The 115,343-nt window shown below is 53.1% G+C and carries 103 protein-coding genes and 1 tRNA gene (2 of these 104 running past the window's edge); 60 read left to right on the top strand and 44 right to left on the bottom strand.

From position 1 onward, the window contains the following. A protein-coding gene (locus tag BZK40_RS06165; protein ID WP_032945338.1) for a MipA/OmpV family protein crosses the window boundary here: on the top strand, positions 1-390 show its 3' portion. The gene continues 351 nt to the left of window position 1, outside the view; only the last 390 of its 741 coding nucleotides appear in the window; the start codon falls outside the window, past its left edge; the stop codon is at positions 388-390. An 87-nt stretch (positions 391-477) separates the two neighbouring features. On the opposite strand, the gene BZK40_RS06160 is transcribed toward BZK40_RS06165, so the two are convergent. Next, positions 478-2,433, bottom strand: coding sequence for a glycoside hydrolase family 127 protein (locus tag BZK40_RS06160; RefSeq protein ID WP_079934338.1), 1,956 nt, complete (start codon positions 2,431-2,433; stop codon positions 478-480). Between the two features lie 10 nt (positions 2,434-2,443). Then, on the bottom strand, positions 2,444-3,844 hold the full coding sequence (locus BZK40_RS06155) for an MFS transporter (protein WP_079934337.1): 1,401 nt from the start codon (positions 3,842-3,844) through the stop codon (positions 2,444-2,446). Positions 3,845-4,096: 252 nt separating this feature from the next. On the opposite strand from BZK40_RS06155, the gene BZK40_RS06150 reads away from it, so the two are divergent. Both BZK40_RS06150 and BZK40_RS06145 read left to right on the top strand, forming a co-directional pair. Next, on the top strand, positions 4,097-4,912 hold the full coding sequence (locus BZK40_RS06150; protein ID WP_079934336.1) for a helix-turn-helix domain-containing protein: 816 nt from the start codon (positions 4,097-4,099) through the stop codon (positions 4,910-4,912). A gap of 165 nt (positions 4,913-5,077) precedes the next feature. Continuing rightward, on the top strand, positions 5,078-5,551 hold the full coding sequence (locus BZK40_RS06145) for a 4Fe-4S dicluster domain-containing protein (protein WP_048227301.1): 474 nt from the start codon (positions 5,078-5,080) through the stop codon (positions 5,549-5,551). A gap of 34 nt (positions 5,552-5,585) precedes the next feature. Here BZK40_RS06145 and avtA read toward each other — a convergent pair whose 3' ends face one another. After that, positions 5,586-6,836, bottom strand: coding sequence for a valine--pyruvate transaminase (avtA, locus tag BZK40_RS06140; RefSeq protein ID WP_003837697.1), 1,251 nt, complete (start codon positions 6,834-6,836; stop codon positions 5,586-5,588). A 176-nt stretch (positions 6,837-7,012) separates the two neighbouring features. Then, a complete protein-coding gene (gene malS, locus BZK40_RS06130) occupies positions 7,013-9,043 on the bottom strand; it encodes an alpha-amylase (RefSeq protein WP_079934335.1) in 2,031 nt (676 codons plus the stop codon). Between the two features lie 316 nt (positions 9,044-9,359). On the opposite strand from malS, the gene BZK40_RS06120 reads away from it, so the two are divergent. Further along, positions 9,360-10,184 carry a protein bax gene (locus tag BZK40_RS06120; protein ID WP_008786441.1) on the top strand — a complete coding sequence of 275 codons (825 nt, stop codon included), beginning with the start codon at positions 9,360-9,362 and terminating at the stop codon, positions 10,182-10,184. A gap of 44 nt (positions 10,185-10,228) precedes the next feature. Here the strand turns inward: BZK40_RS06120 and xylR are convergent, their stop codons facing one another. Then, positions 10,229-11,407, bottom strand: coding sequence for a D-xylose utilization transcriptional activator XylR (gene xylR, locus BZK40_RS06115; protein WP_003827365.1), 1,179 nt, complete (start codon positions 11,405-11,407; stop codon positions 10,229-10,231). A 361-nt stretch (positions 11,408-11,768) separates the two neighbouring features. Between xylR and xylA the strand changes: the two genes are divergently transcribed. From xylA to yiaB, 3 genes are all read left to right on the top strand, one after another. Further along, the gene (gene xylA, locus BZK40_RS06110) at positions 11,769-13,091 is read left to right on the top strand and encodes a xylose isomerase (RefSeq protein ID WP_048236992.1); all 1,323 of its coding nucleotides are present in this window, start codon (positions 11,769-11,771) and stop codon (positions 13,089-13,091) included. Between the two features lie 71 nt (positions 13,092-13,162). Then, entirely contained in the window at positions 13,163-14,617 is a 1,455-nt protein-coding gene (gene xylB, locus BZK40_RS06105; protein ID WP_079934334.1) for a xylulokinase, read from the top strand. Between the two features lie 167 nt (positions 14,618-14,784). Further along, positions 14,785-15,150 (top strand): inner membrane protein YiaB, encoded by a 366-nt coding sequence (gene yiaB, locus BZK40_RS06100; RefSeq protein ID WP_079934333.1) that lies wholly within the window; start codon positions 14,785-14,787, stop codon positions 15,148-15,150. Here yiaB and BZK40_RS06095 read toward each other — a convergent pair. Further along, positions 15,147-16,142 carry an acyltransferase gene (locus BZK40_RS06095; RefSeq protein ID WP_079934386.1) on the bottom strand — a complete coding sequence of 332 codons (996 nt, stop codon included), beginning with the start codon at positions 16,140-16,142 and terminating at the stop codon, positions 15,147-15,149. The genes yiaB and BZK40_RS06095 overlap by 4 nt on opposite strands. A 172-nt stretch (positions 16,143-16,314) precedes the next feature. On the opposite strand from BZK40_RS06095, the gene BZK40_RS06090 reads away from it, so the two are divergent. The 3 genes from BZK40_RS06090 to glyS all read left to right on the top strand — a co-directional run bounded on the left by BZK40_RS06090 (position 16,315) and on the right by glyS (position 19,709). Continuing rightward, the gene (locus BZK40_RS06090) at positions 16,315-16,623 is read left to right on the top strand and encodes a YsaB family lipoprotein (RefSeq protein ID WP_020996059.1); all 309 of its coding nucleotides are present in this window, start codon (positions 16,315-16,317) and stop codon (positions 16,621-16,623) included. Between the two features lie 95 nt (positions 16,624-16,718). After that, positions 16,719-17,630 (top strand): glycine--tRNA ligase subunit alpha, encoded by a 912-nt coding sequence (gene glyQ, locus BZK40_RS06085; protein WP_001168551.1) that lies wholly within the window; start codon positions 16,719-16,721, stop codon positions 17,628-17,630. A gap of 9 nt (positions 17,631-17,639) precedes the next feature. After that, a complete protein-coding gene (gene glyS, locus BZK40_RS06080) occupies positions 17,640-19,709 on the top strand; it encodes a glycine--tRNA ligase subunit beta (RefSeq protein WP_008786433.1) in 2,070 nt (689 codons plus the stop codon). 113 nt (positions 19,710-19,822) lie between these two features. Here glyS and cueP read toward each other — a convergent pair whose 3' ends face one another. The 3 genes from cueP to BZK40_RS06065 all read right to left on the bottom strand — a co-directional run bounded on the left by cueP (position 19,823) and on the right by BZK40_RS06065 (position 21,332). Further along, positions 19,823-20,362 (bottom strand): copper-binding periplasmic metallochaperone CueP, encoded by a 540-nt coding sequence (cueP, locus tag BZK40_RS06075; protein ID WP_048236988.1) that lies wholly within the window; start codon positions 20,360-20,362, stop codon positions 19,823-19,825. 187 nt (positions 20,363-20,549) lie between these two features. Then, positions 20,550-20,762 (bottom strand): transcription antiterminator/RNA stability regulator CspE, encoded by a 213-nt coding sequence (gene cspE / locus BZK40_RS06070; protein WP_000014594.1) that lies wholly within the window; start codon positions 20,760-20,762, stop codon positions 20,550-20,552. A gap of 279 nt (positions 20,763-21,041) precedes the next feature. Further along, the gene (locus BZK40_RS06065) at positions 21,042-21,332 is read right to left on the bottom strand and encodes an HTH-type transcriptional regulator (RefSeq protein WP_003827383.1); all 291 of its coding nucleotides are present in this window, start codon (positions 21,330-21,332) and stop codon (positions 21,042-21,044) included. Positions 21,333-21,712: 380 nt separating this feature from the next. Between BZK40_RS06065 and BZK40_RS06060 the strand changes: the two genes are divergently transcribed. Beyond that, a complete protein-coding gene (locus tag BZK40_RS06060; RefSeq protein ID WP_003827386.1) occupies positions 21,713-22,423 on the top strand; it encodes a DUF3053 domain-containing protein in 711 nt (236 codons plus the stop codon). A gap of 58 nt (positions 22,424-22,481) precedes the next feature. On the opposite strand, the gene ghrB is transcribed toward BZK40_RS06060, so the two are convergent. From ghrB to BZK40_RS06030, 6 genes are all read right to left on the bottom strand, one after another. Then, positions 22,482-23,456, bottom strand: coding sequence for a glyoxylate/hydroxypyruvate reductase GhrB (gene ghrB / locus BZK40_RS06055; RefSeq protein WP_003827388.1), 975 nt, complete (start codon positions 23,454-23,456; stop codon positions 22,482-22,484). Between the two features lie 22 nt (positions 23,457-23,478). After that, positions 23,479-24,759 (bottom strand): MFS transporter, encoded by a 1,281-nt coding sequence (locus BZK40_RS06050; RefSeq protein WP_003827389.1) that lies wholly within the window; start codon positions 24,757-24,759, stop codon positions 23,479-23,481. 64 nt (positions 24,760-24,823) lie between these two features. Beyond that, positions 24,824-25,762, bottom strand: a complete 939-nt coding sequence (locus tag BZK40_RS06045) for a sugar kinase (RefSeq protein ID WP_079934332.1) — start codon at positions 25,760-25,762, stop codon at positions 24,824-24,826. Between the two features lie 3 nt (positions 25,763-25,765). Further along, on the bottom strand, positions 25,766-26,515 hold the full coding sequence (locus tag BZK40_RS06040) for a sugar phosphate isomerase/epimerase family protein (RefSeq protein ID WP_079934331.1): 750 nt from the start codon (positions 26,513-26,515) through the stop codon (positions 25,766-25,768). A gap of 99 nt (positions 26,516-26,614) precedes the next feature. After that, positions 26,615-27,631 (bottom strand): LacI family DNA-binding transcriptional regulator, encoded by a 1,017-nt coding sequence (locus BZK40_RS06035; protein WP_079934330.1) that lies wholly within the window; start codon positions 27,629-27,631, stop codon positions 26,615-26,617. Between the two features lie 104 nt (positions 27,632-27,735). Further along, entirely contained in the window at positions 27,736-28,398 is a 663-nt protein-coding gene (locus BZK40_RS06030) for an OmpA family lipoprotein (protein ID WP_003827397.1), read from the bottom strand. A 159-nt stretch (positions 28,399-28,557) separates the two neighbouring features. Here BZK40_RS06030 and BZK40_RS06025 point away from each other — a divergent pair, with 159 nt between their 5' ends. Beyond that, complete coding sequence (locus BZK40_RS06025) at positions 28,558-30,891, top strand: molybdopterin guanine dinucleotide-containing S/N-oxide reductase (protein ID WP_079934329.1); 2,334 nt, start codon at positions 28,558-28,560, stop codon at positions 30,889-30,891. Here the strand turns inward: BZK40_RS06025 and BZK40_RS06020 are convergent. Then, a complete protein-coding gene (locus tag BZK40_RS06020) occupies positions 30,860-31,300 on the bottom strand; it encodes an N-acetyltransferase (RefSeq protein WP_003827401.1) in 441 nt (146 codons plus the stop codon). The two genes, BZK40_RS06025 and BZK40_RS06020, sit on opposite strands and share 32 nt — an antisense overlap. Continuing rightward, the gene (gene tag / locus BZK40_RS06015) at positions 31,290-31,859 is read right to left on the bottom strand and encodes a DNA-3-methyladenine glycosylase I (RefSeq protein ID WP_079934328.1); all 570 of its coding nucleotides are present in this window, start codon (positions 31,857-31,859) and stop codon (positions 31,290-31,292) included. Before tag ends, BZK40_RS06020 begins: the two co-directional genes overlap by 11 nt. Positions 31,860-32,018: 159 nt before the next feature. On the opposite strand from tag, the gene BZK40_RS06010 reads away from it, so the two are divergent. From BZK40_RS06010 to BZK40_RS05950, 11 genes are all read left to right on the top strand, one after another. Then, complete coding sequence (locus tag BZK40_RS06010) at positions 32,019-32,720, top strand: autotransporter outer membrane beta-barrel domain-containing protein (protein WP_048227291.1); 702 nt, start codon at positions 32,019-32,021, stop codon at positions 32,718-32,720. A gap of 251 nt (positions 32,721-32,971) precedes the next feature. Further along, positions 32,972-34,174 carry an L-lactate MFS transporter gene (locus BZK40_RS06005; RefSeq protein WP_020996062.1) on the top strand — a complete coding sequence of 401 codons (1,203 nt, stop codon included), beginning with the start codon at positions 32,972-32,974 and terminating at the stop codon, positions 34,172-34,174. Positions 34,175-34,384: 210 nt separating this feature from the next. After that, positions 34,385-36,079, top strand: coding sequence for a kdo(2)-lipid A phosphoethanolamine 7''-transferase (eptB, locus tag BZK40_RS06000; RefSeq protein ID WP_032945323.1), 1,695 nt, complete (start codon positions 34,385-34,387; stop codon positions 36,077-36,079). Positions 36,080-36,170: 91 nt separating this feature from the next. Further along, positions 36,171-36,247, top strand: a tRNA-Pro gene (locus BZK40_RS05995). 756 nt (positions 36,248-37,003) lie between these two features. Next, complete coding sequence (locus BZK40_RS24625; RefSeq protein WP_172111148.1) at positions 37,004-37,240, top strand: hypothetical protein; 237 nt, start codon at positions 37,004-37,006, stop codon at positions 37,238-37,240. Next, complete coding sequence (dppA, locus tag BZK40_RS05980; RefSeq protein ID WP_003827414.1) at positions 37,155-38,762, top strand: dipeptide ABC transporter periplasmic-binding protein DppA; 1,608 nt, start codon at positions 37,155-37,157, stop codon at positions 38,760-38,762. The genes BZK40_RS24625 and dppA overlap by 86 nt, the downstream gene beginning before the upstream one ends. Positions 38,763-38,928: 166 nt before the next feature. Continuing rightward, on the top strand, positions 38,929-39,948 hold the full coding sequence (dppB, locus tag BZK40_RS05970) for a dipeptide ABC transporter permease DppB (RefSeq protein ID WP_032945322.1): 1,020 nt from the start codon (positions 38,929-38,931) through the stop codon (positions 39,946-39,948). Between the two features lie 9 nt (positions 39,949-39,957). Then, entirely contained in the window at positions 39,958-40,860 is a 903-nt protein-coding gene (dppC, locus tag BZK40_RS05965) for a dipeptide ABC transporter permease DppC (RefSeq protein ID WP_079934327.1), read from the top strand. Between the two features lie 10 nt (positions 40,861-40,870). Next, positions 40,871-41,854 carry a dipeptide ABC transporter ATP-binding protein gene (dppD, locus tag BZK40_RS05960; protein WP_003024317.1) on the top strand — a complete coding sequence of 328 codons (984 nt, stop codon included), beginning with the start codon at positions 40,871-40,873 and terminating at the stop codon, positions 41,852-41,854. Further along, positions 41,851-42,855, top strand: coding sequence for a dipeptide ABC transporter ATP-binding subunit DppF (gene dppF, locus BZK40_RS05955; protein WP_008786417.1), 1,005 nt, complete (start codon positions 41,851-41,853; stop codon positions 42,853-42,855). Before dppD ends, dppF begins: the two co-directional genes overlap by 4 nt. Before the next feature lie 176 nt (positions 42,856-43,031). Beyond that, entirely contained in the window at positions 43,032-44,234 is a 1,203-nt protein-coding gene (locus tag BZK40_RS05950; protein WP_057067482.1) for a sigma-54 interaction domain-containing protein, read from the top strand. Between the two features lie 35 nt (positions 44,235-44,269). Here BZK40_RS05950 and BZK40_RS05945 read toward each other — a convergent pair whose 3' ends face one another. Both BZK40_RS05945 and megL read right to left on the bottom strand, forming a co-directional pair. Then, positions 44,270-45,568, bottom strand: a complete 1,299-nt coding sequence (locus BZK40_RS05945) for an SLC5/6 family protein (protein ID WP_008786415.1) — start codon at positions 45,566-45,568, stop codon at positions 44,270-44,272. 117 nt (positions 45,569-45,685) lie between these two features. After that, positions 45,686-46,882 carry a methionine gamma-lyase gene (megL, locus tag BZK40_RS05940; RefSeq protein ID WP_008786414.1) on the bottom strand — a complete coding sequence of 399 codons (1,197 nt, stop codon included), beginning with the start codon at positions 46,880-46,882 and terminating at the stop codon, positions 45,686-45,688. A 425-nt stretch (positions 46,883-47,307) separates the two neighbouring features. On the opposite strand from megL, the gene BZK40_RS24385 reads away from it, so the two are divergent. From BZK40_RS24385 to BZK40_RS05905, 4 genes are all read left to right on the top strand, one after another. Beyond that, a complete protein-coding gene (locus BZK40_RS24385; RefSeq protein ID WP_003827426.1) occupies positions 47,308-47,415 on the top strand; it encodes a type I toxin-antitoxin system toxin Ldr family protein in 108 nt (35 codons plus the stop codon). Positions 47,416-47,641: 226 nt separating this feature from the next. Beyond that, positions 47,642-49,648, top strand: a complete 2,007-nt coding sequence (gene hmsP / locus BZK40_RS05925) for a biofilm formation regulator HmsP (protein WP_075553079.1) — start codon at positions 47,642-47,644, stop codon at positions 49,646-49,648. A 157-nt stretch (positions 49,649-49,805) separates the two neighbouring features. Then, positions 49,806-51,092, top strand: a complete 1,287-nt coding sequence (gene dctA, locus BZK40_RS05915; RefSeq protein ID WP_008786411.1) for a C4-dicarboxylate transporter DctC — start codon at positions 49,806-49,808, stop codon at positions 51,090-51,092. A gap of 221 nt (positions 51,093-51,313) precedes the next feature. After that, complete coding sequence (locus BZK40_RS05905; RefSeq protein WP_079934326.1) at positions 51,314-52,807, top strand: M16 family metallopeptidase; 1,494 nt, start codon at positions 51,314-51,316, stop codon at positions 52,805-52,807. Between the two features lie 99 nt (positions 52,808-52,906). Here the strand turns inward: BZK40_RS05905 and kdgK are convergent, their stop codons facing one another. Beyond that, positions 52,907-53,836 (bottom strand): 2-dehydro-3-deoxygluconokinase, encoded by a 930-nt coding sequence (gene kdgK / locus BZK40_RS05900; RefSeq protein ID WP_079934325.1) that lies wholly within the window; start codon positions 53,834-53,836, stop codon positions 52,907-52,909. Positions 53,837-54,066: 230 nt separating this feature from the next. Here kdgK and pdeH point away from each other — a divergent pair, with 230 nt between their 5' ends. Beyond that, positions 54,067-54,834 (top strand): cyclic-guanylate-specific phosphodiesterase, encoded by a 768-nt coding sequence (pdeH, locus tag BZK40_RS05895; protein WP_079934324.1) that lies wholly within the window; start codon positions 54,067-54,069, stop codon positions 54,832-54,834. Positions 54,835-54,912: 78 nt separating this feature from the next. After that, positions 54,913-56,973: an AsmA family protein gene (locus BZK40_RS05890; RefSeq protein ID WP_079934323.1), complete on the top strand. Its 2,061-nt coding sequence runs from the start codon at positions 54,913-54,915 to the stop codon at positions 56,971-56,973. 83 nt (positions 56,974-57,056) lie between these two features. On the opposite strand, the gene BZK40_RS05885 is transcribed toward BZK40_RS05890, so the two are convergent. From BZK40_RS05885 to BZK40_RS05875, 3 genes are all read right to left on the bottom strand, one after another. Beyond that, on the bottom strand, positions 57,057-58,379 hold the full coding sequence (locus BZK40_RS05885) for an MFS transporter (protein WP_003023312.1): 1,323 nt from the start codon (positions 58,377-58,379) through the stop codon (positions 57,057-57,059). 334 nt (positions 58,380-58,713) lie between these two features. Continuing rightward, entirely contained in the window at positions 58,714-59,715 is a 1,002-nt protein-coding gene (yhjD, locus tag BZK40_RS05880) for an inner membrane protein YhjD (RefSeq protein WP_048215344.1), read from the bottom strand. Between the two features lie 71 nt (positions 59,716-59,786). Beyond that, entirely contained in the window at positions 59,787-60,686 is a 900-nt protein-coding gene (locus tag BZK40_RS05875; protein ID WP_079934322.1) for a LysR family transcriptional regulator, read from the bottom strand. Between the two features lie 119 nt (positions 60,687-60,805). Between BZK40_RS05875 and BZK40_RS05870 the strand changes: the two genes are divergently transcribed. Next, complete coding sequence (locus BZK40_RS05870; RefSeq protein ID WP_079934321.1) at positions 60,806-61,564, top strand: SDR family NAD(P)-dependent oxidoreductase; 759 nt, start codon at positions 60,806-60,808, stop codon at positions 61,562-61,564. Between the two features lie 371 nt (positions 61,565-61,935). Further along, positions 61,936-62,541 (top strand): helix-turn-helix transcriptional regulator, encoded by a 606-nt coding sequence (locus BZK40_RS05865; RefSeq protein WP_079934320.1) that lies wholly within the window; start codon positions 61,936-61,938, stop codon positions 62,539-62,541. Between the two features lie 15 nt (positions 62,542-62,556). Here the strand turns inward: BZK40_RS05865 and BZK40_RS05860 are convergent, their stop codons facing one another. Both BZK40_RS05860 and BZK40_RS05855 read right to left on the bottom strand, forming a co-directional pair. After that, positions 62,557-62,907: a glycoside hydrolase family protein gene (locus BZK40_RS05860; protein WP_079934319.1), complete on the bottom strand. Its 351-nt coding sequence runs from the start codon at positions 62,905-62,907 to the stop codon at positions 62,557-62,559. 86 nt (positions 62,908-62,993) lie between these two features. Then, positions 62,994-63,533: a GNAT family N-acetyltransferase gene (locus BZK40_RS05855; RefSeq protein ID WP_008786402.1), complete on the bottom strand. Its 540-nt coding sequence runs from the start codon at positions 63,531-63,533 to the stop codon at positions 62,994-62,996. A 167-nt stretch (positions 63,534-63,700) separates the two neighbouring features. On the opposite strand from BZK40_RS05855, the gene BZK40_RS05850 reads away from it, so the two are divergent. Beyond that, on the top strand, positions 63,701-65,290 hold the full coding sequence (locus BZK40_RS05850; protein ID WP_008786401.1) for an STY4199 family HEPN domain-containing protein: 1,590 nt from the start codon (positions 63,701-63,703) through the stop codon (positions 65,288-65,290). A gap of 27 nt (positions 65,291-65,317) precedes the next feature. Here BZK40_RS05850 and BZK40_RS05845 read toward each other — a convergent pair whose 3' ends face one another. Then, entirely contained in the window at positions 65,318-66,967 is a 1,650-nt protein-coding gene (locus tag BZK40_RS05845) for an alpha,alpha-trehalase (protein ID WP_079934318.1), read from the bottom strand. A 427-nt stretch (positions 66,968-67,394) separates the two neighbouring features. Here BZK40_RS05845 and BZK40_RS05840 point away from each other — a divergent pair, with 427 nt between their 5' ends. After that, on the top strand, positions 67,395-68,789 hold the full coding sequence (locus BZK40_RS05840) for a cytochrome-c peroxidase (protein ID WP_079934317.1): 1,395 nt from the start codon (positions 67,395-67,397) through the stop codon (positions 68,787-68,789). Positions 68,790-68,914: 125 nt separating this feature from the next. Here BZK40_RS05840 and BZK40_RS05835 read toward each other — a convergent pair whose 3' ends face one another. After that, a complete protein-coding gene (locus tag BZK40_RS05835) occupies positions 68,915-69,622 on the bottom strand; it encodes a hypothetical protein (protein WP_079934316.1) in 708 nt (235 codons plus the stop codon). Between the two features lie 191 nt (positions 69,623-69,813). Between BZK40_RS05835 and BZK40_RS05830 the strand changes: the two genes are divergently transcribed. Further along, positions 69,814-70,242: a hypothetical protein gene (locus tag BZK40_RS05830; RefSeq protein ID WP_032945301.1), complete on the top strand. Its 429-nt coding sequence runs from the start codon at positions 69,814-69,816 to the stop codon at positions 70,240-70,242. Between the two features lie 15 nt (positions 70,243-70,257). On the opposite strand, the gene gorA is transcribed toward BZK40_RS05830, so the two are convergent. Both gorA and BZK40_RS05820 read right to left on the bottom strand, forming a co-directional pair. Further along, on the bottom strand, positions 70,258-71,610 hold the full coding sequence (gorA, locus tag BZK40_RS05825; protein ID WP_057068834.1) for a glutathione-disulfide reductase: 1,353 nt from the start codon (positions 71,608-71,610) through the stop codon (positions 70,258-70,260). Between the two features lie 104 nt (positions 71,611-71,714). Continuing rightward, positions 71,715-72,557 carry a 23S rRNA (adenine(2030)-N(6))-methyltransferase RlmJ gene (locus BZK40_RS05820; protein WP_003827459.1) on the bottom strand — a complete coding sequence of 281 codons (843 nt, stop codon included), beginning with the start codon at positions 72,555-72,557 and terminating at the stop codon, positions 71,715-71,717. Positions 72,558-72,765: 208 nt separating this feature from the next. Between BZK40_RS05820 and prlC the strand changes: the two genes are divergently transcribed. Then, positions 72,766-74,808 (top strand): oligopeptidase A, encoded by a 2,043-nt coding sequence (prlC, locus tag BZK40_RS05815; RefSeq protein ID WP_095533110.1) that lies wholly within the window; start codon positions 72,766-72,768, stop codon positions 74,806-74,808. Between the two features lie 134 nt (positions 74,809-74,942). Next, entirely contained in the window at positions 74,943-75,692 is a 750-nt protein-coding gene (rsmJ, locus tag BZK40_RS05810) for a 16S rRNA (guanine(1516)-N(2))-methyltransferase RsmJ (protein ID WP_079934314.1), read from the top strand. A 238-nt stretch (positions 75,693-75,930) separates the two neighbouring features. On the opposite strand, the gene BZK40_RS05805 is transcribed toward rsmJ, so the two are convergent. After that, entirely contained in the window at positions 75,931-77,130 is a 1,200-nt protein-coding gene (locus BZK40_RS05805; RefSeq protein WP_079934313.1) for an NAD(P)/FAD-dependent oxidoreductase, read from the bottom strand. A 231-nt stretch (positions 77,131-77,361) separates the two neighbouring features. Here BZK40_RS05805 and BZK40_RS05800 point away from each other — a divergent pair, with 231 nt between their 5' ends. After that, positions 77,362-77,865, top strand: a complete 504-nt coding sequence (locus BZK40_RS05800) for an RrF2 family transcriptional regulator (RefSeq protein WP_079934312.1) — start codon at positions 77,362-77,364, stop codon at positions 77,863-77,865. 87 nt (positions 77,866-77,952) lie between these two features. Here the strand turns inward: BZK40_RS05800 and dtpB are convergent, their stop codons facing one another. Both dtpB and uspA read right to left on the bottom strand, forming a co-directional pair. Continuing rightward, complete coding sequence (gene dtpB, locus BZK40_RS05795; protein WP_048215357.1) at positions 77,953-79,425, bottom strand: dipeptide/tripeptide permease DtpB; 1,473 nt, start codon at positions 79,423-79,425, stop codon at positions 77,953-77,955. 281 nt (positions 79,426-79,706) lie between these two features. Continuing rightward, on the bottom strand, positions 79,707-80,144 hold the full coding sequence (uspA, locus tag BZK40_RS05790) for a universal stress protein UspA (protein ID WP_003023368.1): 438 nt from the start codon (positions 80,142-80,144) through the stop codon (positions 79,707-79,709). A 393-nt stretch (positions 80,145-80,537) separates the two neighbouring features. Here uspA and uspB point away from each other — a divergent pair, with 393 nt between their 5' ends. Then, positions 80,538-80,873, top strand: a complete 336-nt coding sequence (uspB, locus tag BZK40_RS05785; protein WP_003023371.1) for a universal stress protein UspB — start codon at positions 80,538-80,540, stop codon at positions 80,871-80,873. Positions 80,874-80,937: 64 nt separating this feature from the next. On the opposite strand, the gene pitA is transcribed toward uspB, so the two are convergent. Beyond that, complete coding sequence (gene pitA / locus BZK40_RS05780; RefSeq protein WP_003827471.1) at positions 80,938-82,437, bottom strand: inorganic phosphate transporter PitA; 1,500 nt, start codon at positions 82,435-82,437, stop codon at positions 80,938-80,940. A gap of 229 nt (positions 82,438-82,666) precedes the next feature. Here pitA and BZK40_RS05775 point away from each other — a divergent pair, with 229 nt between their 5' ends. From BZK40_RS05775 to BZK40_RS05760, 4 genes are all read left to right on the top strand, one after another. Beyond that, positions 82,667-83,860, top strand: a complete 1,194-nt coding sequence (locus BZK40_RS05775; protein ID WP_008786394.1) for a BaiN/RdsA family NAD(P)/FAD-dependent oxidoreductase — start codon at positions 82,667-82,669, stop codon at positions 83,858-83,860. Between the two features lie 403 nt (positions 83,861-84,263). Beyond that, positions 84,264-85,331, top strand: a complete 1,068-nt coding sequence (locus BZK40_RS05770) for an HlyD family secretion protein (RefSeq protein ID WP_003827499.1) — start codon at positions 84,264-84,266, stop codon at positions 85,329-85,331. Continuing rightward, positions 85,328-88,075: a ribosome-associated ATPase/putative transporter RbbA gene (rbbA, locus tag BZK40_RS05765; protein WP_032945289.1), complete on the top strand. Its 2,748-nt coding sequence runs from the start codon at positions 85,328-85,330 to the stop codon at positions 88,073-88,075. The genes BZK40_RS05770 and rbbA overlap by 4 nt, the downstream gene beginning before the upstream one ends. Beyond that, positions 88,075-89,199, top strand: coding sequence for an ABC transporter permease (locus tag BZK40_RS05760; RefSeq protein ID WP_020996068.1), 1,125 nt, complete (start codon positions 88,075-88,077; stop codon positions 89,197-89,199). The genes rbbA and BZK40_RS05760 overlap by 1 nt, the downstream gene beginning before the upstream one ends. A 103-nt stretch (positions 89,200-89,302) precedes the next feature. Here BZK40_RS05760 and nikR read toward each other — a convergent pair whose 3' ends face one another. After that, positions 89,303-89,704: a nickel-responsive transcriptional regulator NikR gene (nikR, locus tag BZK40_RS05755; protein ID WP_003827507.1), complete on the bottom strand. Its 402-nt coding sequence runs from the start codon at positions 89,702-89,704 to the stop codon at positions 89,303-89,305. A gap of 91 nt (positions 89,705-89,795) precedes the next feature. Further along, positions 89,796-90,656, bottom strand: a complete 861-nt coding sequence (locus BZK40_RS05750) for a LysR family transcriptional regulator (RefSeq protein ID WP_079934311.1) — start codon at positions 90,654-90,656, stop codon at positions 89,796-89,798. Positions 90,657-90,755: 99 nt separating this feature from the next. Here BZK40_RS05750 and BZK40_RS05745 point away from each other — a divergent pair, with 99 nt between their 5' ends. After that, positions 90,756-91,262, top strand: a complete 507-nt coding sequence (locus BZK40_RS05745; protein WP_079934310.1) for a phenolic acid decarboxylase — start codon at positions 90,756-90,758, stop codon at positions 91,260-91,262. On the opposite strand, the gene acpT is transcribed toward BZK40_RS05745, so the two are convergent. Both acpT and BZK40_RS05735 read right to left on the bottom strand, forming a co-directional pair. Then, complete coding sequence (gene acpT / locus BZK40_RS05740) at positions 91,254-91,844, bottom strand: 4'-phosphopantetheinyl transferase AcpT (RefSeq protein WP_003827514.1); 591 nt, start codon at positions 91,842-91,844, stop codon at positions 91,254-91,256. The two genes, BZK40_RS05745 and acpT, sit on opposite strands and share 9 nt — an antisense overlap. Before the next feature lie 62 nt (positions 91,845-91,906). Next, a complete protein-coding gene (locus tag BZK40_RS05735; protein WP_079934309.1) occupies positions 91,907-92,956 on the bottom strand; it encodes an AI-2E family transporter in 1,050 nt (349 codons plus the stop codon). Between the two features lie 133 nt (positions 92,957-93,089). Between BZK40_RS05735 and BZK40_RS05730 the strand changes: the two genes are divergently transcribed. Beyond that, on the top strand, positions 93,090-94,307 hold the full coding sequence (locus BZK40_RS05730) for an MFS transporter (protein WP_079934308.1): 1,218 nt from the start codon (positions 93,090-93,092) through the stop codon (positions 94,305-94,307). A gap of 3 nt (positions 94,308-94,310) precedes the next feature. Here the strand turns inward: BZK40_RS05730 and BZK40_RS05725 are convergent, their stop codons facing one another. Together BZK40_RS05725 and BZK40_RS05720 are read right to left on the bottom strand one after the other, a co-directional pair. Then, positions 94,311-94,868, bottom strand: a complete 558-nt coding sequence (locus tag BZK40_RS05725; protein ID WP_003827547.1) for a DcrB family lipoprotein — start codon at positions 94,866-94,868, stop codon at positions 94,311-94,313. Between the two features lie 72 nt (positions 94,869-94,940). Beyond that, the gene (locus BZK40_RS05720) at positions 94,941-95,606 is read right to left on the bottom strand and encodes a 7-cyano-7-deazaguanine/7-aminomethyl-7-deazaguanine transporter (protein WP_003827549.1); all 666 of its coding nucleotides are present in this window, start codon (positions 95,604-95,606) and stop codon (positions 94,941-94,943) included. 168 nt (positions 95,607-95,774) lie between these two features. Here BZK40_RS05720 and tusA point away from each other — a divergent pair, with 168 nt between their 5' ends. Further along, positions 95,775-96,020: a sulfurtransferase TusA gene (gene tusA / locus BZK40_RS05715; protein ID WP_003827551.1), complete on the top strand. Its 246-nt coding sequence runs from the start codon at positions 95,775-95,777 to the stop codon at positions 96,018-96,020. Positions 96,021-96,118: 98 nt separating this feature from the next. Here the strand turns inward: tusA and zntA are convergent, their stop codons facing one another. Together zntA and BZK40_RS05705 are read right to left on the bottom strand one after the other, a co-directional pair. Beyond that, positions 96,119-98,317, bottom strand: a complete 2,199-nt coding sequence (zntA, locus tag BZK40_RS05710; protein ID WP_079934307.1) for a Zn(II)/Cd(II)/Pb(II) translocating P-type ATPase ZntA — start codon at positions 98,315-98,317, stop codon at positions 96,119-96,121. A 74-nt stretch (positions 98,318-98,391) separates the two neighbouring features. Continuing rightward, on the bottom strand, positions 98,392-99,018 hold the full coding sequence (locus BZK40_RS05705; protein ID WP_003827558.1) for a lysoplasmalogenase: 627 nt from the start codon (positions 99,016-99,018) through the stop codon (positions 98,392-98,394). A gap of 141 nt (positions 99,019-99,159) precedes the next feature. On the opposite strand from BZK40_RS05705, the gene BZK40_RS05700 reads away from it, so the two are divergent. After that, a complete protein-coding gene (locus tag BZK40_RS05700; protein WP_071692519.1) occupies positions 99,160-99,519 on the top strand; it encodes a DUF2500 domain-containing protein in 360 nt (119 codons plus the stop codon). A 99-nt stretch (positions 99,520-99,618) separates the two neighbouring features. Here BZK40_RS05700 and BZK40_RS05695 read toward each other — a convergent pair whose 3' ends face one another. Further along, the gene (locus BZK40_RS05695) at positions 99,619-99,894 is read right to left on the bottom strand and encodes a DUF1145 family protein (RefSeq protein ID WP_003023415.1); all 276 of its coding nucleotides are present in this window, start codon (positions 99,892-99,894) and stop codon (positions 99,619-99,621) included. Then, positions 99,884-100,480 (bottom strand): 16S rRNA (guanine(966)-N(2))-methyltransferase, encoded by a 597-nt coding sequence (rsmD, locus tag BZK40_RS05690; protein ID WP_032945257.1) that lies wholly within the window; start codon positions 100,478-100,480, stop codon positions 99,884-99,886. Before rsmD ends, BZK40_RS05695 begins: the two co-directional genes overlap by 11 nt. Before the next feature lie 151 nt (positions 100,481-100,631). On the opposite strand from rsmD, the gene ftsY reads away from it, so the two are divergent. The 5 genes from ftsY to livJ all read left to right on the top strand — a co-directional run bounded on the left by ftsY (position 100,632) and on the right by livJ (position 106,429). Beyond that, a complete protein-coding gene (gene ftsY / locus BZK40_RS05685; protein WP_079934306.1) occupies positions 100,632-102,158 on the top strand; it encodes a signal recognition particle-docking protein FtsY in 1,527 nt (508 codons plus the stop codon). A gap of 2 nt (positions 102,159-102,160) precedes the next feature. Then, a complete protein-coding gene (gene ftsE / locus BZK40_RS05680) occupies positions 102,161-102,829 on the top strand; it encodes a cell division ATP-binding protein FtsE (protein WP_003023420.1) in 669 nt (222 codons plus the stop codon). Beyond that, on the top strand, positions 102,822-103,880 hold the full coding sequence (gene ftsX, locus BZK40_RS05675; RefSeq protein ID WP_003827568.1) for a permease-like cell division protein FtsX: 1,059 nt from the start codon (positions 102,822-102,824) through the stop codon (positions 103,878-103,880). Before ftsE ends, ftsX begins: the two co-directional genes overlap by 8 nt. A gap of 270 nt (positions 103,881-104,150) precedes the next feature. Further along, entirely contained in the window at positions 104,151-105,005 is an 855-nt protein-coding gene (gene rpoH / locus BZK40_RS05670; RefSeq protein WP_003023425.1) for an RNA polymerase sigma factor RpoH, read from the top strand. Between the two features lie 320 nt (positions 105,006-105,325). Continuing rightward, on the top strand, positions 105,326-106,429 hold the full coding sequence (gene livJ / locus BZK40_RS05665) for a branched chain amino acid ABC transporter substrate-binding protein LivJ (protein WP_139153507.1): 1,104 nt from the start codon (positions 105,326-105,328) through the stop codon (positions 106,427-106,429). Between the two features lie 195 nt (positions 106,430-106,624). On the opposite strand, the gene panM is transcribed toward livJ, so the two are convergent. Then, on the bottom strand, positions 106,625-107,008 hold the full coding sequence (gene panM, locus BZK40_RS05660) for an aspartate 1-decarboxylase autocleavage activator PanM (RefSeq protein WP_079934385.1): 384 nt from the start codon (positions 107,006-107,008) through the stop codon (positions 106,625-106,627). 423 nt (positions 107,009-107,431) lie between these two features. Between panM and livK the strand changes: the two genes are divergently transcribed. The 9 genes from livK to ugpE form a co-directional block, all read left to right on the top strand. After that, positions 107,432-108,541: a high-affinity branched-chain amino acid ABC transporter substrate-binding protein LivK gene (gene livK, locus BZK40_RS05650; protein WP_003023433.1), complete on the top strand. Its 1,110-nt coding sequence runs from the start codon at positions 107,432-107,434 to the stop codon at positions 108,539-108,541. Positions 108,542-108,602: 61 nt separating this feature from the next. Continuing rightward, positions 108,603-109,529, top strand: a complete 927-nt coding sequence (livH, locus tag BZK40_RS05645; protein WP_003827575.1) for a high-affinity branched-chain amino acid ABC transporter permease LivH — start codon at positions 108,603-108,605, stop codon at positions 109,527-109,529. Next, positions 109,526-110,803 (top strand): branched chain amino acid ABC transporter permease LivM, encoded by a 1,278-nt coding sequence (gene livM / locus BZK40_RS05640; RefSeq protein ID WP_048215381.1) that lies wholly within the window; start codon positions 109,526-109,528, stop codon positions 110,801-110,803. Before livH ends, livM begins: the two co-directional genes overlap by 4 nt. After that, complete coding sequence (gene livG / locus BZK40_RS05635; protein WP_003827578.1) at positions 110,800-111,567, top strand: high-affinity branched-chain amino acid ABC transporter ATP-binding protein LivG; 768 nt, start codon at positions 110,800-110,802, stop codon at positions 111,565-111,567. The genes livM and livG overlap by 4 nt, the downstream gene beginning before the upstream one ends. Before the next feature lie 17 nt (positions 111,568-111,584). Beyond that, positions 111,585-112,298, top strand: a complete 714-nt coding sequence (gene livF / locus BZK40_RS05630; RefSeq protein ID WP_003827581.1) for a high-affinity branched-chain amino acid ABC transporter ATP-binding protein LivF — start codon at positions 111,585-111,587, stop codon at positions 112,296-112,298. A gap of 100 nt (positions 112,299-112,398) precedes the next feature. Beyond that, positions 112,399-112,680, top strand: a complete 282-nt coding sequence (locus tag BZK40_RS05625; RefSeq protein WP_079934305.1) for a hypothetical protein — start codon at positions 112,399-112,401, stop codon at positions 112,678-112,680. Positions 112,681-112,927: 247 nt separating this feature from the next. After that, a complete protein-coding gene (gene ugpB / locus BZK40_RS05620; protein ID WP_003827583.1) occupies positions 112,928-114,244 on the top strand; it encodes a sn-glycerol-3-phosphate ABC transporter substrate-binding protein UgpB in 1,317 nt (438 codons plus the stop codon). Between the two features lie 110 nt (positions 114,245-114,354). Further along, positions 114,355-115,242 carry a sn-glycerol-3-phosphate ABC transporter permease UgpA gene (gene ugpA / locus BZK40_RS05615; RefSeq protein ID WP_003837841.1) on the top strand — a complete coding sequence of 296 codons (888 nt, stop codon included), beginning with the start codon at positions 114,355-114,357 and terminating at the stop codon, positions 115,240-115,242. After that, on the top strand, positions 115,239-115,343 hold the 5' portion of the coding sequence (gene ugpE / locus BZK40_RS05610) for a sn-glycerol-3-phosphate ABC transporter permease UgpE (RefSeq protein ID WP_003023450.1). 741 nt of this gene lie beyond the right edge of the window; the window shows 105 of its 846 coding nt (coding positions 1-105); it begins with the start codon at positions 115,239-115,241; the stop codon falls past the right edge of the window. Before ugpA ends, ugpE begins: the two co-directional genes overlap by 4 nt.

The following is a 115,343-nucleotide window of genomic DNA, read 5'->3' as shown; positions in this document are numbered from 1 at the left end:
AGATGGGGTAGCGTGAAAGTCTCCGCTGCTGCGGATGTGCTGGACAACAGTAATGGCTGGGTAGGGGAAGTTTCACTGTTCCGTCCAATGCCGATGGGCAAGCTGACGCTGACGCCATCAATTGGCGTGCTCTACTATGACGAAAAATTCAATGAATACTACTACGGCATTTCGGGTAATGAGTCCCGTCGTAGTGGCTTATCAAGCTATTCCCCAGGCGATAGCTGGACACCGTATGTTGGCCTGTCCGCTAAATACGCATTAACCACTAACCTGACGCTGCTGGCAAGCGCCAACTATAGCGCACTGCCGGATGACATTAAAAATAGTCCGATGGTTGATCGTGATGACAGCTTCACCTTTATGTCCGGTCTGACCTGGCGTTTCTGATTCTCACCCGTTTGTCCTCAGGGAGGAGGGCAATCTTTTCATGAGACATTGACGGATGGGGGCTAACCGCCGCCATCCGCCTTATTATTACTGCTCGTTTATCCAGATACGCATTTCGCCTTCACCACGGTTCGCCCAGCTAAACCACGGAATAAACGTCAACGTATGCGCCTGGCGCGAAGCTGGGGAAACATCGTAGTGCCACAACGATTGTTGTGCTGCATCGGCAGTACTTTGCTTCACGCCTTCAGCCTGAATTAACATTTTATGGCTGAACAATCCCTTACCCTCGAATACTCTGAACTCACTCTCTTTTGGCAACCACAGGTTATGCAATTCCTCACCGTTATCGGCCTGCTCCAGGCAATACACCAGCGGTCCACGCTGAATGGCGACCTTACCGGCGACATGACGCACTAATGGATTTCCGTATACCCGACGCACCGGCATTGGCAGGGTCAGACTGAGCGTATCGCCTTCCTGCCAGGTTCGGCTGATGTGCAAATATCCTTTACGAATATCCTGCTCAACTGGCTGACCATTCAGTAAAACCTGCGGTGCGGTGCACCAGTCTGGCAGGCGCAGGGCCAGGGTGTGATATATCGACTGCGGTGATTCGATGGCGATTTTCACCTGCTCATGCCATGGATAATCCCCGCTAATGCGCAGCTTGAGCGAGCCATCCGCCACGGGGACTTCCATGCTATTGCCCACGTACATATTGATATACAGCGCGTCCTGACGTGGTGTGTAGATGTAATGACCAATAGAGGTGAGTACGCGGGCGATATTCGGCGGGCAACAGGCGCAGCCAAACCAGCGCTGACGAACGGGTTTCACGTGGTCATAAATATGATTGAATTTTAATGATTTAGGATGCACTTCCAGCGGGTTCACATAGAAGAAGTGCTTGCCATCGAGCGCCATCCCGCCCAATACGGTGTTATACAGGGCGCGCTCCATCACGTCGGCATACTGGCTGTCTGCCTCCATCTCCAGCATTCTGCGGGCGAACATCATTAGACCGATTGAGGCGCAGCTTTCCGCATACACGGAGTCGTTAGGCAGATCGTAATCGCTGCTAAACGCCTCTCCGCTGCTTTGTGAACCGATCCCGCCGGTAATGTACAACTGACGCTGGGCCATGTTTTTCCACAGACGCAGGCAATCCTGACGCTTGCCTTCGTCCTGACTCAAGCGTGCCAGATGCGCCACGCCGGTCATCAGATAAACAAAACGTACTGCATGACCGATCGCCGTTTGCTGTTCTGAAATGGGCTGATGAGCCTGGCTATAGGGTTTGTCTTTCACCATCCATGCCGGGCCGTAAGTATGCCAGTAAGAGGTTTGGCCGCGCTTTTCGTACTCTTCGTCATAGAAATGGGGTTGCGCGCCGCGCTGCTCCACAAAGTAATTTACCAGCGCCATGTAGCGTGGTTGTTGGGTCACTTCGTATAAGCGCATTAACGCCAGCTCAACTTCCGGGTGTCCCGGATAGCCGCGCAGTTGATTCTCTCCAAGCCCGAAAACGTTATCGATGTGGTCCGCCAGACGGCACACTACGTCTAAAAGACGACGTTTTCCCGTCGCCTGAAAGAACGCGACGCCTGCTTCGATCAAATGACCTGCACAGTACAACTCATGACACTCGGCGAGGTTAGTCCAGCGTTCATCCGGGGCTTTCACTGTAAAGTATGTATTGAGATAGCCGTCTTCACACTGCGCAGCGGCCACCAACTCGATGACCTCATCTGCGGTTTTCTCAAGTTCCGCATCAGGTTTCTGGCACAGGGACCAGGCGACTGCCTCCAGCCATTTCGCTACGTCGCTATCCTGAAAAACCATGCCGTAAAATTCGCCATCCTGCAGTCCTGCGGCGATACGAAAGTTCTCTATCGCATGACTTGGTTCCGCCTCTGCAATGCGGTCATTCAGCGCATCCCACTGGTAGGGGATCACTACATCACGGACCAACTGTTGGTATTGTCCGAGGAACGGATCGCTGACGGTGAGCTTATGCAGGTCGACTTCCAGTACGTTCATTTCGTGCTCCTTAAGGCTGTACATGACGCAGACGCAGATCGGTGGCAATGCGCGACATCATCGGATTATTGAGTTTGCAGATGCGGATAGACAGCGCCAACAGCAGGTGGAACAGCGCGGGAAGCAGCGTCTCCATCGCGGTAATTCCTTGCAGCGAACTGGCGGTTTGGTTACCAGCGCCTGGCTGATAGGCGACAAAAATAAATAACAGGCTGATGATCCCCGCGCTTGAGGCCCAGGCCAGCTTGATGAAAAACAGGTTGAAGGCGAAATTCATGCCGGAAGAACGCACGCCGGTTTTCCACTCGCCGTAATCGTCGGCAAAGGCCATCAGCGAGAAGTGCAGAGGCAGCGTAAAGCCCAGAATAATGCCGTTGCCGAGAATAACCGCCAGCCATAATGTTTGATAAGCCGGACCGGTCGGCAGGAACCACATCATCACTGCCAGGGCTGCCAGCACCAGGTTGGTGTAGTAATAGAGTTTGACGGTATCTATACGGCGGGTCAGCGGGCTGACAACCACTGAACCGATGATGGACGCAAAGGTCACCATGGTGAAAAACAGCGACGTGTAAGCGGTACTGCCTTCCAGCACGTAGGTAATGAAATACATGTACCCGCCGCCACGAATATTGAAGACGTTAATCAGCAGGAAAGACATCACCAGCATTAGCAGCAACTGGTCATTTTTGCGTAGCCCACCAATGTGTTCACGCAGGGTAAATTTCCCCATCATCGCCAGCGGCACACGCTCGCGAACCCAGAAGAAGCAGCACAGGAACATCACCACAGCGATGGCGCACAGGATGCCCACGCCGAACTGATAACCCTGCGCGACATTGCCCTGACCCAGAATATCCACCATCCACGGCAGACCAACGGAGACAAGGAATCCCGCCACGCCGCACAGCACAAAGCGCCAGGACTGACAGGCGATCACCTCGTTATGGCGGGTCGTCATGGTGTTGATCAGCGCACAATACGGTACGTTGATGGCGGTATAGCCGACAGAGAGCAGTAGATAGGTGCCGAATGCCCAGGCGATTTTTACGCTCATGCTGGCGTCAGGGACGGTAAACGTGAGTACGCCAATGATGCCAATGGGAATTGCCACCCACAGCTGCCATGGGCGAAAACGCCCCCAGCGGCTTTGCGTGCGGTCGGCAAGTATGCCCATTATCGGATCGGAAATGGCATCAAATACGCGCAGGGCGATAAACAATGTGCCGACCAGCGCGGGCGTTAACCCGAAGACATCGGTGTAGAAAAATGTCAGGAAGTTCATGATCAGACAGGTAATTACCGTCCCGCCAGCATCGCCTAACCCATAACCTATTTTTTCACGCAGGGATAATTTGTCGTCCTGGGCACGCTGTGCCAAATCAGATGTCGTAATCGGAGCCGAAGTCATAAATAACTCCCGGAGAGGATGTTCAGAAAGTATCCCGCTACGTTGCGGGTTATTTGTTTGTAATTTGCAAAGTACGTTATTTATTCTGCACGAAATGTTTGGGTCAACAAGGGAAGAGAAAAGTATAAAAAGATGACAATTCCGACTTCATTATAAAAATGTGATTTCGATCCAGCGAAAAGCAAGTTTATCGTGAATAATCAATAATAAAGAGCAGTTTAAATAATGCAAAAAGCGGGAATTTGAATATATATGCTCGAATTATCCATGTCTCTTCCGATTAAAGTGCAAAATGGTGGGCTATTTATTTCCCGAGGTGTGGGAAGCCATCCGGCGCGGCAATTGCAATCCTGGGAAATCATCTTTGTCGAAAAAGGGACATTAATGATTCGCGAAGGTCAGACCGTTTTTTGCGTGAATGCTGGAGAAAGTTTGCTGTTATGGCCGCAGCGTTCGCATATTGGTGTGGGACAGTTTCCGGCTGATTTAAAATTTTACTGGCTACACTTTGAGGTGACAGCAGAAAACGATGCTTCACTTACAGAACCGTTGCTTGCGATTCCTCAGCATGCCCGGGTTAGCGAGCCACAATATATTATTTCGCTGTTTCGCCAGTTCTTACGTGAGCAGGAAAATATTCATCGCAGCGTTGCGCTGGAACTGATCCTACTGCTGATTTTGCAGCAAATCTCCGCGGCGGCTAGTGAGCAACCCGCAGATAGCCCCGGTAATGCGCTGGCATGGAAAGCGCAACAAATAATCCACACCCAGTTCCATCTGCCGATTAGTGCTTCAACTCTGGCGAAAGAGCTGCATTGCAATGCGGATTATCTGGGGCGTGTATTCCGTAGCGCTTTCCGGCTGACGCTAACTGAAGCATTGCATCGTCAGCGGGTAAGGGCAGCGGAAAAGTTGTTGATCAGTGACTCGCTGTCACTTACCGAAGTGGCGATTAAATGTGGATTTAATGATGTGGGTTACTTTCGCAAAATCTTTCGTAAGCATACCAGCCTGACGCCTGCGGCGTGGAAAAGGCGCTACTGCAAAGAGCATATTAATTCGGCGTAAATGAGGATCGCCGGGTGGCGCTATGCTTACCCGGCCTACAAAATTGCAGGCAATCCCCAAAGTCGTTCAGGCACCTGACAGTATTTAACCGTTTCCCCTGTCCGATCAAAGCGTCAGGGGCGGTCTCTCTGGCACTCTGTGGTTTTCACGCAGAGGGAGGGGGCAATGAACGCGTTTATTATGGCGGATGCGGCAAAATGTATTGGGTGTCGTACCTGCGAAGTTGCCTGCGTCGTCGCGCATCAGCAAAATCAGGACTGTGCTTCGGTCTCTTCTTCTGCGTTTATACCGCGGATTCGGGTCATCAAAGACGACGCCTTTACCACGGCGGTCGCCTGCCATCAATGCGAAGACGCTCCCTGTGCGAATGTTTGTCCAACTCACGCCATTCGTCGTGAACATGGGCATATCTTCGTTGAACAGGCACGTTGTATTGGTTGTAAAAGCTGTATGCTGGCCTGCCCGTTTGGGGCAATGAATGTCGTTGCCCGTTCGTCGCGGGCGCAGGCGATAAAATGCGATTTGTGCTGGCATCGCGAGACGGGGCCCGCGTGTGTCGAGGCCTGCCCGACCAGCGCGTTGCAGTGTATTGATGCCGTCAGTATTCAGCGACAGCGCCTGCGTTCACAGCCGCTGTGAAGTGAGCCCGACCCGCACCTGGGTCGGGTTTGCGTTAGCCTTCCAGCCAGGCGCGTTCGATCTCTTCCGCCAGAATCTTCACGCCAGCTTCGATTTTCTCCGGCTCTGGCACGTAGTTCATCCGCATGCACTGATGGGTATGCGGCCAGGGTTTATCCAGCCCCGGGAAGAAGTAGTCACCAGGAACCATCAGTACGCCGCGCGCTTTCAGGCGCTGATACAACAGTTCGGTGGTGATCGGTAAATCTTTGAACCATAGCCACAGGAAAATCGCGCCTTCAGGTTTATGGATAAGGCAGCGATCTTCCGACAAGTAGCGGCGAATAATCGCAATCGTCTCCTGAACGCGCTGATAGTAAAACGGCTTGATAACCGTTTCGGACAGGCGCAGCAGATCGTTACGTTTAATCATCTCGCACATCATCGCCGGTCCCATCCCGCCAGGTGCAAGGCTGATGATGCCGTTCATATTGGTAATCGCAGTGATGATTTTTTCATTCGCGATAATGATACCGCAGCGGGAGCCTGGCAGACCCAGCTTGGAAAGGCTCATGCACAACACAATGTTGGGGTTCCACAGTGGGCGTGCTTCGCTAAAGATGATGCCAGGGAATGGTACGCCATAGGCGTTATCAATCACCAGTGGGATCCCATGCTGGTTGGCCAGCCGGTCCAGCTTCATCAGCTCGTCGTCGGTGATCACGTTGCCTGTCGGGTTAGTGGGGCGCGACACGCAGATCATGCCCGTTTCTTCACCGATGTGCAGGTGTTCAAAATCAACGTGATACTTAAACTGGCCTTCCGGTAGCAGCTCAATGTTCGGACGTGCTGAGACGAAGAGATCTTCTTCCAGCCCGGAATCGGCATAGCCAATGTATTCCGGCGCTAACGGGAATAACACTTTTTGCGTTGTTCCGTCAGCGCGGCGTCCGGCGAACAAATTGAATAAGTAGAAAAACGCGCTCTGACTGCCATTTGTCAGTGCAATATTTTGTGGCTCGATATCCCAACCCTGTTTCTCACGTAGCAGTTTCGCCAGTTCAGACAGTAGCTCGGTTTTCCCTTGCGGACCGTCATAATTGCAAAGCGCATCAGTGGCTTTGCCGTTTGCCAGCATATCTGTCAGCAGAGACTGGAAGTAATTTTGCATCTCTGGAATTTGCGCCGGATTACCACCGCCGAGCATGATGGCGCCTGGGGTGCGTAAACCGTCGTTGAGGTCCTCCATCAGGCGGGTGATGCCTGAATGGCGGGTAAATTTGTCGCCAAAAAGTGAGAATGTCATAGCAGGGGGTCTGTCGAACTGAGTAGTAAAGTGGCTAACCATAGCGCTACCTATGGCAGGGTGCAAATCAGGGGGAACGAGCTGGATTGATGTTTTGTGCTGCAGATGTTTGCCTAGCTGGTTTTTTATTTTGTGTTGGGCTTCCCGCTGTATGCACAGCGGGAAGCCTGTTGGGATCAGGGCTGACCGGCCCACACCACCATCACCTTATCGTCGCCATGCTCGCGGATAAATCCGTATCCCTGCTTCAATGTCAGCGTGGTCTGTTTACCGGCGCCGATGGCGGGATGTCTGGCCCGGAACTGACTGATGCGCTGCCAGTGAGCGACGATAGCGGCAGATTTTCCGGCCACATCCTGCCAGTTCATTTCTGAGCGCGTACCCTGCAATGGGTCTGAACCTGTTGGTCCAAAGGGCCGGGCCGACTCGTCTCCGTAAAAGAGTTGTACCGCGCCTGGCGCCAGCAGCAATAGCTCGGCGGCTTTGTCTCCACCTTCGCGGAACAGACGCGTATCGTGCGAGGAAAGATAGCTCAGAACGTTGAAATCCTGCAATTTCTCAGCCATCTGTTGCCAGGTGACATCCATATTTGCCAGACAATCGACGGCCTTTGCCGCCTGCTCCTGATAGTCGAAATTGATCATCGCATCAAAGCCGTGACGGTAATAGTCGCTTTGCATCACGCCGTGACCCCAGGCCTCGCCGGTCATCCAGAAAGGTTTGTCATCAAGCGCTTTATCCGGGTTCGCTTTCTTCCATTCAACCAGCGCCGCGCTGGCCTGTGTTTTTAACTGCTGCCAGGCGGGAAGTTCGACGTGTTTGGCGGTATCGACCCGAAACCCGTCAATCCCGTAATCACGCACCCACTGGCTGAGCCAGTGGGTCAGATAATCTCGGGGCGTGTAACCAGCAATAGCTTTAGCGTGCGTATCTGGTTTGTGTAGATAAAAGTTTGGCAGCCCGGAAGGCGTGGTGGATTCGGTTTTCAGATCGGGCAGGAAAGCCAGTGACATGGTCAGGTCGTCAAAACCCGGATTGTCGTAATCGCCAATATCGGTGCGGATCCAGTTTTTCCCCCACCATTTTTCCCAGCCTGCTTTATCGCTGAAGTTGATGTAATCATTAAAGCTGTGCCAGCTTTGCCCGGCGGCTGGCTTCCAGTCCGTCCAGCGTTCACCGAGCGTGTTTTTCAGTTCATCGCCCGACAAGTACAGGGCCCCAAACTGATACTCCTGCATATCCGCCAGCGTGGCGTAGCCGGTATGATTCATGACGACATCAAACAGGATGCGAATGCCGCGCTGGTGCGCGCCGTCAACCAGCGCACGCAGGTCAGCTTCATTACCCATATTCGCGTCGAGGGTGGTCCAGTCCTGAGTGTAATAGCCGTGGTAAGCATAATGGGGGAAATCACCTTTGGTGCCACCGCCGACCCAGCCGTGAATTTGCTCAAACGGCGCGCTGATCCATAACGCATTGACGCCCAGTTGTTGCAGATAGTCGAGTTTGCTGGCAAGACCGCGTAAATCGCCCCCGTGGAAAGTACCAATTTCCTGCATGCCGTCGTTGCGACGCCCGTAGCTGTGGTCGTTGCTTGGGTCACCATTTACAAAGCGATCCGTCAGGACGAAATACACCGTAGCGTTATGCCAGTCGAAAGCGGCCGGGGCATCGGTTTCCGCCCGTTCCAGCAGCAACAGTCCGTTACTGGCTGCGGCAGGCTGTAGGGTAATTGTCCCATTTTTTACCGTTGCCGTTTTCTGGCTGTAGAAATCGCGCACCACGGCACCTTCCGGAAAGGTCTGGCTCACATCCAGTGTTAACGGCGAACCATCCCATTTCGGGCACTGGCGAATCTGGGTCGTGACAGGGTCTGCGGCGCTTTTTACCGAGAGCATCAACGTTGGCGTTCCGGAGCGGGTATCCACTTCCAGCGTGTAATCGCCGTCTTTGAATAAGCGCCACTGCGGCGGGGCGCCTTCACACGGTTTTAGCGACAGCATCTGGTTGAGTTTTATCGCATCAGCAGGCTGCCAGCACTGTTGGTCAAAATTTAGGATTAAAGGACGCGTACCCTTCGTCAACGCTGCATGGCTGACGAATTTACCCGTACCTTCCGCTTCGAAGATGGGGAGTCCCTGAGAAGTCCATGATGAGGCGATGGCAATGCCGGGCATGAGCGCCAGCGCAACGGCGGCAAGTTTCATAATGCTGTCCTTGGTGCTGCGATTTTCGCCAGTTTGCCAGTGAAATCAGGCCGGAAACTCCTCCTTTGAGTCGATTCCGCCAGGAGGAGAAGTGAGGGTGAGCGATCGCGCGCAAAAAATGAACTTATTTTGCGATAACCTCCACATTTTCTTCGAATTAATAGCACCCTGAACCGTTAATGCGTGACATAGTTTCAGAATTGGACTATTCCTTTGGGTGCTCTTGACGGCTATTTTTGATATGATTTGAGATTCATCTCTCATTTTTGTGAAAAATATAAGGTGTTGGAATGTATAAATCCGACCAGGAGACCTAATGATATTGACTCCCATTCGACGATATGGGGCAATGATTCTTATGTTACTCACCGTTGCATTTTCGGGTGAGGTGCTGGCAAAGACACACACGGCGACAACGAGTCACAAGCCCCAGGTAATCAAGACAAGTAATACACAGGTAAGCAGTAAACAAGAGTATTCTCGCAATAGTGCAAAGAGTAGTTCACTTCCTGATTTGCGAAAATACCCTTCCGGAACACCAAGGAAAAAAGCGTTTCTCCGGACGGTTATGCCTTATATTACCAGTCAAAATGCTGCCATTACGGCGGACCGTAACTGGCTGATTTCAAAACAGTACCAGAACCGCTGGTCACCGACTGAGCGTACGCGTATGAAAGACATCGCGAAGCGCTACAAGGTGAGCTGGTCTGGCAACACGCGTAAAATCCCATGGAATACGCTGCTTGAGCGCGTAGACATTATCCCGACCAGTATGGTGGCAACCATGGCTGCGGCTGAAAGTGGCTGGGGTACGTCGAAGCTGGCGCGTAGCAACAACAACCTGTTTGGCATGAAATGTGGCAAAGGTCGTTGTAACAATGCCCCGGGTAAGGTGAAAGGCTACTCACAGTTTGAATCGGTGAAAGAGTCGGTGAATGCTTACGTCATCAACCTGAACACGCATCCGGCTTACTCTTCATTCCGTAAGTCACGTGCGCAACTGCGTAAAGCCGATCAGGAAGTCACCGCTACCGCGATGATTCATAAGCTGAAGGGTTATTCCACTAAAGGACAGAGCTACAACAACTATCTGTTCGCAATGTATCAGGATAACCAGCGTTTAATCGCCGCGCATATGTAATTCTGTGTGCCGGATGGCGGCTTCGCCGCATCCGGCAATAATCCTCACAGCAACACTTCGCTGTTCACATCGCGATACTCTTTGGGCGTCGTGTCATACTCTTTCTTAAAGACCGAATAAAAATATTGCAGAGACGGATAGCCGCACATCTGTGAGATTTCGTTGATTGAAAGTGTGGTAGATATCAACAGGCTGCGCGCTTTTTCCAGCTTTTCGGCATGAATCACGGCGTGGATAGTCTCTCCGACCTCTTCTTTAAAACGCTTCTCCAGATTCGAACGAGAAATCCCCACTGAATCCAGCACTTGTTCAACCTTAATACCTTTACAGGCATGGTTGCGGATAAAGTGCATCGCCTGAATCACCGCCGGATCGGTTAATGAACGGTAGTCGGTTGAGCGGCGTTCAATGACGCGCACCGGAGGAACCAGTGTACGTTGCAGCGGCAGTTCTTCATTTGCTAGTAAACGATGTAAGAGTTTAGCGGCCTGATACCCCATCTGCCTGGCTCCCTGGGCCACGGATGACAGCGCCACCCGCGACAGATAGCGGGTCAGTTCTTCGTTGTCGATCCCAATCACACACAGCTTTTCCGGAACCGGAATATGCAGGTGTTCGCAGACTTGCAGGACGTGTCGTGCCCGCGCGTCGGTAACGGCGATAATACCGGTTTGCGGCGGTAGTGTTTGTAGCCAGTCCGCCAGACGATTTTGCGCGTGCTGCCAGTTTTCCGGTGCGGTTTCCAGCCCCTGATAGACAACGCCGCGGTACTTCTCTTTGGCAACCAACTGGCAAAACGCATATTCACGTTCCGCGGCCCAGCGTTTGCCGCTTGACGATGGCAGACCATAGAATGCAAAGCGGTTAACCCCTTTTTCCTTCAGGTGCAGGAAAGCGCTTTCTACCAACGCATGGTTGTCGGTGGCGATGTAATGTACCGGTGGATAATCTTGCTCCAGATGGTAGGAGCCTCCAACGCCGATGATGGGAACTTCAACATCGGCAAGTAATTGCGCAATATCATCATCGTCATAATCAGCAATAACGCCGTCGCCTAACCAGTCTTTAATATTATCGATACGGGCGCGGAAATCTTCCTCAATGAATATATCCCACTCGGATTGCGATGCCTGTAAATATTCACCCACACCTTCTACCACCTGGCGGTCGTAGGCTTTATTGGCATTAAATAGCAGAGTGATGCGGTGACGTTTATCAAACATAAGAACCTGTCCTGGAAAGGTTAACGTGGGCCTGTCGATACTAGCAAAACCGCAGGTACGACTGCTTGATGAAGCGTGACAAAATTCCTGATTGCCTGAGGCTACGCAAAATTTACATACTGGTCGCGGGATGACAATTGTCATTTTTTATCTGCGCATTACGGTTTTTTGTTTAATGACTAACCTTCGATCGCGATCGCTTTTTTATTTCTTTATTTAGCGCGTTTTTTTGGGAGCCAGCGCACGTTTGGGTATTCTCTTAATGGCGGTGTGAAATAACGTAATTGAGCAATAAATCAGGAAATTCCAGTATAGCCATATCGCAGTTTACTTGCCGTATTACCTGATTATGGAGCTTATTATGCCGGCTTATTTTGACCAACTCGATCGTGTTCGTTTCGAAGGCACTCAATCCACCAACCCGCTCGCATTTCGCCATTACAACCCTGACGAAATCGTATTGGGCAAGCGCATGGAAGATCATCTGCGTTTTGCGGCCTGCTACTGGCATACCTTCTGCTGGAACGGGGCGGATATGTTCGGTATGGGCGCTTTCGATCGTCCATGGCAGCAGCCTGGTGAAGCTCTGGCGCTGGCGAAACGCAAAGCGGATGTGGCATTTGAGTTTTTCCACAAGCTGAACGTGCCTTACTACTGCTTCCATGACGTGGATGTTTCGCCGGAAGGCGCGTCTTTGAAAGAGTACAAAAACAACTTTGCGCAGATGGTTGATGTGCTGGCGGCAAAACAGGAACAGAGCGGCGTGAAGCTGCTGTGGGGTACAGCAAACTGCTTCACTAACCCACGCTACGGTGCGGGTGCGGCCACAAACCCAGATCCAGAAGTGTTCAGCTGGGCCGCCACGCAGGTGGTTACGGCCATGGATGCCACGCACAAGTTAGGTGGTGAAAACTACGTTCTGTGGGGCGGCCGTGAAGGTTATGAAACACTGCTGAATACCGATCTGCGTCAGGAACGTGAGCAGATTGGTCGTTTCATGCAATTAGTCGTGGAACACAAACACAAAATCGGTTTCCAGGGCACTTTGCTTATCGAGCCGAAACCGCAGGAACCGACCAAGCACCAGTACGACTACGATGCGGCGACCGTGTACGGATTCCTCAAGCAGTTCGGTCTGGAAAAAGAGATCAAACTGAATATCGAAGCCAACCACGCTACGCTTGCAGGCCATTCGTTCCATCACGAAATCGCCACTGCTATCGCGTTGGGTCTGTTTGGCTCTGTCGATGCCAACCGCGGCGACGCACAGTTGGGCTGGGACACCGACCAGTTCCCGAACAGCGTAGAAGAGAATGCGCTGGTGATGTACGAAATCCTGAAAGCGGGCGGCTTCACTACCGGCGGCCTGAACTTTGATGCCAAAGTACGTCGTCAGAGCACCGATAAATACGATCTGTTCTATGGTCATATTGGCGCGATGGATACCATGGCGCTGTCGCTGAAAATTGCGGCCCGTATGATTGAAGACGGTGGCCTGGATCAGCGTGTGGCTAAACGTTATGCCGGTTGGAATGGTGAGCTGGGCCAGCAAATTCTGAAAGGCCAGATGACGCTGACAGAAATTGCGCAGTACGCTGAACAACACAACCTGGCGCCAGTGCACCAGAGCGGTCATCAGGAATTGCTGGAAAATCTGGTAAACCATTATTTGTTCGACAAATAACGGGTCTCTGAGAACGTCCGTAAGCCCGGTCAGCTAGCGCTACCGGGCCTTTCTTTAAGGAACGATGCCTTATGTATATCGGGATAGATCTTGGCACATCAGGCGTAAAGGCCATTCTGCTCAATGAGCAGGGCGATGTGGTGGCTTCAAAAACGGAGAAACTCACCGTCTCGCGCCCGCACCCGTTATGGTCAGAACAAGACCCTGAGCAGTGGTGGCTGGCAACGGATCGCGCGGTAAAAGCACTGGGTCAGCAGCATTCACTCCGCGAGGTGAAAGCGTTGGGGATTGCCGGGCAGATGCACGGCGCGACGCTACTGGATGAACAACAGAAGGTATTGCGTCCGGCTATCTTATGGAACGACGGTCGCTGTGCTGAAGAGTGCGAGATGCTGGAGAGTCAGGTTCCGCAGTCTCGTGCCATCACCGGCAACCTGATGATGCCTGGCTTTACCGCGCCAAAACTGCTGTGGGTGCAACGCCACGAGCCGGAGATTTTCAACCAGATTGATAAAGTCCTGCTGCCGAAAGATTACCTGCGTTTGCGCATGACCGGTGATTTTGCCAGCGATATGTCTGATGCTGCAGGGACAATGTGGCTGGATGTCGCGAAGCGTGACTGGAGCGATGTCATGCTGGCTGCCTGTAAACTGACTCGCGCACATATGCCTGCGCTCTATGAAGGCAGCGAGATTACCGGAACCTTATTGCCAGACGTCGCCAAAGCCTGGGGAATGCAGGAGGTTGCGGTTGTTGCCGGAGGCGGTGATAACGCGGCGGGCGCGGTTGGCGTAGGCATGATGAATGCCGGTCAGGCGATGCTTTCGCTGGGGACATCCGGCGTCTATTTTGCGGTGAGTGATGGTTTCCTTAGCAAACCGGAAAGTGCGGTTCACAGTTTTTGCCATGCTTTGCCTGAGCGATGGCATCTGATGTCTGTAATGTTAAGTGCAGCATCGTGTCTGGACTGGGCGGCAAAATTAACTGGACTGGCGAGCGTTCCTGCGTTGATTGACGCTGCGCAACAGGCGGATGAACACGCGGAGCCGGTCTGGTTTTTACCTTATTTGTCCGGCGAGCGTACGCCGCATAACAATCCGCAGGCTAAGGGCGTATTTTTCGGTCTGACGCATCAGCATGGTCCGGCAGAACTGGCACAGGCGGTGCTGGAAGGTGTGGGTTTCGCGCTGGCTGACGGTATGGACGTGGTACATGCATGTGGCGTTCAGCCCGCCAGCATTACGCTGATCGGCGGTGGGGCACGCAGTGAATACTGGCGTCAGATGCTATCTGACATCAGCGGATTGCAGTTGGATTACCGTACCGGCGGTGACGTTGGCCCTGCACTCGGCGCGGCGCGCCTGGCGCAAGTTGCCATGAATCCGCAAACGTCGTTATCAGAGTTACTGCCTCAGCTTACGCTGGAGCAGGCGCATTATCCTGACGCGGAGCGTCATGCTCGTTATCAACAGCGTCGAGAAACCTTCCGTCGTATCTATCAGCAATTACAACCGCTGATGTCCTGACCACTTTCCCCTCTGGCTAGCAGAGGGGAATTTGCCGCATACATATATCCACAAAAATAATAAGTTACACGTATGGATGTATTCTGAAAGTCCAGCGTAGTCGCTTTTTTCTGTGTTGTCTTTAGCGGGTTATTCATATTGTATCCATGATGGATAAGGAGATCCCAATGAAGACAACCAGGCTGTTGCCATGGATATTATTCCTCTCAGGCATACTGACTTACAGTATCGGTTTATGGCGTGCATGCCCGTTATTGAGCGGCAAGGGGTATTTTTTGGGGGCGCTGATGACGGGGATGTTCGTAACGTATGCCTATCAGCGCGCAGTAAATCTCAATCAAAACGATGAACGCTTCGCTTCCGTATGTCAGATGGTGGCGCTCATCACGGCAGGGTTGTTGCTGGTGGGGGTGTGGAATGCCCCGTTGGCGCCCTTCGAAATAGGGTTATACCCGGCAGCATTCTTCGTCTGTTTAATGGGGCAATTTTTACTGCAGCGTTCGTGTAATCGGGCGCTGCCTGGAGACACCTAACTCACCAGCCTACGTGTATCAATACGCTGCAACAGAATAGACAACAGTAAACTTCCTGCCAGCGTGGCGCTGAAAATCCACAGCATATCCAGCGGTGGCCAGTTTTTGAGTTCAATTCCGTTGGTACGTAGTGCGTGAATGATCAGCGCATGAAAACCATAAATGCCCAATGAATGGCGAGAAATAAGGCCCAGTAGCGGCAGGGTACGTGTGCTGAGCGTATTTTTGACCAGCGTCAGGAGCGAGGCGGCGCAAATAAATACCGCTGGGCCGCAGTAGAGGTACCAGGTGTCGGCAAAATTGCCTCGCCAGCGCAGTTCATGCAATGTGCCACGAGAAATAATAAATACTGCGGTAATAAATACCTCCGCACAGAGCCAGCTGAGCGCACGCTTTTGCGTATCCATCATGCCAATCGCCCGGCCCAGCATGCCGTACAGGATGTAATAGAAAGTATCGCCACTGATGTACAGGTTGACTGGGAGCCACTCAAAGCCGCCGATTTTTTGCGAGACGGTGTTGGGATTGGCAATCACCCCAATCACAACCATGAGCGCCAGTAGCATCTTGCCGCTGATATTTTTCACCTGTATCAGCGGAGAAACCAGGTAGATGACGGCGATCGCGAAGAAAAACCACAGGTGATAGAACACCGGCTTTTGCAGTAGGTTCTTCAGCGACAGCTCAGCGTTGATCGAGGTAAACAGCAGAATATAGGCCAGCGCCACGCTGCTGTAAAACAGGATGCAGAGCGCGATGCGCAGGAAATGGCGCGGTTTGGCGCTACGCTCACCAAAGAACAGATAGCCCGAAATCATAAAGAACAGCGGAACGCTGACGCGAGAGGCTGAATTGAGCACGTTAGCCAGATCCCAATTCAACGGGCTGACGCTTTGCGCATTGGTGATGTACCAGGTTGTGGTGTGGATCATCACGACCATTAAACAGGCTATCCCGCGCAGGTTATCAATCCAGAAAATTTTGGGCTGCATCAGTTCCTCTGTGTCCATTAAAAAAAGTCTGACCGATATTTTGCGAACGTAGATCACTGGAATAATCCGAGTTCTTACGCTAAAGCTTGAGATGGTCTGATGAGATTCTCAAAATAGGATCTGTTTCCAGACACTAATAATAAGACTGACCAGCAAACCAGGCGGTAATAAAATGATGATGAAGTATTTCTTTCCCGCGATCGCTGCCCTTTTGCTGGTAGCGTGCGCTGACACACAATCGTCTGCACCTGCGCAGAAAGCGCAAAAGGTTAAGGTCAGTGCCACACGTTCGCTGGATATGGAGTCATTGTGCAAAAATGAGGCGGCGCAACGCTACAACACTGGCGCGCAGAAAATTGATATCTCTGGACTGGAACAATTCCAGGGTAGCTATGAGATGCGTGGTTCTACCTTCCGTAAAGAGAGTTTTGTCTGTTCTTTTGATGCAGACGGGCAGTTTTTGCACCTTTCCATGCGCTAAGTTCCCCCTTTTTCCCGTTTCGTACTGTATATCTTGCAGCCAGCGGGTATACTGATCGCTTCCTTTAAATCCACACGTATCCAGCACGAAATAATATGCAAAAGTTTGATACCAGGACCTTCCAGGGCTTGATCCTGACCTTACAGGATTACTGGGCTCGCCAGGGCTGCACCATCGTTCAACCATTGGACATGGAAGTCGGCGCGGGAACATCTCACCCAATGACCTGCCTGCGTGCGCTGGGGCCGGAGCCGATGGCGACTGCTTATGTGCAGCCTTCTCGTCGTCCGACCGATGGCCGCTATGGCGAAAACCCGAACCGCTTACAGCACTACTATCAGTTCCAGGTAGTGATTAAGCCGTCTCCGGACAACATTCAGGAGCTGTACCTGGGTTCTCTGAAAGAACTGGGTATGGACCCGACCATTCACGATATCCGTTTCGTGGAAGATAACTGGGAAAACCCAACGCTGGGTGCCTGGGGTCTGGGTTGGGAAGTGTGGCTGAACGGCATGGAAGTGACGCAGTTCACCTACTTCCAGCAGGTTGGTGGCCTGGAATGTAAACCAGTAACCGGGGAAATTACTTACGGTCTGGAACGTCTGGCCATGTACATTCAGGGCGTAGACAGCGTTTACGACCTGGTCTGGAGCGACGGCCCGCTGGGTAAAACCACTTACGGCGACGTGTTCCATCAGAACGAAGTGGAGCAATCCACCTACAACTTCGAATACGCCGACGTGGACTTCCTGTTCACCTGCTTCGAGCAGTACGAGAAAGAAGCGCAGCAGCTGCTGGCGCTGGAAAATCCGCTGCCGCTGCCTGCGTATGAACGTATTCTGAAAGCCGCCCATAGCTTCAACCTGCTGGATGCGCGTAAAGCCATCTCCGTCACCGAGCGTCAGCGCTATATCCTGCGCATTCGCACCCTGACCAAAGCAGTGGCAGAAGCTTATTACGCTTCCCGTGAAGCCCTTGGCTTCCCGATGTGCAACAAAGACAAATAAGAGGCGGCCATGTCTGAGAAAACTTTTCTGGTGGAAATCGGCACTGAAGAGCTGCCACCAAAAGCACTGCGCAGCCTGGCTGAGTCCTTTGCTGCAAACTTTACCGCGGAGCTGGATAACGCTGGCATCGCGCACGGCAACGTTGAGTGGTTCGCTGCGCCGCGTCGTCTGGCGCTGAAAGTCGCGAATCTGGCGGAATCTCAACCCGATCGCGAAGTTGAAAAACGCGGTCCGGCCATTGCTCAGGCGTTTGACGCTGAAGGCAAACCGAGCAAAGCGGCAGAAGGTTGGGCACGTGGCTGCGGTATCACGGTTGATCAGGCTGAGCGTCTGACTACCGACAAAGGCGAATGGCTGCTGTACCGTGCGCATGTAAAAGGCGAAAGCGCAGAAACGCTACTGCCAAACATGATCGCCACGTCACTGGCGAAGCTGCCTATCCCGAAACTGATGCGCTGGGGCGCGTCTGATGTCCACTTCGTGCGTCCGGTTCACACCGTGACCCTGCTGTTGGGCGACAAAGTGATTCCGGCAACGATTCTGGGCATTCAGTCCGATCGCGTGATCCGTGGACACCGCTTTATGGGCGAGCCGGAATTCACTATCGATTCTGCCGATCAGTACCCGGAAATCCTGCGTGAGCGCGGCAAAGTAATTGCGGATTACGCTGAGCGTAAAGCGAAAATCAAAGCCGATGCTGAAGAAGCGGCGCGTAAGATTGGCGGTAACGCTGACCTGAGCGAAAGCCTGCTGGAAGAAGTCACCTCGCTGGTGGAATGGCCGGTAGTGCTGACCGCGAAATTCGAAGAGAAATTCCTCGCTGTTCCGTCTGAAGCGCTGGTACACACCATGAAAGGTGACCAGAAGTACTTCCCGGTTTACGCGAACGACGGCAAACTGCTGCCGAACTTTATCTTCGTTGCCAACATCGAATCGAAAGATCCGATCCAGATTATCTCCGGTAACGAGAAAGTCGTTCGTCCGCGCCTGGCGGATGCCGAGTTCTTCTTCAATACCGACCGTAAAAAACGTCTGGAAGACCATCTGCCGCGTCTGCAAACCGTGCTGTTCCAACAGCAACTGGGTACGCTGCGCGACAAGACTGACCGTATCCAGGCGCTGGCGGGCTGGATTGCTGGTCAGATTGGCGCTGATGTTAACCACGCAACGCGTGCTGGCCTGCTGTCCAAGTGTGACCTGATGACCAACATGGTCTTCGAGTTCACCGACACCCAGGGTGTGATGGGCATGCACTACGCGCGTCACGATGGCGAAGCAGAAGATGTAGCTGTGGCGCTGAACGAGCAGTATCAGCCGCGTTTTGCCGGTGATGACCTGCCGTCGAACCCGGTAGCTTGTGCCGTGGCGATTGCTGACAAGATGGACACCCTGGCGGGTATCTTCGGTATCGGTCAGCATCCGAAAGGCGACAAAGACCCGTTTGCGCTGCGTCGTGCTGCGCTGGGTGTGCTGCGTATTATCGTTGAGAAGAACCTGAATCTGGATCTGCAAACGCTGACCGAAGAAGCGGTTCGTCTGTATGGTGACAAGCTGACCAACGCCAACGTGGTGGATGACGTTATCGACTTTATGCTCGGTCGCTTCCGCGCCTGGTATCAGGACGAAGGTTACACCGTCGACACCATTCAGGCCGTACTGGCACGTCGTCCGACTCGTCCGGCTGATTTTGACGCACGTATGAAGGCGGTTTCGCACTTCCGTACGCTGGAAGCCGCGTCCGCGCTGGCTGCCGCGAACAAGCGTGTATCGAACATCCTGGCGAAGTCTGAAGAGACGCTGAATGACCGCGTGAATGCGGCAACGCTGAAAGAGCCGGAAGAAATTGCGCTGGCGATGCAGGTGGTTGTGCTGCGCGATAAGCTGGAGCCTGTCTTCGCTGCCGGTCGTTACCAGGAAGCGCTGGTTGAGTTGGCGGAACTGCGTGAACCGGTTGATGCGTTCTTCGAGAAAGTGATGGTCAACGTAGAAGATAAAGATCTGCGTATTAACCGTCTGTCTATGCTCGAAAAACTGCGCGAGCTGTTCCTGCGCGTGGCAGATATTTCTCTGCTGCAGTAACGGCCCTGCGCTGACTTAGAAAATGCCGGATGGCGGCTTCGCCTTATCCGGCCTACGAGAGAAACACCAGTAGGCCGGATAAGCATTGCGCCATCCGGCATTTTTTTATGTTGTTAGCGCAACTGCAATTTTGTCAGACATGTCTGGCTGTCTTCCATCGTCTTAATAGGATACTCCGCCGTTTTACCGTTGTAGCTCACTGCAATGGTGCCTTCCATATTGCGCGGTAGCCATACCCCGACAAAGCCATTACGGCCGCTCTTCATCGCTTTTTGTACCACCACATCACCCTTGTTATCCGTCACTTTGACATTGAATGTCTTCTCCGGCATTTCGCCCTGGCAGCCAGAAAGACTGTGGTTGAAGCAAGGATGTGTTTGCCATTCATACGGGGCAAATGACAGATAGAATTTTTCACCGAGCGGCAGGGTATAAACCTGATCGCCCGAAGAGAGCTTCAACGCGGTGCTGGTGATGGACGCTGAGTACGGCAGCGGGCGACTCTGCGGTGACTGATCAATCGTCTCTACGATTTGTTCGACGGATTTCCCGCTAAGCCCGTGTTCGGCCAGAAAAGTAGCTTCCGGCGTTGCCGCGAACGCAGTACCTGTAGTGAGCAAACCTAAAATCAGCAGCAGTGAGGATTTCGACATAGCTTCAATTCCTTGTGAAAATTGTGGAATATAGACTGGCTCACTATAAAGCTTGCCCTTAGGGAAAGGTCAAAGGGGCGACGGGTAAAGTAATGCAAAGAAGCGTTTAGGTGGGATGTGCTGCGAAGTACAGATAAAAAAAATCCCCGCCGTTTGGCAGGGATTCAGAATTTTGAGCTTTTTAAGCTTACAGGCTGGTTACGTTGCCAGCTGCCGGGCCTTTAGCGCCGCTTTCGATGGTGAAGGAAACTTTCTGACCTTCGTCCAGAGATTTGTAGCCATCGTTCTGGATAGCAGAGAAGTGTACGAACACGTCTTTAGAGCCATCGTCAGGAGTGATGAAGCCGAAACCTTTGTCAGCGTTGAACCATTTTACGATACCAGTCATTTTACCGGACATAGTGTATTACCTTTTAAAAAATAAGTGTGCCTTTCGGCGATATGGCGTGCTTTACAGATTTTTTAACAGTAAAGGAAATGCTCACTACGAAGGGTATCAACGATAACTCTTGAAGGGACTTGCCTTACTAACTGCTGTAATGGTCTGTACGTCAAACCGTTGAGGGCATTAACTCATTTTACGCATGTGGATGCAACTACTATTTTCTTTTTTGTGGATAACCTTCGTAAGAGAACGGCCCTGAAACAGGACCGTTCTTAAGCAAAATTGAAAAATAGTTCAATCCATCAGTTGCTTACTTAACCTAGGGTCTGCCTGAATCAGGCGCATTAACTTCAATTCGGTAGTGGAAGGCTTTACGCGTTTAGACTCCCATTCATGAACCATCGCGACCGTCACGCCCATCACTCGGGCAAAATCATCTGTTTTTAAACCTGTCCCTCGTCGTAGCTGTTCAAATTCGGTGAAAGGGTTGGTTTTTTGCGGCAGAGTGACCGTCTGCGATACATCTTTAAAAACAATCTGCTCCAGACTGCTTAGCAGTTCAAACATAGGATCTTTGTATTCCATTGAGAACTCCTACAAATCACACAGCGGGATCGTGAATTTCTTCGAAGCTCATTAAGAGTAGTCGGAAAAAATGAAGCCGGATTTAAGGGTTGTGTGATGGATTCGTTTCAGCGGATCGCAGGTGACAATCTTTTGCTGGCTAACGAACTGATAAAGGTCGGAATCTCCGAACGATCGATTCCGATTGTAAAGATGACTAAAATATGACGCCGAGTGGTGAATGCAGCATTGTTTAGCAAAACGAACGGTGGCGGGAACGGTTATTTTCCCCCACAAGATTACGCGGAAAGGGTATCTTGCGGGGCTGACCTGGACTATCCTTGTCAACGTCAGGCACGCGGGTGTCGTTGTGCGCATTTTTGGGTGAAAGGAGTATTAAAATGGCGACAGGTAAGTCCTGCTCTCGCTGGTTTGCGCCTGTTTTGGCGCTCTTAATGGTAGTTGGCCTGAGTGGGTGTTTTGATAAAGAAGGCGATCAACGCAAAGCGTTTATCGATTTTCTGCAGAATACTGCAATGCGTAGCGGAGAGCGTTTACCAACGCTGACCGCCGATCAGAAAAAACAGTTTGGCCCGTTTGTGTCTGATTACGCGATTCTGTATGGCTATTCGCAGCAGGTTAATCAGGCGATGGACTCCGGTCTGCGTCCGGTGGTTGATAGCGTAAATGCGATTCGTGTTCCTCAGGATTATGTGACTCAGCGTGAACCGCTGCGTCAGGCAAATGGTGCGCTAGGTGTATTAGGGCAACAGTTGCAGAATGCGAAACTACAGGCAGATGCTGCGCATGGCGCGCTGAAGCAGGGCGAAGATCTGAAGCCGGTCTTTGATCAGGTCTACAACAAAGTTGTTACTGCACCAGCAGAGGCCTTACAGCCGCTGATCCCTGCCGCGCAAATTTTCACGCAGCAGCTGGTGCAGGTTGGTGATTTTGTGGCGCAGCAGGATACGCAGGTGAGCTTTGTCGCCAACGGTATCCAGTTCCCAACGTCACAGCAGGCAAGTCAGTACAATACGCTGATTGGCCCGTTGGCTGCTCAGCATCAGGCATTTAATCAGGCCTGGACTGCTGCGGTGAATGCCGCTCAGTAATTAAGATACGGTAATACATGAAAGGCCGGGTGAGCGTAAGCGCTACCCGGCCTTTTGTTTATGATGCGACTTGCGGGTTTACGCAGTTCTTCTCAACGTGTCCTTGCAGCGCATCGATTAAGTTATCCACCGCACAGGCCGCCATGTTGTAGCGCGTTTCGTGCGTGGCTGAACCAATGTGCGGTACGGCCACCACGTTGGGCAGTGACAGCAGCGGTGAGTCTACCGATAATGGCTCTTGCTCAAATACATCCAGGCCAGCGGCATGAATTTCGCCTTTTTGCAGGGCAGCAATCAACGCTTTTTCATCGACCACCGGGCCACGTCCGGCGTTAATGAAAATGGCGGAAGACTTCATTTTGGCAAACTGCTCGGTGCTGAACAGATGATGCGTTTCGTCGGTTAACGGCAGGATCAGGCAGACAAAATCAGACTCCTGCAACAGCGTATCGAGGTCGCAGTAACGTGCATTGAAGCGCTCTTCTGCTTCCTGATGATGACGGCGCGCATTATAGAGAATCGGCATGCTAAAGCCGAAATGCGCACGTTGTGCCAGCGCCAGCCCAATGCGGCCCATACCGACAATCCCCAGCGTTTTGTGGTGTACATCGGTACCAAACCAGTCCGGTCCGATACTTTTGGTCCATTCGCCGACCTTTACCCGTTCGGCAACTTCCACTACGCGGCGAGCGGTGCTTAACACCAGCGCCATTACCGTATCGGCGACGGTTTCCGTCAGCACGGTTGGCGTGTGCATCAACAGCACCTTACGCGCGTTGAGGGCATCGACGTCGAAGTTGTCATAGCCTACGGAAATCGTAGATGTCGCACGCAGCCTGGGCATTTTCTCCAGCAGAGCGGTATTGACGGCTTCACTGGAGCCCAGCAGACCTTCTGCATTGGCAAAAGCGTCGGCGTGCTGTGCGACCGTTTCCGGGCGCAGGTTAGGCACCTGAGTCACAGTAAAATGTTCTTCCAGGCGATGCAGTAAATCGTCAGGTAACGCTTTATAGAGAATAATGGACGGCTTCATGCGAATCTCCGTAAGTTAAAATTTAAGCGTGGCGTGCGCCAATAGGTAGCTGTTGATTATTAGCAGGCTTAACAATGAGCGTTAGCCACACTGAGACAAAAAGCGCTACCCCCATAAAAATGTACGAGGCAGACGGGCTGCCGGTAGCGCCATTGAGGTAGCCGACAAACCATGAACCAAAGAATGAGCCTAGCGCGCCCATGCTGTTGATCAACGCCATTGCCCCACCGGCGACGTTGCGCGGCAGCATTTCCGGGATGATGGCGAAGAAGGGACCATAGGGGGCATACATTGCCGCGCCTGCAATAACCAACAGCGTGTAAGAAATCCAGAAGTGGTCTGCGCCTACGGCCCAGGAGCCGATAAACGCGAACGCCGCGATCAGTAACAGTGGCCAGACAAACAGCTTACGGTTTTGCAGCTTATCGGACGCCCAGGAGACGAGGATCATCGCCGCCGTTGCCGCCAGATACGGTACGGATGACAGCCAACCAACTTCCACCATCCCCAGGTTTGCGCCGCCGTTGCGGATAATCGACGGCAGCCACAGGACAAAACCATAGACGCCAATACTCCAGGCGAAATACTGCATACACAGCAGGATGACGTTACGTGAGCGGAAAGCCTCGCTATAGTTGCGTACGGCTTTGATGCCTTGCTGCTCTTTTTCCAGTTGTGCCTGAAGAGCGGCTTTTTCAGATTCTGACAGCCAACCGACCTGAGACGGTTTGTCTTTTACCAGCACCCACCAGCAGAACGCCCAGATGATGGCCGGAAAGCCCTCAATGATGAACATTTCCCGCCAGCCCAGCGCCTGAATCAGGTAACCGGAAACCACGGACATCCACAGGACGGTGACCGGATTACCGAGGATCAGGAAAGTGTTTGCGCGCGAGCGTTCAGATTTCGTAAACCAGTTGCTGATGTAAATCAGCATTGCCGGCATCACGGCGGCTTCAACGACGCCAAGAATAAAGCGGATGGCGGCAAGCATTGGAATATTGCTGACCATGCCGGTTAACGACGCGCATGCGCCCCAGAGGATCAGACAGACAAAAATCAGTTTTCGTACGCTGCGGCGTTCAGCGTAAATTGCGCCCGGGATCTGAAAGAAGAAATAGCCGAGGAAAAACAGCGCGCCCAGCAGGGAAGAGATCCCCTTGGTAATGCCGAGATCCTCGTTGATACCGGCGGCGGAGGCGAAGCTGAAGTTCGCGCGGTCAAGGTACGCCAGGCTATACGTGATAAACACGATTGGCATGATGTACCACCAGCGTTTTGCTGCATTAGTTGAGCTATTCATAGACTGCCCTCTGGTTATGCTGATACGCCGCCTCTGTATGTAGGGTACAGAGTTGGCCGGGAGTTTATTCCCCTAATTGTTCACGTGTGGGTAATCCTTCGCTGTCGCCCTGAACCTGAATGGCCAGTGCGCCAATTTTATTGCCGCGTGTCACCGCCTGATGCAACGAGTGGCCTTCCAGCAGGGCGCTAATAACGCCCACGGCAAAGCCATCGCCTGCGCCGACCGTATCGACCACGTTGTCGACTTTTACCGGTGCCACGCAGCCTTGTTCGCCGCTGGCGGTTTTGTACCAGGCGCCATCAGCCCCGGTTTTGACGATCACAGCCTTCACCCCATGGCGTAGATAAAAGTCGGCGATGGCTTCAGGCGTCTGCTGGCCGGTTAAAATCATGCCCTCTTTTAACCCAGGTAAAACCCAGTCAGCCTGAAATGCCAGGCGGTTCAGTTTTTCCACCATTTCGGCTTCGCTTTTCCACAATACCGGGCGCAAATTCGGGTCGAACGAGATGGTCTTCCCTTGGGCTTTCAGCGTGCGGGCGGTATGCGCCAGAAGTTCATAGGAACTGGCAGAAAGCGCGGCTGCCACGCCGCTCAGGTGCAAGTGACGTGCGCTGGCAAAATAGTTCTCGTGGTAATCCTCAATGCTGAGGTGGCTGGCAGCGGAACCTTTACGGAAATATTCCACAATGGGATCGGTTCCATTTTCGACCTTAGATTTAAGCTGAAAGCCAGTAGCGTAACGCCCGTCCTGGGTGACTCCCTGCGCATCAATCCCTTCTTTTTCCAGCGACTTAACGATAAAACGTCCAAAACTGTCGTTGCCTACACGGCTCACCCAACCGACCTTCAGGCCCAGACGGGCAAGACCGGTCGCCACGTTGAGCTCCGCGCCTGCAACGCGCTTGATAAACTGCTCCACATCCGCCAGTTCGCCGGTTTGCGTGGCGACAAACATCGCCATCGCTTCACCAATAGTGACCACATCCAGTGAATTTTTCATGCGTTACTCCTCGCGTAACAGCTCGACGTAGCGGCGGGTAACCGCCGCCAAATCCTGCCCTTCCAGGGGGAACTCAATGCCGCGTGGGACATCGTTGGGCAGCGTTTTTAGCAGCGCCAGCCAGCGCGGATCGGCGGTATCTGGCGGTACGGCGCGGTAGCTGTCGCGATGTGCAACTGCGGCTTTGACATGGATATACCCAACGGTTGACGCCAGGTTCTGCGCCGCCAGTTGCGGGGAGTCGCCCACCCACAGCCAGTTGCCCATATCGAAGGTTAAAGATATCGGCAGGTTTTGCGCCTGACAGGCTTCGTTAAAGCGCTGCATCGGCTGCAGGCGTCCGCAGTCGGTCTGATCGTTCTCGACAACCAGCTCCATTCCGCTGTTGTCCAGCCATTGGCGTAGAACGTCGAACTGTTCGGTATGGGAAAAATGGCCGAGGGAGACTTTTAACCACAGTGCCTGCAAGGCCTGCGCTTCCTCAAGTAGTTCTGGAAGACGGGGGTTGAGGCTACCGTCCTCAAGGAACAACGGTTCAGGCGCAGAGTAACAGGCCAGCAGGCCGAAGATTTCGATCGCAGAGGCCATCGTGGACAGCGTCTTCAGCTCAACGTCGGTTAATAGCTCGCGGCGGATTTCGACGCCGTCAGCACCGGCTTCAGCGATGATGGGCAGCATTGCCGTTTGCCCGCCTGCGGCCCGTACCTGGTCGTGCCCATAAGCGGCGGTGACCACCATAATTTTTCTTTTCATGGAAACTCCAGACTAGCGTTCTTGTTATAACGCTAGATGGAACCGGTTCCAAAGAAAAGCCTATGATGTCGAATTTATGATCACCATCACGAAGGTAATTTAACGGCAGGTAGAGCCGCGCACGATCAGCTCGCCGGAGAAGACCTGCTCCTGAATGGCCGCAGAGCCGCCATCGATCCGGCGCACAACCTGCTCAACGGCGGTGTAACCAATCTGCCAGGTGGGTTGTTTCAATGTGGTAATACCAACGCCCGCCAGCTCGGCCCATTCCAGCTCGTCAAAACCGAGTAGGCCAATGTCGCTCCCCCAGTTGAGGCCAATGCGTTTCAGGGCGCGGGCTACTTGTAGCGTGAGGGCACCGTTGGCAGAGATAACGGCTTTGCGCATTCCACGATGCTGCTGGTGAAACTGGCGCAGGGTGTCGTCCAGTTGCGTATTGTCCGTGAGCGGGACTTCGGCATTTTGCGCGATCACGCCGGGGTATTGCGCGAGCGTGGCACGAAAAGCGCTCAGGCGTTCGCGGCGGGTATTCACCATGCCGAGTGGTTCGCTGAGGAACAGGATGGCTTCAAAACCTTGTTCGACCAGATGTTCGGTGGCAACCGTTGCCGCCTGGGTGTTATCCAGCCCGACCATATCACAGGCGAAATCGGGAATTTTACGGTCAATCAGCACCATCGGCAGCGCAGACTGTTGCAGGCGGTTCAGCCCCTCTTCGCGCATCCCGACGGCGTTGACCACAATCCCTTCGACCTGGTAGCTGCGCAGCAGGTCGAGATAATGCAGTTCCTGATCCACTTCGTTGTTGGTGTTACACACCAGCGGGGTAAAGCCTTTATCGCGACAGGCGGCTTCAATACCACTTAGCACGTTGACGGAGTAGGGATTAGTAATATCGGCGATGATCAGGCCAATCAGGCGGGTACGACCATGTTTCAGGCCTCTTGCCATCAGGCTGGGACGGTAGTCGAGATCGGCAATGGCTTGTTCAATGCGGGCCAGCAGCGTGTCGGAAAGCAGGTGCTTTTCACCGTTGAGATAACGTGAAATGCTGGTCTTGCCGGTTTTTGCAGCTTTCGCCACATCGCTGATGGTTGCCCGTGTTGATTTGCTCATCGCTGATTTCCCTGAATTTGGTGACAACACCTTAACGCGAAAATCAACGATGGCAAGTGCTTCATGCCGGATGGATACGGTCTGCTTCCATCCGGCACAAAACGTTACTGGATCGGGCTTAAGGTAATTTCTACGCGGCGGTTTTGCGCTTTACCTTCCGCTGTGCTGTTACTGGCGATCGGATTTGCCGGGCCCATACCCTGAGTGCGGATGCGGTTAGCTGCGACCCCTTGAGTGATCAAGGCGCTGGCTACGGAGTCTGCGCGCTGCTGTGACAGACGCATATTCAGATCCTGGCTGCCGGTGCTGTCGGTGAAGCCCAGCACGTTGACGGCGGTTTTATTGTACTCTTTCAGTACCATCGCCACGCCGGTCAGGGTGTTAGCACCCGCAGGCTTCAGGTTGGCACTGCTGCTGTCGAAGGTGACGTTGTTTGGCATGTTCAGAATGATGTTATCGCCACTGCGCGTCACGCTGACGCCCGTTCCCTGCATTTTTTCGCGCAGTTTCGCTTCCTGCACGTCCATGTAATAGCCGATACCACCGCCAACGGCCGCGCCAGCCGCTGCGCCAATCAGTGCGCCTTTGCCGCGATCTTTCTTCGAAGAAGAGAGTGCGCCAATGCCCGCGCCGACCAGAGAGCCAATACCTGCGCCAATGCCGGATTTACCTGCTTCGCGTTCGCCGGTGTAAGGGTTTGTTGTGCAGCCAGAAACCGCCAGGGCGCCGCTCACGATGGCAGCAATAACAAATACACGTTTCTTCATCTTAATTCCTTAATGACTTTTTCTTCTTTGCCACAGCGACCGTGGCGGTTGATTATGACGTGTGAACATGAAGAAAATTCCAGGGAAGACTCTGAAATTTGTAAGTAACATTGAACGGCATAATAAATAAGCCGTCACATCGCATTCAGGAGCGCCATCTTGGCTAATTCACCCGCACATTACTCGGTGTTAACTGCCGCCCACTGGGGACCAATCCTCGTCGACACTGATGGTGAGACGGTTTTCTCCTCGCGTGGCGCGCTGCCCACCGCTCATCCCAACTCTTTGCAAACCGTGGTGCGCGACCAGGTTCACAGTAAAACGCGGGTACGTTTTCCGATGGTGCGTAAAGGGTTTCTCGCCTCGCCGGAAAATCCACAGGGCGTACGTGGGCAGGATGAGTTTGTTCGCGTCAGTTGGGACGACGCGCTGAATCTTATCCATACGCAGCATAAACGCATCCGTGACAGCTACGGCCCGGCCTCAATTTTTGCCGGTTCGTACGGCTGGCGGTCCAACGGCGTGTTACACAAAGCGGCGACCCTGTTACAGCGTTATATGGCGCTGGCGGGCGGTTATACCGGGCATCTGGGGGATTACTCGACGGGGGCTGCGCAAGCGATCATGCCGTACGTGGTGGGCGGGAACGAAGTTTACCAGCAGCAAACCAGCTGGCCGGTGGTGCTGGAGAACAGCGAGGTGGTGGTGTTGTGGAGCGCCAATCCGCTGAATACCCTGAAGATTGCCTGGAACGCGTCCGATGAGCAGGGCCTCGCGTACTTTGAGGCATTGCGCGACAGCGGTAAACGGTTGATCTGTATCGATCCGATGCGATCGGAAAGCGTCGATTTCTTTGGCGATAAGATGGAATGGATTGCCCCGCATATGGGGACCGACGTAGCGCTGATGCTGGGCATCGCGCATACGCTGGTGGAAAACGGCTGGCATGACGAGGACTTTCTCTCCCGGTGTACTACCGGATATGACCGTTTTGCCGACTATCTGCTGGGTAAATCTGACGATGTTGCAAAAACGGCAAAATGGGCGGCAGAGATTTGTGGCATTCCGGCAGCGAAGATACGCGAACTTGCAGCGATATTTCACCAAAATACCACCATGCTGATGGCCGGATGGGGCATGCAGCGCCAACAGTATGGCGAGCAGAAACACTGGATGATTGTCACCCTGGCCGCCATGCTCGGACAAATCGGGAAGCCAGGCGGCGGTTTTGGGCTGTCGTACCATTTTGCCAACGGCGGCAACCCAACGCGCCGGGCTGCGGTGCTGGCTTCAATGCAGGGCAGCGTTAAAGGCGGCACCGACGCGGTAGATAAAATCCCGGTGGCGCGAATTGTCGAAGCGCTGGAAAATCCCGGCGGTTTTTACCAGCACAACGGCATGGACCGCTATTTCCCGGACATCCGTATGCTGTGGTGGGCGGGTGGCGCTAACTTCACCCATCATCAGGACACTAACCGTTTAATTCGCGCCTGGCAAAAACCGGAGCTGGTGGTCATCTCGGAGTGTTTCTGGACCGCAGCAGCAAAGCATGCTGATATCGTGCTGCCAGCAACCACCTCCTTTGAGCGTAATGATTTGACCATGACTGGCGATTACAGCAACCAGCACCTGGTGCCGATGAAGCAGGTCGTACCGCCGCAGGACGAAGCGCGAAATGATTTTGATGTCTTTGCCGAGCTGAGTGAGCGCTGGGAAAAGGGCGGATATGAACGGTTCACCGAAGGTAAAAGCGAACTGGCGTGGCTGGAGACTTTTTACAATATTGCCGGGCAACGTGGGGCCAGTCAGCAGGTGACATTGCCGCCTTTCGCCGAGTTTTGGCAGCGCAACGCCCTGATCGAAATGCCGGAAAACGCCGCCAGCGCACAGTTTATCCGTTTTGCGGATTTTCGCCGCGACCCGCAGGCGCATCCGCTGAAAACGGACAGCGGCAAAATTGAAATCTACTCCGCGAGGATTGCAGGTTACGGCTACGCGGACTGCGCGGGACACCCGATGTGGCTGGAGCCGGATGAGTGGTTCGGTAACGCTGAACCGGACCAGCTACAGCTACTTTCCGCCCACCCGGCGCACCGTTTGCATAGTCAGCTTAACTACAGTGCGCTACGGGAGCAGTACGCGGTAGCGGATCGTGAGCCGATAACGATTCATCCGCAGGACGCCCACGCGCGCGGCATTTCGGATGGCGATACGGTCAGGGTGTGGAACCAGCGCGGGCAAGTTCTGGCGGGCGCGGTGGTGACGGCGGGTATTAAACCCGGCGTCATCTGTATTCATGAAGGCGCCTGGCCTGATTTGGATCTCGCAGCGAACGGTATTTGTAAAAATGGCGCCGTCAACGTGCTGACCAAAGATCTCCCCAGCTCGAAGCTGGGGAATGGCTGCGCGGGCAACACCGCGCTGGCGTGGCTTGAAAAATATAGCGGACCAACGTTGGCGCTTACGGCGTTTGATCCGCCTGCCAGCCCATAATCCACGTGGGGTGGTGAGTCTCTTCCTGCCATGCGCCGTCTTCAATACGAAAACCCAGCGCATGGTAGAAGTTCACCGCTGATTGATTCTTCTGGTAGACCTCAAGGCTGAGTATCGAAAAGCGCTGCTGGACATGCTGCACCAGCGCTTTGCCGATCCCGCTTCTGATGGCGGCAGGTGCGACAAACAGCGCGCCGAGAAAGCGGTCGTCAATCACGCTGGCAAAGCCTTTGAGCTCGCCTTCTTCTTCCCAAACCCAGGTTTGCGCGGCTGGCAGATAAACATCCCGCACCACGGATTCACTTTCGCGCCAGTAGCGCTCTTCGATAAATGGATGGGCATGGATTGTGCTTTCCATCCACAGCGCCAGAATTGACGGCAGATCTTCAGCCTTGGATTCACGAATCATGTTGTTCTCCCGGATAACAGATGCAGCTGGTGACATGGTCGTTGACCAGGCCGCACGCCTGCATAAAGGAGTAACAAATGGTGGTGCCGACAAACTTAAATCCGCGTTTTTTTAACGCTTTAGACAGCGCGTCTGACGCAGGCGTGGAGGTGGGAATATCGCTCAGGTTGGCGGCGCGACTCACTTGCGGTTGGTTATCAACAAATGACCAGACGAATTCGCTAAACGACTCTCCGTTTTGCGCCATCGTCAGAAAAGCGCGAGCGTTGCCGATAATGGCCTGAATTTTTCCGCGATGACGAATAATGCCGGCATCCAGTACCAGCCTTTCCACATCCTCTTCGGTCATGGCCGCCACTTTTTCCGGGTCAAAATGGTGGAAGGCGTGGCGATAGTTTTCCCGTTTCTTGAGCACGGTAATCCACGATAACCCGGCCTGCTGGCCCTCAAGGCAGATCATTTCGAACAGCTTTTTACCATCGGTTTCGGGGACGCCCCATTCCTTGTCGTGGTAGGCAATGTAAAGTGGGTCCTGGCTGACCCATCCGCAACGCTGCATATTCTTCCTCGCTGTTTTTACTGGCGTAAAAATTTCATTCGGCCCGCCTTGACGCGCCAGCTAAAAAGACAATATTTAATACAGGGCCTGATGGGCCCAATATCCTTCACACAATGACAATAATATCGCCGAATTCGGCTCTTTTCTGGAGTCGCGTTGATGATTATAAGAAACGGTAGTGGTCGCCAAAGGTTAACTCTGGCGAGCGTCGTAGTTTGTGCGCTGTCCATCAATACAGCATATGGCTGGCAACAAGAATATATCGTTGATGCGATGTCAGGGCATACGGCTGAACGTTATACATGGGACAGCGATCACCAACCACGTTATAACGACATTCTGGAAGAACGTATTCGTTCCACTCAGAACGTGGCGGGTCCCGTGGTAAATCTGGCGGATGAGACGCCTATGGATGCGACCAGCGGCATGAGTATGGGCTGGAACTTCCCGCTTTCAAGGCAGGTGACAACTGGTCCGGTTGCCGCGCTGCATTATGACGGTTCAACCACATCTACTTACAACGAATTTGGCGATAGCGCGACGTCGGTAACGCAGAACGATCCGCTGTGGCATGCCAGCGTGAGTTCGTTGGGTTGGCGAGTCAATTCGCAGTTCGGTGATGTGCGTCCGTGGGCGCAAATCAGCTATAACCAGCAGTTTGGCGAGAATATCTGGAAGGCGCAGTCGGGTCTCAGCCGCATGTCAGCAGCGGGTCAGGATGGTAACTGGGTGGATGTCACCGTCGGTGCAGATATGCTGTTGAACCCGCACATGGCGGCTTACGCGGCGCTTTCGCAGGCGGAAAACAGTACCAACAACAGCGACTATATGTACACCATGGGAGTGAGCGCCAAATTTTAACGTAAGTAATCAGCATATAAACATCTTGATTACATGTTGAGATCAACAATCACACGCACTCCAGCGATAGCGTGTACTAACTCATGCGATAAAATTCAGTAACCCGACTTTTTGTCTCGTCATTCATTCCGCATTCCAGGCATTTCATTCCGTCCTGGCGGCATTTCATGCCGTTTTCTCCTGCTCATAAAAGCGCTTCGGTATGGTTGTTGGCAGAGAATTTCCCATTTTGTTTATGCAGGAAGACTGCCATGAAAACTTCTGATTATCAGCGTACCCGCTGGCTGACACTGATCGGCACCATCATTACCCAATTTGCTTTAGGTTCTGTTTATACCTGGAGCCTGTTTAACGGTGCGCTCTCTTCTAAGCTTGATGCGCCGGTGAGTCAGGTTGCCTTTTCCTTTGGCCTGCTGAGCCTCGGGCTGGCAATTTCTTCTTCCGTCGCCGGGAAACTGCAGGAACGTTTTGGCGTGAAACGCGTCACCATGGCCTCCGGTATTTTACTGGGTGTCGGCTTCTTCTTAACCGCCCACTCTGACAGCCTGATTATGCTGTGGCTGAGCGCCGGTGTATTGGTCGGTCTGGCGGATGGCGCAGGCTACCTGTTAACACTTTCCAACTGTGTAAAATGGTTCCCTGAGCGTAAAGGGCTGATTTCCGCCTTTGCCATCGGTTCTTACGGTCTTGGCAGCCTCGGTTTTAAATTCATCGACAGCCAACTGTTGAGCACTGTGGGTCTGGAAAAAACCTTCATGATTTGGGGCGCGATTGTGCTGGTGATGATCGTCTTTGGCTCCACGCTGATGAAAGACGCGCCGAATCAGGAAGTGAAAACGAAAAATGGCGTGGTTGAGAATGACTACACCCTGGCGCAGTCCATGCGTAAACCGCAGTACTGGATGCTGGCAGTGATGTTCCTGACGGCGTGTATGAGTGGGCTATATGTGATTGGCGTGGCGAAAGATATTGCGCAAAGCCTGGCGCATATGGATGTGGCAACGGCGGCAAATGCGGTTACCGTCATTTCTATCGCTAACCTGTCAGGTCGTCTGGTTCTGGGGATTCTGTCCGACAAAATCTCTCGTATTCGCGTTATCACCATTGGGCAGGTCGTTTCGCTGGTCGGTATGGCGGCACTGCTGTTCGCCCCGCTGAATGATGCGACCTTCTTCGCGGCGATTGCCTGTGTAGCATTTAACTTTGGCGGTACCATCACCGTGTTCCCGTCACTGGTGAGCGAGTTCTTCGGTTTGAATAACCTTGCTAAAAACTACGGCGTCATTTACTTAGGTTTCGGTATCGGCAGCATTTGTGGTTCCATTATCGCCTCGCTGTTCGGCGGTTTCTATGTGACCTTCTGCGTTATCTTTGCGCTGTTAATTATCTCGCTGGCACTCTCCACCACCATCCGCCAGCCACAGCGTAGCGTATATACCGAGGCGCACGCCTAAACCTATTAGTAGTCTGATTAATACCTGGCGCATATATTTACAAAAATATATGCGTCATTTGCATTCTCCATAAGCACTTTTTCCCCCTCCTGTGGTCTACTTACCCGCGCCCGTAGACATTTCACTTCTGCTGTTGTCGCATTTTCCCCTGCCTGGTCTGTTTGACTACTGCTCAGGGTGTTTTAATCCCGATTCCCAGGGTTTGTTTGCATGAGATATATTAAGTCGATGACGCAGCAGAAACTCAGTTTCCTGCTGGCAATCTATATCGGTTTGTTTATGAACTGTGCTGTATTTTTCCGGCGCTTTAGCGGATATGCACACGAGTTTACCGTCTGGAAAGGACTCTCTGCGGTTGTTGAATTAGCCGGCACTGTGCTGGTGACCTTCTTTTTACTACGACTTCTCTCTTTATTTGGTCGGCGCGCCTGGCGTGTCCTGACAACGTTAGTGGTGCTGTGTTCTGCCGGTGCCAGCTATTACATGACCTTCCTGAACGTGGTAATTGGTTACGGTATTATTGCCTCCGTAATGACCACGGATATTGATTTATCGAAAGAAGTGGTTGGCTGGCATTTTGTCGTGTGGCTGGTTTCGGTCAGCATTTTACCGTTGGTTCTGATTTGGAGTAATCGCTGCCGCTATACCCTGATGAAACAGATACGTACGCCTGGCATGAGATGGCGCAGCGTGGCGGTAGTTTTACTGGCTGGTCTGATGGTATGGGTCCCGATTCGCCTGCTGAGCATGCAACAGAGAAGCGTTGAGCGAGCAACGGGAATCGATTTACCCAGCTATGGCGGGGTAGTGGCGAATTCCTATCTGCCGTCAAACTGGCTCTCCGCGCTGGGTCTGTACGCCTGGGCACAGGTGGATGAATCCTCAGACAACAAATCGTTGATGAACCCGGCGAAGAAGTTTACCTATGTTGCCCCCAAAAACCTCGACGACACCTATGTGGTCTTTATTATCGGCGAAACGACCCGCTGGGATCATATGGGAATTTTTGGCTATGAGCGCAATACCACGCCAAGGCTCGCCCAGGAGAAAAATCTGGCCGCCTTCCGTGGATATTCCTGTGATACGGCAACCAAACTTTCGCTGCGCTGCATGTTTGTGCGTGAGGGTGGGGCAGAAGAAAACCCGCAGCGTACTCTGAAAGAACAAAACGTCTTCTCCGTGCTCGGCCAGTTAGGGTTCAAGACCGATCTTTACGCGATGCAAAGCGAGATGTGGTTCTACAGTAACACCATGGCGGAGAACATCGCCTATCGTGAGCAGATTGGCGCAGAGCCGCGCAACCGTGGCAAGAACGTTGACGATATGCTGTTGATTACCGAGATGCAGCAGTCTCTGCAAAATAATGAAGATGGTGGCAAGCATCTAATTATTCTGCATACCAAGGGCTCGCATTTTAACTACACCCAGCGCTATACCCGTGATTATGCGCAGTGGAAGCCGGAATGTGTCAATGTTGATAGCGGTTGCTCGAAAGCTGAGATGATCAACTCATTCGATAACTCGGTAACCTATGTTGATCACTTTATTACCAAAGTGTTTGATCAGCTACGCGATAAGAAAGCGATCGTGTTTTACGCCGCCGATCACGGTGAGTCGATTAACGAGCGCGAGCACCTGCACGGTACGCCGCGTAAAATGGCGCCACCTGAGCAGTTCCGCGTTCCTATGATGGTGTGGATGTCTGACAAATATCTGGAAGACCCCGACCATGCGAAGGCGTTTGCACATCTGAAGCAAGAAGCTGATATGAAGGTGCCGCGTCGTCATGTGGAACTGTACGACACCATTTTGGGTTGCCTCGGTTATACCTCGCCAAATGGCGGTATTAACGAGAATAACAACTGGTGCCGTATCCCGGACGCGAATAAGGCGACAGCCCAGTAACTGAGCTGCTGACTTTCTCGCCGATCAAATGGCATTTTGATACTAAGGGATTGACGGGCGCGCAGCTGAGCAGTAAGATGCGCCCCGCATTCGGTGATTGGCGCAGCCTGGTAGCGCACTTCGTTCGGGACGAAGGGGTCGGAGGTTCGAATCCTCTATCACCGACCAAATTAGAAAGCCCGCTCTCTGAGCGGGTTTTTTGCATTTGTGGCTTTTGTAGGCCTGATAAGCGAAGCGCCATCAGGCAAAACATCACGCTATAACAGACACTGCCGGATGCGGCGCAAGCGCCTTATCCGGCCTACAGGCGAAGCGGTATCAGGCAAAACATCACGCTATAACAGACACTACCGGATGCGGCGCAGGCGCCTTATCCGGCCTACAGGCGAAGCGGTATCAGGCAAAACATCACGCTATAACAGACATTGCCGGATGCGGCGCAAGCGCCTTATCCGGCCTACAGGCGAAGCGCTGGCAGGGCGTATTTTTTGTTTTTCCGACCCCACGTTTGACCTTCATTTTATCTGCAAAAATTGTGCACCACTTCCCACTGACTGTTAACGATTCTGTGACATATTCCATTGCCTTTTTTTATATTTGCTTGAAACTTTTTTTGCGCTACTTATGGCTGAAGCTGGCATTTTCCGCTGTGCGCTTTAACGTTCATGGTATTAATCGCTCAGATATGCAGCATTAATTTAGAAAGTTTGAATAAATTGCATAAATGTTAATCACCAAATGTTGCGAAATATGAAGATGTTTATTCTGGCATAGTACGCGTAGCACAAATTTCCCTGCTGAAAATGTCCTTCCGCACTTTTTTTTATCTTTGTTTGTGAATTCTCACCGTTGGCGTAAATCACGGTGACCTGTATTGACGTTTTCACATTCTGTTGACAGATTGTAGGGTATGAGGGGCATTTCATGGAGAATCCGCACTGCAACTCAGTCGCTTATGTGAACGGAATCCCCATCCTCTTAACGCCGACCCGGCCGGGTAAAAAACAAAAAAAGGCCAGGCGGTGCAAACCCACTGCAAAGGGTAAAACAACAAACATCACATTGGAGCAGAAGAATGAGTATTTCCTTGAAGAAGTCAGGGATGCTGAAGCTTGGTCTGAGCCTGGTGGCTATGACCGTCGCAGCAAGCGTACAGGCTAAAACTCTGGTTTATTGTTCAGAAGGATCTCCTGAAGGCTTTAACCCGCAGCTTTTCACCTCTGGCACCACCTATGATGCCAGCTCCGTACCGATCTATAACCGCCTGGTCGAGTTCAAAACCGGTACGACTGAAGTGATTCCGGGCCTTGCTGAGAAGTGGGAAATCAGCGAAGACGGCAAAACCTACACCTTCCACCTGCGTCAGGGCGTGAAGTGGCAGGACAACAAAGAATTTAAACCGACGCGCGATTTTAACGCCGATGACGTGGTGTTCTCTTTCGATCGTCAGAAAAATGCCCAGAACCCGTACCATAAAGTCTCTGGCGGCAGCTATGAATACTTCGAAGGGATGGGTCTGCCGGATCTGATCTCCGAAGTGAAAAAAGTGGACGATAAAACCGTTCAGTTCGTGCTGACTCGCCCGGAAGCGCCGTTCCTGGCTGACCTGGCGATGGACTTCGCTTCTATTCTTTCCAAAGAATATGCTGACAACATGCTGAAAGCCGGTTCTCCGGAGAAAGTGGATCTGAACCCAATTGGTACCGGTCCGTTCCAGCTGCAGCAGTACCAGAAAGACTCCCGTATTCTGTATAAAGCATTCGAAGGTTACTGGGGCACCAAGCCGCAGATCGACCGTCTGGTCTTCTCCATTACGCCTGATGCTTCCGTGCGTTACGCCAAACTGCAGAAGAACGAGTGCCAGGTGATGCCGTACCCGAACCCGGCAGACATCGCGCGCATGAAGCAGGATAAAAACATCAATCTGATGGAGCAGGCGGGTCTGAACGTTGGCTACCTCTCTTTCAACACCGAGAAAAAACCGTTTGATGACGTGAAAGTCCGTCAGGCGCTGACCTACGCGGTAAACAAAGAAGCGATCATCAAAGCGGTTTATCAGGGCGCTGGCGTTGCCGCGAAAAACCTGATTCCGCCGACCATGTGGGGCTATAACGACGACGTTAAAGACTACACCTACGATCCTGAGAAGGCCAAAGCGCTGCTGAAGGAAGCGGGTCAGGACAAAGGCTTTACCGTTGAGCTGTGGGCTATGCCGGTACAGCGTCCATATAACCCGAACGCACGTCGTATGGCAGAAATGGTTCAGGCTGACTGGGCGAAAATTGGCGTTCAGGCCAAGATTGTGACCTACGAGTGGGGCGAGTATCTGAAACGCGCCAAAGCGGGTGAACATCAGGCGGTGATGATGGGCTGGACCGGTGACAACGGGGATCCGGACAACTTCTTCGCGACCTTGTTCAGCTGTGCGGCAGCGAAAGACGGTTCTAACTACTCTCGCTGGTGCTACAAGCCGTTTGAAGACCTGATCCAGCCGGCGCGTGCGACCGACGATCACAACAAACGTATTGAACTGTACAAGCAAGCTCAGGTTGTTATGCACGACCAGGCTCCGGCTCTGATTGTTGCTCACTCCACCGTGTACGAACCAGTGCGTAAAGAAGTGAAAGGCTATGTGGTTGATCCATTAGGCAAACACCACTTCGAAAACGTCTCTGTCGAATAATTAAAAGCAATTAAGGAAGCGCTGCGCCCCGGTGTTGTGTAGGCCGGATAAGCGCAGCGCCCTCCGGCGTAATGCTTTACCCGCGATGCAGTTTGCGTGGGATAAGATTTGTGAGCAATACAGACTCACGGTTCCAGGCCGTGCGTCATTAGAGAGAATCCGGGTTATGTTGCAGTTCATTCTCCGACGTTTGGGACTCGTCATCCCCACGTTTATCGGTATCACTCTTCTCACCTTTGCCTTTGTCCATATGATCCCCGGCGATCCGGTTATGATCATGGCGGGTGAACGTGGGATCTCCCCTGAGCGTCATGCTCAACTGTTGGCTGAACTCGGTCTGGATAAGCCGATGTGGCAGCAGTACCTCCACTATATCTGGGGGGTTATGCATGGTGATTTAGGTATCTCACTGAAAAGCCGCTTACCGGTGTGGGAAGAGTTCGTACCTCGCTTCAAAGCAACGCTGGAACTCGGCGTCTGCGCGATGATTTTCGCCGTCGCAGTGGGTATCCCAGTGGGTGTACTTGCTGCCGTTAAGCGCGGCTCCATTTTCGATCACACGGCAGTTGGCCTGGCGCTGACCGGTTACTCTATGCCGATTTTCTGGTGGGGCATGATGCTGATCATGCTGGTTTCCGTGCAGTTGAACCTGACGCCAGTTTCTGGGCGGGTGAGCGACATGGTGTTCCTTGATGATTCCAATCCGCTAACCGGCTTTATGCTGATCGACACCGCCATCTGGGGTGAAGAGGGCAACTTTATTGATGCGTTGGCGCATATGATCCTGCCTGCGATGGTGCTGGGTACCATTCCTCTGGCGGTCATTGTGCGTATGACCCGTTCATCGATGCTGGAAGTGCTGGGTGAAGATTACATCCGTACCGCGCGCGCCAAAGGCCTGACCCGTATGCGCGTCATCATTATTCACGCTCTGCGTAACGCGATGCTGCCCGTGGTGACCGTTATCGGCCTGCAGGTTGGTACGTTGCTGGCCGGGGCGATCCTGACCGAGACCATCTTCTCGTGGCCGGGACTGGGGCGCTGGCTGATCGATGCGCTGCAACGCCGCGATTATCCGGTGGTGCAGGGCGGGGTGCTGCTGGTCGCGACGATGATTATCCTCGTCAACCTGCTGGTAGACCTGCTGTACGGCGTGGTGAACCCGCGTATTCGGCATAAGAAGTAAGGGGCCATCATGTCACAGGTTACTGAAAATAAAGTTATTGCTGCACCGGCGCCGATGACTCCGCTGCAGGAGTTCTGGCACTATTTTAAACGCAACAAAGGTGCGGTTGTTGGGCTGGTGTACGTTGTGGTGATGATCCTGATTGCGGTCTTTGCCAACGTCCTCGCACCCTACAACCCGGCAGACCAGTTCCGCGATACGCTGCTGGCTCCTCCCGCGTGGCAGGAAGGCGGTACCATGGCGCATCTGTTTGGTACTGATGATGTAGGCCGCGACGTGCTGTCCCGCCTGATGTACGGTGCGCGTCTGTCGCTGTTGGTCGGCTGTCTGGTGGTAGTACTCTCCCTGCTGATGGGCGTGGTTCTTGGGCTGATCGCCGGTTACTTTGGCGGGATTGTCGATAACGTCATCATGCGTGTGGTCGATATCATGCTGGCATTGCCGAGCCTGTTGCTGGCGCTGGTGCTGGTGGCGGTATTTGGCCCCTCGATTGGCAACGCCGCGCTGGCGCTGACGTTCGTGGCATTGCCGCACTATGTCCGTTTGACGCGCGCCGCCGTGCTGGTGGAGGTTAACCGCGACTACGTCACTGCATCTCGCGTGGCGGGAGCCGGCGCGATGCGCCAGATGTTCGTCAACATTCTTCCTAACTGTCTTGCGCCGCTGATTGTTCAGGCGTCGCTTGGCTTCTCTAACGCCATTCTCGATATGGCTGCCCTCGGCTTCTTGGGGATGGGCGCACAGCCGCCTACGCCGGAATGGGGCACCATGCTCTCTGACGTTCTACAGTTTGCCCAAAGCGCCTGGTGGGTTGTGACCTTCCCGGGGCTGGCGATCCTGTTGACGGTGCTGGCATTTAACCTGATGGGTGACGGTCTGCGTGACGCGCTCGATCCCAAACTGAAGCAGTAAGAGGTTCGAGATGGCGTTATTAAATGTAGATAAATTATCGGTGCATTTCGGCGACGTAGGTTCCGAATTCCGCGCCGTAGACCGCATTAGCTACAGTGTGAATCAGGGTGAAGTGGTTGGCATTGTAGGAGAGTCCGGCTCTGGTAAGTCCGTCAGTTCGCTGGCGATTATGGGACTGATTGACTACCCAGGCCGCGTTATGGCCGAAAATCTGGAGTTTAATGGTCGCGACCTGAAGCGCATCTCTGAGAAAGAGCGTCGCCAGTTAGTGGGCGCGGAAGTGGCGATGATCTTCCAGGACCCGATGACCAGCCTTAACCCCTGCTACACCGTCGGCTACCAGATTATGGAAGCTATTAAAGTGCACCAGGGCGGCAACAAAAAAACGCGTATTCAGCGGGCAATAGACCTGCTGACGCTGGTGGGGATCCCCGATCCGGCCTCGCGTCTTGATGTATATCCGCACCAGTTGTCCGGTGGGATGAGTCAGCGCGTGATGATCGCGATGGCGATAGCCTGTCGTCCGAAACTGCTGATTGCCGACGAACCGACAACGGCGCTGGATGTGACTATTCAGGCGCAGATCATCGAGCTACTGCTGGAATTGCAGCAAAAAGAGAACATGGCGCTGGTCTTAATCACGCACGATCTGGCGCTGGTGGCTGAAGCGGCACACAAAATCATCGTGATGTACGCCGGTCAGGTGGTAGAAACCGGAGCCGCGCAGGATATCTTTCGCGCGCCGCGTCATCCTTACACCCAGGCGCTGCTGCGCGCGCTGCCTGAGTTTGCTCAGGATAAAGCACGTCTGGCCTCGCTGCCGGGCGTGGTTCCCGGGAAATATGACCGCCCGAGCGGCTGTTTGCTGAACCCACGCTGCCCCTATGCGACCGACAAATGCCGCGCTGAAGAACCTGAACTGAACCTGCTGGAAGGCGGTCGTCAGTCGAAATGCCACTACCCACTTGATGATGCCGGGAGGCCTGGGCTATGAGTACGCAAAAGGCCACTTTGTCACAGCCGCTGTTGCAGGCTATTGATCTGAAAAAACACTACCCGGTGAAAAAGGGCATGTTCGCCCCGGAGCGCCTGGTGAAAGCGCTGGACGGCGTCTCCTTTACCTTAGAGCGTGGTAAAACGCTGGCGGTGGTAGGCGAGTCGGGCTGTGGGAAATCCACCCTTGGCCGCCTGCTGACGATGATTGAAGTCCCGACCGGCGGTGAGCTGTATTACCAGGGACAGGATCTGCTTAAGCACGACCCGCAGGCGCAAAAGCTGCGTCGGCAGAAAATCCAGATTGTATTCCAGAACCCGTACGGTTCCCTGAACCCGCGTAAGAAAGTGGGGCAGATTCTGGAAGAGCCGCTGCTGATCAACTCCACGCTCAGCAAAGAGGAACGTCGTGAAAAAGCGCTGGCGATGATGGCGAAAGTGGGGCTGAAAACCGAACACTACGACCGCTATCCGCATATGTTCTCCGGCGGTCAGCGTCAGCGTATTGCCATCGCTCGCGGTCTGATGCTTGACCCGGACGTGGTGATTGCCGATGAACCGGTCTCAGCGCTGGACGTTTCGGTGCGTGCGCAGGTGCTGAATCTGATGATGGATTTGCAGCAGGAACTGGGGCTGTCATACGTCTTTATCTCGCACGACCTGTCGGTGGTTGAGCACATTGCCGATGAAGTGATGGTGATGTATTTAGGCCGCTGCGTGGAGAAAGGGACGAAGGACCAAATCTTCAATAATCCGCGTCATCCGTACACGCAAGCGCTGCTCTCCGCAACGCCGCGTCTGAACCCGGACGATCGCCGTGAGCGTATCAAGCTGACCGGTGAACTGCCAAGCCCGCTGAATCCGCCGCCGGGCTGCGCGTTTAACGCCCGCTGCCGTCGTCGCTTTGGTCCGTGTACCCAGCTTCAGCCGCAGTTGAAAGATTACGGCGGTCAACTGGTGGCGTGTTTTGCCGTTGACCAGGATGAAAACCCACAGCAATAAACCTGGGTTATGACCCGATAACCGGAGCCTTGTGCTCCGGTTTTTTTATATTTTCTCTTTACGTCCACAATGTGAGTCCTTTGGCAGAACATTATTCCACAGCGTCTAGAATGTAGTCAGATTCCCTCTAGTCACAAAAATATCTATTTCGCAGTTGCTAACTACCAGGAGCAAATGTGGTCACGATACGCTGGGATATTAAAACAATTGATCGTCTGTCGATGGTTGAGGATGTCCTGAAGGAATTTTCCTGCTGTGATATCAATATCATCTCCATGAAAGTCACGCCTGGGCGGATCCTGATTAAATCCTGGTGCCGCCAGCTACAGGATATTTCCTGTGTGCAATCCTGTTTAAGCCAGCGCGCCGATATTATTCATGTCGCTTACCTCTGTGAGGAGATAAGTGAGCTGTCAACGCCGGAACCGGAACGCCCGCGCTATTTCTCTGACATTATTTGCAGCAGCCAGAGCATGCACGCGCTTATCGAAAAGGCGATAAAAATTGCCGACAGCAAATATACCGTTCTGATACGTGGCGATACGGGGACCGGTAAAGAGCTGCTGGCCCGGGCTATCCATAATTCCGGGCAGCGACGTTTTTATCCGTTTATTCCGGTCAACTGCTCTGCGCTACCTGAGTCGCTAATGGAGAGTGAATTCTTTGGCTATGAGAAAGGGGCTTTCAGCGGCGCGGATTGTAAAGGCAAAAAAGGGCTGTTTGAAATGGCCGATAAAGGCACCCTTTTTCTCGATGAGTTTGGCGAAATGTCGCTGAGCTTACAGGCTAAACTCCTGCGCGTGCTTCAGGATGGCGGGATTCGGCGCGTTGGCGGAGCGCATATTATTCCGGTCAATGTGCGCATTATTGTGGCAACCAATGCCAATCTGGAAGAGATGGTAGAACAACGTCTGCTGCGCGCCGATCTCTATTACCGCATCAACGTGCTTTCACTGACCATTCCACCTTTGCGCGAGCGTCCACAGGATATCAGCCTGCTGATTCGCCACTTTGTGCAGAAATACGCAAAGGAATTCCAGCGGCGGATCATTCTGGATAAAGCCTGTTTTGATGCCCTGCACCATCACACCTGGCCGGGAAACGTGCGCGAACTGGAAAATACCATTATTCGCCTGATGCTGATGGCGGAATCCGATGTTATTACGCGGGAAGAATTAGGGATGGTGAATTTGCCTGCCGTTGAGCGGGGCCCGACAGAACGTCCTTTTAAAGAGCAGGTTCTGTGTGCTGAACGCCAGCTCATTGAACAGATGGTGGAAGATAATGTGTCGTCACGGCATATCGCCAAAGCGCTGGGCGTGTCGCACACCACGGTGCTGAATAAAATTCGCGGCTATCAGCTGGAGAGTGTGAGTTAAGCGCCGCCAGCGTCTGACGGCGCGATATACGTGGGTTATTCAATCAGCTTCAATAAGGGCGACAGGCACAGCAGAATTCCGTACAGCAGGATCAACCAGGTTTTCAGTCCGCGCAGTTTTTCCAGTTGCGTTACTTTATAGATCAGGAAGAACGGAATAATACACGACACAATCCCGTAAAGCGGACTACCTAGCTGGAAGAACACCAGTACCGATACGCGAAATGACACCCAAATGACCAGGGTGATAACAATAAAGGTGCAAATACCCAGCGTAAGCACCAACGGATTAATTTTCTCAATGTCAATGACGCGGCTCAGAACGTTGAGAATAATACCTTTGATCGCTTCGTGGAATCCCAGATAAATACCAAAGAACGCGGTTAATACGGCGAAGATATTTAATACCGTTGAGGTGATATGAATAATCTGCCCAGGAATGACCTGAGCCGCCAGCGCCAGTGCTGAAATATTTTGTTCGAAAGCCGAAACGGCCTCTTCATGGCTAATGGAAAAGGTAAAAGAGAAGGAGAAAAACAGAATGACAGCAATCAGAGTAATGTAACTGATGCGATGCGTACGGATTGCCATACGCGTAGCCAGCACCCGGTCCGCCACCCGTTTGCGGTAGGCGATGTTCATTGGGTTCAACACCTGAATAAACACCGCCGAGAAGAAGCAGAACGGGATGGTTAGCAGTACATCACGAAAGAAGACCGATGCTTCAGGGAAGGCGCTGATATTAGCGAAGTTCCAGTGCGGAACCATCGCAAAACCAAATACGATGATGATACCCACTTTGACCACCACCATCGGGCCGGAGATTTTGAACAGCAGCTTTTCTCCCCCGGAAGCAATGGCGACCAGCACGGCAAAAATGGCCACTTTATAGATTATCGACTGCGAAAGATCGGCCTCGGTCAAGCCGAAGGTTTTAATATATGAGGCGCTGTCAAAAACCACGGATAAGGAATAAATAAATATGCCGTGAATAATCATCAGAAAATAGATGACGCCAAGAAATACGCCCCAGTTTTTTCCCAGGTAATGACTTATAATATCAGTGTAGTCATTGCAGGTTTCGCTTTCTGATAATGTTTTTAAATAAATATCCTGCACAATATAAGTTGCCGGATAAGCAATAATAAAGGCAACGATAAATACCCAAATGCCTGTTAAGCCAATTTGTACCGGCATTAGTACCGTTCCGGCACCAATGGCCATGCCGATACACAGTAATACCCAGCCAAAATCGTATTTCGTAAACGGTATTTTTTTTGAGAATGGTACGGCGGTTGCTGTATTGTTGCTTAATTGTAATGTGTTGTCCTGCATAGAACCCCCTGCCCAAAATACACGTTCTCCCCGAAAGAGGATCGCGTGTATTGCCAGACTGTTGTGCCTTGATTCTCAACAACCTGAACCGAACGACGTCGGTTCAGGCCATATTGGTCAGAATGTTGCCTTTCTGATGGCGTGTTCAAGGTCGTTAATAATATCTTCTGGATCTTCAAGACCCACAGAAAGACGGATAAGCCCGTCGGTAATACCTGCTTTGAGCCGTTCCTCAGGTGCAACGGGCGAATGTGTCATAGACGCTGGGTGCTGAATGAGGGTTTCGGTATCACCGAGACTGACCGCGAGGAGGCACAATTCTACAGAATTGATCATCCGCCTACCAGCCTCGAGGCCGCCGGCGATTTCGAAGCTGATAATTCCACCTGGCAGGCTCATTTGCCGCTGGCCCAGCTCATACTGCGGATGCGAAGTCAGGCCAGGATAATACACCCGAGTAATAGATGGATGCCCTTCGAGGAAGCGGGCGATTTTCAGCGCATTTTCACAGTGGCGTTCCATACGAATGCCCAGCGTTTTAACGCCGCGCAGTGTTAACCACGCATTGAAAGGACTCATGCAGCCGCCGGTGATATCTTTCAGGCCTACAAACCGCGCCTGGTCGATAAACTCCTGCTTACCAACAATGATGCCGCCAATCACATCCCCGTGACCGTTGATATATTTGGTGACGCTGTGAACCACAATATCCGCGCCCAGTTGCAAAGGCTGCTGACAGTACGGCGACATAAAGGTGTTATCCACCACCAGCAATGCGCCCTGTTGATGGGCGATACCGGCCACCGTTTCAATGTCGACCAGCGACAGCGTTGGGTTGGCGGGCGTTTCGATATACACAACTTTGGTTTCTGGTCGCATGGCGGCGCGGATTTCTTCAGGCTTTGCCGCGTCGACAAAGCTGACGTTAATCCCAAACTTCGGCATGCTGTGCGACAAAAACGCGTGGGTGCAGCCGTAAATCGCGCTGGCGGAAACGATATGGTCACCCTGCTGGCAAAGCGTCAACAGCGTTGTGGTGATAGCAGAAATACCGGACGCGGTTGCCAACCCGGCTTCACCTCTTTCCAGTACAGCCAGCTTTTTCTCCAGCGCATCTGTGGTGGGGTTACCCAAGCGGGTGTAAATGTACCCGGACTCTTCGAGCGCAAAGCGGGCGGCACCTTGTTCGGCGCTGTCAAAAACAAACGTTGAGGTCTGGAAAATAGGCGTACTAAGCGCGCCAGTTGAAGGGTCGGGTTGTTGCCCCGCGTGAACGATCTGGGTGTTGAATCCGTAAGTACGACAGTCAGACATGATATCTCCTTTAATTCGGAACAGAACAGCTCACAGTCAAATAGCAATCGCTGTGCCAGAAAATGAACTGATAGATATCAATGTGTTATGTTTTTGTCTGAACTAATGGTCGGCAGGAATGTTGCCAACTGGAAAGAATCTTTCCAGCGTGCTGGTAAGAAAATGGGTGAATTGCGAGGCGCTACGCAGAGCGCAATATTGCGCAGTGATATGGCAAGTGGGCTGCCGTAGAATCAGCGGCAAGCCGGGAATTCCCGGTGAGGCGCAATGTTGCGGGGGCTTGATCCCCGGCGGCATCGGTTGCTGGAAAGAGAAAACCCCCGCACGTTGTTCGGTATAAACCTGGCAACAAAACGGGGGCTGACTTGAACCTGAACAACTCAAGGATAGCCGTGAACAGTTGCCATTGCAACACAGGCGGCTATATGACGCTCGCACAGTTAGGCGTGGCCTTCTGGCACGATTTAGCGGCTCCCATCATCGCTGGCACCATTGCCAGCCTGATTGTGAGCTGGCTGCGTAACAGAAAGTAATGCGCTTTGTAGGCGTCTGCCTGCCGTGATGGCAACATGCGCCCGAACCAGGCCGCAGGGGGCGACCTTGCGGCCTTTTTCGGCTTAAATGCAGATAAATCTCGTCGCCAGGTGCCTATCCTGTCGCGATAATGCACGCTGGGAAGTTTTCAGATACCGCCTCTCTTAATACCGCTACGATCGGGTATACTCTGACGGCAGTTTCGTCTATCCGTGGAGAGTCAGTTTGCGTGTCAGTCGCTCGTTAACAATTAAGCAGATGGCAATGGTTGCGGCCGTTGTTATGGTGTTCGTTTTTATTTTTTGCACCGTTTTGTTGTTCCATCTGGTCCAGCAAAACCGCTATAACACGGCTACGCAACTGGAAAGTATCGCTCGCTCCGTCCGTGAGCCTCTGTCGGACACTATCCTGAAAGGGGATATTCCCGAAGCGGAAGCCATTTTAAAAAGTATTCGGCCAGCGGGTGTAGTCAGTCGCGCCGATGTGGTGCTGCCCAATCAGTTTCAGGCGTTGCGGATGAGTTTTATCCCTGAACGCCCCGTTCCTGTTACGGTGACTCGCCTGTTTGAGCTTCCGGTACAAATTTCGCTGCCGATCTATTCTCTTGAGCGTTCAGCTAACCCGCAACCGCTGGCGTATCTGGTACTGCAGGCGGATTCGTACCGCATGTACAAATTCGTGATGAGTACGCTCTCGACGTTAGTGACCATTTACTTACTTTTGTCGTTAATACTGACCGTCGCCATCTCCTGGTGCATTAACCGCTTGATTGTGCACCCCTTACGTAAAATTGCCCGTGAGCTGAACGATATCCAACAGCAGGATCTGATTGGCTATCAACTGGCATTGCCGCGTCTACATCAGGATGATGAGATTGGTATGCTGGTGCGTAGCTACAATCTTAATCAGCAGTTGATTCAGCGACATAGCGAAGAGCAAAGCGACTTTGCAATGCGTTTCCCGGTTTCCGAACTGCCCAATAAGTCGTTTTTAATGGGGTTGCTGGAGCAGGTTGTTACCCGCCAGCAGACGACGGCGCTGATGATTGTCACCTGCGAAACCCTACGTGACACCGCGGGGGTGTTAACTGAAACTCAGCGGGAAATCCTGCTGCTTACGCTGGTCGAAAAACTCAAGTCGGTATTAGCCCCCAGGATGGTGCTTTCCCAGGTGAGTGGCTATGACTTCGCCATCATCGCCCATGGTGTAAAAGAACCCTGGCACGCTATTACTCTAGGTCAGCAAGTACTCACTATCGTTAACGAGCGATTACCTATTCAGGGTATTCAACTGCGTCCTACCTGCAACATTGGAGTAGCAATGTTCTATGGTGATTTGACCGCAGAACAGCTTTACCGCCGCGCTCTCTCGGCCGTATTAACCTCGCGCCATAAGGGTAAAAATCAAATTCAGTTCTTTGATCCGTTACAGATGGAAGAGGCGCAGCAGCGTTTGACGGAAGAGAACGATATTCTTACCGCGCTGGATAACCGTCAGTTCGCGCTTTGGATGCAGCCGCAGGTGGAAATGTCCAGCGGTAAGGTATTGAGCGCAGAAGCATTATTGCGGATGCAGCAGCCGGACGGAAGCTGGGAGCTGCCCGAAGGATTAATCGACAGGATTGAGTCCTGTGGTCTGATGGTGACGGTTGGTTACTGGGTGCTGGAAGAGACGTGCCGCCAGCTGTCAGCGTGGCAGGAACGGGGTCTGATGCTGCCGCTGTCGGTGAATTTGTCCGCACTACAGCTGATGCACCCGAGTATGGTCTCGGACCTGCTGGAGTTGTTAAACCGCTATCGCATCAAGCCTGGTACGTTGATCCTGGAAGTGACTGAAAGCCGGCATATCGATGATCCCCACGCCGCGGTGGCCATTTTGCGCCCATTGCGTAATGCGGGAGTACGTATCGCACTGGATGACTTTGGCATGGGGTATGCGGGCCTGCGACAGCTGCAGCACATGAAGTCGCTACCGGTGGATGTCCTCAAAATCGATAAGATGTTTGTCGACGGAGTACCTGAGGATTGCAGCATGATCTCCGCCATCATTCAGTTGGCCCACAGCCTTAATTTGCAGATGATCGCCGAAGGTGTCGAAACCGAAGCGCAGCGTGAATGGCTATCACAAGCCGGGGTGGAAGTGGCACAAGGGTTCCTGTTTGCCCGACCGGTTCCGGCAAATATCTTCGAAGAACGTTATCTGGCGCCGGAAAGCGCTGATTACAAAAGTTAAAAAAGGTCTCGCTTGTGCGAGCCAGCTCAAAATTTTTAACATTTTTGTATCAATTATGATCCAGGTACATTTCTGTCAAGTTGTGTGGGTGTTACTTTAAGGCCGCAGGTTAAACAAAACCTTACAAGACCTGTGGTTTTTACTTTAAGGACACCCTATGAAAACCTCTATATTCAAAAGCCTTTACTTTCAGGTCCTGACAGCGATTGCCATTGGTATTCTCCTTGGCCATTACTACCCTGAATTAGGCGCCCAAATGAAACCGCTTGGTGATGCCTTCGTTAAGCTCATCAAGATGGTCATCGCACCTGTCATCTTCTGTACTGTCGTTACCGGCATTGCAGGCATGGAAAGTATGAAAGCCGTAGGCCGCACCGGTGCGGTTGCACTGCTTTATTTTGAAGTGGTCAGTACGATTGCGCTGATCATCGGTCTTATCATTGTTAACGTGGTGCAACCCGGTGCCGGGATGAACGTCGATCCGGCGACGCTGGATGCCAAAGCGGTTGCGATTTATGCCGAACAGGCAAAAGACCAGGGGATCGTAGGTTTCCTGATGGATATTATCCCGGCGAGCGTCATTGGCGCGTTTGCCAGCGGTAACATCCTGCAGGTATTGCTGTTTGCAGTAATGTTTGGTTTTGCGCTGCATCGTCTGGGCAGCAAGGGCCAGATGATTTTCAACGTGATTGAAAGTTTCTCGCAGGTTATTTTCGGCATCATCAATATGATCATGCGCCTGGCGCCTATCGGTGCTTTCGGTGCTATGGCCTTTACCATCGGTAAATATGGCGTCGGAACGCTGGTGCAACTGGGTCAGCTAATCATCTGCTTCTACATCACCTGTATTCTGTTTGTGGTGCTGGTGCTGGGTTCAATTGCGCGCGCAACCGGCTTCAGTATCTTTAAATTCATCCGCTATATCCGTGAAGAGCTGCTGATCGTTCTGGGTACTTCTTCTTCCGAGTCTGCGCTGCCGCGTATGCTCGATAAGATGGAAAAACTGGGCTGTCGGAAGTCGGTTGTCGGATTGGTTATACCCACGGGCTACTCGTTTAACCTTGATGGGACATCAATCTATCTGACTATGGCGGCGGTGTTTATCGCTCAGGCGACCAACAGCCACATGGATATCTTCCATCAGATAACCCTGTTGGTGGTGCTCCTGCTCTCCTCAAAAGGTGCAGCGGGTGTGACCGGGAGTGGCTTCATTGTTCTGGCCGCGACTATCTCTGCGGTGGGGCATTTACCGGTTGCTGGCCTGGCGCTGATTCTTGGTATTGACCGCTTCATGTCTGAAGCCCGTGCGCTGACCAACCTGATTGGTAACGGTGTTGCAACTGTCGTTGTGGCTAAATGGGTGAAAGAATTGGATACCAAAAAGCTGGATGACACGCTGAATAATCGTGCGCCGGATGGCAAAACGCACGATTTATCCTCTTAATCTCGTCACTTATGCCCGTAGTCCCTTCCAGGACTGCGGGCGTTTGCGCATAATTACCCCCTGTGCCTGAAACCGTCGATTCGGCGGCTCGGGATTTTTTCACTTCTTCCGTGACATTTTTATGTTCTCGCGGTCTAACACGAAGTGTTTTTAACGTCATATTCAGAGAGTCCTTTCGAGGGCTGTCTTTTTATTTCCAGGATAGTTGATCAGGGGTTCACATGCAGGGCACAAAAATTCGACTTTTAGCGGGCGGCTTGCTGATGATGGCCACTGCCGGCTATGTGCAGGCAGATGCGCTCCAGCCTGATCCAGCGTGGCAACAGGGCACGCTGGCAAATGGTTTACAGTGGCAAGTGTTAGCCACTCCCCAGCGTCCGAGCGACCGTATTGAGGTTCGCCTGCTGGTCAATACCGGTTCACTCACCGAAAGTGCGCAACAGAGTGGTTTCAGCCATGCGATCCCGCGTATCGCGCTGACGCAAAGCGGTGGCCTCGATGCCACGCAAGCCCGTTCACTGTGGCAGCAGGGGTTCGATCCCAAACGTCCCATGCCGCCGGTTATCGTTTCCTACGATTCCACGCTGTATAACCTCAGTCTGCCTAACAGCCGTAACGACCTACTGAAAGAGTCACTTTCTTATCTGGCAAATATCTCCGGTAAACTGAGCATCACCTCTGAAACGGTCAATCATGCGCTGAGTAGCGAAGACATGGTTGCAACCTGGCCGTCAGATACCAAAGAAGGGTGGTGGCGTTACCGTCTGAAGGGATCGACCCTACTGGGGCACGATCCTGCCGATCCGCTGAAAACGCCGGTAGACGCGTCGAAAATTCAGTCTTTCTACCAGAAATGGTATACCCCGGACGCGATGACGCTGATCATCGTCGGTAACGTTGATGCACGCAGCGTAGCTGAGCAAATCAATAAAACCTTTGGCGAGTTAAAAGGAAAACGCGAAACGCCTGCACCGGTTCCCACGCTCTCTCCGCTGCGAGCAGAAGCCGTGAGTATTATGACCGATGCGGTACGCCAGGATCGCCTTTCCATCATGTGGGACACGCCATGGCAGCCGATCCGTGAATCTGCCGCGCTGTTACGTTACTGGCGCGCTGATTTAGCCCGTGAGGCGCTGTTCTGGCACATTCAGCAAGAGCTAACCAAAAACAATGCCAAAGACATTGGCCTCGGATTTGACTGCCGGGTGCTGTTCCTGCGCGCGCAGTGCGCGATTAACGTTGAGTCGCCGAACGATAAGCTGAACGCCAATCTGGGTACGGTTGCGCGTGAGCTGGCGAAAGTGCGTGATAAGGGACTGCCGGAAGAAGAGTTCAATGCGCTGGTAGCGCAAAAGAATCTGGAACTGCAGAAGCTGTTTGCCACCTATGGTCGTACCGATACCGATATTTTGATCAGCCAGCGTTTGCGCTCGCTGCAAAATCAGGTGGTGGATATTGCGCCTGAACAGTACCAGCGTTTACGCCAGAGCTTCCTCAACAGCCTGAGCGTTGAGATGCTGAATCAGGACCTGCGTCAGCAGCTGTCGCAAGATATGGCGTTAATTCTGCTGCAGCCGAAGGGTGAACCTGAATTCAATATGAAGGATCTGCAGGCGACGTGGGATAGCATTATGGCGCCCGTTACCGCAGCGGCAACGTCTGTTGAAACGGATGAATCACACTCTGAAGTGACGGATATCCCGCCTGTACAGTAAAGGGTATCGTAACCTGTAAGCCGGGCAAGCGAAGCGCTCCCGGCTTACCCAGTGCCGGATGCGGCGTTAACGCCTCATCCGGCCTACAGGAACAATAAATTATTGCGGCATGGCGTCGCGGGGGATAATCGCCCCACGATGCTGAATGACGGTGCTTGCCGTCAGGTGGCCTCGTTTTGCGGCTTCGGCAGCATCGCCACCGGTCAGACGGACCGCCAGATACCCGGCGCTGAAGGAGTCTCCGGCCGCAGTGGTATCGATCACTTTCTCTTTCGGTAGTTTAACTGCCGGAACGTCGATCAGTTCTTCGCCTGCAATTGAAACCAGGCAAGAGTCTGCGCCACGCTTCACAACCACTTCCTGAACGCCAGCAGCGTGAGTACGGGCAATTACCTCGGCAACGGGTTTTTCACCCCACAGTGCGTCTTCATCGTCCAGCGTCAGGAATGCGATATTGGTGCATTCCAGCATCTGCTGATACACCTGCTGGGTTTCTTCTTTGCTGCTCCACAGACGTGGGCGGTAGTTATTGTCAAAAATGACCTTTCCGCCGTTGGCACGGCATTCACGCAGCAATGACAGCAGCTTGTCACGGCTTGCCGGGCTTAAAATCGCCAGGCTGATTCCGCTCAGATACAAGTAGTCAAATGTCGCCAGTTCTTCGCAAATCGCGACAGACTGCTCGCTCTCCAGCCAGAATTTTGCGGCGGCTTCATTACGCCAGTAATAGAAGGTGCGCTCGCCAGTGCTGTCGGTCTCAATGTAGTAGAGACCTGGCAGGCGGTTTTCCATGCGCTGGGTTAATGAAGTGTCTACGTTTTCACCCTGCCAGGACTCCAGCATTTGTTGGCTAAAACTGTCGGTACCCAGTGCAGTCACATAGTGTACGGAAAGTGCCGCCGCATCGACCTGACGGGCGATATAAACGGATGTATTCAACGTGTCGCCACCGAATCCGCGCTGAACGTCAGCGCCTTTCTGTGACAGCTCAATCATGCATTCGCCAATCACGGCAATCTTTCTGGACATAGTCGTAACCTGCTCTGAAAAAAATTAGCGTTAGTGTGCGCTGTGGGTGTTAAGTGGTCAACTATATTAAAACATCGTTCCATTATTTTTTTGAGCCAGCACGTGTTCTGCGTTGTTTTTGCCGCTTAGTTTTTATTTTTGCGCACAGCTGAACGTAAAGTTCTTCGTCTGAGCGCCGATAACCTTTGACGAGTCCGGTCAGTCACACTCTTATTTACAGGACATCTCAGATGATAAAGCAGGTTACCCAGCAGCTCATTACGCCCGATGCGAGTATTGAAAGCTTGCTGGAAAGACGCTATTGGCTGCAGTGCGAGCGTGCTTACACCTACCAGCCAATTTACCAGACCAACGGAAGGCTGATGGCCGTTGAACTGCTGACCGTCGTGAGCCATCCTGATAACCCTTCACAACGTATTGCACCAGACCGCTATTTTGCTGAAGTGGCTGTACGGCATCGTGTTGAAGTAGTGAAAGAGCAACTTCTGCAGCTTGAGCTGAAAGGGGGCTTTTTCAGAGCCAACAACCTGCTGGCTTCAGTGAATGTCGATGGACCAACACTCATTGCGATGCGTCAGGATCCCGAAATCCTGAAAATCATTGAAGGCCTGCCGTGGCTGCGTTTTGAGCTGGTGGAACATATCCGCTTGCCGAAGGGGTCGTCGTTCGCCTCAATGTGCGAGTTCGGCCCGCTCTGGCTGGATGACTTTGGTACCGGAATGGCGAACTTCTCGGCGCTTAGTGAAGTGAGTTATGACTATATCAAAGTGGCGCGGGATCTGTTCGTCATGCTGCGCAAGACGCCGGAGGGACGTAATCTCTTCACACTACTATTACAGCTCATGAACCGCTATTGCCGCGGTGTCATTGTCGAAGGTGTTGAAACGCTGGAAGAGTGGCGCGATGTGCAAAACTCACCGGCTTTCGCTGCGCAAGGCTATTTTCTCTCTCGTCCAGTGCCTCTGGATACGCTTGAAGAGGTGATCCTGTCGCTTTGATGAGGGCGTAGTGCACCTCCTTTTCATCCTGCTGGACTATCTTTAGGACAGGCAAGGAAGGAAGTAAGGAGGTTAGACATGACGAGAACAGGTAAAATAACCACTTCAGTAATAGGGGTTTTCTTGTTGTTGATCGTCGTACTCATCATTGTGATTGCGACATTTGACTGGAACCGGCTCAAACCGACCATCAACCAGAAAGTCTCTACAGAACTCAACCGGCCCTTTGCTATACGGGGTGACCTGGGCGTGGTTTGGGAACGCCAGAAGCAGGAAACTGGCTGGCGTAGCTGGGTTCCTTGGCCGCATGTTCATGCTGAAGATATTATCCTCGGCAACCCGCCAGATATTCCCGACGTCACCATGGTGCATCTGCCGCGTGTTGAAGCTACGCTCGCCCCGCTGGCACTGCTGACAAAAACCGTCTGGCTCCCGTGGGTCAAGCTGGTCAAACCCGATGCGCGGCTGATCCGCCTGTCGGAGAAAAACAATAACTGGACCTTTAACTTAGCTGGGGACGAAAACCGCGATCCTGATGCGCCGCCATCCGCATGGTCTTTCCGGCTGGATAACATTCTGTTCGACCAGGGACGTATCGCCATTAACGATAAGGTGACGAAGTCGGAGATTGAGATCCTGGTCGATCCGCTGGGTAAACCGTTACCCTTTAGCGAAGTGACCGGCGCAAAAGGTAAAGAGAGCAACGCTCGCGTCGAGGACTACGTGTTTGGGCTGAAAGCGCAAGGGCGATATAACGGCGAACCGCTAAGCGGTAGCGGAAAAATAGGCGGAATGCTGGCGCTGCGTGGCGAAGATACGCCTTTCCCGATTCAGGCTGATTTCCGTTCGGGCAATACGCGCGTAGCGTTTATCGGCACGATAAACGATCCGATGAATATGGGCGGGGCGGATCTGCGGCTTAAATTCTCGGGAGATTCGCTAGGGGATTTGTACGATTTGACCGGCGTACTGCTCCCGGATACGCCGCCGTTTGAAACCGACGGACGTCTGGTGGCGAAAATTGACCCGGAAAAATCCTCTGTTTTTGATTATCGCGATTTCAATGGCCGTATTGGCGACAGCGATATTCACGGAACGCTGGCCTACACCACCGGTAAGCCGCGACCCATGCTGAAGGGCGATGTGGAATCACGCCAGCTGAGGCTGGCCGATTTGGGGCCGCTGATCGGGGTGGATTCAGGCAAAGGGGCGGAACGGGCAAAACAATCTGAACAGCGCAAAGGTGAGAAGAGCGTTCAGCCTGCGGACAAGGTCTTGCCGTATGACCGTTTTGAAACCGATAAATGGAACGTGATGGACGCTGACGTGCGTTTCAAAGGACGGCGTATTGAGCATGGCAGTAGCCTGCCGATCAGCGATCTCTCCACTCATATCATCCTGAAAAATGCTGACCTGCGCCTGCAACCGCTGAAATTTGGTCTTGCGGGAGGCAGCATTGTCTCCAGCATCCATCTGGAAGGGGATAAAAAGCCGATGCGGGGACAGGCGTATATTCAGGCGCGGCGGCTGAAGCTAAAAGCGCTGATGCCCGATGTGGAACTGATGCAGAAAACGCTCGGTGAAATGAACGGGGACGCCCGGTTTAGCGGAAGTGGAAACTCGGTAGCGGCGCTGCTGGGTAACAGCAATGGCAACCTGAAACTGCTGATGAATGACGGCTTGATCAGCCGGAATCTGATGGAAATTGTGGGCTTGAATCTGGGGAACTATCTTGTCGGGCAGATATTTGGTGATGACGAAGTGCGGGTGAACTGCGCGGCGGCGAATCTGGATATTGTTAACGGCGTGGCGCGTCCGCAGATTTTTGCTTTCGACACGGAAAACGCAGTCATTAATGTCACTGGTACGGCGAGCTTTGCGTCGGAGCAACTGGATTTAACCATCGATCCGGAGAGCAAAGGGATTCGTATTATTACTCTGCGTTCGCCGCTGTATGTTCGCGGCACCTTTAAGAATCCGCAGGCTGGCGTGAAGGCCGGACCGCTGATTGCGCGCGGTGCGGTTGCTGCCGCATTAGCCACGTTAGTTACTCCCGCGGCAGCCTTGTTGGCGCTGATTTCGCCGTCAGAGGGTGACGCGAATCAGTGCCGGACGATCCTGTCACAGATGAAGAAGTGATGTCTGGCCGGATGTTTATCCGGCCTGGATTTCATGCTCAACCCAGGCCGGAAAAGGTAGTTACACCGCATCCGGCAAAAGAATTACAACGACTGATGGCGGGTTTCGTGGGTCAACAGCAGTGCAATCAGCGTCAATGCCGCCATCGATGCCAGATACGTACCAACAGCCGCCAGACCATAATTCGCCTGCAACCATGCAGCGATGTATGGGGCAACCGATGCGCCGAGAATCGACGAAACGTTGTATGAGAACGACGCCCCCGTGTAGCGCACTTCGGTCGGGAACAGCTCCGGCAGCAGTGCGCCCATCGGGCCAAATGTCAGACCCATCAGGCTTAAGCCCAGCAACAGGAAGGCGAACACCAGCACCGGATTGCCAGAGCCGAGCAGCGGTTTAAAGGCAAACAGCGCAAACAGAATGATCAGCGTGGTGATGATGAGCATGCTCTTGCGGCGACCAAACGCATCGGCCAGCAGGCCCGCCACCGGCACCATGACGCCAAAACCAATGACCGCCATCATCAGCATCCACAACACTTCATTACGCGGCAGGCCAAGCCCTACAGGCGCTGCGGCGGTACTGAACGTCATCGAATAGACGGTCATGATATAGAACAGCGTATAGGTCGCCAGCATGATGAACGTGCCGAGGATCGTCACGCGAACATGTTTTGTCAGTAGAGTACCCAGCGGGATTTTCACCTGTTTTTTCGCCGCGGCTACTTTGGCGAAAACCGGGGATTCATGCAATGAAACGCGGACGTACAGACCGATAATCACCAGCACCGCGGAGAAGATGAACGGTACGCGCCAGCCCCAGCTCATGAACTGTTCGTCGGTCAGCAGCCAGGAGAGCAGCAGAAAGGTACCGTTGGCGAAGAAGAAACCGATAGGCGCGCCCAGCTGAGGAAATGATCCGTACAGCGCGCGTTTGCGCGGTGGCGCGTTTTCCGTCGCCAGCAACGCTGCGCCGCCCCATTCACCGCCCAGACCTAAACCCTGACCAAAACGCGCCAGCGCCAGCAGCAGTGGGGCGAAAATGCCGATAGTTTCATAGCCCGGCAGCAGGCCAATGACGACTGTCGAGATCCCCATGGTAAGCAGTGAAGCAACCAGCGTGACTTTACGGCCGACGCGATCGCCGAAATGTCCGAACACCGCGGAACCGATTGGTCGGGCCACAAAGGCGATAGCAAAAGTGGCGAGGGACTGTAGCGTAGCCGCGGTCGGATCCCCCTGCGGGAAGAAGATATGCGGGAACACGATCACCGCGGCGGTGGCGTAAATATAGAAGTCGAAGAACTCAATGGCGGTGCCAATGAGCGAGGCGACGACAACTTTATTGCGCGAGTTGACCGGGGTGTGTTCCTGTTCGTTGTCGAGTGTTGTGGCTGTTGCTTGCATAATATTTTCTTATTTTTGGCCGAACGAAAGGTCATATTACGCACAGCAAAAGAGACATTTCAATCTGTAACAAACTTTGAGATTGGTCAAAAACAGAGCAAAAAGGGGATAATTTTTAGGCTTGAGATTTCACTTCCATGAAATGCTTCACACAATTTAAAACTTGGATGATAAAACTGGTTTTTGGTTAAATAAAAGTTACGGGTTGGATTTATTCACTAAATCAGTGAGAGCGGGCGGCATTATAATTGCCGGATGGCGCTACGCTTATCCGGCCTACAAAACTCTCCCGTAGGCCAGATCAGCGCAGCCCCATCCGGCCAGTTAACAAAGATTAGCGGTGTGTTTTCCCCGGCATACGCGGGTCGTCTTTGTATTCCGCCGTGGCAATCCAGGCTGCGCAAAACAGGGTCAGACGAGCGAAGAAGTAGAAGAACGCCATCAGTCCAAGCACGGAACCAAATGCCGCGCCCGACGGCGACTGCACCAGTGATGGCAGCGTATACGTCATGATCATTTTGATGACTTCAAACCCCAGCGCCGCGATAAAGGTACCGCGTATGAGCGCTTTCTTACGCGGTCGGTGACGCGGTAGCCGCCAAAAAATCCAGAAGAACAGCAGGTAGTTGGCGAAAATAGAGATGGTCAGGCCGATCAGTCGCCAGGCGGGCTTCAGCCATTCGATACCGTCGAGATACAGCGCAGAGATAATCATCTGCTGGGCGGAACCGGCGATAGAGGTAATGGACAGAGTAACAATCAGCGCAACCAGTAAGCCAATCAAGGAAACAAAATCACGCAGATATTTGACCCAAATTTTTTCCTGATCCTGCGGCGTACGTTCCCAAACATCCCGCGACTGGGCACGAATCGCTTCGCGCAGGTTCCCCATCCAGTTAATGCCGGAATAGAGCGCGATACCCAGCCCAACCAAACCTACGGTCGTACGCTGCTGAACGGCGGTATTGATGGTGTTTTTCAGCGTAGAGGCGAGCGTCGGATCGCTGACGTTCAGCAGAATCTTGCTGAAGATATCCTGCAACAGCGTAGGGTGCGAAGCGAGAATAAAACCCGCGGCGGCAAACGACACCATCAGGATTGGGATCATCGACAGAAACGAGAAGTAGGTAATGGCGGCGCCAAACTGATTTCCCATACGATCGTTAAACCGCTCTGCGGCACGAATAAGATGGGCGATGATGGGCTGGCGTTGAATTTTATCAGCGAAGGTCAGCGCGGTTTTCAGCGCCTGGTTCGCTTTAGCGTTTTTCTCCGGCGCGGCGGAGGCTGATTTATGTTCTGGCGTAGGGTGTTTTGCGTCTTGTTCCTGCGTCATCCGATCGGTTGTCCTTATTTTGTTCACTCATGACATTATAGCCTGCTCAGGGGCGCATCCTGAAAAATGGACTAATCCACATAGTCTTTCATCACGCCAGTCAGCCATTCCATAAACAGATGTATCCGGCGGGAGAGGTTGCGCCGATGCGGATAAAGTAAAGAGACTGGCATTGGCTCGGCGCGATATTGCGGCAACACTTCGACCAGCGTACCGGCGCGCAGGGCATCACGCACGCCAACGCGCGGCACCTGAATAATGCCCAGACCGGCAAGGCATGCCGCGTGATAGGTTTCGGTACTGTTTACCGTTAGCATGCCGCCGGTTTTAACCCATTGCGTGCCGTTTTCTGTCGCCACTTCGAAACCTTGCGCACGCGTTCCCAAATTGACCGAGTAATGCACCACTGCATGCGAGGCAAGATCCTCCAGATTTTCCGGATAACCAAAGCGGGCGAGGTATTGCGGGCTGGCGCAGTTAATCTGCGTGAGTTTCCCCAGCGGGCGCGCAATCAGCCCTGAATCTTTCAGCGTACCCACGCGTACCACACAGTCGAAACCTTCGCGGATCAAATCCACCAGACGGTCGCTGCTGCTGAGTTCGAGTTCAAGGCCCGGATACTGATGCAAAAAGCTCGGTAAGCGGGGCATCACCAGGTTTCTTGCTACACCGACCGGCATATCAACGCGCAGCTTGCCGCTGATGCTGGACGGATCGTGATGGAACAGCCCATCCAGCTCATCCAGATTACTCAACAGATCTTTCGCGCGTTCGTAATAGATCATGCCGTCTTGCGTGAGCTGAACGCGGCGTGTTGTGCGATGCAACAACTGCGTGCCCAGATGATTTTCCAGAGCCTGGATCTGGCGCGATACGCTACCTTTAGGAAGTCCGAGGGTGTCTGCCGCGCGCGAAAAGCTCTCCAGTTCTGCGACGCGGATGAATAACTGCATTGCGTGAATTTTATCCATTCTCATGCCCTATTGTTGTTCTAAATGAAACAGTAATGCGCAGTTAGCAGTATTTATTGTTCTTCTATCACCTAATAAGCTTTGTCTCAATCTTCACAACACCTGAAATGAGGTTTCTTATGACGCAACGTATCGCATTGGTGACTGGCGGCGGCCGTGGACTCGGTAAAAACGCGGCGCTGAAGCTGGCGAGTAAAGGAATCGGTATTATCCTGACGTGGAACAGCAATGAAAAAGAAGCGCAGCAGGTTGTGGATGAAATACGGCAATCTGGCGGTAAAGCGGCGGCATTACCGTTGAATGTCGGTGATATTTCTACGTTCCCTCACTTTGTTCAACAGGTGCAGGGAACGTTACAAACGCAGTGGCAAAGTCACGCGTTTGATTATTTATTGAACAATGCCGGAATCGGCATTAACGCACCGTATCCGGCATTTACTGAAGCGCAATTTGACCAACTTTTGAACATCCAGTTTAAGGGCCCCTTTTTCCTGACGCAGAGCCTGCTACCGCTGATGAATAAAGGTGGTCGCATCCTCAATGTCTCGACCGGACTTGCCCGCTTTGCGCTACCGGGTTACAGCGCATACGCAGCCATGAAAGGTGCGATGGAAGTGTTAACCCGTTATCAGGCAAAAGAGCTGGGAGAGCGCGGCATAACGGCGAATATTATTGCGCCAGGCGCAATAGAAACGGATTTTAGCGGCGGAAATGTGCGGGATAATGCGCAATTGAATGCGTACATTGCATCGCAAACGGCGCTGGGACGCGTTGGTTTGCCGGATGATATCGGCGATGCCATTGCTGCGCTGCTTAGCGATGAACTGGCCTGGATGACGGCACAGCGTATCGAGGTATCCGGCGGAATGTTCCTGTAAACCCATAAGGTGCTTATTCAACAGGGCACGGCATGCGTTGAATAAGCACTTAATGCTGGATTGTATTTTGTAACAGATTTATCCATTGTCGTAGATATCTTATTTTTAGCTAAAAATATAAAATCATATTAATTAATATTCATTGTCTTATCATGAGCGTCGAATATTAAGACTTTCCCTAATTTTCGAACCTGTTTTTGCTCCTTTGTATGATCCTTCGGGTTGAGCTGTAACTATTCATAACTTCTGCTTCTTTCTTCTCCGTCTATCGGTAAAATGGCCCCCCGCCAAATGGTGACTTCTTATTTTACCCTATGGGTAATACCCTTCCGCATGTTAAGGCTAATATCCTATTCGGATGGAGATAAATAATGCAGGTAGTAATGTTTGACAGGCAGTCAATATTTATTCATGGAATGAATGTAAGTTTGCAGCAACGTATTCCAGGAGTGGATGTTCAGGGTGTCAGTCAGGCAGATGAACTTTGGCTGACGCTGGAAGATAAACCCGAGGCATTAGTTATATTGGATGGCGACCTTGATGCTGAGTTCTGCTGTAGCTTGCTGCAACAGATAGCAGAGCGCTTTGCGATGGTGAAGGTGCTGGTGACCGCAACGGACTGCCGTAAAAAATGGCTGCAAGAGGTCACTAAACTGAACGTGCTGGCCATTGTTCCGCGCGATTCTGACGCGGAAACCTTTACGCTGGCCCTCAATAGCGTCGCGATGGGTATGATGTTTATCCCCAGAGACTGCATAACCGCTACCGAAAGCGGTGGGCAAAATATCAGATTGCTCAGCGCACGTCAGCGGGAGATTTTGACCATGCTGGCCGCCGGAGAATCTAATAAACAAATTGGTCGACTGTTAAATATCAGTACCGGAACGGTAAAAGCCCATCTTGAATTGTTGTACCAGCGCCTGGAGGTAAAAAACCGTACGCAGGCGGCAATGATGTTAAACAACACCATTTACTAGGAACATATTTCACAGTCAGAATATTTCTGGCTGTGAAATAAAAACCGGCCAGATATTTTTAGCGCAAAATTGGGTAATTCCCACGCTGAATATCCACGTAATTAATACTTCCAGCTGAAACCTGTCTTTTATTTGCGTCATTTCCTTATGGATGAATGCCTCGCAGATACTCATATCTGCGAGCAGCAATGTTTCTGCCTGCATCACCGTAATTGGGGTATCAAAGGATTCATTGGCGGTGATTTCGTGCCCGTAGCCAATGACCCAGATGCCTTTTTTGTCCTGATACTTTTCCAGCGACAGGCCCTGCCATTGCTTAATAAATGCAATACAGGCGGGCGTGAAATGCGTCGAACGCAGCGGCATAATCATCTCTGTGCAAAGAGACCTATTCTAAAAAAAACACGCCGTTACGCTAGTTGCCTGACAGCCAGTATTTACCGCAAAACGACCTATGCCGTGGGCGGCTGATATTCCTGTTTTAACAGACCAAAAATCCAGTCATCGTGCCAGGTATGATGTAGCCAGTAGCTTGCGCGTAGCGTGCCTTCATGAATGAACCCGACCTTTTCCAATAGACGCCGTGAGGCTTCGTTTCCTGCGGTGACACAGGCGGTCAGTCGCCGCAGACCGCCGCAGGCAAATGCGTATTCACACACGGCATGCAGAGATTCAGCGCCATACCCTTTACCCTGCGCCTGTGGGGCGAGCAGAAAGCCAACCTCGGCACATTCATTGCTCTCCTGAATGTATCCAGTCACGCCAAGCGGTGCTCCCGATGTCTTATCGCACAGGAGCAGACATAGCCAGTGCGGGCTGCCGGGAAACCATTCAGGCAGGCGGGAGTCGAAGGCTGTCCGTATTTCCTCTTCAGTACGTGCGTCAGCGACAAAGCGCATCACATCTGGGTTCTGCTGTAGCGTTAGGAAGAACGTCCAGTCATTTTCTGTCAGTGGGCGGCAGAGCAGACGTGATGTTTGCAGTACAGGCACAGGCTTATCTCCAGAATAATTTTCAATGATTGTGCGGAAGTCACTGTAAAACTTATTTATTTGCTATATGAATGTGTTCTAGTCTACATCGGCACAACGTTGCGTTTAAAAAAGATAATTACATACCATTGTGAGGCCGCACGTTTTGGGTCCTTTTAGGGAAGATGATGACCAATAGCGCGTTACAAGCGACATGTACACCCTTCGAACATTGTCTGGGGATTATCCGCCAGGCGTCGGTAGAAATATTACTGCTGCTAGGCGTACATGCCGCAGAAGGCAAAGACCCACGGTGGTTTCTCGAACAACTGGATCAGGCACGACTGAATCTGGGCGGCTGGGGGGCTGTCGCCAGACGGTTGCAGATGAATGATGCGCAATTGAGCCAGTTCACTCTGCGGCTACGTCATCTTCAACAGAGTGTACCCCAATATGAAAATGGCCAGGACGTCAGTGAAAACCAGCTGATTTCAGCGCTGCGCTTTGTGGCTTCTCTGGAACAATTACGCCAGCAACAGCCCATCCTGAAGTATCAAACCGAAATTGCACCTGTGGAGCCGGATGCTCAGATGCGGGCGCAGCGTCAACTTCGCGCAATAGAATTAACCCTCAAATCTCTGATTGCACGGGTATGGCCGGATCAACATCCTCTCAACAGCTTTCTGAAACAGCACTTTGGTGGTGAACGTCTGCGTCGCTGGCTAAAGTTGGGCGAAGGACGAGATGCGCTGGACGGTATGATGTTTAGCGAGTTGGCGCTGATGGTCGTCGATAAGAAATTATTCGTTCGCCACTTTACGCAGATTTTTAACGATACCTCAGTGCTCATGTCATTTGTTGAGCCGCGCATCACGCTACGCATGTTTTTGGATGATTGCCGCCTGGCTCGTAACTGCGTTATCGCGCAGCAGCCGCTGACGTCGGTACAACTGATGTTGCTGGACTACCAGTACCGACAGATAACTCATCCTGTGCAACGGGCATTTGAAGAACGGCGTACGCGCATTAATCCTGCGTCGTATTTGGAATCTGATGAGGCCATGGTCCGCCAGTTTTGGGAAACAGCAAAGCAAAAAGACGAGCAAGCGGGAGGCGATAAGCATGAAATCGCAGACAGTATTGATCCGCCGGAAAAGCGGGCCAAGCGCACTGCGGAAGAACGTGAACAGCTGATTTCCGGTATGTTGTGGGTAGCGGTCGGCGTGATGGTGCTGGCGATTTCGCTGGGTGCGTTCTGGTTATTCACTTCGCCAGCGCCACAGGCGTCTTCCGGACAATCCGTTGAAATTGTGCAGGAGGAACCGCGACGCGATGCCCCCAGCGCACGGGAGGCGGTGACCCGAATGGGCATCACCTGGGATGCCTTTAACATGCGGGCGGCTATCGATCGCAATGACATCCGCGTGACGTCACTGTTCCTGCAGGGCGGGATGGACTGGAAGCTGGCGTGGACGGAGCAGGCGTTTTCGGCGGGCAATACTGAGGTGTTGAGACTGCTGCTGCGTTACCCTTCGCAGATGGATGAAAGCAAACCATGCCGACAGTTTATGACTACGCTCAGCCATGCGATGTCGAATGGGGCATCGCTCACTTCGCTGCATAAAAGTTATCTGCAAAGTTTTTGTTCCGTGCCTGCGGTCGTTGCGCGTCAGCAATATGATCTTGAGCAGGCCGAGCTGCGTGTTCGCGCCCAGCCAAGCCCTGAGAACAAGAAATGGCAGAAAATTCACGCCGAGCTGTACGATGCAATTAACTGACAGCCTGATGACTCAGATCGTCAGCCGCTAGGGTTCGCCATACAAACCGATGAGTCGGCGTACCACGCCATTGGTCCAGCCAAAGCCGTCCTGCAACGGATATTCCCCGCCGCCGCCTTCGCGCGGCGCGGCGTCGGCTATGTGGTATTTTTCGATAAGCTTGTGGTGTTCCTGATAAAATACATTCACCGTTTTCAACCAGTTACGGGCGATTTCATCCCCGAGATGGTCGTCACCGTACAGTTTGAAGCCCTGGATCGCCATCCACTGCAGCGGCGCCCAGCCGTTGGGTTTATCCCATTGTTCCCCGGTTTCATGCTCCGTGGCTAAAATGCCACCGGGCGTGAGCAGGCGACTGCGAACCGCGTTAGCAAGCCGATCGGCTTGTTCATGCGTTGCCATACCGACATACAGCGGCACAATACTGGCGGCAGAGAACAGGGCCATTTGTTCGCGCCGCCAGTCGTAATCGCGATAGCAGCCGTTTTCATCGTCCCAGAGATAGCGGTTTACCGCATCACGACGATCGCTGGCTTTCTGGCGAAACAGCGCTTCCGTTTCTTTGTCACCTTTTAGCGCGGAAATATTGGCGATAGTGCTTTCCAGCTTGTAGAGGAATGCGTTCAGGTCAATTGGGATGAACTGCGTGGTGCGTATGCTGGCAAGGCGGCCTGCGTCGCGCAGCCAGCGCGATGAATAATCCCAGCCAGAAGCCGCGCCCGCGCGTAAATCCCGATACACTTCATTGGGCGGGCGACCCGAATGCTTGGCGGTCTCGACGTCTTCAAGCCATGACTCATCGCGCGGCGTATCACGATCGTCCCAATAGCGGTTAAGTAGAGAGCCGTCCGACATTCTGATCACGTGGCGGTAGGCCTGGTTGAGTACCAGGGAATCGGCGCCATCCATCCAGAACGCGTACTCCATTTTTAGATGATCAAGGTAACGACGCGCGCCGCGTACGCCATCTTCTTCAAACAGTTCCACCATCAGCGCAAATACCGGCGGCTGTGAGCGACTCAGATAGTAAGTACGGTTGCCGTTCGGGATGTGACCATAGTTTTCAATCATCCAGGCAAAGTTATCTGCCATACATTTCAGCAAATCTTCGCGGCCGCTCTCTGCCAGACCCAGCATGGTAAAGTAGGAATCCCAGTAGTATGTTTCGCTAAAACGCCCGCCTGGCACAATGTATGACTGCGGTAACGCCAGCAGCGAGGACCAGGGAATGTGATCCTGCGGCTCGCGCGTCAGCACCGGCCACAGTTGATCGATATGCTCTTTCAGCGAACTTTCCGGGTCAGAAACGTATTCGCTGGAGGGCGTTTCCGGGAGCCAGAAATGGTTCTCGACGAAGCGTCGCAGATCGAAGTCCCGATGGCGTTTAACCTTGCGATAGCGAATTAAAATGTCGAGCGGGTCCATTTTGGGCGCACAATCTGGGAAGGTTTTACTATCCGCAAACAGTTTGGATGACTGGACGTGTTCGAACAGTTCGAGATAACGATCGGCAGGAGTTAACGCATCTGAAGCGGGAAGCCCTTCAATCATCTCCGGCTCAGGCTCCGCCTCAATCATTTCACCCAGCTTTAACTCGCACGGATCCATTTCATAAAGCAGATCGATGTCGATCGTCATTTCTTCAGAAGGGGCGTGGGGTAGTTTCTGGTTGAGCATAATGAGAAAGACCTCCGATGGACGTTGAAAGATTAAGGCTATTGCCCGGTCGTCAGTTAAGCGTAGACACTCGCTTCGGTGTCGGGTGAGTAAAGCGTGCGGTTGATCACGTTTTAATGTTGAGCAAAATTTAAAGAATCAGACTATCCCAATGAAAATAATGGATAATTCAAAATTCTGCATGATCTGAATATATTCCATTTTCAGAGCATTCGATTGCAACGAGGTGTGAACAAAGACAGGTAGCGCCTTATCTCTATAATAGGCGCAGGCTATTCTATTGATAGTTCTCCTCCATGTAATTGCTTGATACTTATCAAAATAGTAATCCCCTTATTTCCTATGATGGTCAGGTCTGACAAAGACTGTGCATTAATTATTCTAATTTTTCTGGGTCACAATAACTCACAACGGTGAGGGTAAAATAATGAAAATCATTACCCGTCTTACCGCGATTGCCATAGCTGGCGTCGTGATTTGTTATTTTGGATTATCCGGTTATGTGTGGTATCACGATAATCAACGTAGCAAACAGGCTGATGTTCAGGCCTCTACGCTGGAAGAAAATAATAAGGTATTAGGATTTTTACGCGAAAAAGGATGCGATTATTGTCACACGCCTTCAGCTGAATTACCTTTCTATTCTTCTTTTCCTGCCGCTAAGCAGTTGATGAATTACGACATTCAACTGGGATACAAATCATTCAATCTTGAAGCCGTTCGTGCGGCGCTGGTCGCAGATAAACCCGTTTCGCAAAGCGACCTGAATAAAATTGAATGGGTGATGCAGTACGACACCATGCCGCCAACGCGATATACCGCGCTGCACTGGGCCGGGAAGGTCAGCGATACGGAGCGAGCCGAGATCCTGGGCTGGATTGCGAAACAGCGTGAGCAGTATTACGCCAGTAACGATACCGCCGCGCAGCATCGTAATGAACCGGTACAACCGATACCGGAAAGCATCCCAACCGATGCCCGCAAAGTAGCGCTTGGCTTTACGCTTTACCACGACCCGCGTATTTCAGGTGACAGCACGATTTCTTGCGCGCATTGCCACGCCCTGAATGCAGGCGGCGTGGATGGCCGGAAAACGTCGATCGGCGTAGGCGGCGCCGTTGGCCCGATTAATGCGCCGACGGTGTTTAACTCGGTCTTCAACGTTGAACAATTCTGGGATGGTCGTGCGCCAACATTGCAGGCGCAGGCAGGCGGCCCGCCGTTGAACCCTATCGAAATGGCGTCTAAATCCTGGGATGAAATTATCCAGAAACTGGATAAAGATCCGCAATTGAAGCAAGAGTTTATCGCGGTTTATCCGCAGGGATTCAGCGGGGATAATATTACCGATGCGATTGCTGAGTTTGAGAAAACGCTAATTACGCCAAATTCGCCGTTTGATAAATGGCTACGCGGTGATGAAGCGGCGTTAACTGCTCAGCAGAAACATGGCTATCAATTGTTTAAAGATAATAAGTGTGCGACCTGTCATGGCGGTATTATTTTAGGCGGGCGCTCATTTGAGCCATTGGGGTTGAAAAAGGACTTTAATTTCGGTGAGGTCACTGCCGCAGATATTGGCCGCATGAACGTCACTAATGAATTACGTGACAAGCTGCGTCAAAAAGTCCCGGGCTTGCGTAACGTTGCGCTGACCGCGCCTTATTTCCATCGCGGTGATGTGCCTACGCTCGATGGTGCGGTAAAACTGATGCTGCGTTATCAGGTGGGTAAAGAACTGCCGCAGGAAGATATCGACGATATCGTGGCGTTCCTCGAAAGCTTAAACGGCGTGTATACGCCATATATGCAGGGTAAATAACCTCTGGCGTTATCCAGCCTGACGCGTTTTGCAGGCTGGATGATTTTTCTCCATGAACCGGTATAACATGCCTGCTCGGTTACAACAGCACGTCGATATCGGGTGATGAGTTAAGCAATGTATTCCTATTCTTCCTGCACATAGTTTGCTTGTGCTTGCGCAAATATTTCTTCAGAGGAAACGAGAGCATGGTACCCCTGACCTTCAGGTTGAATAACAATCTTCAACGATTGATAAAGGGGAACGCTGTTGTCTTTTTTGTTCTGGCCGATGACGGCACCGGGCGCAAAAGGCGCAACTGCACAAGCGAAAGCCTGAACCATTTTCTCGCGACTCGCGTAATGTGACTTCTTAATGCTGAGGGCGTTACTGATGATAGCGCTGTCAATCATTGTTCCGGTCAACCAGTCACATGATGAAGAGTAACCTGCACACCAGCGCAAACCACTTCCCTGAGTGTACTCTTTCAACAGCTGAGTTTTGGTTCCTGCAAAACACGATCCCAGCATCAACCCACTGATGTTATTGTCTGCGGCTTTTTCACTGACTGCTTTTAGAATATCTTTCAGCAAAATGCCGCCAATGTGTGATTCGCTACCATGCGCTGCGACGTAAACAATTGTATTGCGAAAAACCTGCATACACAGGCACTCAAGGGCAATTTCGAAACTCTTCTTATTGTAGAAATTTAGAAAATAGACCTCAGTGTCGCCCTGGAGTCTGGCGATTCCTTGAATAAATGGAACGACCGAAGAACGATTGGAATCATGGTCATCCAGTTTCCAAGGGGATTCAATGACCAGGATACAATTACTGCTTTTACTTTTTGGCATGAAATATACACCTAAGTGAAATTATTCTTTTTTGTTTGTGTAATAACTGTGTTTTTGAACTTTTATATCGTTACGCAACTCTGCAAATAACTGGATAAAAACGGTCTTGTTTCCAGGTAGCTAAACAGGTCATTTAAAGGTCCCTCTTATTTGTTATCTGTCCGGATAACGTCACAATTATTGGAATCTTTATGAACCTTAACGCTAAGCGTCAGGGGATTACCCCTTTGTGTTTGCAAAATACTCGTGAGAAAAATACTTTGCAACATCAAGGAGATAAATCCACGCAATTTGCTGTGAATGGCTTGCAAGAACACCAGCAATTCATAGATCAGCATATTCAGAGTCAGCCTGTAAAAGCGATATTCTTTCGCAGTAATTTAATTAATAGTAGTTTTAATAATATTCTTTTCGCAAATTTAACTCTGAATCGTTGTTATCTTGAAAATCTTATTTTCGAAGATTGTGTCATGCGGAATGTTTGGTTTTCATACTGCGTGATCGTACAGCCTGTGGTTCTACGACGTTGCAATGTGGCGGGAATGCGTCTGCTGAATGTGCATCGGAGGATGTTTGTTTTTGAAGAGTGTACCGGTGTCGGGGAATTGCTCATTTCCTGACACCGGTCATTCAGATTAACGCATGGTAACGAACTCTTCTGCCGCTGTTGGGTGAATCGCAACGGTGTTATCAAAGTCTTTCTTGGTTGCGCCCATTTTCAGCGCCACCGCGAAGCCTTGCAGCATTTCGTCCATGCCAAAACCGATGCCATGAATACCAACAATCTTCTCTTCCGGACCCACGCAAACCAGCTTCATACGGCACGGCTGACGGTGTGTGGTGACAGCGGTATACATCGCGGTAAATGATGATTTATACACTTTCACCTGGTCATCGCCGTGCTGTTCGCGAGCCTGCTGCTCGGTTAGGCCCACGGTGCCAATTGGCGGGTGGCTGAAGACCACGGTCGGGATGTTGTTGTAGTCCAGATGCTCGTCCGGTTTGTTGTTAAACAGACGCTCGGACAGGCGACGGCCCGCGGCAACGGCAACCGGCGTCAGCTCAACGGCACCGGTATTGTCGCCGACGGCATAAATACCCGGCACGCTGGTGTTCTGGAATTTATCAACGACGATGTAGCCTTTTTCGTTGGTTTTCACGCCGGTAACAGCCAGATTGAAGTTGTCCGTTTCTGGCTCACGACCAATCGCCCAAATCAGGCAGTCTACCGTTTCGCTACGACCATCTTCCAGTTGCAGGGTCAGGCTGCCGTCAGCGTTTTTAACAACCGCTTTTGGAATCGCGTGAGTATGCAGAGTCGGGCCTTCGGCGTTCATTACCTCAACCAGCGTGTCGACGATCATCGGGTCAAAGCTACGCAGCGGCGCGTGTTTGCGTACGAACAGGTGCGTTTGGGCACCCAGGCCGTTAATCACACCAGCCAGCTCAACGGCAATGTAGCCTGCACCAACAACAGCCACGCGTTCTGGTAACGCTGGCAGCTCAAAGAAACCATTAGAATCAATACCGTATTCCGCGCCAGGGACAGCCGGGCGACTCGGGCGACCACCAGTGGCAATCAAAATATGATCGGCAGTGATGATTTCACCATTCACTTCAACGGTTTTTGCATCAACGAAGCGCGCAAAGCCTTTGATCACATCGACATTATTTTTTCCCAGCACGTTGTCGTACGAGGTATGAATACGATCGATATAAGCGGTACGCGTGGCGATCAGTTTATCCCAGTCGAACTTATTGATGGTGGTGTCGAAACCGTAATCCGGACCGTACATGTGGATCGCTTCGCGGACCTGTGCGGCATGCCACATCACTTTCTTCGGTACGCAGCCAACGTTAACGCAGGTGCCGCCTAACTCTTTGGCTTCAATCAGTGCGCATTTTTGACCGTACATTGCTGCACGGTTAATGGAGGCAATACCGCCGCTGCCGCCGCCAATAGCGATGTAATCATAGTGCTTGGTCATGACCGCTCCTTTATGTTCATTGTAGGGCGGAGAAGCGTTACGCCATCCGCCAAAATATTCGCGATTGTATACCTGATATTAAAAGGTTCCACCGATGGCTGCGATTACTCCGGCACTATCCAGCTTACGGAAGTATGCCCGGTTCCTGTCGGAACCAGTTTGCTGTGCAACCACGGCAGGACGTTGTTCATCTGCTGCTCCAGCTTCCACGGTGGGTTAATCACAATCATGCCGGATGCCGTCATGCCGCGCTGATCGCTGTCCGGGCGTACTGCCAGCTCAATTTGCAGAATTTTGCGGATGCCGGTGTCTTCGAGATCGTGGATCATGCGCTTGATTTGTTGGCGCAGAACCACTGGATACCACAACGCATAGGTGCCGGTCGCGAAACGTTTGTAGCCTTCGTTAATACCGGTCACTACTGCCTGGTAGTCGCTTTTGATTTCGTAGGGTGGATCGATAAGGATCAACCCACGACGGGAAACCGGCGGTAATTTTGCTTTCAGCTGCTGATAACCATCGGCTTTGGCCACGCGAGCGCGCTCATCTTTCTGGAATTCGCCGCGCAGCAGAGGGAAGTCGCTCGGGTGCAGTTCAGTTAATTGCAGACTGTCCTGTTCGCGCAGCAGCTGGCGAGCAATTAACGGAGAGCCTGGGTAGTAGCGCAACTGACCGCTACGGTTGAAGTGCTGCACTACGCCAATGTAGGGTTCCAGTTCGGCAGGCAAATCGTCCTGCTGCCAGATACGGGCGATCCCTTCCAGGTATTCACCGGTGCGTTCGGCATGCTCACTGCTCAGCTGATAACGGCCAGCACCAGCATGGGTGTCCAGATAAAGAAACGGTTTTTCTTTCTCTTTGAGCGATTCAATGATCAGGCTCTGAACGGTGTGTTTAAGGACGTCGGCGTGGTTGCCTGCGTGATAACTGTGGCGATAACTGAGCATGGGTAATGAAATTCCGCTGAAATGACGATTTGCCACAGTTTACAGCAGATCGACACGGATTACCCGTAGGCCCGGTAAGCGCAGCGTCACCGGGCGTCTTTCCATCACGGTTAGCATTGAAATCCTCTACACTTAACCCCATTGTACAAATTAATATGCACAGCGCCGGATACGCGCTTCATTCACTCTTTTCAACAGGACCGCGCTAATGACCAATCCATTGCTGACTCCCTTCGAACTGCCGCCGTTTTCTAAAATTCAGCCAGAGCACGTTGTGCCTGCCGTCACTAAGGCGTTGAACGACTGTCGCGAGAATGTGGAGCGCGTAGTCGCACAGGGCGCGCCGTACACCTGGGAAAACCTCTGCCAGCCGTTGGCGGAAGTTGACGATGTGCTGGGGCGTATTTTCTCTCCGGTTAGCCACCTGAACTCGGTGAAAAACAGCCCGGAACTGCGTGAAGCCTACGAACAAACGCTGCCGCTGCTGTCTGAATACAGTACCTGGGTTGGACAACATGAAGGCCTGTACAAAGCGTACCGCGACCTGCGTGATGGCGATCATTACGCCACCCTGAACACCGCACAGAAAAAAGCGGTTGATAACGCGCTGCGCGATTTTGAGCTTTCTGGTATTGGTCTGCCGAAGGAAAAACAGCAGCGCTATGGTGAGATTGCCACCCGCCTGTCTGAGCTCGGCAACCTGTACAGCAATAACGTCCTCGATGCTACGATGGGCTGGACCAAGCTGGTGACCGACGAAGCGGAACTTGCCGGGATGCCGGAAAGCGCGCTGGCCGCCGCAAAAGCGCAGGCTGAAGCCAAAGAGCAGGAAGGCTATCTGTTAACCCTGGATATCCCAAGCTACCTGCCGGTGATGACCTACTGTGATAACCAGGGGCTGCGTGAAGAGATGTATCGTGCATACTCCACGCGCGCATCTGACCAGGGGCCAAACGCGGGCAAATGGGACAACAGCCCGATAATGGAAGAGATCCTCGCGCTGCGCCACGAACTGGCACAACTGCTGGGCTTTGAAAGCTACGCCTTTAAATCTCTGGCTACCAAAATGGCGGAGAACCCGCAGCAGGTACTCGACTTCCTGACCGACCTGGCGAAACGTGCCCGTCCGCAGGGTGAGAAAGAGCTGGCTCAGCTGCGCGCCTTCGCGAAAGCGGAATTTGGTGTTGATGAGCTACAGCCGTGGGATATCGCTTACTACAGCGAGAAACAAAAACAGCACCTCTACAGCATCAGCGACGAGCAGCTGCGTCCTTACTTCCCGGAAAACAAAGCCGTTAACGGTCTGTTTGAAGTCGTTAAACGTATTTATGGCATCACCGCCAAAGAGCGCACCGATGTGGACGTCTGGCATCCGGAAGTTCGTTTCTTCGAGCTGTACGATGAAAACAACGAGCTGCGCGGCAGCTTCTATCTTGATCTGTATGCCCGTGAACACAAACGCGGCGGGGCGTGGATGGACGACTGTGTCGGCCAGATGCGTAAGGCAGACGGCACATTGCAAAAGCCGGTCGCTTACCTGACCTGTAACTTTAACCGTCCGGTGAACGGCAAACCGGCGCTGTTCACCCACGACGAAGTGATCACCCTGTTCCACGAGTTCGGCCACGGTCTGCACCATATGCTGACCCGTGTCGAAACCGCGGGCGTTTCAGGTATCAACGGTGTGCCATGGGATGCGGTCGAACTGCCGAGCCAGTTTATGGAGAACTGGTGTTGGGAGCCGGAAGCGTTGGCGTTTATCTCTGGTCACTTTGAGACCGGTGAGCCGCTGCCGAAGGAACTGCTGGATAAAATGCTGGCGGCGAAAAACTACCAGGCAGCGCTGTTTATTCTGCGTCAACTGGAGTTCGGTCTGTTTGATTTCCGTCTGCACGCGGAGTTTAACCCGCAGCAAGGGGCTAAAATCCTCGAGACGCTGGCGGAAATTAAAAAACAGGTCGCCGTGGTGCCGGGCCCAACGTGGGGCCGCTTCCCGCATGCCTTCAGCCACATTTTTGCTGGTGGCTACGCAGCGGGTTACTACAGCTATCTGTGGGCAGACGTACTGGCGGCAGATGCCTTCTCTCGCTTCGAAGATGAAGGGATTTTCAACCGTCAGACCGGACAATCGTTCCTCGATAACATCCTCACCCGTGGCGGTTCTGAAGAGCCGATGGAACTGTTCAAGCGCTTCCGTGGCCGCGAGCCACAGCTGGATGCAATGCTGGAGCATTACGGGATCAAAGGCTGATTTACCCGTCATACTTCAAGCTGCCTCTTCGGCAACTGCGCTCACTCACCCTGGTCACGTACTATTTGTACGTTCCCAGGGATTCCTTCACTTGTTGTCTTGATGCAACTCGAATTATTTAGGGTAAAGCGGAATTGAAAATCTGCTTAGTAGATGAAACAGGCGCCGGAGACGGCGCCTTATCTGTTCTTGCCGCCCGCTGGGGACTGGAACACGATGAAGATAACCTGATGGCGCTGGTGATGACGCCGGAACATCTGGAACTGCGCAAACGTGATGAACCCAAACTCGGCGGTATCTTCGTGGATTTCGTGGGCGGTGCGATGGCCCATCGGCGCAAATTTGGCGGTGGACGCGGTGAAGCGGTGGCGAAGGCGGTTGGCATTAAAGGCGATTACCTGCCGGATGTGGTCGATGCAACCGCAGGGCTGGGGCGCGATGCGTTTGTACTGGCCTCGGTAGGCTGCCGCGTACGAATGCTGGAACGTAATCCGGTAGTGGCGGCGCTGCTTGATGATGGCCTGGCGCGCGGCTATGCCGACCCGGAAATCGGTCCGTGGCTGCAGGAACGTTTACAGCTGATCCATGCGTCGAGCCTGACGGCGTTAACCGATATCATGCCGCGCCCGCAGGTGGTGTACCTCGATCCGATGTTTCCACATAAGCAGAAAAGCGCGCTGGTGAAAAAAGAGATGCGGGTGTTTCAGTCGCTGGTGGGGCCGGATTTAGATGCGGATGGGCTGCTGGAGCCTGCGCGTCAGTTGGCCACCAAACGTGTGGTGGTGAAGCGCCCAGATTACGCGCCGCCGCTGGCGGATGTCGCCACGCCGAACGCGGTAGTGACGAAAGGGCATCGGTTTGATATCTACGCTGGGACAGCATAGTTTGTAGATCTGTGCGCTGTGCTGCCTGATGCGCTGCGCTTATCAGGCCTACGGCAGCGTGTCTTTGTAGGCCGCATCCGGCTTGGTGCGCTGAACTGCCTGATGCGCTACGCTTATCAGGCCTACGACAGCGTGTCTTTGTAGGTCGCATCCGACTTGGTGCGCTGAACTGCCTGATGCGCTACGCTTATCAGGCCTACGGCAGCGTGTCTTTGTAGGCCGCATCCGGCATAACCTATTAAACAAACGGTGCCAGCGGGTCGGCAATCTCAAATGCTACTGCTCGGTCTGCTTTCGGTGGGTAAATCAGCTCGCTGACAATCGACACCTTCAGCTTCTTCGCTTCTGCGCGCGTCAGTTTCACCTGCTGATCCCATCCTTCGCTATATACCGCACCCCAGGCACCAAGATCCAGGCAGGTGACGTAGTTTTCCTGACGATATGGCAATGGCGCTACGTCCAACAGATCTGCCGCAGCGTTATTACCGGCAAATTTACCCAACAAAATAGCGTGCTGACAGGTCATTAACGCATGGTTGCCTTTGTCGTCGGTGGCGGCATAGGCCACATCGCCAGTGGCGTAGATATCATCGTGACCCACAACCTGCAGATTAGCATTCACATGCAGACGGCCCTGGCGATCGCGCGGGGCATTAATCTGTGCTGTCAGGTTATTAGCCTGCACGCCGACGGTCCAGATAACCGTCTGAGAGGCAATCACCTGCCCATCTTTCAGCGTGACGCCGGAGGCATCCACACACTCTACTTCCGCATTGACCAGCCACTCGACGCCCAGTTCAGCAGAGGCTTCGATAATCACGTCACGTAATTCCTGGCTCCAGCGTCCGCCCGGCTGAGCACCGCGTTCAACTACGACAACTCTGGTCTTAGCATCAGCGCCCAATATTTCGCGCAAACGACCCGGTAATTCCAGCGCCATCTCTATCCCGGTGAAACCACCACCACAGACCACCACGGTATTACGAGCCTCACTTTCCGGTTGTAATGCCAGATTATTAATGTGCTGCTCCAGTACAGCGGCGCTCTCGAGTTGGTCGAGGTCAAACGCGTGCTCGGCAGCACCGGCGACGGCGTCGCGGTTTACGTGACTTCCGCTGGCGAGCACCAGGCGGTCATAGCGACGCAGATGAGTGTCACCGTTGGCATCTTTCCAGCTCACCTCTTTAGAGTCCGGGTGGATTTGCTCGACGTGACCTTGCAGGAAGTTGACGCCGGTAACGTCAAACAACGGTTGCAGTGGTGCGACCAGCGTATGAACGGCGCTTTCATAAAAGCGTGGGCGGACACGCAGCTCCGGTTGTGGCGCAATTACTGTAATATCAATTGCCTGCTGATGTTTATCCGCCAGTCGTGCGGCGCTTAATGCTGCCCACATACCGGCAAAGCCGGCGCCCACGATCAGAATTTGTTTACGCATTGGGTTTTCTCACTGGTGACTACGAATTATTTACTCGGATTTTATTTGTCGTAGTTAGGAATTGCAATGCGATCGAGATCCTTTTTGCCTCAAAGGGTGATGTTTTTTGATTATCTGATTGATAAATATGAATTTAAAGTTCTGTTGTGAAAAGGGGTTACTTTGCTGTCTGGAATGAATGAGATGAAAAAGCTACAATAAACTCAGATTCATTTTGGCTGAGATAAGAGAATGGCATTCTACAGTTCGGGAGTTGAGTACGGCATTCATAGCCTGATGTGTATGGTCGACAGTAAGGGCGACGCGCGGGATATGAGCGTGCGGGAAATAGCCGAACTGCAAAGCGTACCGTATGACTATCTGGCAAAAATTTTCACCCGTCTGTCCAAAGCGGGTCTGGTGCGCAGCATTGAAGGCAAAGGTGGCGGTTTCCAGTTAGCTAAACCCGCTGAACACATCACGGTGCTGGATGTGGTGAATGCTATTGATGGCGATAAGCGCATCTTTGAATGTCGTGAAATTCGCCAGCGGCTGGCGGTATTTGAGGAGCATCCACCCGAGTGGGCCTGTGAAGGCATTTGTGGTGTGCGTTCGGTAATGGACATGGCTCAGCAGCGAATGGAAGAAGCGCTCGGCCAGCATACGATTCTGGACTTGGCGCGCAAAATGTACCGTAAAGCACCGGACACTTTTGTGGTGGAAGTGCAGGAGTGGATAGACACGCGTAAAGGGTAGTGAGTGAAAATGCCCGATAGCGCAAGGCGATCGGGCATGTTGAATGTAGGCCGGATAGGGGCAATAGCCGCCATCCGGCACTGAAGGTTATTGCTCGGTACTCGGCGTATTAATCATGCGGTTCAGCCATGGCACCATAATCGCCATAACAACTGTTACGGCCAGGGTGACAAGGCCAATCTTACTGAAGACGTTGGTATAGATAGGCAGCGTTTGCAGCGGGTCGGTGATGTTCTCTGGTACGGCGGTGAACGTAGCGACATAACCCCCCATCAGGAAGGCTGCGGCCTGTGTCAGGAACCACATCCCAAGAATGAAGCCCATCAGGTGTTGTGGCACGAGAGCGGCGACCATAGCCAGTCCCAGGGCGCTAATCAGCAGTTCACCCAGGCTCTGGAACAGATACACCAGCACGATAAACCACGGCGACGTCAGCCCTTGTGCATCGGCAAACCACATCCCGGCAGCGGCGGCCGTCAGGAAGCCCAATGAGCACAGGAACATACCGAGCGTAAATTTCATCGGCATGGTCAGATCTTTGCCTTTGTTGCCCAGACGGGTATAGATTGCGGCCAGTACCGGACTCGCCAGTACCACCCAGAACGGGTTCAGCGCCTGGAAGCTCACCGGGTTGATGGCGAAACCAAGAATTTCATGGTGTACGTTATTGATCGCAAAGAAGTTTAGCGATGTCGGCATCTGCGCGTACAGCACGTAGAACACCACCGCTTCCAGCATCAGGATAAAGGCCACGAACATCTTGTTGCGCCCGGTTTTATCCAGTTTGAATGCCTGACGGAAGAAGATGATGGTCACGGCAATCGACAGGACGATCAGCACCAGGTTGGCAATCTGCACGTTGTGCATCAGCCAGGCGCAGATAAATACCATCACTACCGTACCGGCCAGCACGTACAGCAGGTTACGGAAGTTCAGTGGCTTATGGTCTGGCTCAGAGCCGATATTTTTCACCATTCCGCGGCAGGCAAAGTATACCAACAGCGCGACGATTAGTCCGGCTCCGCACAGGTTGTAAGTCACAGCGTAGCCAAACTTATCGGCAATCACCGGCGCCAGCGACAGTGACAGCAGCGAACCGATGTTAATCGACATATAAAACAGGGTGAAAGCACCGTCCAGACGGGCGTCTTTCGGGGGATAACATTTTGACAGCAGGCTTGCCGGGTTGGCTTTAAATAGCCCGTTACCAACGGCAATGGTACCCAAAGCAATAAAGATCAGATCCGGCTTAAGCAGCGACATCCCGGTCATGAAGTAGCCGATTGCCAGCACAATGGCACCGAGTACCAGCGTGCGCTTGGTGCCTAACAGGTGGTCGCCGACGTAGCCGCCGATCGAGATCAGGCCGTAAACTAGTGCGGCAAAGGCACCAAAGGTGACAAATGCCTGTTCTTGTGAAAATCCGAGCTGCTTAACAAAAAATACCGCCAGGATGCCCTGTACGCCGTAATAGCCAAATCGTTCCCATAATTCCACAAAGAAGATCATGAAGAACGGACGAGGTTGCTGCAGCAAGCCCGTAGGTGCAGTTTTATTCATATTCCATCGCCTTTCAAAGCCATCCCGAAAAGTATGAACGCGTATGCTTAAACGCGCCGAAAAAGTCTTATTTTGTTATAGACTGCGGTTATTGGCCGCAAGGGTAGAGTATTATAGAGATAGTTTTCGATCCAATTAGTTGATCACACTAATTATGATTTGTTTGTTGGATTGATGTACTAATTGTGACCGAATGATAAAAACAAAAACGCCCGCGAAGGCGGGCGTTTACAGGCTTAACGACTTGCAGTGGGCCGGGTTAACTTCCGGCGGCAAGCATTTTATGCTTCTTCGTCGTCACGCAGCGGAACAATCAACATGTCGACGTGGACGGTGTTGATCAGTTGGCGCGCGGAGGACATCAGTTTGCTCCAGAAATCCTGGTGGTGACCACAGACGACCAGATCCATGTCGTATTTTTTGATGGCATCAACCAGAACCTGACCCAGGTCGCCGCTACCGCTCAGGGTTTCGGTGATAGGGTAGCCTGCATTGGTGGACAGCTCGGTTAACGCGTGGTGGGTTTCTTCAGAAATGCGTTTCTGCATGTCGCCCAGATTCACGTCGATGAGCCCGGTGTACAGGTCGGAATAGTTTACGTCAACGTGGATAAGGGAGACTTTAGCATTGTAAGGTCGCGCCATAGAAACCGCTTTTTCAACCAGAACTTTGCTTTCCGGAGAAAGATCAACCGCGATAAGAATGTGTTTATAAGCCATAGTGTTACTCCTTCCATAAGTTGTCGATGACTAGCCTGCTGGCGTTATATGCCGCCGCGTCATCCGCGTCCTGCGAACCTTGTGCGCGGGGCTAGCCCAGTCGTAAAAAACGTACCATATAAGGACTATCCTTACATTATAGCGACCAGGATAATCCGTCAATCCGCCTTGCTTGCCAAATAGTTAAACAAATTTTTTAGTTAATTGCATTGATAGCGATTAACCTTATGGCAAAAAAATTAACTAATCTCCTACACTATCTAAAGAGGCGTTCGGATGCGTGATACTAACACGAACGGTTTCGGCTGCACTCTTCATTGAATGGTTTGGCAGGGTATCGGGGAGCGGTAGTCCCGGAAAGGAGTTCCGTGGGCGGGTCGCCGGGGAGGAGGTATGATAAGCACCATTGCATTATTCTGGGCTTTATGTGTCGTTTGCATTGTTAATATGGCGCGCTATTTTTCTTCGCTACGCGCACTGTTAGTGGTACTTCGTGGTTGCGATCCATTACTTTACCAGTATGTAGATGGAGGGGGCTTTTTTACCTCGCATGGGCAACCGAACAAGCAGATGCGTCTGGTGTGGTATATCTACGCTCAGCGTTACCGCGATCATCATGATGATGAATTTATTCGCCGCTGTGAGCGGGTTCGAGGTCAGTTCATTCTCACCAGCGCGCTATGCGGCCTGGTGCTAATCAGCATGGTTGCGCTGATTATCTGGCACTGATGCCAACAACAGATACAAAAAAAGCGGGTCAGCTTCCTGACCCGCTTTTTTACCGTGCATTCGCTTAGATAAGCTTCAGGGAGAGCCAGTACAGCACCCCGGAAAGAATAATCGCAGCCGGCAGGGTGAAGACCCAGGCCATCAGAATGCTGGTTACCGTTTTACGCTGCAATCCGCCGCCATCAACAACCATCGTCCCCGCAACGGAAGAAGAGAGAACGTGGGTGGTGGAAACGGGCATACCGGTGTAGCTGGCGAGACCGATAGAGACTGCGGCGGTCATCTGCGCCGACATCCCCTGTGCATAAGTCATGCCTTTCTTACCGATTTTCTCGCCGATGGTGGTGGCAACGCGACGCCAGCCAATCATCGTACCAATACCCAGCGCCAATGCGACGGCCATAATGATCCAGATAGGCGCGTACTCAATGGTGCTCAGCATGTCAGCTTTCAGTTTTTTCAGCAGACGCTGATCGTCAGCGCTTACGCCAGGCAGCTTAACCACTTTATCGGTGGTATCAGAGATGCACAGCATAATACGGCGCAGCTGACCACGCTGTTCGACGCTTAATTTGTCGTAGGTTTCCAGGTTCGCCAGCATACCTTTCGCACGTTCCAGCGCGTTGATGGTATTCGCCGGGTGGCAATGGAACTCTGTCGTCGTCGCGGGTGCCGCGTCCGTCGGGGACGGAATCAGCTGGTCTACGCCTGTGGCCTGTTTAAGCAGGTCAGGGCGCTGCTGGAAGAAGACTTCGACGTTATTGATTGCATCACGGGTACGGGTAATCTCGTAACCGGAAGCATTCATATTCACCACGAAGCCTGCAGGCGCTACGCCAATCAGCACCAGCATCACCAGACCAATGCCTTTCTGCCCGTCGTTAGCGCCATGAGAGAACGCTACGCCGATAGCGGAGAGGATCAGTGCGATACGGGTCCAGAACGGCGGCTTTTTCTTGCCATCTTTCTTTTCACGTTCTGCTGGCGTCAGGTGGATACGGGCACGTTTTTTTGTACCGCTCCAGTAACGACGCAGAATGAAAATAAGACCGCCTGCAACCACCAGACCAACAATTGGCGAGATGATAAGCGAAGCAAAAATACCGATAACTTTCGGAATGTTAAGTGCGTCCACCACTGAGGTGCCGGTCATCAGTGCATTGGTTAAACCAATACCGATAATGGCGCCAATCAGCGTGTGGGAGCTGGATGCAGGTAAACCAAAGTACCAGGTACCCAGGTTCCAGATAATTGCCGCCAGCAGCATGGAGAACACCATGGCAAGGCCATGTGACGATCCCATATTAAGCAGCAGATCCGTTGGTAGCATATGCACGATGGCATACGCCACGCTGAGACCACCCAGCAAAACACCAAAGAAGTTGAACAACGCAGCCATGACCACCGCCAATTGCGAACGCATTGCACGGGTATAGATCACGGTTGCGACAGCATTGGCTGTGTCATGGAAGCCGTTAATTGCTTCGTAGAACAGCACAAAAGCCAGAGCAAGCAATAGTAAAAGCCCGGTATGTAAATCCAGGCCAGCAAACAAATGTAGCATAGGACGTTACGCCATTTTGAGGACATGAACGCGGCGCATTATCAGTGACTTTGGCGGCGCGGGCAAAGTGAAATATAGAGTTTTTTTGATTTGTCTCCTGCTTTGTTTTACACCACTAAAGAATTATCCTATATATTTCAGTTAAATACCCTTTATCGGTAGTTTGGTGCTGGTGCGACCACTGAGGAATCTTTACAATTCACACCCGCTTTTTAGAGAGGATCGCAACGTGGAAAGGTTTGATACCGTTATTATAGGCGCTGGCGCAGCGGGTATGTTTTGTGCCGCGCAGGCAGGACAAGCAGGTAGTCGAGTACTGCTTATTGATAATGGTAAAAAGCCAGGACGCAAGATTCTCATGTCTGGCGGGGGACGCTGCAACTTTACCAATCTTTATGTCGAACCGGCCGCCTATTTGAGCCAAAACCCCCATTTTTGCAAATCGGCACTGGCGCGTTACACGCAGTGGGATTTTATCGACCTGGTGGGCAAACACGGTATTGCCTGGCATGAAAAAACGCTGGGTCAGCTGTTCTGCGATGATTCCGCTCAGCAAATTGTCGATATGCTGGTAGACGAGTGTGAAAAAGGTAACGTAACTATGCGGTTACGGAGCGAAGTCCTGAGCGTGGTGCAGGATGATGAAGGTTTCACCCTCGAACTGAACGGCATGACGGTCGGCACGAAAAAACTGGTTATCGCTTCCGGTGGGCTTTCCATGCCGGGTCTGGGGGCAACGCCGTTTGGCTATAAAATTGCCGAACAGTTTGGTCTGAAGGTGTTGCCAACGCGCGCGGGACTGGTGCCCTTTACGTTGCATAAGCCACTGCTGGAGCAGCTTCAGGTGCTCTCTGGCGTGTCGGTCTCCTCCGTTATCACCGCCGAAGACGGCACCGTATTTCGTGAAAATCTGCTCTTTACACACCGAGGACTTTCGGGTCCAGCTGTTTTGCAGATTTCCAGTTTTTGGCAGCCAGGCGAATTTGTCAGCATTAATTTGTTGCCGGATGTTGACCTTGCGAGCTTTCTCGACGAACAACGTAGCGCACACCCTAACCAGAGCTTAAAGAACACCTTAGCAATGCAGTTGCCAAAGCGTCTGGTGGAATGCTTGCAGCAGTTAGGGCAAATTCCTGACGTGTCTCTGAAGCAGCTTAACGTGCGCGATCAGCAAACGCTGGTTGAAACGCTGACCGAGTGGCGGGTGCAGCCGAACGGTACGGAAGGGTATCGTACCGCTGAAGTCACGTTGGGCGGCGTCGATACCAACGAGCTGTCATCGCGCACGATGGAAGCCCGCAAAGTGCCAGGGCTCTACTTTATCGGCGAAGTGATGGACGTCACCGGCTGGTTGGGTGGCTATAACTTCCAGTGGGCATGGTCGAGCGCCTGGGCATGCGCGCAGGATTTGGTATCTGAATAAGCGAAGACGATACGTTGAGCGTGGACCCGCTGCGTTTTACATAAAGCTCACTTGTGAAATTTGCCCGGTAAATGGATTGCCGGGCACGATTTTTTTCCTGCAACATACCTGCTACAACCGAATAGACATATTGAATCCAGGTGTTAGTATTCAATAGACAGCAGTAATGAGTATGCGTGTTTCATTTCCGGCCAGGAACGCTGATGATGACAACATTACTACCCGATTTCACAGCATTTTCATCATTCACTTCCTTCGCGGTGCAGGTTGCTTACATGCCTGTCTGCTCTCTGGCCATTGTTTCTCATTCCTTCTTATCCCGGATGGAATCTCCCGCTGAATAGCTGTTCAGTGGGCTTTGTGACACGCATCGTTTGATAACAGGGATTACGGCGGGTCGAATATGGATAAGTTTAAACGTCATATGATGTGGTGGGTGGCGGGCATCCTGGTCGTGGTGGCCGCGATAGCATGGTGGATGCTTCGTCCTGCGGGAATACCGGAGGGGTTTGCAGCCAGCAACGGCAGAATTGAAGCCACTGAAGTGGATATTGCCACCAAAATTGCCGGGCGAATTGACACGATCCTCGTGTCGGAAGGGCAGTTTGTTCGTCAGGGTGAGGTGCTGGCGAAAATGGATACCCGCGTGCTGCAGGAGCAGCGGCTGGAAGCGGTAGCCCAAATCAAAGAGGCCGAAAGTGCGGTGGCGGCGGCGCGGGCGCTGTTAGAGCAGCGGCAAAGTGAAATGCGCGCCGCGCAGTCGGTGGTAAAACAGCGTGAGGCGGAACTGCAGTCGGTCTCTAAACGCCACGTCCGCTCCCGTTCGCTATCTCAGCGTGGGGCTGTGTCTGAGCAACAGCTGGATGACGACAGGGCTGCGGCAGAAAGCGCACGCGCTGCACTGGAATCCGCAAAGGCGCAGGTCTCTGCGGCAAAAGCCGCAATTGAAGCCGCTCGCACCAGTATCATTCAGGCGCAAACCCGCGTAGAAGCCGCGCAGGCTACCGAACGTCGTATTGCGGCTGATATTGATGACAGCGAGCTGAAAGCCCCGCGCGATGGCCGCGTACAGTACCGCGTAGCTGAACCGGGCGAGGTGCTTTCCGCGGGCGGTCGCGTGCTGAATATGGTCGATCTCAGCGATGTCTACATGACGTTCTTCTTGCCAACCGAACAGGCTGGTTTACTGAAGATTGGCGGAGAAGCGCGGCTGGTGCTAGATGCTGCGCCGGATTTGCGTATTCCGGCGACCATCAGCTTTGTGGCTAGCGTCGCGCAGTTCACGCCGAAAACGGTCGAAACCAGCGATGAACGGCTGAAACTGATGTTTCGCGTCAAAGCGCGTATCCCGCCAGAGCTGTTACAGCAGCATTTGGAGTACGTGAAAACCGGTCTGCCGGGCATGGCGTGGGTGCGTGTTGATGAAAGTCGCGCCTGGCCTGACGACCTGGTGGTGAGGTTGCCGCAATGACGCATCTGGCGCTGGTTCCCGTTCCTCCCGTGGCGCACCTTGACGGCGTGAGTCAGCATTACGGGAAAACGGTAGCGCTGAACAATATCACGCTGGATATCCCTGCCCGCTGTATGGTGGGGTTGATTGGTCCGGATGGTGTCGGAAAATCGAGCCTGCTGTCGCTCATCTCCGGCGCGCGGGTCATTGAACACGGCAACGTGATGGTGCTGGGCGGCGATATGCGCGACCCAAAACATCGCCGGGATGTCTGCCCGCGCATTGCCTGGATGCCGCAGGGGCTGGGGAAAAACCTGTATCACACGCTGTCGGTATATGAGAACGTCGATTTCTTTGCCCGCTTGTTTGGGCATGACAAAGCGGAGCGTGAGGCGCGGATTACCGAGCTGCTGAATAGCACCGGATTGGCACCGTTTCGTGACCGTCCTGCCGGGAAACTCTCGGGCGGGATGAAGCAAAAGCTGGGGCTGTGCTGCGCGTTAATCCACGACCCGGAACTGTTAATTCTCGATGAACCCACCACCGGGGTCGACCCGCTGTCCCGCGCCCAGTTCTGGGATCTGATTAACAGTATTCGTCAGCGGCAGACCAACATGAGCGTGCTGGTTGCGACTGCTTATATGGAAGAAGCCGAGCGCTTTGACTGGCTGGTGGCGATGAACGCCGGGGAGGTGTTAGCCACCGGGAGCGCGCAGCAGCTACGTGAGCAAACCAACAGCAACACGCTGGAGCAGGCGTTTATCGCGCTGTTACCTGAAGCCCAGCGCCAGGCGCATAAACCGGTAGTGATCCCGCCGTATCACGCTGAGCAGGAAGAGATTGCCATCGAGGCGAAAAACCTGACCATGCGCTTCGGTAAATTTGTGGCGGTGGACCACGTTAACTTCCGCATTCCGCGCGGGGAAATCTTCGGTTTTCTCGGCTCCAACGGCTGCGGTAAATCCACCACCATGAAAATGCTCACCGGACTGCTGCCCGCAAGCGAAGGCGAGGCGTGGCTGTTTGGGCAAGCGGTTGATCCGAAGAATATCGATACCCGCCGCCGGGTAGGCTATATGTCGCAGGCATTTTCGCTCTACAGCGAGCTGACCGTCCGGCAAAACCTCGAACTACATGCGCGGCTGTTCCATATCCCTGAAGCAGAAATCCCTGGGCGGGTGCAGGAGATGAGTGAGCGCTTTTCGCTGACCGATGTCGAAGATGCGCTGCCCGGTGCGCTGCCGTTGGGGATCCGTCAACGCCTGTCGCTGGCGGTGGCGGTGATCCATCGCCCGGAGATGCTCATTCTTGATGAACCGACCTCCGGGGTCGATCCGGTAGCGAGGGATATGTTCTGGCAACTGATGGTTGATCTGTCGCGCCAGGACAAAGTGACCATTTTTATCTCCACCCACTTTATGAACGAAGCGGAGCGCTGCGACCGCATGTCGCTGATGCACGCCGGAAAAGTACTGGCCAGCGGTACGCCGCAGGAACTGGTGAAACAGCGTGGAGCTGCCAGTCTGGAAGAGGCGTTTATCTCCTGGTTGCAGGAAGCGGCAGGCCCGGCGCCGGAAACTCAGTTAGCGCCAGCCAATGTCCCGACAGTGCATGAAAACAGTAAGCCGCCGCGGCAAGGTTTTAGCCTGCGGCGCTTATTCAGCTACAGCCGCCGTGAAGCGCTGGAACTACGGCGCGATCCGGTACGCTCCACGCTGGCGCTGATGGGCACGGTGATCCTGATGCTTATCATGGGCTACGGCATCAGCATGGATGTGGAAAACCTGCGTTTTTCGGTGCTCGACCGCGACCAGACCGTCAGCAGCCAGGCGTGGACGCTGAATCTGGCGGGATCGCGCTATTTTATCGAACAACCGCCGCTCACCAGTTATGACGAGCTGGACAAACGGATGCGTTCAGGCGAAGTTGCGGTAGCAATTGAAATTCCGCCAAATTTTGGCCGCGACATCGCGCGTGGAACGCCGGTGAAGATTGGCGTCTGGGTCGATGGCGCAATGCCAAGCCGCGCTGAAACGGTCAGGGGTTACGTGCAGGCGATGCACCAGACCTGGCTGCAGGATGTGATGGCGCGCCAGCCAAATGCCAGCGGGCAAAACGGGCTGATGACCATTGAAACTCGCTATCGTTACAACCCGGATGTGAAGAGCCTGCCGGCGATTGTTCCGGCAGTGATCCCACTGCTGTTGATGATGATCCCCTCCATGCTCAGCGCCCTCAGCGTGGTGCGTGAGAAAGAGCTGGGGTCGATTATCAATCTGTACGTTACGCCCACGACCCGCAGCGAGTTTTTACTCGGCAAACAGTTGCCGTACATCGTGCTGGGCATGCTGAACTTCCTGCTGTTGTGCGCGCTGTCGGTGTTTGTATTCGGCGTTCCGCATAAGGGGAGCTTTGTGACCCTGACGCTGGCTGCGCTGCTGTACGTCACCATTGCCACCGGGCTGGGGCTGTTAATCTCCACGTTTATGAAAAGCCAGATCGCGGCCATTTTTGGTACGGCGATTATTACGCTGATCCCGGCGACGCAGTTTTCCGGAATGATCGATCCAGTTGCCTCGCTGGAAGGGCCGGGTCGGTGGATTGGTGAAATTTATCCGACCAGCCATTTTCTGACCATCGCGCGTGGAACGTTCTCTAAAGCGTTGGATCTGACCGATCTCTGGCAGCTGTTTATTCCGCTGGCGGTAGCCATTCCGGTGGTGATTGGTCTGAGCGTATTACTGCTGAAAAAACAGGAGGGGTGATGCGCCGATTACGCAATATTTATAACCTCGGCATCAAAGAGTTGCGCAGCCTGCTGGGTGACAAAGCGATGCTGACGCTGATCGTCTTCGCCTTCACGATTTCGGTTTATTCTTCCGCGACCGTCCTGCCGGGTTCGCTGCATCTGGCACCGATTGCTATTGCCGATATGGACCAGTCGCAGTTGTCGAATCGGATTGTGAACAGCTTTTATCGCCCGTGGTTTTTACCGCCGGAGATGATCACTGCCGATGAAATGGATGCCGGGCTGGACGCCGGGCGCTATACCTTCGCCGTAAACATTCCGCCTGATTTTCAGCGTGATGTGCTGGCCGGACGACAACCGGATATACAGGTTAACGTCGATGCCACGCGCATGAGCCAGGCGTTTACCGGCAACAGCTATATCCAGAATATCATCAGCGGCGAGGTGAACAGCTTTGTGGCGCGTTACCGCGATAACAATGAGCCGCCGGTGGCGCTGGAAATGCGCATGCGCTTTAACCCTAATCTGGAACCCGCCCGCTTTGGCGCGGTGATGGCGATTATCAACAACATCACTATGTTGGCGATTGTGCTGACCGGTTCGGCGTTGATCCGCGAACGCGAGCACGGGACCATTGAACATCTGCTGGTGATGCCGGTGACGCCGTTTGAGATCATGATGGCAAAAATCTGGTCGATGGGGCTGGTGGTGCTGGTGGTTTCCGGTCTGTCGCTGATGCTGATGGTAAAAGGCGTGCTCGGGGTGCCGATTGAAGGTTCGATACCGTTGTTTATGCTGGGCGTGGCGCTGAGCCTGTTCGCCACCACCTCGATCGGCATTTTTATGGGCACGCTGGCGCGCTCCATGCCGCAGCTGGGGCTGCTGATGATTCTGGTGCTGCTGCCGTTACAGATGCTCTCAGGTGGCTCCACACCGCGTGAAAGCATGCCGCAGGCGGTGCAGGACATTATGCTGACCATGCCGACTACCCATTTCGTCAGTCTCGCGCAGGCGATACTTTACCGCGGCGCCGGGTTTAGCATTGTCTGGCCGCAGTTTCTGACGCTGCTGGCGATTGGCAGCGCGTTCTTCCTGATAGCACTGCTGCGTTTCAGAAAGACGATTGGTACGATGGCGTAATCATTATTGCCGGGGCGCTTCGCTTACCTGGCCTACAAAGTATAACGGACGTAGGCCGGATAAGGCGTAGCCGCCATCCGGCATCCGGCAACGAAACAGGCAATTACTCTTCTTTCGGCAGGCACTGTAGATGGCCGTGGCGCACGCCGCGCTGGGAAATCACGTCATCGGCAAAATGCTGTACATCGCCCATGTCGCCTTTTAGCACGGCGATTTCCAGGCAGTCGTCATGGTTGATGTGCACGTGCAGCGTGGCGACCGATAAATCGTGGTGGTGGTGTTGAGTAGAAACAATGCGGCTGGCCAGATCACGCTTCTCATGCTCATAAACATACGAGAGCACCGCGAAGCCCTGAGTGCCGTGTTCAAGGGTAGTTTCCTGCGCCAGTGCGCCACGCAGAATATCGCGGATCGCTTCGGAACGGTTGTTGTAGCCACGGCGCTGACTCAGGCCGTCGAGCGTTTCCAGTAAATCGTCATCGAGGGTAATGGTGACTCGTTGCATCTGCAGTTAACCTTTCATGTGGCGCGTTGGCGCACAGGGAGTAAGGGGAATAGCGTATTTTGTAACACACGTCCGGCATCCGGGGAAAAGGTTAATGCTCTCGCAATAAACGCAGCAGAGTACTGACCTGTTCATCCAGCGGGGCAAGCGTATCTTTAACGATCAGATGCAAAGGCGTGGCGCGGCGAGCACCATGGCTTAACGGCAGTGGGCGTAAAAGCCCCTGATCAAGCTGCGTCTGAATACGTTCCTCAGGCAGCCAGCCGTAACCGACCTGATACATCACCGCATCAATCGCGGCATCAATGGTCGAGAAGGTCCAGGCATCGCGCACCGGTTGTTGTGAGTTGTCGCGATCGGCAATGCGAATCAGCGGCCAGGCGCGTAATGCGTCTTCATTCAGCGGCGCATCCAGCATGCAGAGTGGGTGATCGCGGTGGGCCACGGCCACGAAGTCAATATTCATCAGCCATTCGCCGCGTCCGGTGACATCCTGACGCCGGGTCAGGACCATTACGTCCGCATCGGCATGTGCTGCCAGTCGAGCATCGCCATTCTCCAGGACTTCGGTCAGACGCACCTGCGTTTGCGGCCAGGCCTGCTGAAACTGTTTGAGAATGGCAAACAGGCGTTTGCGTGGGAAGATGCTATCTACCATCAAATCCAGCCGCGTTCGCGTACCGTTTTGTAACGTTGCGGCCCGGGTTTCCACCCATAAAAAGGCCTTCAGTAGCGGTTTGACCTGATTGAGCAATAGCTCTCCGGCCGGTGTCAGGACAGCCCTGCGCCCTTCCGGGGTCAGCAGCGTTACGCCAAGTCGCTCCTGTAACAGTGCCAGATTGTAGCTTACCGAAGACTGGCTACGGTTGGTCTCTTCCGCCGCTTTAGCGAAGCTGCCCAGCTCCACCACTTTCTCCAATAGGGCCCACTGCTCGAGGGTTGTTTTGTGCATAACTCATCTAATAATTGAATGAATTTGATGCAAACATAGCGTTATTCATCCAATTTTTGAAGCGTTAAGATCCTCGCATCAAGTAAGAGGAGAACGAATATGAGTGCGTTTGATAAACATGATTTAAGCGGATTTGTCGGCAAACATCTGGTCTATACCTACGATAATGGCTGGAATTACGAGATCTACGTGAAAAACGACACTACCCTGGACTACCGCATTCACAGCGGTATTGTGGGGAATCGTTGGGTGAAAGATCAGCGGGCCTATATTGTGCGGGTCGGGGAGAGCGTTTATAAAATTTCGTGGACCGAACCGACCGGGACCGACGTCAGCCTGATCGTAAACCTGAGTGACAAACTCTTTCACGGCACCATCTTTTTCCCTCGCTGGGTGATCAATAATCCGGAAAAAACGGTCTGCTTCCAGAATGACCATATTCCGCTGATGATGTCGTACCGCGATGCCGGCCCGGCGTATCCCACCGAGGTGATTGATGAGTTCGCGACCATCACTTTCGTACGTGACTGCGGCGCGAACAATGATGACGTTATTGCCTGTGCGGCGAGCGAGCTGCCGAAAAACTTCCCGGAAAATTTACGCTAAGGCTTCCAGTCGCTGCACGGCGTCTGCTGTCAGGGTAAACGGCGTGGGGGTGCACACCGCCAGGCTCAGGGTATCGAGCTGGCACTGGCTGACGGAGAGTGAGGAAGTTAGCGCGGTACTGTCGACGCTGACGATTTGCCAGGCGCTACCGCCGCGCTGTTTCACGATAGCTTCTTTACGCGTCCAGATGCGCCAGAACGCCGCCAGCTGTTGCTCCGGGCGTTCGGCCTCGACTTCGGCATGCTCACCAAGACTGAATACCGTATTTGCCAGCGTTTGCCAGTTATCGCGCGGGCGAACGACTTCTATATCGCAGCCGACTTCCCCTTCGTCGCTGAGCAGCAGGGCGATATCATCACCGCTGTGGCTGAGATTGAACCACAGCGGCGTGTCAGCAGAAAAGGCCGGTTTTCCTTGCTCGCCATAGACGATGTCTGGTAATGGCGAAAGGGCATGGGAAAGCAGCACGCGACCGGCCAGCCAGCGCGCACGGCGAGCACCTTGCGGCGCTTGCTCACTCAGTGCGGCAGGCAGTGCACCAGCGCTTAAAACAGAAACTTTCCCAAGAACGATCCGGTACATATTAGGGCTAACCTTTAGTAATAATGGGGTTGTGTATCATTCTTCACATGCTGTTTGCAAGTTTATCCCGGTAATCGGCTTTTGGGCCTGCCGGGCCCCAGCAAAATCGCCAGTTTGCTGCCGCCTTTGGTGGTTTCCATCCAGATTTTACACACGCTGGTTAACGGCACGGAGAGCAACATGCCGACCGGACCGAGCAGCCATCCCCATACCAACAGAGAGAGGAAGACGATTAGCGTCGATAATCCCAGCCGATGCCCCATCATTCGGGGTTCGAGAATATTGCCAATCACCATATGCACCACCAGAAACAGTGCGCCAACCAACAGACATTCGTAAATGCCATTAAAAAGCAGTGCCTGGATCATGGGCGGGACGGCGGAAATGACCGAGCCAATGTTGGGCACGTAGTTTAACAGGAATGCCAGTACGCCCCACATCAGAGCAAACTGAATCCCCATCAGTGCCAGTCCCAGCCAGATTATGGCACCGGTCCATAAGCTGAGCAGCGTTTTCAGCGCCAGATAGTGTGACACACCCTTCAGCGCTCGATGTAGCCCCGCAATGTGGATTTGCGGATTATTCAACGCAAAACGCATCTTATAGGGGACATGACGCACCTCAAACAGCATAAAAACTACCGTCATCACCAGCAGAAAGACGCTGGCCATGGCACCAGAAAGACTCGTCATCAGCGTGGTTGTGAAGGTCATCAGCTTGTCAGAGTCCATGCGTTGCAGTATACGTTCCGGGGACATATGCAGATTCAGAAAAGGCACCATCTCTTGCAAATACAGAACCTTGCGCGTTAGCTCCTTATTGTATTTTGGCAGCAGGTCCATGAATTCAGTGATTGACGACGCCAGCACGCCAACCAACGCCGTAAGAACGATCAGCATCACCACCACGACTAAGGTAATAGCGATTGGGCGACCGACTCCCCGGCGGATAAACCAGGTGACCAGTGGATTCAATACAATGGCAAAAAAGAGGGCCAGCAGCAGCTGCACAATGATATCCGCCGCAGCATGGATACCTGCGAGGATCACCACCAGAGCGGCCAGTTTGAGCAAAATGTGCAAACCCGTTTTATCGGGCTGGGTGGTTATCATGTCTTCTTCCTGTTTGCGTTTTTGCATTAAGTGTAGCGGCTGGCTTGCGACTGATATTCCTAAACTGGCTACTGATTTCTGCTCTGCAACATGGTAGAAATGAAACACTGTTGTGAAAACGTGGTGACCCTCCATGCCCGAACCCGTCGCTGAACCGACGCTTAGCGGTTTACGCCTGAACCTGCGTATTGTTTCTGTGGTGATGTTTAACTTCGCCAGCTACCTGACCATCGGCCTGCCGCTCGCGGTGTTGCCTGGCTACGTCCATGATGTAATGGGATTTAGCGCTTTCTGGGCTGGGCTGGTCATCAGCCTGCAATACTTCGCTACGCTGCTGAGCCGTCCGCATGCCGGTCGCTATGCCGATCTGCTGGGGCCAAAGAAGATTGTGGTATTTGGGCTGTGCGGCTGCTTTTTAAGTGGCCTGGGCTATTTACTGGCGGGATCAACGAACGGCTGGCCGTTGGTCAGTCTGCTGCTGCTATGTCTGGGGCGCGTGATTCTCGGGATCGGGCAAAGCTTTGCCGGGACCGGCTCTACGCTGTGGGGCGTGGGGGTGGTTGGCTCAATGCACATCGGACGGGTGATTTCCTGGAATGGCATCGTGACCTATGGCGCGATGGCGATAGGCGCGCCGCTGGGTGTTCTGTTTTATGCCTGGGGTGGCTTACAGGGGCTGGCGCTGACCGTGATGGGCGTGGCACTGTTGGCAATCCTGCTGGCGCTCCCTCGTCCGGCGTTGAAGGCCAGTAAAGGTAAACCGTTGCCATTTCGCGCGGTGCTTGGGCGCGTCTGGTTGTATGGCATGGCGCTGGCCCTGGCCTCCGCCGGATTTGGGGTAATCGCTACCTTCATTACCTTGTTCTATGATGCCAAAGGCTGGGATGGCGCTGCATTCGCGCTGACGCTTTTTAGCTGCACGTTTGTCGGTACTCGTTTGTTGTTCCCAAATGGTATCAACCGTTTAGGCGGGCTGAATGTGGCGATGATCTGCTTTAGCGTCGAGATTGTCGGGCTGTTACTGGTCGGGATGGCTTCGATGCCGTGGATGGCGAAAATCGGCGTTCTGCTGGCCGGGGCTGGGTTCTCACTGGTTTTCCCTGCGCTGGGCGTGGTGGCGGTAAAAGCCGTTCCTCAGCAAAATCAGGGCGCTGCGCTGGCGACCTACACGGTGTTTATGGATTTATCGCTGGGGGTTACCGGGCCGCTGGCCGGGCTGGTCATGACGTGGGCGGGTGTGCCGGTTATCTATCTGGCAGCGGCAGGGCTGGTAGCGGTGGCGTTATTGCTGACCTGGCGGTTAAAAAAACGGCCTCAGGTGGTGTCACCGGAGGCCGCGTCATCGTCTTAACCGTTACTGGATAACCAGCGTGTTAATGATGTTTTCTGCGGTAGTCTGCGCTTTTTGCTGATCGTCAGCAGGCAGCGTGATTTGCAGCGTCAGCAGTTGGTTGTCCACTTTACCCAACACCACGGAAGAGTATGCGGTCTGGCCTTTGGCCGAGATGATGCTGTCTAACTGCTGCAGCGTGTGGCCTTTCAGCTCAATAGATTTATTGGTGACGACCTGCAGCTGCGGGTCACGGCTACGCTGCTGATCTTCCAGACGTTTTGCCAGCACGGCCAGATCTTCGTTGGTGTTGTCGCCAACAATCACAATCACCGCTTTCTGGCCGGTTGCGTCAGAATATACGTGCATATTGTTCGCCTGGGTGCCCAGCTTGCCGCTTTGATCGGTCATATCCGCTGGCAGGGAAAAACTAAGTTTGCCGTCCAGCAGGCTGACCGGTTGTCCGGTGGCGTTACTTTCTGCGGCAGCACCCTCGGCTGGCGCTTTTGTATCGCTATTATCACAGGCCGCAAGCCCCATAACCAGCAGGCCAATACCGACATATTTAACCAGATTGCGCATTGACTTCTTCCTTTCGATAAACGGCCATAACGGCTCATTCGTCCATCTTATCACAACTCGGAAAATGAACCTTTAACTCGTCTGCAATGCAGAGATTTCAGATTTATCTGCCAGCCTTTTCAGTAACATATTCAGCAACACGCCATACATTGGCAGGAAGAAAATAATGCTGATCAGCACTTTGAAGCAGTAATCGACCAGTGCGATTTCCATCCAGTGCTCGGCCATAAAGGCATCCGGGCTACGCCAGAAAGCGATAAAGAAGAAGGCCAACGTATCGCTGATATTGCCAAACAGCGTGGACGCCGTCGGTGCCAGCCACCAGCGACGATTCTGACGCAGGCGGTTAAAGACATGCACATCCAGAATTTGTCCCAGCGCGTAGGCCATAAAGCTGGCGGCGGCGATACGGGCGACAAACAGGTTAAAGTGCAGCAGTGCGCCGAATCCTTGCCACGATCCCATATAGAACAGTGATGAAACGACATAGGAGATCAGCAGCGCGGGGATCATAACCGCAAAGATGATACGTCGAGCCAGCGGCGCGCCAAAAATACGCACGGTCAGGTCGGTCGCGAGGAAAATAAACGGAAAGCTAAACGCGCCCCATGTGGTATGGAAACCAAAAATGGAGATTGGAAGCTGCACCAGATAGTTGCTGGAGGTGATCACCAGCAGATGAAATAGCGATAGCCAGAACAACGCTTTTACGCGCTGAGTTTGTGTAAACGGAGTCATATTGTGACCTTTTTGTTGGATGGGGTGAGGGAACCCAATAAAAAACCGTCGCATGATACTGCTTTAAGAGCACATTGCAATGGTTGTTTTTCACGCAATCGTTAACCTGATTGGCTTACGCCACAACAGAGCGTAAAATAACGCCGTTTTTGTATGAATGAGACGACGATGAGCGACCTGTTTACTTCCCCCGACCATACTCTTGATGCCCAGGGGCTGCGCTGCCCGGAACCGGTAATGATGGTACGTAAAACCGTACGCGGCATGCAGGCCGGTGAAACGCTGCTGATTGTCGCCGACGATCCGGCAACAACCCGCGATATTCCTGGCTTCTGTACCTTTATGGAACATGAGCTGGTGGCCAAAGAGACCGACTCGCTGCCGTACCGTTATTTAGTGCGCAAAGGGCAGTAATCTTGTCATGCCGGATGGCGCTAACGCTTCTCCGGCCTATAAAGACTGAGTAACCTGTAGGCCTGATAAGCGAAGCGCCATCAGGCGAGAAACAGGCACTACCCTTTACGCAACAACCGCAGCGCGTTCGCGGTCACCAGCACCGTCGCCCCCGTATCCGCCAGCACCGCCAGCCACAGTCCGGTTATCCCGAGCAGCGTGGTGACGAGGAAAATCCCCTTCAGACCCAGCGCAATCGCAATGTTCTGGCGAATATTGGCATGGGTGGCCCGCGCCAGCTGAATCATTTGCACCAGACCACGCAGACGGTTGTGGGTCAGGGCGGCATCGGCGGTCTCCAGCGCGACGTCGGTCCCGCTTCCCATCGCAATACCAATTGTGGCCGCTTTCATTGCCGGAGCGTCGTTGATGCCGTCGCCGACCATCGCCAGCGGCGACTGTTGGTTAAGATGGGTAACGGCCTGCACCTTATCTTCCGGCAAGAGTCCCGCTTTGAATTCGAGGCCCAGTTCACCGGCAATGGCGGCGGCCGCACGCGGGTTATCACCGGTCAGGATCACGCCTTTCACGCCAATCTGATTAAGCTCGCTGATGGCGCTGCGAGCGTCATCGCGCAGCGTGTCCTGTAGGGCCAGTACGCCGAGTACAGTATCGTTACGCAGCACCAACACCACCGTTTGGCCCGCGCTTTCCAGCTCGCTAATCTGCCCGGCAAAGGCGTCGGCAGGCTGCTTACCAGCGGCGCAAATCAGTACGCGTTCGCCGTTGACCAGCGCTTCAATTCCAGAGCCAACCAGCGCCCGTTGCTCTTTTGCGACAGGAATAGTCAGTTCGCGCGTTTGTGCTTCTCGGACAATCGCTTGTGCCAGCGGGTGTGTCGCGCCTTGCTCTACCGCTGCCGCCAGTGCCAGCAGTTCAGCCTCACCAATACCGCTTGCCGGATGAATCGCCGTGACGCGTGGTTTACCGACGGTCAGGGTGCCGGTTTTATCAAACGCCACCTGAGTGACTCTACCCAACTGTTCCAGCGCGGCCCCGCCTTTGATTAACGCGCCACGACGTGCCGCGGCGGCAAGACCAGAGGTAATGGCTGCGGGCGTTGAAATCACCAATGCACAAGGGCAGCCAATCAGCAGCAGCGTCAGCCCTTTATAAATCCACTCCTGCCAGGATGCGGCAAACAGCAGTGGTGGTACGAGGGTGACCAGCAGCGCAACCGCCATAATAGCTGGGGTATAAATTCGGCTGAAACGGTCAATAAAGCGCTCAATGGGAGCGCGGCGTTCTTCCGCTTCTTCAATCAGCTTCAGAATACGGTCAATCGCGCTGGCACCCGGTTCTGAGAGCACTTCCAGCGTAACCAGACGATCCACGCTGGTGGCACCCGCCGGGACTTTCTCGCCGGTGGCGCGTTCAACCGGGATCGATTCGCCGGTCAGGGCGCTCTCATCAAAGCTGGCAAAGCCGGAGACCAGTTTGCCGTCGGCAGGTAAACGCCCACCCGCGGCAACCTCAATAACATCGCCAGGCCGGAGGGTATTGATAGCCACCTCTTCGCGCTCGCCGTTACGCAGGCGTGTGGCGGTTTCCGGTTTGAGCGCCATCAGAGCGCTGACCCCTTTACGGGCGCGGCTGGCGGCCCATCCTTCCAGGCGTTCGCCAATTAAAAACAGCAGCAACACCATAGCGGCTTCCGCCGTCGCGCCGATAAACAGTGCACCAATGGCGGCGACGCTCATCAGCGTTTCAATGGCAAAGTAGCTGCCGGTTTTCATCAGACGCAGGGCCTGACGGGCAATGGGATACAGGCCGACCAGCGTGGTGGCGATAAACGCTATCTGACCGAAGGGATGATTGAACTGCTCCAGCACCCAGCTAATCGCCATCATGATAATCAGCGAAATCAGCGGCAGGTTTTCTTTAAAACGTGACTCGGGAGCGGCGTCCGTCGCGTGCTCATCGCGCAGGGTATAGCCTGCTTTTTGCACCGCGTTTTCAACTTGCTGGCGGATATCGGAACCGGCATCGACCACCAGTTTTTCAGTGGCGAACAGAACCTGGACCTGGTTGACGCCGCTGACCTGGCGGACCGCATTCTCTACTTTGCGGGCGCAAGCTGCGCAGTCCATGCCTGCCACTTTCCAGGAATAGCGGGTACCTATTACGGTATCGGATACGGTTGGTGTAGTGGAGCAGCTTCCTTCGCAGCAGCAGTCATCCGCCTTTTGTGGTGCAGGCGCTGGCTTGAAAGAAGAGAATTGTGGGACTTTTTTGCCACGGGTATCGGGTGTCGACATGGCATCCTCCGGTTGATAATCATTTCGTATTAACCGGAGGATACACTCTGGAGTCGACTCCAGAGTCAAGCGTTTTAAAGATACAACGAACGAACAATCAGGAAATGTCCGGCGAAGTAGCAGGCGGCGGCAATGGCGTTATCGGCGCGGAAGCGGCGACGGTAATGGCTACCCAGCCAGACAATGTTGCCGATGAACAGGAGGGACGCGCCCATAAATGCCGACAGCGCCGGGGCGGTCGGGCGGAAGAACCACAGCTCACCGGCCATCCAGACCATCATCAGCGTGATGCCGATAAAGGTGCAGATAGCGACACGCAGCTCTTCCAGACGCGTCCAGATCACGGCGATCAGCAACGCCCCCAGCACTACCAGCACCAACGGCAAAGGCCAGAAGAATGACAGCGTCATTTGGCTGGCGAAGTAGATGGTGTACAGCAGATGCGACAGGAAGAATGCCCCCACGGCGTACAGCAGGCGTTGGCGCGGTAACAGCGTCAGCGCATCGCCCAGCAGCGAGGCAAGCAGGCCAGCCAGCACCAGATAGCTGATAGCGTTAAACATTGGCGCCTGCCAGGCCAGCAGCGCCAGCAGGAGTAACGTCAGGGGCTTAAAGACCCAGCGTTGCCAGGCAGGTCCACGATAGGAAGCATCCACGAACAACCATGCGGAAAGACAGACAGCGATAAACGACCAAAGCATCTTAGTTCCTTGAATTCGTTATTTTTTCGTAAGCGGGGTGCTCACGGCTCTACTGTCCAGTGTAGAGGTCGACACAGCCAGATGACAACACCATAACAGGCGATGTATGCTTATTTCCGCATTTTCTGATGGGTTAATAATATGAGCAAACCACCACTTTTTTTCATTGTTATCATTGTCTTAATCGTTATCGCTGCGTCGTTTCGCTTTGTTCAGCAGCGGCGAGAAAAAGCCGATAATGATGCGGCGCCGCTGGTGCAAAAGCAGGTGGTGGTAAGTAACAAACGGGAAAAACCGCTAAACGATCGGCGATCCCGTCAGCAGGAAGTGAGCCCGGCAGGAACCAGCATGCGCTATGAAGCCAGCTTTAAGCCACAAAACGGGGGGATGGAGCAGACGTTTCGTCTGGATGCGCAGCAGTACCACGCGTTAACGGTCGGGGATAAAGGCACGCTGAGTTACAAAGGTTCGCGATTTGTTGATTTTACGCTTGAACGCTAAGGTGTCATCTGACTGATGCCGGATGGCGGCTTACGCCTTATCCGGCCTACAGATTTTTCGCCCCGGCCCGCAACGTGCCGCCGGGCGAAAAGATCACAGCTACTTCTTCAACTGATCTTTAATCTTCTTCTGCCACACCAGTAGCTCAAAGACGCCGAACAGAAAAATACGGATTTTCTCTCCGTTGGTCATCTGCGGGCCATCTTTAGGCATGGTGCTTTTTAGCAGCGCCAGCTGCATGCCATGCATCAGCACCATAAATATCAGTGCGACGTTAACGAAGATGTTGAGCGGGCGTGGAAAGGGTTGGAAAATATTCAGTAGTAAAAATGCCCATACGCACAGCATCAACAGGCGTCCCAGGTTAATCAGCATCGTGCTCTCCTTGTGCTTCACGTTGGTACAGGCGATAGGCGACCTGTCCGGCGACTTTCTCACGGTATAGCGACCAGTTCACCGGAACCGGCGGTAAGCCGTTTTCTACTTCGCTTTCAACGTAAATATACGCTTCATTTGCCAGCCAGCCATGAGTTTCCAGAAGAGTTAATGTTTCTTCCAGTAATCCTTTGCGAAACGGCGGGTCAACAAATACCACGTTATGCGGCGTACCTGCCTGAGCCAAAAATGTCAGCGTATTGGTGTTGACGACGCGGGCGTGAGAGGCTTTCAGCGTGGCGAGATTCTTTTGTAGCTGCTGAGATACCGCGCGATCCATCTCCAGAAGCGTCGCATTTGCCGCATAGCGAGAGAGGGCTTCCAGCCCCAGCGCGCCGCTGCCGGCGAAGCAGTCCAGACAGTGAGCATCGACCATTACCGGGGCCAGCCAGTTAAACAACGTTTCGCGCACACGGTCGGTGGTCGGACGCAGGCCGGGACTGTCCGGAACCGGGAGTTTACGGCCACGCCATTGCCCGCCAATAATGCGGATCTGGCCGCTACCAGAGTGATTCGGTTTTTTCATTTCTATTATTGCTCAATCCGCCTATAGCATGTCATTCCAGGCGGTGATGTGAGTTAAGTTAAGTGATAGACTATTTCATCATTTTTTTAGCTGCTATGTACATAGCGTTGACGCTGTGCCATGAAGCAACAGCGGGGGAGTGTAGTCGCAAATGGCGAAAGAGAAAAAACGTGGCTTTTTTTCCTGGCTGGGCTTTGGTCAAAAAGAGCAGGCACCGGAAAACGAGACAGAAGTAAAAAACGAAGAACAACAACCGGTTGCTGAAGAAACTACCGTCGTTGACGAACAACCGCACGTCGAGGAAACCCGTAGCGAGGCTGAAACGCAAGCCTTTGCAGCTGAAGTCGTTGAAGTAACTGAACAGGTTGCGGAAATCGAAAAACTGCAGCCGGAAGAAGAACCTGTCGGCGAACAAGTGCAGCCGGAGATTGAGCCGGTTGCTGAACCCGTTGCTGAAACTGTAGTGGAAACGCCAGCAGCGGTGGTTATCGAACGCGAAGAATTGCCGCTGCCGGAAGAGGTGAAAACTGAAGACGTTTCTGCCGAAGAGTGGCAGGCCGAAGCGGAAACCGTGGAAATCGTTGAGGCGGCTGAAGAAGAAGCTGAAAACGAACCGCAGCTGACCGACGAAGATCTGGAAGCACAGGCGCTGGCCGCTGAGGCTGCTGAAGAAGCGGTTATGGTGGTGCCGGTAGAAGAACCTGCTGTAGAAGAACCGGTAGAAGAAGAGGCGGTCCAGGAGCAGGAAAAACCAACCAAAGAAGGTTTCTTTGCGCGTCTGAAACGCAGCCTGCTGAAAACAAAAGAAAACCTCGGTTCCGGATTTATCAGTCTGTTCCGTGGTAAAAAGATCGACGATGATCTGTTTGAAGAGCTAGAAGAGCAACTGCTGATCGCTGATGTGGGTGTAGAAACGACCCGCAAAATCATTGCGAATCTGACGGAAGGCGCCAGCCGCAAGCAGCTTAAAGATGCGGAAGCGCTGTACGGTCTGTTGAAAGAAGAGATGGGCGAGATTCTGGCGAAGGTTGACGAACCGCTGAACGTTGATGGCAAAACACCATTTGTTATCTTAATGGTTGGCGTCAACGGCGTGGGCAAAACCACCACTATTGGTAAGCTGGCGCGTCAGTTTGAGCAGCAGGGTAAATCGGTAATGCTGGCGGCAGGTGATACTTTCCGTGCGGCGGCGGTAGAACAGCTGCAGGTTTGGGGTCAGCGTAACAACATCCCGGTGATTGCTCAGCATACTGGCGCGGATTCCGCGTCCGTTATCTTTGATGCCATCCAGGCGGCGAAGGCGCGTAACGTAGACGTGCTGATCGCTGATACCGCAGGGCGTTTGCAGAATAAATCGCACCTGATGGAAGAATTGAAAAAAATCGTTCGCGTCATGAAGAAGCTGGACGAAGATGCGCCGCATGAAGTTATGCTGACTATCGACGCCAGCACCGGGCAGAATGCGATAAGCCAGGCCAAACTGTTCCATGAAGCGGTGGGCTTAACCGGTATCACCCTGACCAAGCTGGACGGTACGGCGAAGGGCGGGGTTATCTTCTCGGTAGCCGATCAGTTTGGCATCCCTATCCGCTATATCGGTGTGGGCGAACGTATCGAGGATTTACGTCCGTTTAAAGCGGACGATTTTATAGAGGCACTTTTTGCCCGAGAGGATTAACAATGATTCGCTTTGAACATGTCAGCAAGGCCTATCTCGGTGGGAGACAAGCGCTGCAGGGAGTGACCTTCCATATGCAGCCTGGCGAGATGGCGTTTCTGACCGGCCACTCCGGCGCGGGGAAAAGTACCCTGCTGAAGCTGATTTGTGGAATTGAACGGCCCAGCGCCGGGAAAATCTACTTTAGCGGGCATGACATCAGCCGTTTGAAAAACCGTGAAGTGCCGTTTCTGCGTCGTCAGATTGGCATGATTTTTCAGGATCACCACCTGTTGATGGACAGAACCGTGTTTGACAACGTGGCAATCCCGCTAATCATCGCGGGTGCCAGCGGGGACGATATTCGTCGTCGCGTGTCAGCGGCGCTGGATAAGGTCGGGCTGTTGGACAAAGCGAAAAACTTCCCGATTCAGCTCTCCGGCGGTGAACAACAACGCGTCGGCATCGCCCGTGCGGTGGTGAACAAACCTGCGGTGCTGCTGGCGGATGAACCAACGGGGAACCTGGATGACGCGCTGTCAGAAGGGATCCTTCGCCTGTTCGAAGAGTTTAACCGCGTCGGGGTCACGGTATTAATGGCCACGCACGATATTGGTCTGATCTCCCGTCGCTCCTATCGCCAAATGGTTCTGAGCGATGGACATCTGCATGGAGGCCTGGCGCATGAATAGACGTGACGCTATTAACCAAATCAAACAGTTCGGTGGCCGACTGGATCGCTTTCGTAAATCGGGCGGTGCGTCGGGTGACGGCGGTCGCAACGCGCCAAAGCGTGCGAAAGCCGCGCCAAAGCCGAACTCGCGTAAAACTAATGTCTTTAACGAGCAGGTACGTTATGCGTTTCAGGGCGCGTTACAGGACCTGAAAAGCAAGCCGCTGGCGACGTTTCTGACGGTGATGGTCATTGCCATCTCCCTGACGCTGCCAAGCGTATGCTACATGGTTTATAAGAACGTAAACCATGCGGCAAGCCAGTATTATCCGTCTCCGCAGATCACCGTTTACCTGCAAAAAACGCTGGATGATGATGCGGCGGCGCGGGTGGTTGGTCAGTTGCAGGCCGAGCAGGGCGTGGAGAAAGTGAATTATCTTTCTCGTGACGACGCGCTGGGCGAATTCCGTAACTGGTCTGGCTTTGGCGGCGCGCTGGATATGCTGGAAGAGAACCCGCTTCCGGCCGTGGCGGTTGTTATCCCGAAACTGGACTTCCAGGGTACGGAGTCGCTGAACACGCTGCGTGACCGCATCGCACAAATCAACGGTATTGATGAAGTGCGAATGGATGACAGCTGGTTCGCTCGCCTGGCGGCGCTGACGGGCCTTGTCGGACGCGTTTCAGCGATGATCGGCGTGCTGATGGTGGCTGCGGTCTTCCTAGTCATCGGTAACAGCGTGCGGCTGAGTATTTTTGCGCGACGCGATACCATTAACGTGCAAAAACTGATTGGCGCGACGGATGGATTTATCCTGCGTCCGTTCCTCTACGGCGGTGCACTGCTCGGTTTTTCCGGTGCATTTCTTTCACTGATTTTGTCAGAAATTTTGGTGATGCGTCTGTCGTCAGCGGTGACTGAGGTGGCACAGGTATTTGGAACCAAGTTTGATATCAATGGCTTATCATTCGACGAGTGCCTGTTATTGCTGCTGGTGTGCTCAATGATTGGCTGGGTGGCAGCCTGGCTTGCCACGGTTCAACATTTACGCCACTTTACCCCCGATTAAAAAATCTCTGGTATAATCTTTCCCTGCACTGAGTAGTTCGCTCTGCAGGGAAAGAGTCCCTGTGATCTCTTCCCGGCGTATTCATTGTGATGTCACATTTTGTGCGTAATCTATACACATTACGACATGGAACTTGTGGATAAAATCACTGTCTGATAAAAGATTGAATGATATTCTCGTTGCTCATAAGCTCTGGCATGGTTGTTGCTACTGGTTTTTGTTAATTAGTTTTTAGCCAATGCGCCAGATGAAAAGATTGAGAGGATTTGAATGACCAAAGAAATGCAAAATTTAGCTTTAGCCCCTGTTGGTAACCTGGAATCTTACATCCGGGCTGCGAACGCGTGGCCGATGTTGTCGGCTGACGAGGAGCGGGCACTGGCTGAAAAGCTGCATTACCAGGGCGATCTGGAAGCAGCTAAAACGCTGATCCTGTCTCACCTGCGCTTTGTTGTTCATGTTGCTCGTAATTATGCGGGCTATGGCCTGCCGCAGGCGGATCTGATTCAGGAAGGTAATATCGGCCTGATGAAAGCTGTGCGCCGTTTCAACCCGGAAGTGGGTGTGCGCCTGGTTTCCTTCGCCGTGCATTGGATCAAAGCTGAGATCCACGAATACGTTCTGCGTAACTGGCGTATCGTTAAAGTCGCGACCACCAAAGCACAGCGTAAGCTGTTCTTTAACCTGCGTAAAACCAAACAGCGTCTGGGCTGGTTTAACCAGGACGAAGTTGAAATGGTTGCTCGCGAGCTGGGTGTTTCCAGCAAAGACGTGCGCGAAATGGAGTCCCGTATGGCGGCACAGGACATGACGTTTGACATGTCTTCAGACGATGAGTCTGACAGCCAGCCGATGGCCCCGGTGCTGTATCTGCAGGATAAATCTTCTAACTTTGCCGACGGCATTGAAGAAGATAACTGGGAAGATCAGGCCGCGAACAAACTGACCCACGCAATGGAAGGTCTGGACGAGCGTAGCCAGGACATCATTCGTGCCCGTTGGCTGGACGAAGACAACAAGTCGACGTTGCAGGAACTGGCCGATCGCTACGGCGTTTCCGCTGAACGTGTTCGTCAGCTTGAAAAGAACGCCATGAAAAAACTGCGCGCGGCGATCGAAGCGTAATCTTCGCGCATTGCCAATGAACCCTCGAATGTGAATTCGGGGGTTTTGTTTTTTGTAGGCCGGATAAGGCGTTTACGCTGCCATCCGGCAACACCTTTGCCCGATGGCGCTTTGCTTATCGGGCCTACGACCTTTCCTCCCCTCCCCAGATACGAATTTGTTATCTGGATGTAAATTTAGCTATTCCAAAATAATAAAAATCGGGTATGTTTTAGCAGAGTATGCTGCTAAAGCACGGGTGGCTATCCAATAATCGAAATAAAGTGCTGAACAACAACATCACAACACACGTAATAACCACAATAATGGGGATTGTCAGGATGAATATGAAGGGTAAAGCGTTATTGGCAGGATGTATCGCCCTGTCTTTGAGCAATATGGCGTTTGCTAAGGATATTAAAGTTGCCGTCGTCGGCGCGATGTCCGGTCCGGTAGCGCAGTATGGCGATCAGGAATTTACTGGCGCAGAGCAGGCGATTGCAGATATCAACGCCAAAGGCGGCGTGAAAGGCGACAAACTGGTCATGGTGAAATATGACGATGCCTGTGACCCGAAACAAGCGGTAGCGGTAGCTAACAAAGTGGTCAATGACGGGATTAAATATGTTATCGGCCACCTGTGCTCGTCTTCCACTCAGCCTGCGTCAGATATCTATGAAGACGAAGGCATTCTGATGATCACCCCAGCGGCAACGGCGCCTGAGCTGACCGCGCGCGGCTATAACCTGGTGATGCGTACCACCGGTCTGGATTCCGATCAGGGCCCAACTGCTGCCAAATATATCGTTGAAAAAGTGAAGCCGAAGCGCATTGCGATCGTTCACGACAAACAACAGTACGGTGAAGGCCTGGCGCGTTCCGTGCAGGATAACCTCAAGAAAGCCAACGCTGACGTGGTGTTCTTCGACGGAATCACCGCCGGTGAAAAAGACTTCTCGACGCTGGTGGCGCGTCTGAAGAAAGAGAATATCGATTTCGTTTACTACGGTGGTTACCACCCGGAAATGGGGCAGATTCTGCGCCAGGCACGCGCTGCGGGTCTGAAAACCCAGTTTATGGGACCAGAAGGGGTAGCGAACGTGTCGCTGTCTAACATCGCGGGTGAGTCTGCAGAAGGCTTACTGGTAACGAAACCGAAGAACTACGATCAGGTTCCGGCGAACAAACCGATTGTGGACGCGATCAAAGCCAAGAAACAGGATCCGAGCGGCGCATTCGTATGGACCACCTACGCCGCGCTGCAATCCTTACAGGCCGGTCTGAACCAGTCTGACGACCCGGCTGAAATTGCCAAATACCTGAAAGCAAACTCAGTGGAAACCGTAATGGGGCCGCTGTCATGGGATGCGAAGGGCGATCTGAAAGGCTTCGAATTCGGCGTGTTTGACTGGCATGCAAACGGGACGGCGACCGACGCCAAATAATTTTCCTGGCGCCTTTCGCGCTGCAGATGCGTTGGCTACGTTATTCAACCCCGGTCACTTACTTATGTAAGCTCCCGGGGACTTCATAACTTGCCGCCTTCCTGCAACGTGAAATTCTTGGAAAATTGCGAGATGGTTTTTTATTTTTTGCTCCCAGCATGTAGGCCGGACAAGCGTCAGCGCCATCCGGCTTTTTTATCTTTTTTCCCAGCCATTCTCCTGGGCTGTAAACCCTAATGCCTGCATAAACGCGGCCATCACGCTGCGGTCTTCAACGCCGACGTCGGCCATCCACCATGAACTCACGTCAGGGTTTTCCCGGATGACTTCTTCGATCAAATACTGCCCGACGCCGCGACGGCGGGTGATATCGCGTACGCGCAATGAATCTAATGCACCTTGCGTGCCGCTCAGGGTTACGCGAACTGCGCCTAACAGACGCTCGTTAAAGCGTGCGGCGTAGATCCGGTGCGTTTCATCTACGCTTAACGATGAGGCGGAATATTCCGGCCAGATTTTGCCCAGATCAATCTGGTCCTGGTCGCTAAAGCTATCTAAACGAACGATGGTCAGCTTCATTAACAGCATGTCCAAATCACAAAAGATGGAATGAGTGTACCGAAATAATTCGCCCGGATGCTTTCTCTTTTTTATGTGAATAACCAGATTAATAATTTTGTAACAACGGTAATGACAGTTTGAAACCGTAGAGATTGAAAAACAGGCAGAATAATACCCTGGAATGCAGCATTTTATTCGGCTCTTTGTGCCGTTATTTTATGCTGACAAACGTGCTTTTTTTTGTTTATCTATAGTGAAAAGCAGAATATTATCTTTTCTTAATCGACTGAAAAATAGAGATTTTAGCCTGATTTTGCTTAAAAAACTGCGCTAAACCATTAATGAGACTGGTAAAAATAGTGTAGTTCAAAAAAAGCACAGACTGCTTTTTAACCACATAAATACAAAATATTAATTACGTCACGAATGGGGATTCAGGTAATGAAACGGAATGCGAAAACAATCATCGCAGGGGTGATAGCACTGGCAATGTCACACGCGGTCATGGCGGAAGATATCAAGGTCGCTGTTGTCGGCGCGATGTCAGGTCCGGTCGCGCAGTGGGGCGATATGGAATTTAATGGCGCACGTCAGGCCATTAAAGATATCAATGCCAAAGGCGGGGTCAAAGGCGACAAGCTGGTTGCTGTGGAATATGACGATGCCTGCGATCCGAAACAGGCCGTTGCGGTAGCGAACAAAATCGTCAATGACGGCATTCAGTACGTTATTGGACATCTGTGCTCATCTTCCACGCAACCCGCATCAGATATCTATGAAGATGAAGGCATTCTGATGATTTCTCCGGGTGCCACAAACCCGGAACTGACCCAGCGCGGTTACGCTCACATTATGCGTACAGCGGGTCTGGACTCCTCTCAGGGGCCGACCGCCGCGAAATACATTCTGGAGAAGGTGAAGCCACAGCGTATCGCCATCATTCACGATAAACAGCAATACGGTGAAGGTCTGGCGCGTTCGGTGCAGGACAGCCTGAAAGCGGGCAAAGCCAACATCGTTTTCTTTGACGGTATCACCGCCGGGGAAAAAGATTTTTCTGCGCTGATCGCTCGCCTGAAAAAAGAAAATATCGACTTTGTTTATTACGGCGGCTACTACCCGGAAATGGGGCAAATGCTGCGCCAGGCGCGTTCCGTCGGACTGAAAACCCAGTTTATGGGACCTGAGGGCGTCGGCAATGCGTCGCTGTCTAACATCGCCGGTGATGCTGCTGAAGGCATGCTGGTAACCATGCCAAAACGCTATGACCAGGATCCGGCGAATAAGGCTATCGTCGATGCGCTCAAAGCTGACAAGAAAGATCCAACCGGACCATACGTGTGGATCACTTATGCAGCCGTCCAGTCATTGGCGACAGCAATGGATCGCAGCGGTAGTAAAGAGCCGCTGGACCTGGTGAAAGATCTGAAAGCACACGGGGCTGATACCGTGATTGGGCCGCTGAAATGGGACGAAAAAGGCGATTTAAAGGGATTTGAGTTTGGTGTCTTCCAGTGGCATGCAGACGGTTCTTCGACCGTTGCGAAGTAATACCTGAAGACGAGTTATCCCACCGCCCGTGCAAAACGGGCGGGTTTAAAAAGGTTACCTTATGTCCGAGCAGTTCCTCTATTTCTTGCAGCAGATGTTTAACGGCGTCACGCTGGGAAGCACCTACGCGCTGATCGCCATCGGTTACACGATGGTGTACGGCATTATCGGCATGATCAACTTCGCCCACGGCGAGGTGTATATGATCGGCAGCTATGTCTCCTTTATGATCATCGCAGCGCTTATGATGATGGGCATCGATTCCAGCTGGCTACTGGTCGCGGCGGGCTTCGTCGGTGCGATTGTCATTGCCAGCGCCTACGGCTGGAGCATTGAACGCGTGGCGTATCGGCCCGTGCGCAGCTCCAAGCGCCTGATCGCGCTGATTTCCGCTATCGGGATGTCCATCTTCCTGCAAAACTACGTCAGCCTGACGGAAGGTTCGCGCGACGTGGCGCTGCCCAGCCTGTTTAATGGCCAGTGGACTGTCGGCAGTAGCGATAACTTCTCTGCTTCCATCACCACCATGCAGTTGGTTATCTGGATCGTAACCTTCCTGGCGATGCTGGCGCTGACGCTGTTTATCCGTTACTCCCGTATGGGCCGCGCCTGCCGTGCCTGTGCCGAAGACCTGAAGATGGCCAGCCTGCTCGGCATTAACACCGATCGCGTGATTGCGCTGACCTTTGTGATTGGTGCGGCAATGGCGGCGGTTGCGGGCGTGCTGCTCGGTCAGTTCTATGGCGTAATTAACCCATACATCGGCTTTATGGCCGGGATGAAGGCCTTTACCGCGGCGGTACTGGGCGGCATCGGCAGCATTCCAGGGGCGATGATCGGCGGCCTGATTCTGGGCGTTGCGGAAGCGCTCTCCTCTGCTTATCTGAGTACTGAATACAAAGACGTTGTTTCATTCGCGCTGCTGATTCTGGTGCTGCTGGTGATGCCGACCGGTATTCTGGGTCGCCCGGAGGTAGAGAAAGTATGAAACCGATGCATTTTGCAATGGCGCTGCTCTCTGCCGCTATGTTCTTCGTCCTGGCGGGCGTTTTTATGGGCGTTCAGTTAGAGCTGGACGGTACCAAGCTGGTGGTCGATACCGCCGCGGATATCCGCTGGCAGTGGGTGTTTATCGGCACTGGCGTGGTCTTTCTTTTCCAACTGCTGCGTCCAGCCTTCCAGAAAGGCCTGAAGAGCGTCTCCGGACCAAAGTTTATTCTGCCGGCGATTGATGGCTCCACCGTTAAACAGAAGCTGTTCCTGGTGGCGCTGCTGGTGATTGCCGTGGCGTGGCCGTTTATGGTGTCACGCGGTACGGTGGATATCGCCACGCTGACGATGATTTATATCATCCTCGGCCTCGGCTTAAACGTGGTGGTAGGGCTTTCGGGCCTGCTGGTGCTGGGATACGGCGGCTTCTATGCCATCGGCGCTTACACCTTCGCGCTGCTGAACCACTATTACGGACTCGGCTTCTGGACTTGTCTGCCGCTGGCGGGACTGGTTTCCGCTGCTGCGGGCTTCCTGCTCGGCTTCCCGGTACTGCGCCTGCGCGGTGATTATCTGGCGATTGTGACCTTAGGCTTCGGCGAAATCGTCCGCATCCTGCTGCTCAACAACACCGAAGTAACCGGCGGTCCAAACGGTATTAGCCAGATCCCGAAACCGACCTTTTTCGGTCTGGAGTTCAGCCGTACCGCCCGTGAAGGCGGCTGGGATACCTTCAGCAACTTCTTTAACGTCAAGTACGATCCGTCTGACCGCGTCATTTTCCTCTATCTGGTGGCGCTGCTGCTGGTGGTCTTCTCGCTGTTTGTTATTAACCGTTTGCTGCGTATGCCGCTGGGTCGTGCGTGGGAAGCGCTGCGTGAAGATGAAATTGCCTGTCGCTCGCTGGGCTTAAACCCTACGCGCATCAAGCTGACAGCCTTTACCATCAGCGCCGCGTTTGCCGGTTTTGCCGGTACGCTGTTTGCCGCGCGCCAGGGCTTCGTCAGCCCGGAATCCTTCACCTTTGCCGAGTCGGCCTTTGTGCTGGCGATTGTGGTACTGGGCGGAATGGGCTCGCAGTTTGCGGTGATCCTCGCTGCCATCCTGCTGGTGGTGTCACGCGAACTGATGCGTGATTTCAATGAATACAGCATGTTAATGCTGGGTGGTTTAATGGTACTGATGATGATCTGGCGTCCGCAGGGCTTGTTGCCGATGACCCGTCCACAGTTGAAGCTGAAAAACGGGGAAGCAAAAGGAGAGCAGGCATGAGTCAGCCATTATTATCCGTTAACGGCCTGATGATGCGCTTCGGCGGTCTGCTGGCGGTAAACAACGTTGAACTGGAACTGCGACCGCAGGAGATTGTCTCGTTAATCGGCCCGAACGGTGCGGGGAAAACCACGGTCTTTAACTGTCTGACCGGTTTTTATAAGCCGACCGGCGGGACGATTAAGCTGCGCGACCAGCACCTGGAAGGGCTGCCGGGTCAGCAAATCGCGCGTATGGGCGTGGTACGTACTTTCCAGCACGTGCGTCTGTTTCGCGAAATGACGGTGATTGAAAACCTGCTGGTGGCGCAACATCAGCAACTGAAAACTGGCGTTTTCTCCGGCCTGTTGAAAACCCCGTCGTTCCGTCGCGCGCAGAGTGAAGCGTTGGATCGCGCCGCTACCTGGCTTGCGCGTATTGGCTTGCTGGAGCATGCCAACCGTCAGGCCAGTAACCTGGCCTATGGCGATCAGCGCCGTCTGGAAATTGCCCGCTGCATGGTGACCCAGCCGGAAATCCTGATGCTCGACGAACCCGCTGCTGGACTCAACCCGAAAGAGACCAAAGAGCTGGACGAGCTGATTGCTGAACTGCGTAACCATCACAACACCACCATTTTGTTGATTGAGCACGACATGAAGCTGGTGATGGGGATTTCTGACCGTATTTACGTGGTGAACCAGGGCACGCCGCTGGCAAATGGGACGCCGGAACAGATTCGTAATAACCCGGATGTTATCCGCGCCTATTTAGGTGAAGCATAATGGGGGCGAGGATTAATATGGATAAGGCGATGTTATCGTTCGACAAAGTCAACGCCCACTACGGCAAGATACAGGCGCTGCACGACGTCAGCTTGTATATCAACCAGGGTGAAATCGTTACTCTGATTGGTGCTAACGGCGCGGGAAAAACCACGCTGCTCGGCACATTGTGTGGCGACCCGCGAGCGACCAGCGGGAGAATCGTCTTTGATGGTAAAGACATTACCGACTGGCAGACGGCGAAAATCATGCGCGAAGCGGTAGCGATTGTGCCGGAAGGGCGTCGCGTGTTTTCCCGCATGACGGTGGAAGAGAACCTGGCGATGGGCGGCTTCTTTGCCGAAAAGGACCAGTTTCAGGAACGCATCAAATGGGTGTATGACCTGTTTCCCCGTCTGCATGAGCGTCGTATTCAGCGTGCGGGAACGATGTCCGGCGGTGAACAGCAGATGCTGGCGATAGGCCGCGCGCTGATGAGCCAGCCGAGGCTGCTACTGCTTGATGAACCGTCGCTGGGTCTGGCGCCGATTATCATCCAGCAGATTTTTAACACCATCGAACAGCTGCGCGAGCAGGGGATGACCATCTTCCTCGTCGAACAGAACGCTAACCAGGCGCTGAAGCTCGCCGATCGCGGCTACGTGCTGGAAAACGGTCATGTGGTGCTGGAAGACACCGGTGATGCGTTACTGGCTAACGAAGCGGTGCGTAGTGCGTATCTGGGCGGTTAACCATTCTCTGAATAGACAAGGGGCCGCTGTGGCCCCTTTTTATTGCTCTATGTTATTATTGAGAATAGTTATCAATAATAAAAATGAACATGGAGAAAGGATGATTCGTTCAGGTACCCGCATGATGATTGGCAGTTTGTTTTTGACGCTTTCATTAACTACCCTGGCCTCAACACCGCCAGCGTTTGACCCGCGCGATCCCGCTATCTGGGAAGAGAAACCGGACAACCCGTTAGTGCAATCCGACTCGCCCTGCGAAGTGTTTACCAGCTCGGTATGCCCAGGCTGGGATGATGATAAATCGGATATCCAACGTGAACGTGAGCGGCGAGAGCAGCAGCGTTTACAGAATGAATATGAGCGACGCTGGCGTCGGGATTAATCTTCCTTGCTGGAGCAGCAGATAACGCCATCCAGGCCGGAGAAGGTATAGCGATATCCGGCTTTGTTGTGCACCACCCCGCATTTTCCTGTCACTACGCTTTCACCGCCTTGCCATCTGTTTGTCGCCTTACTATCTTTTTTTTGTAATAAAAAAGTTATTTTTCTGTCATTCGAGCATGTCATGTTACCCCCGCGAGCATAAAACGCGTGATATCGCGCATCCGGCACAACAAGAGAGATAACCGATGATATCGTTACGACATACAGCTTTAGGACTGGCACTTAGCCTGGCATTTGCAGGTCAGGCACTGGCGGTCACCACTATCCCGTTCTGGCACTCAATGGAAGGCGAACTGGGTAAAGAAGTTGATTCACTGGCGCAACGTTTTAATGCAGCCAATCCCGACTACAAAATTGTTCCGCAGTACAAAGGCAACTACGAGCAGAGCCTGAGTGCAGGAATTGCTGCTTTCCGTACCGGAAACGCGCCTGCGCTACTGCAGGTTTATGAAGTGGGTACGGCAACCATGATGGCCTCAAAAGCCATTAAACCGGTCTATGAAGTATTCAAAGAGGCTGGGATTAACTTCGATGAGTCTCAGTTCGTACCGACGGTTTCCGGTTACTACACCGACTCTAAAAGCGGACACTTGCTCTCCCAGCCGTTTAACAGCTCCACTCCGGTGCTGTACTACAACAAAGATGCCTTCAAAAAAGCCGGTTTAGACCCGGAGCAGCCGCCGAAAACCTGGCAGGATCTGGCGGAGTACACCGCGAAGCTGAAAGCCGCAGGCATGAAGTGCGGTTACGCCAGCGGCTGGCAGGGATGGATTCAGATTGAAAACTTCAGCGCCTGGAACGGTCTGCCGGTAGCAACCAAAAACAATGGCTTTGACGGTACCGACGCGGTGCTGGAGTTCAATAAACCGGAACAGGTGAAACACATCGCTCTGCTGGAAGAGTTGAACAAAAAAGGTGATTTCAGCTACTTCGGGCGTAAGGACGAATCCACTGAGAAGTTCTACAACGGGGATTGTGCCATTACCACCGCCTCTTCCGGTTCGCTGGCCGACATCCGCCACTACGCTAAATTCAATTATGGCGTCGGGATGATGCCGTACGATGCCGACGTGAAGGGCGCGCCGCAGAATGCGATTATCGGTGGGGCCAGCCTGTGGGTGATGCAGGGTAAAGACAAAGCAACCTACGAAGGCGTGGCGCAGTTCCTCAACTTCCTGGCGAAGCCTGAAATTGCTGCTGAATGGCACCAGAAGACCGGCTATCTACCGATCACCACCGCTGCCTACGACCTGACCCGTGAACAGGGCTTCTATGAGAAGAACCCTGGGGCTGATATCGCCACCCGCCAGATGCTGAACAAGCCGCCGTTGCCGTTCACCAAAGGGCTGCGTTTGGGCAATATGCCGCAGATCCGCACTATTGTGGATGAAGAGCTGGAAAGCGTCTGGACTGGGAAGAAAACCCCGCAGCAGGCACTGGATGCCGCCGTTGAGCGTGGCAATCAGTTACTGCGCCGCTTTGAGCAATCGACCAAGTCTTAAGTGTATAAGTGCCTGATGGCGCTGTGCTTATCAGGCCTACAAGTTTGTAGTTTGTAGGCCGGATAAGGTGCTTGCACCGCCATCCGGCACCTTCCAGGAAAAGAACCTACATGTCTTCATCCCGTCCGGTATTCCGCTCGCGTTGGCTTCCCTATTTATTGGTGGCTCCGCAGCTGGTTATCACCGTTATTTTCTTTATCTGGCCCGCCGGTGAAGCGTTGTGGTACTCGCTACAATCCGTTGATCCGTTTGGTCTTTCCAGCCAGTTTGTCGGACTGGAAAACTTTGTCGCGCTGTTTCATGACCCGTACTACCTCGACTCATTTTGGACCACCATTAAGTTCAGTACGTTAGTCACGGTAAGTGGTCTGCTGGTGTCGTTATTTTTTGCGGCGCTGGTGAATTACGTGGTGCGCGGCAGCCGTTTTTACCAGACGCTGATGCTGTTGCCATACGCCGTCGCGCCTGCCGTCGCCGCCGTATTGTGGATCTTCCTGTTTAACCCAGGACGTGGGCTGATTACCCATTTTCTCGGTGAGTTTGGCTATGACTGGAACCATGCGCAAAACAGCGGTCAGGCGATGTTCCTGGTGGTGTTTGCATCGGTCTGGAAGCAGATTAGTTACAACTTCCTGTTCTTCTTTGCCGCACTGCAGTCTATCCCGCGATCGCTGATCGAAGCTGCTGCGATTGATGGCGCAGGGCCGGTTCGCCGCTTCTTTAAGCTGGCGCTGCCGTTGATAGCCCCGGTCAGCTTCTTTCTGCTGGTGGTGAATCTGGTTTATGCCTTCTTTGATACCTTCCCGGTTATCGATGCCGCCACGGCGGGTGGGCCGGTGCAGGCGACGACCACGCTGATTTATAAGATCTACCGTGAAGGGTTTGTCGGGTTGGATCTGGCTTCTTCCGCCGCACAATCGGTGGTGCTGATGTTCCTGGTCATTATTTTGACGGTGGTGCAGTTCCGCTATGTGGAAAGTAAGGTGCGTTACCAATGATTGAGAACCGTCGTGGGCTGACAATATTCAGCCATGCCATGTTGATTATGGGGATCATGGTGATCCTGTTTCCGCTGTACGTCGCGTTTGTCGCGGCGACG

The sequence above is a fragment of the Citrobacter portucalensis genome, assembly GCF_002042885.1.
GTDB lineage: Bacteria > Pseudomonadota > Gammaproteobacteria > Enterobacterales > Enterobacteriaceae > Citrobacter > Citrobacter portucalensis.
This window is presented reverse-complemented; position numbering and strand designations above follow the sequence as displayed.

Coding starts and splice junctions, on each gene's coding strand:
- BZK40_RS06160 (WP_079934338.1), bottom strand. CDS start 2,433: ATGAACGTACTGGAAGTCGACCTGCATAAGCTCACCGTCAGCGATCCG.
- BZK40_RS06155 (WP_079934337.1), bottom strand. CDS start 3,844: ATGACTTCGGCTCCGATTACGACATCTGATTTGGCACAGCGTGCCCAG.
- BZK40_RS06150 (WP_079934336.1), top strand. CDS start 4,097: ATGCTCGAATTATCCATGTCTCTTCCGATTAAAGTGCAAAATGGTGGG.
- BZK40_RS06145 (WP_048227301.1), top strand. CDS start 5,078: ATGAACGCGTTTATTATGGCGGATGCGGCAAAATGTATTGGGTGTCGT.
- avtA (WP_003837697.1), bottom strand. CDS start 6,836: ATGACATTCTCACTTTTTGGCGACAAATTTACCCGCCATTCAGGCATC.
- malS (WP_079934335.1), bottom strand. CDS start 9,043: ATGAAACTTGCCGCCGTTGCGCTGGCGCTCATGCCCGGCATTGCCATC.
- BZK40_RS06120 (WP_008786441.1), top strand. CDS start 9,360: ATGATATTGACTCCCATTCGACGATATGGGGCAATGATTCTTATGTTA.
- xylR (WP_003827365.1), bottom strand. CDS start 11,407: ATGTTTGATAAACGTCACCGCATCACTCTGCTATTTAATGCCAATAAA.
- xylA (WP_048236992.1), top strand. CDS start 11,769: ATGCCGGCTTATTTTGACCAACTCGATCGTGTTCGTTTCGAAGGCACT.
- xylB (WP_079934334.1), top strand. CDS start 13,163: ATGTATATCGGGATAGATCTTGGCACATCAGGCGTAAAGGCCATTCTG.
- yiaB (WP_079934333.1), top strand. CDS start 14,785: ATGAAGACAACCAGGCTGTTGCCATGGATATTATTCCTCTCAGGCATA.
- BZK40_RS06095 (WP_079934386.1), bottom strand. CDS start 16,142: ATGCAGCCCAAAATTTTCTGGATTGATAACCTGCGCGGGATAGCCTGT.
- BZK40_RS06090 (WP_020996059.1), top strand. CDS start 16,315: ATGATGATGAAGTATTTCTTTCCCGCGATCGCTGCCCTTTTGCTGGTA.
- glyQ (WP_001168551.1), top strand. CDS start 16,719: ATGCAAAAGTTTGATACCAGGACCTTCCAGGGCTTGATCCTGACCTTA.
- glyS (WP_008786433.1), top strand. CDS start 17,640: ATGTCTGAGAAAACTTTTCTGGTGGAAATCGGCACTGAAGAGCTGCCA.
- cueP (WP_048236988.1), bottom strand. CDS start 20,362: ATGTCGAAATCCTCACTGCTGCTGATTTTAGGTTTGCTCACTACAGGT.
- cspE (WP_000014594.1), bottom strand. CDS start 20,762: ATGTCCGGTAAAATGACTGGTATCGTAAAATGGTTCAACGCTGACAAA.
- BZK40_RS06065 (WP_003827383.1), bottom strand. CDS start 21,332: ATGGAATACAAAGATCCTATGTTTGAACTGCTAAGCAGTCTGGAGCAG.
- BZK40_RS06060 (WP_003827386.1), top strand. CDS start 21,713: ATGGCGACAGGTAAGTCCTGCTCTCGCTGGTTTGCGCCTGTTTTGGCG.
- ghrB (WP_003827388.1), bottom strand. CDS start 23,456: ATGAAGCCGTCCATTATTCTCTATAAAGCGTTACCTGACGATTTACTG.
- BZK40_RS06050 (WP_003827389.1), bottom strand. CDS start 24,759: ATGAATAGCTCAACTAATGCAGCAAAACGCTGGTGGTACATCATGCCA.
- BZK40_RS06045 (WP_079934332.1), bottom strand. CDS start 25,762: ATGAAAAATTCACTGGATGTGGTCACTATTGGTGAAGCGATGGCGATG.
- BZK40_RS06040 (WP_079934331.1), bottom strand. CDS start 26,515: ATGAAAAGAAAAATTATGGTGGTCACCGCCGCTTATGGGCACGACCAG.
- BZK40_RS06035 (WP_079934330.1), bottom strand. CDS start 27,631: ATGAGCAAATCAACACGGGCAACCATCAGCGATGTGGCGAAAGCTGCA.
- BZK40_RS06030 (WP_003827397.1), bottom strand. CDS start 28,398: ATGAAGAAACGTGTATTTGTTATTGCTGCCATCGTGAGCGGCGCCCTG.
- BZK40_RS06020 (WP_003827401.1), bottom strand. CDS start 31,300: ATGATTCGTGAATCCAAGGCTGAAGATCTGCCGTCAATTCTGGCGCTG.
- tag (WP_079934328.1), bottom strand. CDS start 31,859: ATGCAGCGTTGCGGATGGGTCAGCCAGGACCCACTTTACATTGCCTAC.
- BZK40_RS06010 (WP_048227291.1), top strand. CDS start 32,019: ATGATTATAAGAAACGGTAGTGGTCGCCAAAGGTTAACTCTGGCGAGC.
- BZK40_RS06005 (WP_020996062.1), top strand. CDS start 32,972: ATGAAAACTTCTGATTATCAGCGTACCCGCTGGCTGACACTGATCGGC.
- eptB (WP_032945323.1), top strand. CDS start 34,385: ATGAGATATATTAAGTCGATGACGCAGCAGAAACTCAGTTTCCTGCTG.
- BZK40_RS24625 (WP_172111148.1), top strand. CDS start 37,004: ATGGAGAATCCGCACTGCAACTCAGTCGCTTATGTGAACGGAATCCCC.
- dppA (WP_003827414.1), top strand. CDS start 37,155: ATGAGTATTTCCTTGAAGAAGTCAGGGATGCTGAAGCTTGGTCTGAGC.
- dppB (WP_032945322.1), top strand. CDS start 38,929: ATGTTGCAGTTCATTCTCCGACGTTTGGGACTCGTCATCCCCACGTTT.
- dppC (WP_079934327.1), top strand. CDS start 39,958: ATGTCACAGGTTACTGAAAATAAAGTTATTGCTGCACCGGCGCCGATG.
- dppD (WP_003024317.1), top strand. CDS start 40,871: ATGGCGTTATTAAATGTAGATAAATTATCGGTGCATTTCGGCGACGTA.
- dppF (WP_008786417.1), top strand. CDS start 41,851: ATGAGTACGCAAAAGGCCACTTTGTCACAGCCGCTGTTGCAGGCTATT.
- BZK40_RS05945 (WP_008786415.1), bottom strand. CDS start 45,568: ATGCAGGACAACACATTACAATTAAGCAACAATACAGCAACCGCCGTA.
- megL (WP_008786414.1), bottom strand. CDS start 46,882: ATGTCTGACTGTCGTACTTACGGATTCAACACCCAGATCGTTCACGCG.
- BZK40_RS24385 (WP_003827426.1), top strand. CDS start 47,308: ATGACGCTCGCACAGTTAGGCGTGGCCTTCTGGCACGATTTAGCGGCT.
- dctA (WP_008786411.1), top strand. CDS start 49,806: ATGAAAACCTCTATATTCAAAAGCCTTTACTTTCAGGTCCTGACAGCG.
- BZK40_RS05905 (WP_079934326.1), top strand. CDS start 51,314: ATGCAGGGCACAAAAATTCGACTTTTAGCGGGCGGCTTGCTGATGATG.
- kdgK (WP_079934325.1), bottom strand. CDS start 53,836: ATGTCCAGAAAGATTGCCGTGATTGGCGAATGCATGATTGAGCTGTCA.
- pdeH (WP_079934324.1), top strand. CDS start 54,067: ATGATAAAGCAGGTTACCCAGCAGCTCATTACGCCCGATGCGAGTATT.
- BZK40_RS05890 (WP_079934323.1), top strand. CDS start 54,913: ATGACGAGAACAGGTAAAATAACCACTTCAGTAATAGGGGTTTTCTTG.
- BZK40_RS05885 (WP_003023312.1), bottom strand. CDS start 58,379: ATGCAAGCAACAGCCACAACACTCGACAACGAACAGGAACACACCCCG.
- yhjD (WP_048215344.1), bottom strand. CDS start 59,715: ATGACGCAGGAACAAGACGCAAAACACCCTACGCCAGAACATAAATCA.
- BZK40_RS05875 (WP_079934322.1), bottom strand. CDS start 60,686: ATGGATAAAATTCACGCAATGCAGTTATTCATCCGCGTCGCAGAACTG.
- BZK40_RS05870 (WP_079934321.1), top strand. CDS start 60,806: ATGACGCAACGTATCGCATTGGTGACTGGCGGCGGCCGTGGACTCGGT.
- BZK40_RS05865 (WP_079934320.1), top strand. CDS start 61,936: ATGCAGGTAGTAATGTTTGACAGGCAGTCAATATTTATTCATGGAATG.
- BZK40_RS05860 (WP_079934319.1), bottom strand. CDS start 62,907: ATGCCGCTGCGTTCGACGCATTTCACGCCCGCCTGTATTGCATTTATT.
- BZK40_RS05850 (WP_008786401.1), top strand. CDS start 63,701: ATGACCAATAGCGCGTTACAAGCGACATGTACACCCTTCGAACATTGT.
- BZK40_RS05845 (WP_079934318.1), bottom strand. CDS start 66,967: ATGCTCAACCAGAAACTACCCCACGCCCCTTCTGAAGAAATGACGATC.
- BZK40_RS05840 (WP_079934317.1), top strand. CDS start 67,395: ATGAAAATCATTACCCGTCTTACCGCGATTGCCATAGCTGGCGTCGTG.
- BZK40_RS05835 (WP_079934316.1), bottom strand. CDS start 69,622: ATGCCAAAAAGTAAAAGCAGTAATTGTATCCTGGTCATTGAATCCCCT.
- BZK40_RS05830 (WP_032945301.1), top strand. CDS start 69,814: ATGAACCTTAACGCTAAGCGTCAGGGGATTACCCCTTTGTGTTTGCAA.
- gorA (WP_057068834.1), bottom strand. CDS start 71,610: ATGACCAAGCACTATGATTACATCGCTATTGGCGGCGGCAGCGGCGGT.
- BZK40_RS05820 (WP_003827459.1), bottom strand. CDS start 72,557: ATGCTCAGTTATCGCCACAGTTATCACGCAGGCAACCACGCCGACGTC.
- prlC (WP_095533110.1), top strand. CDS start 72,766: ATGACCAATCCATTGCTGACTCCCTTCGAACTGCCGCCGTTTTCTAAA.
- BZK40_RS05805 (WP_079934313.1), bottom strand. CDS start 77,130: ATGCGTAAACAAATTCTGATCGTGGGCGCCGGCTTTGCCGGTATGTGG.
- BZK40_RS05800 (WP_079934312.1), top strand. CDS start 77,362: ATGGCATTCTACAGTTCGGGAGTTGAGTACGGCATTCATAGCCTGATG.
- dtpB (WP_048215357.1), bottom strand. CDS start 79,425: ATGAATAAAACTGCACCTACGGGCTTGCTGCAGCAACCTCGTCCGTTC.
- uspA (WP_003023368.1), bottom strand. CDS start 80,144: ATGGCTTATAAACACATTCTTATCGCGGTTGATCTTTCTCCGGAAAGC.
- uspB (WP_003023371.1), top strand. CDS start 80,538: ATGATAAGCACCATTGCATTATTCTGGGCTTTATGTGTCGTTTGCATT.
- pitA (WP_003827471.1), bottom strand. CDS start 82,437: ATGCTACATTTGTTTGCTGGCCTGGATTTACATACCGGGCTTTTACTA.
- BZK40_RS05770 (WP_003827499.1), top strand. CDS start 84,264: ATGGATAAGTTTAAACGTCATATGATGTGGTGGGTGGCGGGCATCCTG.
- rbbA (WP_032945289.1), top strand. CDS start 85,328: ATGACGCATCTGGCGCTGGTTCCCGTTCCTCCCGTGGCGCACCTTGAC.
- BZK40_RS05760 (WP_020996068.1), top strand. CDS start 88,075: ATGCGCCGATTACGCAATATTTATAACCTCGGCATCAAAGAGTTGCGC.
- nikR (WP_003827507.1), bottom strand. CDS start 89,704: ATGCAACGAGTCACCATTACCCTCGATGACGATTTACTGGAAACGCTC.
- BZK40_RS05750 (WP_079934311.1), bottom strand. CDS start 90,656: ATGCACAAAACAACCCTCGAGCAGTGGGCCCTATTGGAGAAAGTGGTG.
- BZK40_RS05745 (WP_079934310.1), top strand. CDS start 90,756: ATGAGTGCGTTTGATAAACATGATTTAAGCGGATTTGTCGGCAAACAT.
- acpT (WP_003827514.1), bottom strand. CDS start 91,844: ATGTACCGGATCGTTCTTGGGAAAGTTTCTGTTTTAAGCGCTGGTGCA.
- BZK40_RS05735 (WP_079934309.1), bottom strand. CDS start 92,956: ATGATAACCACCCAGCCCGATAAAACGGGTTTGCACATTTTGCTCAAA.
- BZK40_RS05730 (WP_079934308.1), top strand. CDS start 93,090: ATGCCCGAACCCGTCGCTGAACCGACGCTTAGCGGTTTACGCCTGAAC.
- BZK40_RS05725 (WP_003827547.1), bottom strand. CDS start 94,868: ATGCGCAATCTGGTTAAATATGTCGGTATTGGCCTGCTGGTTATGGGG.
- BZK40_RS05720 (WP_003827549.1), bottom strand. CDS start 95,606: ATGACTCCGTTTACACAAACTCAGCGCGTAAAAGCGTTGTTCTGGCTA.
- tusA (WP_003827551.1), top strand. CDS start 95,775: ATGAGCGACCTGTTTACTTCCCCCGACCATACTCTTGATGCCCAGGGG.
- zntA (WP_079934307.1), bottom strand. CDS start 98,317: ATGTCGACACCCGATACCCGTGGCAAAAAAGTCCCACAATTCTCTTCT.
- BZK40_RS05705 (WP_003827558.1), bottom strand. CDS start 99,018: ATGCTTTGGTCGTTTATCGCTGTCTGTCTTTCCGCATGGTTGTTCGTG.
- BZK40_RS05700 (WP_071692519.1), top strand. CDS start 99,160: ATGAGCAAACCACCACTTTTTTTCATTGTTATCATTGTCTTAATCGTT.
- BZK40_RS05695 (WP_003023415.1), bottom strand. CDS start 99,894: ATGCTGATTAACCTGGGACGCCTGTTGATGCTGTGCGTATGGGCATTT.
- rsmD (WP_032945257.1), bottom strand. CDS start 100,480: ATGAAAAAACCGAATCACTCTGGTAGCGGCCAGATCCGCATTATTGGC.
- ftsY (WP_079934306.1), top strand. CDS start 100,632: ATGGCGAAAGAGAAAAAACGTGGCTTTTTTTCCTGGCTGGGCTTTGGT.
- ftsE (WP_003023420.1), top strand. CDS start 102,161: ATGATTCGCTTTGAACATGTCAGCAAGGCCTATCTCGGTGGGAGACAA.
- ftsX (WP_003827568.1), top strand. CDS start 102,822: ATGAATAGACGTGACGCTATTAACCAAATCAAACAGTTCGGTGGCCGA.
- rpoH (WP_003023425.1), top strand. CDS start 104,151: ATGACCAAAGAAATGCAAAATTTAGCTTTAGCCCCTGTTGGTAACCTG.
- livJ (WP_139153507.1), top strand. CDS start 105,326: ATGAATATGAAGGGTAAAGCGTTATTGGCAGGATGTATCGCCCTGTCT.
- panM (WP_079934385.1), bottom strand. CDS start 107,008: ATGAAGCTGACCATCGTTCGTTTAGATAGCTTTAGCGACCAGGACCAG.
- livK (WP_003023433.1), top strand. CDS start 107,432: ATGAAACGGAATGCGAAAACAATCATCGCAGGGGTGATAGCACTGGCA.
- livH (WP_003827575.1), top strand. CDS start 108,603: ATGTCCGAGCAGTTCCTCTATTTCTTGCAGCAGATGTTTAACGGCGTC.
- livM (WP_048215381.1), top strand. CDS start 109,526: ATGAAACCGATGCATTTTGCAATGGCGCTGCTCTCTGCCGCTATGTTC.
- livG (WP_003827578.1), top strand. CDS start 110,800: ATGAGTCAGCCATTATTATCCGTTAACGGCCTGATGATGCGCTTCGGC.
- livF (WP_003827581.1), top strand. CDS start 111,585: ATGGATAAGGCGATGTTATCGTTCGACAAAGTCAACGCCCACTACGGC.
- BZK40_RS05625 (WP_079934305.1), top strand. CDS start 112,399: ATGATTCGTTCAGGTACCCGCATGATGATTGGCAGTTTGTTTTTGACG.
- ugpB (WP_003827583.1), top strand. CDS start 112,928: ATGATATCGTTACGACATACAGCTTTAGGACTGGCACTTAGCCTGGCA.
- ugpA (WP_003837841.1), top strand. CDS start 114,355: ATGTCTTCATCCCGTCCGGTATTCCGCTCGCGTTGGCTTCCCTATTTA.